Genomic DNA, 114,460 nt, shown 5'->3' on the forward strand with positions numbered 1-114,460 from the left:
CGGCTACGGCGGCGAGCTTTTGTTCCTCTACAACGCTGCACGTCCGAAGAACGCTATGCCGGTCCACGGCGAGTGGCGCCATTTGCGTGCGAACAAGGAACTGGCTGTCTCTACTGGCGTCGACCGCGACCGCGTGGTTCTCGCCCAAAACGGCGTCGTTGTAGACCTGCGCAAGGGTCGTGCCGAGGTCGTTGGCCAGATCACGGTGGGCAACCTCTACGTCGATGGTGTTTCCATGGGTGACGTCGATGCCGATACCTTGGCAGACCGCACCAACCTCGGTGCTGGCGGCGTTGTCTCCATCACTTGTGTCATCGACAACCGCACCTCGCGTCTGCTCGAAAAGCCAGCGGTTTCCACCACGGGCTTCTCCGACGACGACCGTGGAATCGTGCCAGAGGTTGCCGAGATCGTGGAAAACACCATGAACGATCTCGCTGCCGAAGGCGAGAACGACACCTACCGCATGGTCCAGAAGGTCCGCCGCAAGGTCACCAAGCTCATGGATTCCAAGTACAAGCGTGAGCCGGTCATCTTGCCGACCATCATTCCGACCAACTCTGGTCCGTTGCTTGCAGACGACGATGAGGTAGAGGCTTCCCGCGAGTCCCTTTAAAAACCTTTAGGCTTGGCAGCGCGTATCGAGCCGCCTTGTTCGTCTGACGGCGTGTGCCCCAGCAGTCTATGCTGGGGCACATGTCGTTTTCTTCTGCTGAGCGCGCCAAGCTGGTGACGCTATTTCATAAGCTCGGACCAGACGCTCCCACCCTCTGCCAGGGCTGGAGCACCCGCGATCTAGCTGCCCACCTGTGGGTGCGTGAGAACCGTCCCGACGCTGCGGCGGGCATGCTGGTCCCACAGCTTGCCGGCCGTCTCGACGCCGCGATGGAGCAGGCGGCTGCCCGCGACTTCACCGAGCTCGTCGATGACTGGGGGAGGGGAGCCGGACGCGCCAACCCAATGCGTCTTGTTGACTCCAAGGTCAATCTCACCGAGCACTTTGTCCACCACGAGGACGTGCGCCGCGCCAATGGCATGAATGAGCAACGCGAGTTCTCCGCGGTGGTTTTGGGCGAGCTGCATAAGGCTCTGAAAATGCTCGCGCCACGCATGCTGAAAAAGTCTTCCAAGCCGGTCGTGTTGTATCCGGAGAACTTTGGCCGGATCGTCGTCGCGGACGATAGGAAGGTTGCCGATCGCGGCGATGACGTCGTCCGCGTGATGGGGCCCGTTCCAGAGCTCGTGCTGTGGGTCTTTGGCCGCGATGCTTGCTCGCTGAAAATTGAGGGCGACGTAAGCGCCGTCGTTAGGTCAACCCTCTAGACTAGATATAGCCACGTACGTCTTGCGGGCAGCCCTGCAGGCCCGCAGACGCATCATTAACTAAGGAAAATACTTCCTCGAAACCCGTGTGGCGTATGTGATTAGTGGGGTGTGGGCTACTAGAGTGGCTGGCATGTCTGTCAAAAACGCACCGTCACGCGCCTCGCATCGCGGCCGCTCCGGCAAGGGGGCGGCCCGTCCTGCGAATCGATCGCGCCCCTCGGGGCGGTCTGGAGCGGCCAAGTCCACGTCGCGGAATGCAGCAGAGAATCTGACGCTTACTTCCGCCAACCGCGCTGCTGATCCCTCTTATGAGCGGACCGGCAGCGCATTTCGTGCTGTCGGGCGTGGCCTAAGTGCCGCATTCGGTGCCACCGCGCGTGGCATGGGCGATATGACGCGCGGCGTTAGCCGCGGTTTTGGCAATCTGCGTCCGAGTGACGGCGGAGCAGAAGGCTATGAAGAATTCGCATACGACGATGCAAGGGAGCCAGAGGAAATTTCTACTCGCGGCAAACAAAAGAAAAACAAGGTGACCCGCGCAAAGGCCACAGAAGATCGCGCAGCGCGCGAGCATGAGCTCGATGAGCATCTGGCAACTGCTCCTGATGCAATCTCGCGCGAAGAGCGCACCATCCAGATTTCCAACCCGGATGCCGTTGCCTTAACACTCATCGGCGTAGCCATCGTCTTGGCATGCGCGGTATGGTTCGACATCGTTGGCGTTATCGGCGCCTATCTCACCGACGCCGTGCGCTATGTCATCGGCGCGGGCGCTTACGTCTTGCCGGTCGCACTGATCGCGCTCGCCATGGCGCTGATGATGGGAGTTTCCGGCGTAGCTGGCCGTCTGCAGCCCCGCGTGATGGGCGGCATTGGCCTCATCATCGTCTCGATGCTGGGCCTAATTCATATCTTCGCCGGTCTGCCCAAGCTTTCCTGGCGCGATAACGCGGCTGGAGACGCCGGCGGTGCCATCGGCTTTGCCGTAGGTCAGCTTTTGGAGGCAGCATTTTCCGCCTACGTCGCCGTGCCGCTGCTAATCCTGCTCATCATCTACGGCGCTTTGAACGTCACGGGCATCACCTTGCGCCAGGCCTTCGACTACCTTTCTGCGCTCTTCAACGACCTGATGGCGGGCCTGCGCGAGAAGAAGGCCGAGCGTTATGGCGACTATGACGAGGACATCGACGACGATGCCTATGGCCACGTCGACGATGACATCGAAGACATTGCCGAAGGCCGCGAGCGCACCCCACGTGATAAGCGCCAGCAGTCGCAGCCACGTCGCGCGCGGCGCCAGGCCCCACGCCGCTTGGCGACGCCGTTGGATAATTACCCGGCAGATAACCAATCGGCCAACCCGCCCACCGTGTCCTTCGATTCCGCGAACACCAAGCCGGCTGCCCAAGAACAAGAGCAAGCATTGCTTGACGAGGCCGGCCAGCCCACCGAAGTCTTTTCTAACGCCGCGCCAGTCCAGCACGGTCGCCCAGACTTCGCTGGCTCCCGCAACATCGAGGACACCGACGAGTTCCCGGCCGTGCGTGATGAAGAGCAGACCACCGTTTTGCCTTCTGCACCGCAGCGTCAAGAATCTGCACAGCCGACTCAGCAGCCAGTCCAGCAGTCGGCCCAGCAGCCGGCCGCACAACCTGCGGCTCAGCCTGTAGCCAAGAAGGCGTCGCCAAGCGCTGCCGGTGCCGCCGCTGCCGGCGCTGCTGGTGCCGCCGTTGCCGGCGCTGCTGGTGCGGCCGCAATGGACGCTGCTTCCGACGTTGTTTCTTCCGCACACGCGGAGGCAGTGCGCCTGTTCCAGCAGCGCTCCGGCCGCGATGCGGCGACGGGTAAGTCCGTGGAGGAGCCTGCTGCGCAGCAACAGGCCGCCGCACAGGGCGGCGCGATGGGCAACGACTCCGACTACGACCTGCCTACCACCGCATTGTTGACCGCGGGTAAGCCCACCAAGGCGCGCACCGAGGCCAACGACCGCATCATCGAGGCGATTACCGATGTCTTCGAGGAGTTCAAGGTCAACGCGCAGGTCACCGGCTTTAGCCGTGGCCCGACAGTCACCCGCTACGAAATCGAGCTGGGACCAGGCGTGAAGGTCTCCAAGATTACGAACCTGCAGTCCAACCTGGCCTATGCCGTGGCGACGGACAACCTGCGCCTGCTGACCCCAATCCCGGGCAAGTCTGCGGTGGGTATCGAGGTTCCGAATGCGGACCGTGAGATGGTGCGCCTGCGTGACGTTCTGGATTCCCCGGCCATCGCAAGTGATGAGGACCCGATGCTCATCGGCCTGGGTAAAGACATCGAGGGCGAGTACTCGTCCTATTCCGTGCAGAAGATGCCGCACCTGCTCGTCGCCGGTGCCACCGGTTCCGGTAAGTCGGCCTTCGTGAACTCGATGCTGGTTTCCCTCCTGACGCGCGCGACCCCGGAGCAGGTCCGCCTCATCCTCGTTGACCCGAAGATGGTGGAGCTGACTCCTTACGAGGGCATCCCGCACCTTATTACGCCTATTATCACCCAGCCAAAGAAGGCGGCGGCGGCCCTGCAGTGGCTCGTCGAGGAGATGGAGCAGCGCTACATGGACATGAAGGCTGCCCGCGTGCGTAAGATCGAGGACTATAACCGCAAGGTCATCTCCGGCGCGCACCAGGCGCCGCTCGGCTCCGAGCGCGAGATGCGCCCGTACCCGTACATCGTCTGTGTCGTGGACGAGTTGGCCGACCTCATGATGACCGCGCCGAAGGAAATCGAGGAATCCATCGTGCGCATCACCCAGAAGGCGCGTGCGGCCGGCATCCACTTGGTGCTTGCAACCCAGCGACCTTCCGTGGACGTGGTCACCGGTCTTATCAAGACCAACGTTCCTTCCCGATTGGCATTTGCCACCTCGTCCCTTACGGACTCCCGCGTCATTTTGGACCAAGGCGGTGCAGAAAAGCTCATCGGCATGGGTGACGGCCTCTTCATTCCGCAGGGCGGCCGTCCGGTGCGTATGCAGGGTGCTTTCGTCTCCGACGAAGAGGTGCAAGCGGTTGTCGATGCCGCGAAGGCACAAGGTCAGCCGAACTACACTGAAGGCGTCACGGAAGAAAAGAAGTCCGAGGCGAAGAAGGAAATCGACGACGATATCGGCAAGGACATGGACGATCTGCTCGAGGCAGTCGAGCTGGTTGTCACCTCCCAGCTGGGTTCGACCTCGATGCTCCAGCGCAAGCTGCGCATCGGTTTCGCCAAGGCGGGCCGCCTCATGGATCTCATGGAATCCCGCGGTGTCGTGGGCCCATCCGAGGGCTCCAAGGCCCGTGAGGTGCTGGTCAAGCCGGAAGAACTCGACACCATCATCTGGATGATCAAGGGCGCCGACCCAGCAGAGGCACCGAAGGAAATCCAGGACGAGATGGCGCAGTCTGAATCGGCGGAAGATTCTTCCGCCGACGATGCCTCCGCCCCAAGTGGCGAGGACACGCGCACTGTCCAAGTGACGTATAACCCGTCCTCCGGCGCCTTCTAGGCAATAAGTTTCTCGCCCCACCGCAGCCATTGCGGTGGGGCATTAACTTTTGTGTAAGATAGTACAAGTCTTGGAGGGGAGTACCCCGTTCCACAGCGATGATCGTCAACACGGCAACTCCGCAGGGAAATGAGTTCCCGGTCTCGCTGGCTCGCAGTAGACGAGTTGGGGGAGACCTCCGGTCAAATCTTTTCTTACTCGACCGGAGGATATTTCTATATGCATGTCCCTTTGTGGATTTGGATACTAACCATCGCCGTCATCCTCGGCTTTTTCATCTTTGACTTCTTGAGCCACGTGCGTTCGCCGCACGAGCCCTCCATGAAGGAATCCGGCTTCTGGACCTTGTTCTACATGGGCATGGCCGTCATCTTTGGTGGTATCGTCTGGGTGCTGTGGGATCACGAGCACGCCATTCAGTTCTACACAGGCTGGGTGACTGAGCAAGCCTTGAGCGTGGACAACCTCTTCGTGTTCGCGCTGATTATGGGTTCGTTCAAGATTCCGCGCCGCTTCCAGCAGAAGGTGCTGCTCATCGGCATCGTGTTGGCGCTGCTATTCCGCCTCATCTTCATCATGCTCGGTGCTGCGATCATCCAGGCGTGGTCCGACGTGTTCTATCTGTTCGCAATCTTCCTCATCTACACCGCGGTCAAGCTCATCGTGGACGAGGTCACCGATGCCGAAGAGACTGACCCGAATGACATGCTGATCATCAAGTGGCTGCGCAAGGTCATCCACGTCACCCCGCGCTACCACGGTGACAAGCTCACTCACCGCGAGGAGTCCGGCCCGAAGAAGGGCAAGCTGGCTCTGACGCCTTTGTTCGTGGCACTGGTCGCCATCGGGCTTATCGACGTCATGTTCGCCTTCGACTCCATCCCAGCCATCTACGGCATTACTTCGGAGCCGTTCCTGGTCTTTAGTACCAACGCCTTCGCGCTAATGGGCCTGCGTCAGATGTTCTTCCTCATCGATGGCCTGCTCGAGCGCTTGGTTTACCTGCCTTATGGCTTGGGTATCATCCTGGGCTTCATCGGCGTGAAGCTGCTCTTCCACGCGCTGCACGAGAACAACCTGCCGTTCGTGAATGGCGGTGAAAACGTCGGCGGCATTCCAGAGATTCCGACCTTGGTCTCCCTGCTCGTCATCGTCGGCGTGCTGGGGCTTACCGTCGCGGCTTCTGTCCTTAAGAACAAGCGCGACGAAGCGCAGGGCGGCATCACCGTGTCCCACAACCACTATGACTGGGACGAAGAGGGCAACAAGATCGTCCGCACCAAGTCGGGCGAGTTCGTCGGTAAGGCAGCCGATCTGCCAGAGACCGAACTGCCCTAACCTTTAAGCAAAAGAGTTAATCACCGGGTTCCACTCCCGGAATGCGCGCGCGGTAACAGCGCCGCAGACAAAGAATGGATCTTGGTCCATAATTTTGATGGCTTCGGCAACCTCGGTGGCCTCATCGGCAAATTGTAAAACGATGAGCGCACCGCCCTTGGAATCAGTAAAGGGGCCGGAGCCTAAAATGATGCCTTTTTCATTTAGGCCACCGATGAATTCGCGGTGCGCTGGGCGGTTTTCCGCGATGGCTGGATTTTGCGGGTTGTATTCGTAGCTGACTGCGAAGTATTTCATGAACTTATCTTAAAGAGATGGGGGAGTTTGCCGCAGCGGCTTTAATAGGACAGGTAGGATAAAGTCCGTGAATCACTCTAGGGCTCGGCAGAAAACGGCGGCGGCGTCGGATGTAAATCCCCACGTTTCCAACTGGAATCTACCCAATATCCTGACGAGCTTGCGCATCTTATTCATCCCCGTATTCGTCTGGTTGGTGCTGGCCGGCCACGACTGGTGGGCGTTTGGTGTATTCGCCGCGTTGATGATTACGGACAAACTCGATGGCGACATCGCCCGTTCCCGTGGCCTCATCACCGACTTCGGCAAAATCGCCGACCCTATCGCAGACAAAGCCTTAATGACCGCGGCCTTCGTCTGCCTTAACATCATCGGCGTTTTGCCGGTATGGGTCACCGTGGTCATCCTTGTCCGCGAATTCGGCATCACCTTCTGGCGCATGGCCCTTCTGCGCCAGGGCAAGGTTGTCCCAGCGTCTAAAGGTGGCAAGCTCAAGACCGTCCTGCAGTCTCTTGCCGTGGCGATGTACCTGTGCCCGCTGCCGAGCTGGATGGACATTCCTTCCTTCGTGGTCATGCTTATCGCCGTCGTGGTCACCGTGGTAACGGGCGTGCAGTACCTCATCGACGGTAGGAAGCAGAACTCCTGATGTCTGCGCCCGCGCTTGTCGATGCCCTGCGCAACCGCCACCAGACCGTATCCTTCTGCGAGTCCTTGACTGCGGGCCTAGCGGCGGCCACGCTCGCTGCGGTGCCGGGGGCGTCGGCAGTCTTGCGCGGTGGATTAGTAACTTATGCCACTGAGGTGAAGTCTCACTTCTTGTCGGTTCCGGTCGAGGAGCTGGAAGCCCAGGGAGTGGTCTCTGCCAAAACTGCGCAGGCGATGGCCGAGGCTGCGGTGCGTGAGACCGGCGCGGACTGGGGGCTATCGCTGACAGGCGTGGCAGGACCTGACCCGCAAGAGGGCAAATCCGCGGGAACGGTCTTCGTGGGCATCGTTGGCCCCGGGGTTCCTGCCCGTGGCATACAACTGGAGCAGCTATCGGGCAGCCGTAACGCGATCCGTGAAGCCGCTGTGGAAGAGGTCTTGAGCCTGCTTCTATCAACTTTGAATGAAAATTAAGATTCTCGGGAACAAAGCCGGCCGCAGCGCCGTTGTACAGATTGATGAACACTACTACTGCACTTCTTGAAAAGCCTTTCAACGCCTCGGCAGGTGCTGTTGAGGCTCCCAAACGCGCGCCGGAGCCGCTGCTGCGTGAGGCTCTGGGGCTGACCCTTCGCGCATTCCGCGCCGACAAGGGCGTGACCCTGCGCGAACTTGCTAGCGTCGCGCGTGTTTCCCCAGGCTACCTTTCGGAGCTCGAGCGCGGCCGCAAGGAAGTTTCCTCCGAGCTTTTGGCCTCCGTCTGCCACGCTCTAGAGGTCAGCGTTTCTGACGTCTTGATTGAGGCTGCAGGTTTCATGGCGCTGCCGTCCATGGACGAGGAACTGGCAACCACCGCACCTGCTGCTTCGGAGCTTTAAAACTCTCCGCGTCTCACAGTGAACTTTATGCCTTCGGGCACCACAGTGGGGCGCGGATTTCGTTAGTATTGGTGGGGTAACGAAACACTTTTAGTCACGCGTTAAACGCAACTTAGGAAGGCTTAAACACACTAATGGCGAATCCATTTTCCAAGGCATGGAAGTACCTGATGGCACTCTTCGATTCCAAGATCGAAGAAAACGCTGATCCCAAGGTACAGATCGAGCAGGCCATCGAGGACGCACAGCGCCAGCACCAGGAGCTTTCGCAGCAGGCAGCTGCTGTCATCGGTAACCAGCGTCAGCTGGAGATGCAGCTCAACCGCCGCCTGAATGAGATTGAGAAGCTGCAGGGCAATACCCGCCAGGCGCTGGAGCTTGCTGATAAGGCTCGCGCTGCAGGCGATAACACCAAGGCCACCGAGTACGAGAACGCCGCAGAGGCCTTCGCCGCACAGCTGGTTACCGCAGAGCAGTCTGTGGAAGACACCAAGAAGCTCCACGATCAAGCCCTTCAGCAGGCAGAGCAGGCCAAGAAGGCCGTCGAGCGCAATGGCATGGCCCTGCGTGAAAAGGTCAACGAGCGTTCCAAGCTGCTTTCCCAGCTCGAGCAGGCGAAGATGCAGGAGAAGGTCTCCGAGTCTCTCAACTCCATGAACGAGATGACTGCTAACGGCAACACTCCGTCTTTGGATTCCGTCCGTGACAAGATTGAGCGCCGCTACACCAAGGCCCTGGGCCAGGCGGAGCTGGCGGAGAACTCCGTGGCTAACCGCATGCACGAGGTGGAGCAGGCAGGCGTGCAGCTGGCTGGCCACTCCCGTCTGGAGCAGATCCGTGCAGAGATGGGTTCCTCCAAGGCCGTTGAGGGCAACTCCCAGCAGGCAATCGAGGGCAACCGCACCGCTGGTTCTGCAGCGGACCAGGCGGCGCAGCCAAACGCCGCTGCTGATGACGCCGTCCAGGCCCGCCTGCGCGAACTGCGCGGCGAGCAGTAGCCTCTAGTTTTAAGAAGACCCTCGAGAACTTCTTTCGAGGGTCTTTGTGGATCTAGACGGTATCTAGTCTGTATCTAGTCGCCCACGCCGCGGGCTTGGAGTGCCTCGCCCATGGCTCGGGCGCGGCGTATCGAACGGATGACCACCGGAGTACCGAAAGCCAGCAGGGAAGTGCCCGCACCGCGGGCCTTGCGGGCGTCCATGACCTCTTGAACCGTGCCGAGCATCAGCGGCAGGAGGCGGATCGTAAGTGACATCGCCAGGCTGATGTTTTCCACCGGCAGCCCCAGCTTGCCAAGAGGCGCGAGCGCCTTCTCAAAAGACTCCATCATCTCCGAGACCTTAGTAGTCAGCGTGAGGAGCACTGCCGCGACGATGGCGGCATAAATGCTAAAGAAAGTAGTCACCGCCGTTTCAAGGTCTTGCTGCCACCATTGCAGCGCCGCCAGCGCTACGAGCAAATAGAGCGGGGGATAAAGCTGGTTCCAGGCCACGCGCGCAGGGATACGCGCGAGCGGGTAGACCGCAAGCGCGACTACCGCGCAACCCACGGCTACGGGAATGGTCTTTGCAAAAATCGTGGTGCTGATGATGAAAGCGATGAGCACCACAAATTTCACCCACGCCGGCAAGCGGTGGATGAAGGTATCGGCATCGACATAAAACCCAAGCGGAATATTCTGTGGCACGAATGTCTCCCTTTTCTACAGCGGGCGGGAGGCCATCAGGGAGCGATAGAACTCGATGACCTCAGCGGGCGCGCCGTCGGCAGCAATGCGGTGCTCATCGATGCAAATGACTCGGTCGAAATCGTGGATGAAATCCAAGTCGTGCGTGACCACGATAAGCTGCTGCTCCAGGCGCGCAAACTCGCGGCGGATGCGGTCGCGGTTGCGCAGGTCCAAAAGAGTGGTGGGTTCGTCGGCGATGATAAGCACCGGCTCCATCACGAGGACCGCGGCCAAAGCCAGCAGCTGCTTTTGCCCGCCAGAAAGCGTATGCGGCGACTGGTCTGCCAGCTCGCGTAGCCCAAAGCGCTCCAGCGCAGCATCCACGCGCGCGTTCCGCTCGGCCTTGCTGAGCTTTAGCCGACGCAGCGAAAAGGCGACGTCGTCACGCACGTTCGGCATCACAATTTGGTTCTCCGCATCGGAGAATACAAAACCGACCTTGCGGCGGATTTCTTTTCCGTGGCGGGCGACATCCGCGCCGTCGACAAGCACGGTGCCCGAGGTGGGCTCGCCTAGGCCATTGATGAGGCGGGTGAGCGTGGACTTACCTCCGCCGTTCGCGCCGATGATGGCAATGCGCTGCTCAGAAAGCGTGAGGTTTATATCGCTTAAAACCTCTTCCTCGTCGAAAGCGACGCTGACGTTCTGGAACTCGATGGTGGACATTTATGCCTTCTTGGGCTTGCGTCCCATCAGATCCGGAAACGCCGCGTGCACGCCAATCGCGATAACGACCATGACCGCTAGCTTTAGTGCGTCAGGGCCCAGGAATGGAATCTGTGCGAGTGCGGCCTCGCCCCAGCCCATGCCCGCGCGCAAGGCCATGCCGATGGTGCCGCAGGTGTATTGCACGAGCAGGCTGACGATGCCCGCGAGCGCAATGACGATGGACATGCCGGCCTTGTTGCGCGGGGCGCGGTAAGCAATCGCGCCGCCTACGGCAGGGGAGATGACATAGCCCGCGATGTAGCCCACAGTAGGCCCGGCCAGTGCGCTCAAAACGCTGCGGCCGCCTGCCAGGACCGGTAGGCCAACGAGGCCTAGAACGATGAAAAGTAGGCCTACGTAGAAGCCACGGCGCCCGCCCAAAATCAGGCCGGCAAGGGTGATGACGGCGTTCTGCAAAACGATCGGAACGCCGGAGACCGGGCTGGGGATCGAAACAAACGCGAAGACAATAATGAGAGCGGTAAAGACGGCAACGTAAGCGATGTCGCCCGCGACAGAGTTCTTCTTCATGTTGGGCAGATTACACGCCTGGCATTGCGGCTGGGAAACTCGCCTTTTGAACGGCGTTCAGGCGGGTGTGTTGAGCAGGGACTGGGGCTTGGAAGTTCGGCCTGTAGGATAGCGGGCATGCGATTGACGGAGTATCACCAACTGATAGTCGATGAATTCGGTGAATCCGAAGGCAAGTGGATAAGCCACTCCCACGTGCTGGCTAAATACGGTGAAACCGCCGACGAGCTCATCGAACGCGGGGTAGACCCAGGCGAGGTGTGGGAAGGCCTGTGCGATGATTTTGGTGTTCCGGAAAACCGCCGCCTGGGCGTGGACTATCCCACGCTCTAGTTGTTCGAACGCATTCGAAGACTTGTGAGTTAAAAACCGGGCGGACACGCAGGGTTTGTATTTTAGTTTCGAACACTTGTGTGTAAGGTGGTTTGGGGTGTCGGGCGTCGGCGCTAGCTTAGCTTTTGTTGCGGAACCGTAGGTGCGGTTTGGCAGTCTAAATCAATGAGCCTGTGGGATGCGCAGGTAAATCAACGTTAGGAATTAAAAATGGCAACGAAGAAGAAGTCCACCGCTGCGGCGGGCAAGGGAGATGACCGCCAGAAGGCGCTCGACGCCGCGATGGCGATGATTGAGAAGGATTTCGGTAAGGGTGCTGTTATGCGCCTTGGTGACGACGAGCGTCCCCCAATCCGCGCGATTTCCTCCGGTAACACCGCCATCGACATCGCACTGGGCATCGGCGGATTCCCGCGCGGGCGCATCGTGGAGATTTACGGCCCGGAGTCCTCGGGTAAGACCACCGTTGCGCTGCACGCGATTGCGTCTGCGCAGAAGGAAGGCGGCATCGCTGCGTTTATCGACGCCGAGCACGCCCTCGACCCTGAGTACGCTCGCCTTTTGGGCGTGGATACGGATAACCTGCTGGTTTCTCAGCCGGATACCGGTGAGCAGGCGCTGGAAATCGCCGACATGCTCGTGCGTTCCGGTGCTATCGACATCATCGTTATCGACTCCGTCGCGGCCCTTACCCCGAAGGCGGAAATCGAAGGTGAGATGGGTGACTCCCACGTCGGCCTGCAGGCCCGCCTGATGTCCCAGGCGCTGCGCAAGATGACCGGCGCGCTGTACAACTCCGGCACCACCGCCATCTTCATCAACCAGTTGCGCGAGAAGATCGGCGTCATGTTCGGCTCCCCGGAGACCACCACCGGTGGTAAGGCGCTGAAGTTCTACGCTTCCGTGCGCTGCGATATCCGCCGCATCCAGACGCTTAAGGATGGCCAGGATGCGATTGGTAACCGCACCAAGATCAAGATTGTGAAGAACAAAGTTTCCCCGCCTTTCAAGATCGCCGAGTTCGACATCATGTACGGCGAGGGTATTTCGCGTGAGTCCTCCATCATCGACCTTGGCGTGGAGCACGGCTTTATCAAGAAGTCCGGTTCCTGGTTTACCTACGAGGGTGACCAGCTGGGGCAGGGTAAGGAGAAGGCCCGTAACTTCCTGAAGGAAAACAAGGACCTGGCTGATGAGATCGAGAAGAAGATCTTCACCAAGCTGGGCATCGGCGCCGCGGCCGCGACGGGAGAGGAAGTCCACATGGACGTGCCCGGTGCGGACGATTCCTTGACGGATGACGCCGTCGATTTGGTTCCGAACGTCGACTTCGACGACGACTAAATGTCAAAGCCCGCCCCAGAAAAGCTCGAAAAGCTTCGCCAGGCGCTTGCCGAATATGAATCCGGCGCCGCTGGAGGCGGGCTTTTTGATGCCGAAGCAGAAGAAGCCAAAGCCAAGGTGCGCTCCCGCGCGCTGTTGCTGCTGGATCAGCGCGCGCGTTCGCGTAAGGAATTAAGTGATCGCCTCCTTGCCCTCGAATTCGACGCCGAGGTAGTGGAGATGGTCCTCGATGACCTAACGCACGTGGGCCTGCTTGACGACGCCACCTTTGCCAAAGAGTGGGTGCGCCAGCGCCATGCCCGCAGAGGTAAATCCGCGCGCGTGCTAGACCGCGAGCTGCAGGAAAAGGGTGTGTCCCAAGCCCTGCGGGGTGAGGCCTTGGAGCAGGTGACGGAGGAATCTGAGGAGTCCATTGCCCAGGCCTTGGCGGTAAAGAAGGCGCGCTCTGTGAAAACGGCGCCGACGGATCGGGCGGAGCGTGATAAATACTTGCGCCGCATCGTAGGCGTGCTGGCGCGGCGCGGTTTCAACCAAGGCATGTCCATGCGGATTGCCATTGCGGCGCTGGATGCGCGCATCGCGGAGCTGGAATCCTAGGGTTTATGAGTTGGCTGCTTTGGCCGATAGAATGACCCGACGTGAGTAATCCCCAGACTGAGGCGCCCCGCACCTACGAAGTGCGTACTTTTGGCTGCCAGATGAACGTGCACGATTCCGAGCGCATCTCCGGCTTGCTGGAGGAGGCAGGCTACTGCGCAGTCGACTCCGGCGACGAGCCCGACCTCATCGTCTTTAACACCTGCGCGGTGCGTGAGAACGCAGATAAGCGCCTATACGGCACCCTGGGCGCATTGAAGAAGACCAAGGAGAACCACCCCGGCATGCAGATTGCCGTGGGCGGCTGCTTGGCGCAAAAGGACAAAGACACCGTCCTCGATAACGCGCCATGGGTCGATGCGGTCTTTGGTACCCACAACATGGGTGCCCTTCCTACGCTGCTCGAACGCGCGCGCCACAATGACGAGGCCCAGGTGGAAATCGTTGATTCCCTCGAGGCTTTCCCTTCCGTGCTCCCTGCAAAGCGTGAGTCTGCCTACGCCGGCTGGGTCTCGGTCTCGGTGGGCTGTAACAACACCTGTACTTTCTGCATCGTTCCTTCCCTGCGTGGTAAGGAAGAGGACCGCCGCCCAGGCGACATCCTGGCCGAAGTCAAGGCGCTGGTAGACCAAGGCGTCTCCGAGGTCACGCTGCTGGGCCAAAACGTCAACGCTTATGGCGTGAATTTTGCAGACCCTGACCTGCCGCGCGATAAGTTCGCGTTCTCGAAGCTGCTGCGCGAGGTGGGAAAGATCGAGGGCTTGGAGCGTTTGCGCTTTACCTCGCCGCACCCGGCAGAATTTACTTCCGACGTCATCGACGCCATGGCCGAGACCCCAGCCGTGTGCCCGCAGCTGCACATGCCGCTGCAGTCTGGCTCCGACCGCATCTTGAAGGAGATGCGCCGGTCTTATCGTTCGAAGAAGTTCCTCGCCATCCTGGATGAAGTCCGCGAGAAGATGCCGCATGCGGCCATCACCACCGACATCATCGTCGGCTTCCCAGGCGAGACCGAAGAGGACTTCGAGGCCACCATGGAAGTGGTAAAACGCGCCCGTTTTGCCTCCGCTTTTACCTTCCAGTATTCGCCGCGCCCGGGTACCCCGGCGGCGGAGATGGAAAAGCAGGTCCCGAAGCACATCGTGCAGGAGCGCTTCGAGCGCCTCGTCGCGCTGCAAGACTCCATCCAGGCCGAGGAGAATGCGAAGCTGGTTGGCACCGACGTTGAGCTGCTGGTGCAGGCCGAGGGCGGCCGCAAGGCTGACAAAACTCACCGCCTGACCGGACGTTCCCGCGACGGCCGCCTCGTGCACTTTGCGCCTATCGACGCCGCCGGGACCGACATCAGCGCAGATATCCGCCCAGGCGACGTCGTGCATACCACCGTTACCGATTCCGGTTCCTTCTTCCTCGTGGCTGACTCCGGCGTTACCGAGCACCGCCGCACTAAGGCCGGCGACATGTCCGCAGCGGGGCAGACCCCAACCACCGCGCCTATCGGCGTAGGTTTGGGGCTACCGCAGGTTGGCGCCCCCGCCACCCAAGATTCCTGCGGCTGCTAAAGGAGTATTTCATGAGCAATCAGTACGACACCGCCCACGCCGCCGAGCGCGCTGCCGCCCAGAAGATGGAACTGGGAGGCTACAAAACCGCGCTCATCGTAGCGGTTGTCGCGTGGGTGGCGTACCTGGTTCTGCCTTATGCCGGCTCCGCTCAGGGCTGGGAGGTTCTTGGTCTGGGCAGCACGAGTGTGAAAATATCCATCATGGAGAACATCTCGGGGTGGTGTGCCCTGCTGGGCATCGGCGTGCTGACCAGCCTCACCGCCATCACCCGCCGCTTAAACTTCGGTCTTGCTGCATGGATGCTGGTGGCAATCTCGCTGTTTCTTAACCTCTGGGGCTTCTGGTACCGCGGCTCGACCGCGGACGGTGCCTCCATCGGCATGTGGGTCGGCGTGCTCGCTAGCCTGATTGCATTCTTGGCGTACTGCCGCGTGGCCTTTAGGCGCAGCCCCGAGCAAATTGCAGCGGCCGAAAAGGCCCGCGCCGCAGCCAGCTGCCTCGATCAAGTCGGCGTCCTGCAGACGGAGGCCGCGACCACACTTCCTCCGGAGGAGAATCCGCTGCTTATCGACGACCGGCGCCGCCGAGCGCACAAGCGTTAAGCCCCGAATTTAACTCCGGAGATGCAGCTCCCAGGCTGAGGACGTGGAAATAACCTTCGCACCTAGGTGCTTATAGATGCGGTTCATCGCCGGGTCCTCATCCGCTACCGAGCAATATGCCCGGCGCGCGTCCGGCCACCACCGCGCGACCTCGTGCAGTGCGTGCAGTTTCGCAGCCGTGGCCAGTCCGCGTCGACGCCTATCGCGGGCGGTGACCGTCAGCGTCCACTCACAGACCTCCGGGTCCGCATCCGCGTGCCGGGAAAGCTCCGTCAGCGCCACGATACGCCCGGCTTCCTCGACCGCAACCAGAAGAGTATGCGAGCGCCGTGCCCGCAGCCTGCGATGCGCCTCCTCCAAACGCTGCGCGGTCCAATAAATAGGCTCGGTGCTCAAATCGCCGTAGACCGCATCCGTGGAGGCCACGGTCAAAAGCTCCAGGATGTCATCCAGATACTCAGCGGGGATGTCATAGTCGGCAAAGACGTGAAATTTACGCGAGGCCACCGGGAAAGGCCGCGCCGGCGTATCCGGAAACTCCACGAACATCTGGTGCTCGGCGTGCTTTTGTGCAAAGCCCCGCGCGATATACGGGCCCGAGAACGGGTCATAAGAGTAGTCCGCATCGGCAGGGTAGAGCATGCCTACCTGTGCGACGCTGCGGCCGAGCCTATGGGCCAGGTCGAGGGCGGCGTCGACAAGCTGCTCGGCTACCCCGTACGCTTCCGCGGACAGCTCCTCGCCGGGCATGGGCAGCAGGCCCGCCGCGAGAACGCACTCGATTTCCGCATTCTGTGTTTCTTCAAGAAGAGGCAGCGAGATATGGATGAAGCCGTCGAAATCCAACTCCGGGCTGGGCTCCACCGCGGAAATAGTGGGCAAGCCCAGCGCGCCCACCTCCAGTGGGGTAGGAGAAGTTAGCCCAAAGAGATAGGTCTGCGACTCGTTCGAGCCCTGCAGGCGCTGGACCACCCGCGAAGGCGCAGAAGATGCGGCTGGGTCACCGCTGGCCTCCTGCGCATACAGGTTCGCGTCGAAGACGAAGCTACGGACGCAATCTGCTGGCTCTCCGCGGCCGGGGACAATCTGGACGAGCAAATTATTTGTCATTTACAGCAGCTGCCGCTGCGTCCGCGAACTCCTGCCACTGCGCGGCCTGGGCGCGCAGGTCCTGCTCCTTCTTGGCGTTGCCCTTGGCAGCGGCGGCGTCGGCTTGCGCGTTTAGATCGTCGACCTTGGACTGGAACTGCGCCACGCGTGCCTGAGCTTCGGGGTCGGTACGACGCCACTCGGAATCCTCCGCGGCGGAAACGCGCTTTTCCAGGGCCTCAATCTTGGCCTCGTATTCACGGACCTGGTTGCGTGGGACGAATCCAATTTCCTCCCACTTTTCTTGCAGCTCGCGCAGCTTCGCCTTAGCGGCCTCGATGGACTTGGAAGGATCGATCTGTGAGTCGTATTCCGCAATCAGGGCGTCCTTCGCCTGCGCGTTGGCGGCGAATTCCTTATCGCGCTCGTCGTTGACGGCGTTGCGAGCGGAGAAGAAGTGGTCCTGCGCAGCGCGGAACTGAGCCCACAGCTTGTCATCGGCCTCGCGCGGGGCGCGGCCGGCGGCCTTCCACTCGGTCATCAGGTCACGGTAGGCGCGCGCGGTGGCTGCCCAGTCGGTGGAATCCTGCAGCGCCACGGCGCGCTCGACGAGCTCTTCCTTGCGCTTGCGGGCCGCCGCGCGATTGCGGTCTAGCTCCGCGAAGTGCGCTCCACGACGCCTATTAAAGGAGTCGCGTGCTCGCGAGTAGCGCTTCCAGAGGGCGTCGTCAGTCTTGCGGTCGATTCCGCGAATCTGCTTCCACTCCTCGAGGATGGCGCGGATGCGATCTCCCGCGGCCTTCCACTCGGTGGAGTTCGCTGCGATGTCCTCGGCCTCTGCCGCGAGCTTCTCCTTGGCCGCGATGCCTTCCGTGCGGCGGCGCGCTTTATCGGCCTGCGCCTGCTCGCCGGCGCTTACGGAGTGCTCGATGACAGCGCCCAAACGCTTGTCCAAGGCCGCAATATCGCCGATAACGGCAGCGGTAGGCAAAGACTCCCGCAGCTCCGCGGCGGTGGCCTTGATGGTTTCCGCCTCGCCCGGGTGCGCCTTCAAACGTGTTTCCAGCAGCTCAATCTCGGTGGAAAGGTCATCGTAGCGGGCACCATAGTGCGCCAAGCCCTCAGCCGGGGTGCCGGCCTGCCACTCGCCAATCTTGCGCTCGCCTTCGGGAGCATTGACGAAGACGGAACCGTCTTCCTCCACGCGGCCCCATTTGGCCGGATCATTCTTTGCGACCTTAGCCGCCGGCTGTGCGCCCGGGCGAGGGCCTGGACGAGCACCCTTCTTGGGCATTGCACCTGGGGTTGGGATAGACATGGTTGAAACCGCCTTTATGAAAGTCGCGCCGCGCGTCACGGCTGCCTAGAGTGTTCTCCCTAACAGTACCTTCTCCTGCATTAGGATGAGTTGAGCAATGTTAAATCTTTTGATTATGCCTTCCTCGCCGGCCTTGGCGGAGGAATTATCTCCCGCAGATGCCCCTAGCCGCGCGCTATTAGGCGCAGCTCGGCAGCTGGTCCGCGAATACGCGTCGGCCAATGAGGAGCTGGTGTTAGACATCGTTGGCTCCAGGGATGCACGCTGGCATACGGCACATACAGGTTCCCTGCGCGCGTGGGGTGCCCCGAGCGTGCAGCTGGGCGAGGGCAATTACCTGCCGGAGCTTATGGCGCGCTACATGCTTGCAGGCGGTCCGGATTATCGCGTGGGCGAGGTCCGCGAGCACCTGGGCACCCCACGCGCGGGCGTTCTCACCATAGTGTGCGTAGACGGCAGTGCCGGGCTTACCCAACGCGCGCCGCTCGCGCTTATCGACGCCGCCCCTGCGGCCGCCCAGTGGTGCGAATCCCTGCTAGCGGGCGCGGACGAAAGCTGCGATGAAGAAAAGCTGCGGGCCGCCGGCGTCGAAGAGACTGCTCTGTGGGCAGAGCTCGCGGCGCTGCGGCCGGTAAAAGCGGAACTGCGCGCGGCGGATTCGACGCTGGGCGTTGGACGATACGTGGCGGGGTGGCAATGCTAAGACCAATCGCAGTCGTAGGGCCTACGGGTTCGGGTAAAAGTGACTTGGGCGTGCAGCTCGCGCATGAGCTAGACGGCGAGGTTGTCAACGTCGATTCCATGCAGCTCTACCGCGGCATGGACATCGGCACGGCGAAGCTCACGATGGAAGAACGCGAGGGCATCCCGCACCACCAGCTTGACGTCTGGGAGGTCACGGAGAAGGCCTCCGTCGCGCGCTATCAGGCAGACGCCATTGCCGACGTCGAGGCGATCATGGCCCGCGGCAAAACGCCCATCCTCGTGGGTGGCTCGATGCTCTATGTCCAGGCGCTCGTCGACGACTGGCAGTTTCCACCCACCGACCCTGCAGTTCGCGCGAAGTATGAGCAGCGGAGGGTGGAAATCGGCGTCGATAAGCTGCACGCGGAGCTTGCAGAAGTAGATCCGGCCGCGGCCGCCATCATCGAGGACAAAGACCCGCGGCGCACCGTCCGTGCGCTGGAGGTCATCGAGCTAACCGGCAAACCCTTCAAGGCCAGCCAGCCGCCGAAGGACGCGCCGCCGCGCTGGAACATGCTGCTGCTGGGCCTGCGCACGCAAGCAGATTGGCTCAACCCGCGCATCGAGCTGCGCAGCCGACGCATGTTCGAACGCGGGCTCGTAACGGAGGTCGAGCGCCTGCAAACACAAGGCCTCGTAGAAGATTCCACTGCCGGCCGCGCCATCGGCTATGCGCAGGTATTCCAAGCTCAGCGAGGAGAACTGACCTGGGACGAAGCCATAGAGCGCACGATTACCGGAACGCGGCGCTACGTGCGCCGCCAACGCTCTTGGTTTAACCGCGACAAGCGCATCAACTGGCTGAATGCGGCCGCCGATACTCGTGGGCAGGCGCTGCGTATTATTGAGGCATGAAATTTGCCAAGGGACACGGTACGGAAAACGATTTCGTCATTATCGAAGACCATGACGGCCAGCTAGAGCTTAGCCCCGAGCGCGTGCAGCGCCTGTGCGATCGCCGCGCCGGAATCGGCGGCGATGGCCTGCTGCGCGTGGTCCGCGCGGGAGCGCTGAGGGAGCCGCTCGCAGACGGCATCGCGGACGAGGATTGGTTCATGGACTACCGCAACGCCGATGGTTCCGTCGCCGAAATGTGTGGCAACGGCACTCGCGTCTTTGCCCACTGGGTGCGCTCCCGCGGCTTGGTGCAGGCCGATACCTTCACCGTCGGCACCCGTGCCGGTGCGAAAACGGTGACGGTGCATTCCTTCGATGAGTTCGAGGCGCAGGTTAGCGTGGAGATGGGTGCTGCGCGGGTAACCGGAGTTTCCACGGCGTCGATGGCAGGCGAGAGCTTTGCGGGCCTCGGTGTCGACGTGGGCAATCCGCACCTGGCAGCGGTCATCCCGGGGCTTTCGGCAGAAGGCCTGGCCGAGATGACCTTCGAGCAGCCGACTTTCGATGAGTCCTTCTTTCCCGAGGGAGTCAACGTTGAGGTGCTGACTCAGCTTGCTGAAGGCGCCGTTTCCATGCGTGTCTTCGAACGCGGCGTCGGAGAGACCCGCTCTTGCGGCACCGGCACCGTGGCGGCCGCATGCGCCGCGCTTGCCGACGCCGGCTACGGCACCGGCACCGTCAGCGTCCATGTTCCCGGCGGCACGGTGGAAGTGGAGATCTTTGACGAAGACTCGCGTCTTACCGGCCCTTCGCGCATCGTGGCAACTGGCGAGACCGCGCTTTAGTCTTTGTAGTGCGTGCCGAGGGAAAGGGCCGCGCGGCGGGCGGCGAGCCAGGTCTCGCGCAGCTCGGTGGCGCGGTCATCGGTAACCCTTAAGAGGGATTCCAGCTCGTCGGTTTCGATGTCTGTGCGGTATACGCGGATGTCCAAGCGGCTTAAAAATCGCTTGGCGCCGTTTAATTCGTAGCGGAAGGCCTCGATGGTGGGATCCGTGCAATCCAGATCCAGCAGCGCGGGGCGGTGCAAAGTGCGGTCTGCAATGGCATCGGTATTTTGCGAATTGCAGAAGGCGTCGAATTCAGCGATCACGTCGCGGATATCGTCCGCGGAAAGATCGATGGAGGTGCGCAGGGCGGCGTGCTCGGAGGCGTCGGGACGTGCAGAGGCGAAAAGCCATATGGCGCCTGCCACCAAGAGCGAAATGAAAAGGCCAGGCAGTTTCAGGGTCACGATGAGCGCAACGGCTGCCACCACCGCGAGGGTGACGGCGAGCATATGACGCCCTGTCGAGTCCATACCTGGCCCTTCTTCGTTTTATTTAGTGGCATCCGCCAGAACCGCAGGAGCAGCCGCCGTCGGAGCCGCAGCCGCCGGTGGGCATTTCGATTGAAGCCGTCAGCATACCAGTTCCAGCCAGAACTTCATCCTTGGCGGGAAGCTTACCGAAGCTGGCCGGTAAGCAGAGGTCGAACGGGAAGACGCCGTCCATGACCAGGTGCATGAACTTTTCGCCGGTAAGCTGGTTTTCGCGCCACTCGGATTCCATCACGCGGGCGGCGAATCGGCAGCCCGGGGTAGGCGCCGCTGCGCCGGAACCCTTCGCGACAATCTCTGCGCCTTCAGACTCGAAGGCCGCCGGGTAAGTATCAAACTCCGCCTCGTAGTCTGCGGCGGAGGCATAGCGTTTCACGCCGAAGCCCATGACGCTAAGGCCTACCTGCTGCCACGGCTGGGTTTCTTCGTCTGCCAGCAGCGGACCCTGCGCGAGGTTAGCGGTGGCCTGTGCGAGAACGGTGCCGAATGGGTCCAGGATTTCCATGAAAGCCAGCACGTCGTTGACCATGGACACATGCGCAAAGCCCTGCGTTACGGAATCGAAACCGATGTAGGTGGCAAAAGGCTCGACCGCGAGGATATTGATCTGCGCACCGGACGGGTCCGCGAATTGGATGAGCTGACCGTCGCGGATCTCGCCGGTGACGGTGAGCTGGTTGGTGGAAATGGCTGCCTCAACGGCGTCTTGCCAACGCACAAAGTTCAGGCCAATTGCCTGCATCTCAGTATTGGCAGTGGAGGCGGGGGAAGTTTCGGTCATAGTGGCTATTGTATCTCCGCAGACTTTAGCTACTAAAAATTGGGGTTTTAAGCCTGCGACGTGCAAGAATAAAAGCAACATGAACGAAAATCACGAAGAACTTCTCGCGCAGGCTTTTGGTGAGGAATTCCAGCCCACCACGGGCGACCTCGACCTAGCCGAGCGCAATGCCTTTCGCCGCGTTTCCACCACCATCCGCGCTGAGGACACCACCGACGGCTATGAGGTGGAGTACCGCAAGCTGCGCCTCGAGCAGGTCGTACTCGTGGGCGTATGGACCGAAGGCACCGTCGCCGAAGTAGAGGCCACCATGGCCGAGCTTGCCGCGCTGACCGAGACCGCCGGCGCCGAAGTCGTGGAAGCGATTTACCAAAAGCGCGAAAAGCCCGACCCTGGCACCTACATCGGCCGTGGCAAGGTCCAGGAACTCAAAGAAATCGTCGAAGCCACCGGCGCCGACACCGTCATCTGCGACGGCGAACTGCAGCCCGGCCAGCTTTCCGCCCTAGAGCGCGAGCTCAACACCAAGGTCATTGACCGCACCATGCTGATTCTGGATATCTTCGCCCAACACGCGAAGTCCAAAGAGGGTAAGGCGCAGGTCTCGCTTGCACAGCTGGAATACCTCTATACCCATACCCGCGGTTGGGGCGGCAACCTCTCGCGCCAGGCGGGTGGCCGCGCGGGCTCTAACGGCGGCGTCGGCTTGCGCGGCCCCGGCGAGACCAAGATTGAGTCCGACCGGCGCCGCATCCGCTCCGAGATGGCGCGCCTGCGTAAAGAGCTGCGCGGAATGAAAACCGCACGTGATATCAAACGCTCGAAGCGTCAGGCGTCGACAATCGCGCAAATTGCCATCGCCGGCTACACCAACGCGGGCAAGTCTTCCCTCATCAACGCGATGACCGGCGCAGGCGTGCTGGTGGAAAACGCGCTTTTCGCCACCCTTGACCCAACCACCCGCCGCGCAGAGCTTGCCGACGGCCGCCAAGTCGTCTTCACCGACACCGTCGGCTTCGTGCGCCACCTGCCCACGCAGCTGGTGGAGGCCTTCAAGTCCACCCTCGAGGAGGTCTTGGCTGCAGATATCATGCTGCACGTGGTCGATGGCTCCGACCCGTTCCCGCTGAAACAGATCGAGGCTGTCAACAAGGTCATCTACGACATCGTGCAGGAAACAGGCGAGCAGGCGCCGCCGGAGATTATCGTCATCAACAAGATCGATAAGGCCGATCCGCTGGTGCTTGCTGAGATTCGCCACGTGCTCGACCGCGAGAACGTGGTCTACGTATCCGCGCACACCGGCGAGGGCATTGATGAGCTGACCTCGCGTGTTGAGCTTTTTCTCAACTCCCGCGATGCGCACGTGCGTTTGCTGGTGCCTTTTACCCGCGGCGATGTTGTCTCCCGTGTGCATGCCGAAGGCACTGTTTTGGGCGAGGAGTACACAGGGGAGGGCACGCTTGTCGACGTCCGCCTGCCTGCCTCCATTGCCCACGAATTGGCGGAGTACGTTGCGGAAGAAGTTTCCTAAAACGCCGCTGGTGGGCCATAATGAAGGCTCGTGAGTACTTTTGGTTGGCGCCTGCACGGCGATGGTAAGAATATTGCACCTGGCGCGGTAGTAGCGCCTGAAGAACGCTTGAGCTGGGGCCGCACTATCGGCATCGGCATGCAGCACGTGGTGGCTATGTTTGGCGCCACGTTGCTGGTTCCCACCTTGACCGGTTTCCCGGTTAATACGACGCTGCTGTTCTCGGGCATCAGCACTATTTTGTTCCTGTTGGTTACCCGCAATCGCCTGCCTTCCTACCTGGGCTCTTCTTTTGCCTTCATCGCACCGCTGACGGCGTCGCAGCAGTATGGCATCAGCGCGCAGGCCGGTTCCATTTTGGTGACCGGTGCAGTGTTGATGGCCGTCGGTTTCGTGGTGAAAGCTGCGGGGCGCCGTGTGCTGGACGCGGTGATGCCGCCGGCCGTGACCGGTTCCATCGTGGCGCTCATCGGCCTGAACTTGGCGCCGGCGGCCACGACGAACTTCCAGACCCAGCCGCTCGTTGCAGCGATTACCCTGGCTGCTATCGTCCTGGCAACCGTGGGCGGGCGCGGCATGGTCTCCCGCTTGGGCATCCTCATCGGTGTCGTCGTGGGCTGGGTCTTTGCGGCGCTTACCGGAAACCTGGCGGAAGGAACCGCGCAGACCATCCGCGATGCTGCCTGGATTGGCTTCCCGCAGTTCCACTCGCCGGAGTTTAAGTTCTCCGCCATCGCCGTTGCGCTGCCAGTGCTGGTGGTGCTGATTGCAGAAAACATTGGCCACGTTAAGGCCGTGTCTGAGATGACGAAGCGCGACCTCGATGACCTAGCTGGCGACGCGCTTATCGCCGACGGCCTCGGCACCGCCATCGCCGGCGGCTTCGGCGGTTCCGGCACCACAACTTATGCCGAGAACATCGGCGTTATGGCCGCGACTCGCGTGTACTCCACGGCGGCCTACTGGGTGGCTGCGGTCTTCGCCATCTGCTTGGCCTTCATCCCGAAGTTCGGCGCGCTGATTTTCACCATCCCCACCGGTGTGCTGGGCGGGGCGACCCTCGTACTTTACGGCCTCATCGGCATGCTGGGCATCCGCATCTGGATGGATAACAAGGTCAACTTCAACAATCCGGTGAACCTGACCTGTGCTGCGGTGGCGTTGATTGCGGGTATCGGCAACCTGACGTTGAACGTGGGTTCCGTTTCCCTCGAGGGCATCGCTTGGGGCTCCATCGGCGTCATTGTGGTCTACCCTGCGGCGAAGTGGCTCTACGAAACCCTTGGTGAGGGCAAGGGCGCCAAGTACTAAAAGGGGATACGTCACCAATCTTGCCCCTTTTCGGGGTGAATTCGGCGAAGTTATCCACAGGCAAAAAAATTGCCTCTTGTGGGGTTTGGTGAGGGCTTTTTAGGCTCAAAAACCATGAACGCACTAGCAGACTTCCTCGCAGCCCAGGCGCCAGGCATGGCCATTCTTGCCGGCGCCCACGGGCGCAGCGAAGCACAGCTCGTGCAGCTCGGCGCGTCGAACTTACAGGCCCGCGAGCTTATCTATCTGGCGGGCATCTATTTTGGCCCCACCTCCTCTTCGCGCCGCCAGCGCAACGCGCAGCGCTCAGAGCATAGCCTGTCCACGCTGACGATGATCGAAGGCTACATTTCCCGCATCCCACGCCAACGCGATAAGTGGAAAGTACGGGAAGCACTCTGCGCCAGCACCCTTCCCGCGGACAAGCTGAAGGCAAAAGCCCGCGCGATGGCGAAAGAATACGCCAAGCAACCACAGGAAGGGGTGCGGATTACGCGGCGTCGCCAAGCGCTGTGGTCCCTGACCGTTACCGGCAAGCAGGACATGATTGCCGATATCTTCTCTGCCTTAAAACCGGAAGCGCCCGTCCAATCCTTTTATGAGGGATTCTTTTCCGGTGCGCACAAGCCGGTGGCGGGCTCCCACGTCGTCATCACTCTGGATGAGTTCGTGGAAATCGCGCAAGGCGGCGGAGAGGAAATCCTGCTTCGCATGACCAACGGCGCGAGCATTTCTGGCGCGGATTTCGTCTCCCGCGTGCTTTCCGCGCATGGATTGGTCAGCCTCGTGCATCCTTATGAAGGGCCGGTCAATCTTTATCGCACGCGGCGGTTTGCTAATGAAAAGCAGCGCCTGCTGGCCGCGGCCGAAAATCCCACGTGCGCGTGGCCGGGCTGTAATCACCCGGCGGATAGTGCGCAGGCCCATCACCTCACCGCTTGGGCTAGGGGAGGCGATACGAACATCGGAAACCTCGTAACCTGCTGTGCGTATCACAACGGAATAAATGACGACTCTCCGCCTGGAAGTTCGCCGAAAACTTCCCGTGGAAAGCTAGCTCGCATTCGCGGAAAAACCACCTGGTTGCCGCCGTGGGCTTCGCCGGTGAGCTAGAGCCCCCGCCACGCGCGGGCGCTTTGGCATGCCCAAAACTTAAAAAAGACTCCCAAGCTTTAAAGCTCGGGAGTCTTTTAAAGCTAACGCTAGGAAGCGTCGAGGTCCTGCTCGATGAGAGCGGCGATCTTCTCGACTGCTTCTGCATTCTCGGAGGTAACGGTAACTTCGTCACCCTGCTCAGCGCCCAAGGCCATGATCATCAGGGAGGAAGCTGCGTCGGTCTCTTCGTCGTCATCGCCCCCGACGAGGGTCAGCAGAATGTCTTCGTCATAAGCCTCTGCAGCGTCTGCGATGATGGACGCAGGACGTGCGTGCAGTCCGACGGAAGAGCCAACCTTTACGGTCTTAGATGCCATGATGATAAGTCCTTTCGACTATGTGAGATTTCGTGCCTACAAGTGTACGCGTTATGCCGCGGCCTTGGCAGCCTCCGCCTTGGCGGCTGCTTCCTCGACGGTCTTGTTCGGCCAGAATTGCTTCAGGGCGATGACCGCCAGCGCGGAAACCACGACGCCCGCCGCGATAGCCACGACATAAGCCCAGGCCGGGTCGATGGCAAAGAAGACAAAGATGCCGCCGTGTGGGGCACGCGAACCGACGCTCAGGGCCATCGACAGTGCACCGGTGGTGGCGCCACCGAGCATCATCGCTGGGATGACGCGCAATGGGTCAGCGGCAGCGAATGGGATGGCGCCCTCCGAGACGAAGGAGAGGCCGAGTAGCCACGCGGACTTGCCGTTTTCCTGCTCTGCCGGGGTAAACAGGTTCTTGCGCAGGAAGGTCGCAATCGATAGCGCAATCGGCGGAACCATGCCGGAGGCCATGACGGCAGCCATGATCTCCATGGAGGCCTGGTCGCCGGTGGAAAGGCCGGCGGTGGCAAACAGGTAGGCCGCCTTATTGACGGGGCCGCCCAGGTCGAAGCACATCATCAGCCCGAGGATGATGCCCAGCAGCACGGCAGACGAGCCGGACATGGAAGAAAGCCAGTTCTGCAGGCCTTCCATAATTGCGGCCAGCGGAGCTCCGAGCAGCAGGTACATCAGCAGACCGGTGATAAGGCTGGTCAGCAGCGGAATGATGACAACCGGCATCAGGGAACCGATCCAGCGGGGGACCTTCCAGTTGCCGATCCACATGGCGATAAGCCCCGCGATAAGACCGGTGACCAGGCCACCGATGAAGCCCGCGCCGAGGGTGACGGCGATGGCGCCGCCGGCGAAACCAGGAGCGATGCCCGGGCGGCCGGCAAAAGCGAAGGCGATATAGCCCGACAGTGCCGCAACGATAAAGCCCATGGCTGCTTGGCCGATGGCAAAGAGCACCGCACCGATATAGAGCAGGAAGCCGGAGCGGTCGAAGGTCATCATCGCGCCGTCGACCTCAACTTGGTGGCCGGGCAGGTTGGTCAACGAGTAGTTGGTGGAAATCGCCTGCCAACCGTTGGCCATGTCGTATCCGCCGAAGAGGAAGCCGAGGGCGAGCAAAAGGCCGCCCGCGGCCACGAAAGGCACCATGTAGGACACGCCGGTCATGATCGCCTGCTGGATGCGCTTGCCCCAGCCGAGTGCTTCGCCTTCTTCTCCGCTGCCTGATGCGCTTCCTGACGCGCTTTCCGATGTCGCCGTTCCCGCCACGCGCCGCGCATTCGGGTTCTTGGCAGCGGCGACCGCCGCATCGAGCATGACGCCAGGCTCGTTGATGGCGCGCTTGACGCCGGATTCGATGACGGGCTTGCCGACGAAGCGTTCGCGTTCACGGACTCCGACGTCGGTGGCGAAAATGACGGCGTCAGCGGCGTCGATCACCGATTGCGAGACGGAGGTGTTATTCGAGGAGCCTTGGGTCTCGACGGTGAGGTTTATGTCGGTGCGCTCTGCCGCGGTTTGGGTCAGGGCGTCGGCAGCCATGTAGGTATGCGCAATGCCGGTGGGGCAGGCGGTGACCGCGACGATGTTGGTGGCTGCGTTCTCGGTAGTTGGTGTTGCGGTAGCGGACGCCGCCGTAGCGGCGGAAGTTGACGCCGCGGAAGCAGAATTCGCGGGCTTCTTTGGCTTTTCCGCGTTGACCACATCCAGCACCAGCTTGACGATTTCATCCTTGGTCGCCGCAGTACGCAGCGCCTCTAGGAAGTCCTTCTTGACCAGTGCGCGGGCCAACTTGGAAAGGATCTTTAGGTGTGCCTTACCGCCACCGGCGGGGGCAGCGATGAGGAAGACCAACTTGGCGTCGCCGTCGGGACCGGAGAAATCGACACCGCGGGAAAGTCGCGCGAAGGCCAGCGTTGGCTCGGTTACGACCTCAGAGCGGCAGTGTGGAATAGCAACGCCTCCGGGCACGCCGGTGCCAGCCTTGGCCTCGCGGTCGATGGCCGGTTGGGCGAGACCCTCGGCGGAGGTCGCGCGCCCCGTCTCGTGCACCAGGGTGGCAAGGTTAGTGATGACAGATTCGACACTGTCGCCGAAATCGGCGTCCAACGCGACCAAGTCTGTCGTGATGAGATTGGATGCCATGAGGGCACTCCTTTAATGATCAAAGTTGTAGTTAAACGCGGTTAAAGGCTTAAAACTTTAGTTTCTGAGATATTGACTTGTGCAGGCTTTGGCAGCTGGGTGCCGGGCAGAGCCGCAGCCGCAGAACCGTAGGCCACGGATTGGCGCAAAGCTTCCGCAAAGTCCTTCCCTGCGCGGCGGGCCAAAATATAGCCGGCAAGTGCGGAATCACCCGCGCCGACGGTGGATGCGACAGCCGTAGGAGGTGGGGTAGCAGCCCAAGCGCCATCTGCAGTAACGAGAACTGCGCCAGCACCGCCCAAAGTGACGAGAACCTCATCGACGCCACGACCAACCACTACGCGCGCGGCTTCGACGACGCCTGAGTAGTCGCCCTGTTCCGCGGCGGCCTCGAGTGCATTTCCGTCAGTATCGGTGAGCTGGCCGAGTTCAAGCCCATTGGGCTTGAGTAGATTCGGTGCGGACTCGTTGAGGCGCTCTGCAAGGGCGACCATCGGGGCGTCGGAAGTGTCGACGGCGATGCGTGCTTGGGGCGCGGCGGAGCGGATGGCGTCGACAAGCGTGGCGTACCAATGCGTGGGAACGCCCTTGGGCAGGGAACCCGCAAGCACCACCCATTCCGCGCCGATGGAAAGCGCGGCCAGTGAGGAGGAAATGGCAGACTGGACTGTCTCGTCGAGCTCAGGGCCAGGGCCGTTGACCTTGGTGGTGCGGCCACCTGGCTCGGTGATGGTGGTGTTGGTTCGGACAGAACCAGGCATAGATACGGCATCGAAGGGAATGTTGCCGTCTTCCATCAAGGTAAGGAAGTGATCGCCCTTGCGTGCGGGCAGAAGAGCGACGGATTTCTCGCCGGCAAGGTGCACCGCGTGCGTGACGTTGACGCCTTTGCCGCCTGCGACCTGCGAAACCAGGCTGGCGCGGTGAACTGCGCCAGGATTGATGGCTTCTTGGAGGTTTAGGGTGGCGTCAATACTGGGGTTGGGGGTCAATGTGAGAATCATTGTGGAGACTCGTCCCTTTCGCAGTTTGCGTATATTGGGAGAAAGCTAGCTGGACGGTGGTCGAGCGCAGATTTCTGCTCCCTGTTGATTGTTGTCTGGTTATGTCCGAAAGTCAATCAAAAGAGTGTGGTATTCGTTGCTTTTTCGCCCGATCTGTGATGATCTAGGGGGAGAGCAAATCCCCTCCCAAAGGAATGTGTGATGGAAAACGAATCTCAATCAACCATCAAGGGCACTGGCGTCGTTGCCGGTGTCGCATACGCCGAGGCCGTGTGGGTGCGTCCTCGTCCAGAACTGCCAACTGCTGGGGAGCTAATCGATGAAGAAAAGCGCGACGGCGAGTATGACCGATTCCTAGAGGCTGTCGATATCGTGGCAAGCCGCCTCGAGCAGCGTGCGGCCGGCGCAGAAGGCCAGGCGGCTGAGGTGCTGGGCGCTACCGCCGGCATGGTCAAGGACCGCGGCTGGCACAAGGCGGTGCGCAAGTCCATCCGTGCAGGCCGGCCGGCGGAGTACGCAACCGCGAGCGCGACTGAGAAGTTTGTCACCATGTTTGAAGCAGCAGGCGGTGTGATGGCCGAGCGCACGACGGACCTAAAGGACGTGCGCGACCGCGTTATTGCGCAGCTGCGTGGCGAGCAGGAGCCAGGTCTGCCGATGGTCACCGGAGAAGCAGTGCTGCTTGCTGATGACCTCGCGCCCGCCGATACCGCAACCCTCGACACCGCACACATCAAGGCTTTGGTCACCGAGCTCGGTGGCCCGACGAGCCACACGGCGATTATCGCTCGCCAGCTGGACATTCCATGCATCGTGGCCGTGGGCGCGGAGCTGCGTGACATTGAGGCCGGCGCGCTCGTGTTCGTGGACGGCTCTATTGGCGCGGTGAACTTGGGTGCAGACCGCGAGGAGTCTTTGCGGGCGGTAGAGGAATACCGCGAGAAGGCTGTGCGAGTGGCGCAGTGGCGTGGCCCGGCGCAAACTAAGGATGGCCATCGCGTGCAGCTTTTGGCCAACGTCGCGGACGGCAACGCGGCGCGTATCGCGTCGGATTCCCAGGCGGAGGGCATTGGTCTTTACCGCACTGAGCTTTCCTTCCTCTCTGCGAGCGAGGAGCCGACGGTGGATGAGCAGGCGCGCATCTATGGGAAGGTCTTTAACGCCTTCTCGTCTTCCAAGGTGGTTGTTCGTACCTTGGATGCGGGTTCAGATAAGCCGATTTCTTATGCCACCATGTCTTCCGAGGAAAACCCTGCGCTTGGCGTGCGTGGTCTGCGTATCGCACGCGATAACGAGGCGCTGTTGACTCGCCAGCTGGATGCCATTGCGCAGGCTTCCGCAGACCGTGGCGACGATGCCCCGACGTGGGTTATGGCGCCGATGGTCGCTACCGCCGTTGAGGCGAAGTGGTTCGCGGGTCTTTGTCGCGAGCGTGGCCTTACTGCGGGCGCCATGATTGAGGTTCCAGCGGCGGCTTTGATGGCCGATACCATCATGCCGCATCTAGACTTCGTCTCCATTGGTACCAATGACTTGACGCAGTACACCATGGCGGCGGATCGTCTTTCCCCGCAGCTGGCATATCTTACTGATCCATGGCAGCCGGCAGTGCTGCGCCTTATCCAGCACACCTGCGTGGTGGGCCAGGATAACAATGTTCCGGTTGGCGTATGCGGCGAGGCGGCAGCGGATCCGCTGCTTGCCTGCGTGCTGACTGGCTTGGGCGTGAACTCCCTGTCGGCGGCTTCCACGGCTGTCGCCGGCGTGGGCGCACAGCTTGCGGAGCTGACGTTCGAGCAGTGCCAAAAGCTTGCCGACGCCGCCATCAACGCCGAGGGCCCATCCGAAGCCCGAGCGGCAGCGCTCGCTTTGTTGGACGAGTTCTAAAACATAAAGATAGCCCCGCTTTTGGCGGGGCTATCTTTGTATGTGCCGATGCTACTTATCGGCGGCGATGACTACTTCGATTTCGCGCTCGCGAAGCGCCTCGATGAAGCTTTCTGGTGCGGCGGCATCGGTGATGACGACGTCGATATCCGCGATGGAGGCGAAGCTGACCAAATAATCGTTACCGAGTTTCGAGGAATCGCAGAGGACCACGACCTTGTGGGCGTTGGTGACAAAAGCGGACTTGATGGCTGCCTCTTGGGAATCTGCGGTAGACAGGCCGTGGTCGAGGGTGAGCGCATTGGTGCCGATGAAGGCGACGTCGGCACGCATGAGCGCCATGGTGCGCAGTGCAGTATCGCCCACGACTGCCTGGGTTATGGCGCGGACGGTGCCGCCGAGCAGCTGAACGTCGGGAACGCCGTTGCTTGCCAAGGAAAGCGAGATGGGCAAGCTATTGGAAACTATCGAAAATTGCCCTGCGGCGAATTGTTGACCGATGAGGTCTGCCAGGGCATTGGTGGTAGTACCCGCGTCGAGGAAGACGCTGCCGCCGGCGTCTGGGAGGAACTGCATGGCGGCGCGTGCGATGGCAATCTTGGCGCCGGTAGCGGAACGTTGCCGAGTGTCGAGGGTCAGCTCTGCGGTTTGGAAGGACTGAGAGGCCACAGCGCCGCCATGCACGCGGTGCACAACGCCTTCGCGGTCTAGGACCGCGAGATCGCGACGAATGGTTTCAGCGGTGACGTCGAAGCGCTCGGAAAGCTCGGTGACGTTGACGCGTCCCTCAACTGCGGTGAGGGAGGCGATCTGACGGCGACGCTCCTCTGCGTACATAGGGTCCTCCAAAGATCTGCCCAGGAACGGGGTGGGGGCTAGACAGCCTCCGTCTATTGGGGGTAAAGCGGAAGCTGTTGCCGGAATAATACTGGCTTGCCTCTAGTTTTCCAGAAATCCCTACGAATCGGAACGAAACAAAGAGTTTCACATATCGCTAATCTTGCATGCGGACGCCGAAATTTTCTTTAGCTGCAGATTTGCAAAATGTGACTTTAAACGCCGGCCAATGGACAACCGGAAAATTACGCATAAAAGGGGGTATTTTCGGGCATCCGTTGGCCGGCGTTGAAGCAGCGGAAGTGGGTGGTTAGAGCTTGCGGAACACCGAAACTACCTTGCCCATGATTTCTGCATCGTCACCCTTGATTGGGGAGTAAGCATCGTTGTGGGGCAGGAGCCACACACCCGAGGAATCCCGGTGGAATTCCTTGACGGTGGCTTCCTCGCCGTCGAGAAGCGCGGCGACAAACTCGCCTTCCTCGGCCACCGACTGCGAACGAACGATGACCCAGTCACCGTTGAGGATGCCTGCGTCCTGCATGGAGTCTCCCACAACCTGGAGCATGTATAGTTCGCCGTTGCCAACTACGTCATCTGGCATGGGAAAGTAGGTGTCGATGTTTTCTTCGGCGGTAATCGGCGAACCTGCGGCAATGCGGCCGACCACCGGAATATAGGAAACTGCGGAAGCGTCCTCTGGGGTGGCGTCGACAGACTGCTGCGGTTCTTCCTTGGGTGAGGCCTTGCGCCCTGGCTTCTTGGGCTCTTCCTCATTGAGGTGGCGTACATCGACGGCGCGGGGCTTGTTTGGGTCGCGGCGCAGGAAGCCTTTTTCTTCTAGTTGCTTGAGCTGATAGGCCACAGAAGAGGTGGACTGGAGGCCGGCAGCGTCGCCGATTTCGCGGATGCTTGGCGGGTAGCCGCGGAGCATGACTGCGTCGTGAATGACGTCGAGGATGCGGCGTTGGCGCGGCGAAAGGGAGTTGATGTCGGGCTTAGCGGAATTTTTAGCTGGCTTGCGTGGCACAGTTTCTCCTCGGCGGGGGTGGAAGTTGCCGCGCGGCTTCCGTCGCGGCTTGGGTTGTTCGAACTTGGGTTGCTCGAATTTTCGAAAAGCTTCCCTTCTTTTCTACCACGTGGGGGACAAATGTTCGAGAAATTTGCCGGAGGTGTGGACAAACTTTCGAAAAGTTGTTATAAATCGAACATAGCAACTAATTCGAACGGATTATCGATGAAACTTTTCGAACATGTCGCAGCAGAAAAGTACTCTGCAACCATCAGTTAATCGCAACACACAAACACTGGAGAATCTCACAATGGCTATCGCACTCAACACCGCATCCACCTATGTTACTTCCACTAATGCTCGCCGCGCGTACCGCGCTCGCGTCGTGCCGGCAGCCTCTGTTTGGGATGCGGATGTCTACGATGCCCGTCGCGCTGGGGTAACCGCAACACCCCACGATGTTCGAACCCTTAGCGTGGATAATCGAACATACGGAGCCCCTATCCGCCGCTGCGCGAATTCTGAATCCGCTGGTCATGGCGAGCAAGAATATTCGCGTGCGCAATCGAATCGTGCGAATTATCTGTTGGGCGCTGTCTTTGGTGCAGCAGTGTTCATCGGAACTGTATTCGGAGGCTTGACTGCTGACACTGGTGCTGTCCACACCGAGAACGCCCAAGTGGTTCAGGCAGGCGTTACGCACTAGCCGCCGCTGCACGCTAACCCCGTCGCGCGTTAGCTGCCGTCGCGCGTTTGGCTAGGCAGCGCTTGTGGCGTGCGGTTCTGTGGGCGTGCGGCAGTGTTGGTGTGGGAAAGTAATCACTCGGCTTGGATGCCGGCCGGAAAATGGCATCCCCAGTTGTTTGGGCAGTACACTAAATGCGGTCTTAACGCCTGCCTTCCACGTGTGGGAGGTGGATGACGTGAAAGTGAAAGGAACCGTGCGGTGTACTGCCCGTTTTGTCATTATGAACAGTCGCGAGTCATCGACTCTCGTGTAGTCGACGCCGGCACCGCCATCCGCCGTCGGCGCGAGTGCGCCTCCTGCAAAGGCCGTTTCACCACGATGGAAAAGGCGGTTCTTTTGGTGGTTAAGCGCAACGGTCTGGCGGAGCCGTTCAGCCGCGACAAGCTAATCCGCGGCGTCCGTCGCGCTTGCCAGGGACGCGACGTCAGCGACGACGCTTTGAAAAAGCTAGCCCAAGAAGTAGAGGAGACCGTGCGCAGCCACGGTTCCTCCCAGGTCAATGCCAACGACATTGGCCTTGCAATCCTCGAGCCGCTGCGTGACCTTGATGAGGTGGCCTACCTGCGCTTCGCGTCCGTTTACAAGTCCTTCGAAAGCGCCGACGATTTCGAATCCGAAATTCGCCTGATGCGCCGCCGCGACCGCGATAACTTTTAAGAGCCGCAGTGCCAGCCTAGGGCTGGTGCTCGTTTGCGGATGCTGGCAAACGGCGTATGGCCGCGTCTGGAGCTAGACGGCGTGGTGATTAGCGGAGCTTGTCCACCGCCTTTTGGATGCGGCGCAAGGATACCGGGTGCGCGGTGCCGAGGCGCTGAGCAAAAAGTGAGACGCGTAGTTCCTCGACCATCCAGTAGATGTCCTTGACCTCGCGGGTTTTGGCGCGTCCGGCGGGCAGGTTGCGCAGGCGATTGTTGAGGTAGGCTTTGGCCTCATCGACTTCGGCCTGCCGGTCCGCGTCTTTGTCTGGGTCTATTGCCATCTCATCTAGACGAATCCGCATAGCCTGTACGTAGCGCGGGAGATGGCGCAGGTGCGCCATGCCATGCACGGTGATGGCGTTTTCGGGAAGCAGGAACTTCAGCTGCTCGCGCATATCGTCAATTGCAGGTCCTTCCCATTGTTTGAGCTCGGCACGCAGGTTCGCATACTCGGCAAGCCCTGGCGCGATTGCCACCACGGATTGCCGGACGCGGCCAGGCACCTGGGGCTTGACGACGTCGCGAAGCTTGGCGAAGCCCTCCGGCGACCGAGGCGCACCGCCGGCTTCGACCATGAGATCGCGAATGGCAGCCACCCGCGCATCGCCAACGAGGCCTTCGGCGCCGCCGTGAGGGTAGGCGTCGACAGCCACGCGCTGCTGCAAGGGCAGACCCTTGACCATCTGTTGGTGATTGACGTTAATCTCCCGCAGGAGCAGCGTCAGAGTGGTGGTCAACATGGCGGCGTCGGCAGCGGCCTTGGTGGGGTGAACCTTCAGGGAAACGCCGTCCGTGGTTGCCACGAGCGCGGGGTACGCGGTGACCTCATGGCCGTCAACCACCGTTTGGACTTCCTCGTCAATAGTGCCGAGCGTCTCCGGCGTCCACTCTTTGACGGCCTTCGACTCAGACTTGCGTCCGACCCGCGAGACTGAGGACTTGATGTGCCCCGCCTGGCGCTGCACGAGCGCTGCGAGGTCCCGGTCAGAATCGATAATCTTCCCGCGCTTATCCACCGCAGCGTAGTTCATCTGCAGGTGCGGCGGCAGGCTGGATGGCCGGAAGTCGGAAGCGTTGATCCCTTGGCCGCCGAGCTCGCGGAGGACGTCGGCAAGCTGCTGCGTCAGGGGGCCTTCATAAGGGAGCAGACGCGGCAGGGCACGCTCTGCGAACTCCGGCGCGGGAACCACGGTGCGACGCAACGCCTTCGGCAGGGAACGGATTAGCTCCGTGGCCAACTCCAGGCGTAGGCCCGGCACCAGCCAATCGAAGCCCTCCGTATCCAGCCCTGCAAGCAACGGTACGGGCACCATCAAGGTGACGCCATCGAGGGGATCCCCGGGCTCGAACTTATAGCTCAAGTCATAGTCAATCGAACCCTTCAGCCACCTATCCGGAAACGCCTCCTCCGTGACGTCGTGGTCTTCCTCGATAAGCTTTTCCGGGTCGAAGTCCAGCAGGTCTGGGGTCTTGTGACGCTGTTTCTTCCACCACGAGTCGAAGTGCCGGCCCGTGGTGACCTTGGCGGGGATACGTGTGTCGTAGAAATCGAAGAGCGTGTCCTCCGAAACCACCAGACCCCGGCGTCGTGCCTTGTCCTCAAATTCGGCGGCCTCTTCCAGCTTTTTCACGTTGTCGTGGAAGAAGTGGTGGTGGGTATTCCACTCGCCTTCAATTAGCGCAGAGCGGATGAACATATCGCGTGCGGCCGTCGGGTCGACGCGGTGATAGGGCACCGTGCGGTCTACCACGATGGGGACGCCGTAGAGAGTCGAGCGCTGCGTGGCCACGGCGGCGGCGCGCTTGCGCGACCACACGGGATCGGAATAGTTGTGCCGTAGCAGGTCCGCGCCTAGCTTTTCCACCCACGCGGGGTCGATGGCGGCTACGTCGCGTGCCCACAGGCGCGAGGTTTCGACGAGTTCGGCGGCCATTAGAAATTCCGGCGGCTTCTTCGCCAGCGCGGAACCGGGGAAGACTAGGAAGCGAGTATTGCGGGCACCGTGGAATTCCTTGGAGTTGCCATCGCGCGCGCCGATGTTGGACAAAAGGCCCGCTAAAAGCGACATATGGATGTCATCGGGGCGGCGTTCGGTGGCTTCTTGCTGGTTCCATCCGAGCTGCTTGGCGACGTCCCTAAGCTGGCGCACCAAGTCAAACCACTCGCGGATGCGCATGTAGTGCAGGAATTCCTTCTTCATGCGCTTGCGGAAGGCATTGCCGCTCATCTCGGTGCGGGCGTCCTTGAGGAAATCCCACAGGTTGAGCATGGCGAGGAAGTCGGAGGAGGCGTCCTTAAAGCGCGCGTGGGCTTGGTCGGCTTGCGCTTGGTATTCGAGGGGGCGCTCGCGAACGTCTTGGATGGTCATGGCCGCGACGATGACCATGACGTCTTCCAAGCAGCCGGAGCGGTGGGCCTCGACGAGCATGCGCGCCATGCGGGGGTCGACGGGGATGCGGGAAAGGTCGCGGCCGATGTCGGTGAGAACCGGAAGACCGTCTTTTTCCTCTTGCGAGTGCAGGGCGCCGAGCTCGCGGAGGAGCAGCAGGCCATCGCGAATGGCCTTGTTCTCCGGCGGCTGCACGAAGGGGAACTCCGAGATATCGCCTAGGCGCAGCGAAATCATCTGCAGGATGACGCTGGCCAAGTTGGTACGCAGGATTTCGGGGTCGGTAAATTCTGGGCGGGAGGCGAAGTCCTGCTCGGAGTACAGGCGGATGGCAATGCCGTCGGCAACACGGCCGCAGCGGCCGGAACGCTGGTTGGCGCTGGCCTGCGAAATTGGCTCGATGGGCAGGCGCTGGACCTTGGTGCGGGTGGAATAGCGCGAGATACGCGCGGTGCCGGTGTCTACCACGTATCGAATACCCGGGACCGTCAGCGAGGTCTCTGCGATGTTAGTGGACAGCACGATGCGGCGGCCGCGGTGCTCGGAAAAGACGCGGTGCTGCTCGTCGTTGGACAGGCGGCCAAACAGTGGGGTGACCTCAACGCCGCGCCACTTGCGCGCCTCGATGGCCTCTTGCGCGTCGCGGATATCGCGCTCGCCGGGGAAGAAGCAGAGGATGTCGCCTTCTCCTTCTGCCATGAGCTCCTCGATGGCCTCGCACAGGCCGTCTAGCGGATCTTGATCGACGACCTTGCCCCCAGCTTCGAACTCGAGCGGCCGGTAGCGAATTTCCACCGGGTAGGTGCGCCCGGAGACCTCGATGATGGGCGCGGGCTTTCCCTCACCGTCTGCGAAGTGCTGGGCAAAGCGCTCTGGGTCGATGGTCGCGGAGGTGATAATCACCTTGAGATCCGGGCGCTTAGGCAGCAGGCGCTTTAAGTAGCCCAGCAGGAAATCAATGTTGAGGGAACGCTCGTGAGCCTCATCGATGATGATGGTGTCATAAGCATTCAGGAAGCGGTCGCGCTGCATCTCCGCGAGCAGGATGCCGTCTGTCATTAGTTTCACGGCAGTGGTAGCAGACACGCGATCATCGAAACGGATGGCGTAGCCCACGGACTCGCCGATCTTCTGATCCATCTCCTGCGCGATACGCTCGGCGACGGTGCGCGCGGCTAGACGACGCGGCTGGGTATGGCCGATCAGCCCCTTGCGGCCACGGCCTAGCTCGAGGCAGATCTTAGGGATCTGCGTGGTCTTACCGGAGCCGGTCTCGCCGGCGATGATGACCACCTGGTTATCGCGGATGGCTTCTGCGATGTCGTCCTTGCGGCCGGAAACCGGAAGGGTCTCGGGGTAGGAAATAGGGGGAACGGCGGCGTCGATTAGCGCGACGCGCTCGCGGGCTTGTTGGATATCGCCCCCGATTGCGGTGAGGGCTTGGGGCGAGCGGGCCTTGCGAAGGCGGCGTCGGAAAGCGCGGGCATCTTTGGTAGAAACCTCGTCGAGAGCGGCGTAAAGCTCGTCGCGGGTGGGCGTTGAAGAAGTCGTCATAGCTGGTTGTGAATTCTACTAGTCGTCGTAAGCGGCGGGAAATGTTGATAGGGTGGGTGCGATCAAGGCAAAAGAAAATGAATTTGAATAGAGGGGATTGAAGATGTCTTCACCTTTTGGATCTGCAGGCGACGGCAAGGATTTCCCGCGTTATGAGCCAACCAACCACCCGGAGGACCGTCCTGACTACGGCTTGCCTTCCTACGGTAGCTACAACGCGGGCGGGAACGCTGGCTACGACGAGCAGCCACAGGGCGGCGTGGGCTACAACGGCCCGGTTTCTGCGACGAAGGCTATCGGCTGGGCATTCCGCACGGCCTTTGGTAACTGGCAGCTGTGGATTTTGGGTTCGCTTTTGATGTTGGCTGTATTCGGCATCCTCGGTGCCGTTGTGGGATTCATCTTGGCCTCCAACGGCGACGGCAACGCCGCGTTCACGGGCAATATCTTCTCCAACGTGATCACGCAGGTGATTTCCTTGCTGGTCTCCTTGTTCGTCATGCGTCTGGCGCTGTTCCAGATTGATGACCCGAAGACTGGCTGGTCCTACATCGGTAAGGACGTGCGATGGGGCAATACCTTCCTGATGCTGCTGATCATCGCCCTCGTGTCCTTCGTGGTCATGATTTTGGCCGTCATGGTCTTTGGTGGCACCGCCTTTGCCACGCTCACCAGCGCGGACATTCAGGACGAGGATGCAGCTCTGGCGGCTGCTGGCACCGTCTTCGGCATCCTGGCAGTGATGGTCATCATCGGCTGGCTGGTCACTCCGCTGTACAAGCTGATGCCATGGTTCGCAGCTGACGGTGACTCCATTGGCGATTCCATCAAGAAGGGCTTCATGGCGGGCAAGGCCAACTACGCGCAGCTGCTGCTCTACGCGTTGATGATGTTCGGCCTGGGTATCGCTTGTATCTTCACGCTTGGTCTGGGCCTTTTCATCTTCGCTCCAGTTTCCTTGCTGGCTGAGGCGCACTTGTTCCGCCAGTGCGCTGGCCGCTACGTACAGGCCTAAAGATAAAAGAAAAATCCTCGGTTCCAATCAAGGAGCCGAGGAATTTTTTATACGTTGCGCGAGCGCTGCAGTGCTTCTTCGAAGGCTGCGGTAACCAGCGCGCCGAACTTGCGGAACTCTTCGGCGCGAGCGGCGGAGCTGCGGAAGACCAAGCCCACCTCGCGCTCAGCGGTAACGCTTGGGTCGAAGCGCGAGACCTGTAAGTGCGGGTTGGTGCACTCGGTGGCAATGGCCGATTCCGGAACCAAAGTAGCGCCCAGCCCGCCCATAACTAGCTGCAAGATGGTGGTCAAAGAGGATGCACGAGTAACTGAGTTAGTGGCCTCAGACGCGTTGATATGCGCGCGGCGGCACAGATCGAGGATTTGATCGCGGAGGCAATGGCCGTCGTCGAGAAGCAAAAGCTTCAGGCTATCTAACTCTGCAGGGGTGAGGTCCTCGCGGCCTGCCAGGGCATCATTGTTGTCGGTGACCACGACGAAGTCCTCCGTGTACAGCGGCACGTCCACCATGCCGGCGGCCTCGGAGGGCAGGGCGATGATGGCAAGATCTAACTGGCCGTCGCGCAGCTTGCCCAAAAGGTGCTCCGTCTGCTCCTCCACGAAGCGCGGCTCGAGTTCTGGGTAGGTCTCGGTGATAGACCGCAGCAGGGTAGGCAGGATATATGGCGCGATGGTGGGGATAACGCCGATGGTCAGCGGCCCAGTGAGGGTACCGTGGGCACCGCGGGCATGGGCATGGAACGCATCGGCGGCCTCGAGCGTTGCTTTAGCGTAGGGCAGGAGCTCTTCGCCGTTGGCGGTGACTATTACCTTGCGCGTGGAGCGCTCGATGAGTTGAATTCCAAGGCCCTGTTCGAGGGCCACGAGGGCTTGGGAGAGGGAAGGCTGGGAGATTTCCAGCTTTGCGGCGGCGGTGCCGAAGTGTTTGTTCTCCGCGATGGTGACGAATGTTCGCAGCTGAGCGAGTGTGGGACGGTACTCTTTATTGTGCATGCCTATAACTGTAACATCCATCGATAGGATTTCCTATTGACATGCGCAACGGATGTTGGCATACTTGGCTGCGCAGGGGCTTTAGGCCCTACAAGCGCTGGAAGATGCGCAGCCCAGAATTTTGATTCAACATCTAATAAGGAGATGTCTTTCATATGCCTATCTTGACCGTTGGCGAGAAGTTCCCAGAGTTCGAGCTCACCGCACTGAAGGGCGGCGACCTGCACGACGTTAACGCTAACCAGCCTGAGGATTACTTCGAGCAGGTTTCCCTGGACAAGTACGAGGGCAAGTGGAAGGTCGTCTTCTTCTACCCGAAGGACTTCACCTTCGTTTGCCCGACCGAGATCGCTGCTTTCGGCAAGCTGGATGAGGAGTTTCAGGACCGCGACACCCAGATCCTCGGCGGCTCCACCGATAACGAGTTCGCTCACTTTAACTGGCGCGCAACCCACCCAGAGCTGAAGGAAGTTCCTTTCCCGATGTTCTCTGACATCCGCCACGACCTCATCCGCGCCCTCGGCGTTGAGAACGCTGACGGTGTTGCTGACCGCGCAACCTTCATTATCGACCCAGACGGCGTTATCCAGTTCGTTTCCGTTACCCCGGACGCTGTCGGTCGTAACGTCGACGAGGTTCTGCGCGTTCTGGACGCACTGCAGTCCGAAGAGGTCTGCGCTTGCAACTGGGAAGCTAATGACCCAACCAAGAACATCAACAAGATGGACGTTGTTCAGTCTGCTCTCTAAGGGTGACTAAACCGCGCGTGCTAGGCCGCGCGTGGTAGTCACGCGTGACAACGTAGTCACGCGTGATAATAAAGCCCCTCGGGCAACCGAAGGGGCTTTCCTTTGAACTTCTTCTGAAAAACACTTATCAAAAACGCTAAGGAGCAAAAGATATGTCTATCGATAACCTGAAGTCTTCCCTTCCGGAGTACGCAAAGGACCAGAAGCTGAACCTGGGCACCCTCACTCGTTCCACCGAGCTGAACGAGGAGCAGCTGTGGGGCTCCATGCTGGCTGCTGCTGCCGCAACCCGCAACGACACCGTTCTTTCTGAGATCATGGAAGAGGCAAAGGAGCACCTTTCCGCTGAGGCTATCGAGGCCGCGCTGGGCGCTGCCACCGTCATGGCAATGAACAACGTTGCATACCGCGCTAAGGGCTGGATGGGCGAGGACTACGCTCAGGTTAAGTTCGGCCTGCGCATGAACATCATTGCTAAGCCGGGTGTGGAGAAGGCTAACTTCGAGCTGTGGAACACCGTTGTTTCCGCAATCAACGGCTGCGAGCACTGCCTGGTTGCTCACTCCAAGACCCTGCAGGAAGAGGGCATGACCAAGGAGCAGATCTGGGAGGGCGTCAAGATCGCTGGCGTTATCCAGGCTATCGCTCAGACCATTCAGGTTGAGGCTGCTCGCTAAAAGCACTTTTAAAGGCTCGCACGGTGAAATATCGTGCGAGCCTTTTTGGCGTTTTAACGCCGCGCTAGCCGACGGCCACCCCAAACAAGGTACCGATTCCATAAGTTACGGCCAGACCCGCGGCGCCGCCGATGAGCAGGCGGATGACTGCGCGGGCGGAGTTGGTGCGGGCAAGGCGGGCGGAAATATAGCCGGTAAGCGCAAGCGCTAGGAGCGTAACCAGGGCGACGGCCCAGCCGGCTGCGGCGGAAGGCGCGATGAGGATGGCAAGCATCGGAAGCAAGGCGCCGGCGAGGAAGGAGACCGCCGACCAAAAGGCGGCATGCCAGGGGTTGGTGAGGTCATCGCCGTCGATGCCGAGTTCCAGCCGCAGGTGGGCATCGAGCGGGTCATTATCGGCGATTTCGTAAGCCGTGCGGCTCGCGGTTTCCACACTCATGCCGTAGCTCGCGAGCATCTCCGTGAGCTCGGCGTGCTCCTGCTCAGGAAACTCGGCGAGCTCCCAGCGTTCTTTGGCAATGAGTGCGCGCTCGGAGTCGCGCTGCGCAGACACCGAGACGTATTCGCCCAAGGCCATGGAAGCTGCGCCGGAGACCGTGGCCGCAAGACCGGCGGTCAAGATTGTTTGATCGCTGGCACCAGAACCAACGACGCCGAGCAAGAGCGCAGCGACCGATACGATGCCGTCGTTTGCGCCCAGCACGGCTGCGCGTAGCGAATTGAGCCGCGAGTTATGGCTTGCCGCGTGTGGCTCGGTGGGGTGGAGCATATCAACCATGGTCTTCACCTTTTGTCCTTTCGACTCTTATTGTCGTCGCAGGTCAAAGGGCTTGTCTAGCATGGTTAGGCTGCGCTGGCGGCGCGCAGCAGACCCTTTCCTAAGTTAGTGCTCGATACGCAGCTCCGCTAGGCGCACCTCGCCGGCTGCATCGGAGGCGTCGAGATCCACGCGTCCAACGAACTGATAGCCGTGATCGCCCTCAGGATCCTTGATTACCTGGCGTACCTCCCACAAGCGGGTGTCCTGGCCGGAAACGCGGAAGAACTCCGGGCCACGGGCGGCGGGGCCGGAATCGATGTCGTCGTATTCGTCGAAGTAGTCGTCGAGGACAGCGCCGAAGTCGGGGACCTCGTCCAGGTAGTCCAAAAGCTCGGCCAGCCGATCCTCTTTTTCGAGCGCGAAAAGCTGCACCAAGCGGAAGAAATAATTGCGCACCATGATGCTAAACGCGCGGCGGTTGGACGTTAGGGCAGAAGGGTCCTCAACGCCGAAGGCCAGCTCGCGCTCCAGGTCCTCCTGGGAAATCGGCGAATCCTCGCCGGCCATCTGCGCCCACTCGTCCACGAGGGAGGAATCCACCTGGCGGATGAGCTCGCCGAGCCAAACGACGACGTCGGCAAGCTCCTCGCTCATGTATTCCTCCGGGATGGACTGCTTGAGCGTGCGCCAGGCGTCCGTGAGGTAGCGCAGGATAACGCCTTCGGAGCGAGCCAAGCCGTAGGTGGCCACCAGGTCCGAGAAGGTCATGGCGTTTTCCAACATGTCGCGGACCACGGACTTCGGGCGCAGCTCAAACTCCTTGACCCACGCGTTGGTCTCCGCGAAGGTGTCATAGGCCTGCTCGAGCAGCTCCTCCAGTGGCTTTGGCCAGGTGATGTCCTCAACGATGGCCATGCGCTCGGTGTAATCGACGCCGTCGGCCTTCAACGCGGCAATCTCCTCGCCGCGGCGCTGATTCTGCTGGGCCACGAGCACCTGGCGCGGGTCATCGAGGATCGCCTCAAAAACGGAAATGACGTCTAAGGTGTAAGTCTCAGACTCTGGGTCCAGCAGCGTGAGTGCGGCGAGAGCAAAAGGCCCAAGCGGCTGGTTCAGCGCGAAGTCTCGAGGCAGTTCGCGGACCAAGTGATAGGGCCGGCCGTAAATGTCCAGGCCCTTGGTGGACTTTTGCACCACGCCGGAGTTCAGCAGGCCGCGGAAGAGCTCGATAGCGGTCAGGATGTCCTGGTTCTGCTTGCTACGGGTGTCATGGTTGGTACGCAGCAGGTGCTTCATATGCTCGTACCCGTTGCCGTGGCGGGCAAGCACGTTCAGCAGCATCGAGTTCGAGACCCGGAACTGCGAAGTCAGCTGCTCCGGCTCGGCCTCGGTCAGGCGGGCGAAGGTCTTCTCGGACCACGAGACCTCGCCATCGCGCGGGGACTTCTTCTTAAGCTTCTTCAGCCGCGCCGGGTCGTTGCTGAGGCGACGCCGCGCCTTGGCGTTTTCGATCTCATGCTCCGGGGCCTCAACGATGACGGTGCCCTCGGTGTCATAGCCCGCGCGGCCCGCGCGGCCGGCAATCTGGTGGAACTCGCGGGACTTCAAAATGCGTTTGCGTTGACCATCGAACTTGGCCAGGCCGGTCATCAGCACCGTGCGAATCGGCACGTTGATGCCCACGCCCAGGGTGTCGGTTCCGCAGATGACCTTAAGCAGCCCCTGCTGCGCAAGCTTCTCGACGAGGCGGCGGTACTTCGGCAACATACCCGCGTGGTGGACGCCGATGCCGCGACGCAAAAGCTTGGACAAGTCGCGGCCGAAGGCGGTGGAAAAACGGAAGTGCGCCAGCTCCTTGGCAATAGCTTCCTTTTCCTCCGGCGTGATGATGCCAGATAGGGAAGTCAGCGCTTGGGCGCGCTCGGCGGCCTCACGTTGGGAGAAGTGCACCACATAGACCGGCGCCTTACCGGAGGAGAGGATTTCCTCGATGGTCTCGTGGACCGGGGTAAACACGTAGGAGAAATCCAGCGGCACCGGGCGGGTGGTGCCGGCCACCAGCGTGGTCTCGCGGCCGGTGCGCTCGGTTAAGTCCTTTTCCAACCAGCCGGTATCGCCCAGGGTGGCAGACATCAGCAAGAATTGCGTCTTCGGCAGCTCCAGCAGCGGCACCTGCCAGGCCCAGCCGCGGTCCGGCTCGGAGTAGTAGTGGAACTCGTCCATGACTACCTGATCGATGGCAGCATCAGCGCCGTCGCGAAGCGCAATGTTCGCCACAATTTCTGCCGTGGCAGCGATGATGGGAGCATTGCCGTTGACCGTAGCGTCTCCCGTCATCATGCCTACGTTCTCGGCGCCGAAGATCTCGCACAGGGCGAAGAACTTCTCGGAGACCAAAGCCTTAATCGGCGCGGTATAAAAACTGCGCTGGCCACGCGCCAAGGCGATGAAGTGCGCGGCATTTGCCACCATGGACTTGCCAGAGCCCGTGGGCGTGGCAAGGATGACGTTATCGCCAGCGAGGATGCCCAGCGAGGCCTCCTCTTGGGTTGGGTACAGCGAAATGCCGCGCTGCGTGGTCCAGCTAGTAAAGGTATCCCAAATCGCCTCGTCAACGAGGGAATCAGGAACTTCGGCGAGATCGGGCAGCAGCTGAGAAAGATTCACCTTCCCCACCTTAGGGGATGAAGGCGCCGCCGTGTGGAAAGAGGCTAGTTCTCGCCTTCCTGATTATCTTCATCATCTTCTGCAGCGCGATCGGCGGCATCTTCGCGGTCATCGATCTCGCTGTCCAGAACCTCGTGGCGCTGCTCGGAATCACCGTCCAGGTTCGCTAGGAAAGCCTGGAACTCCGCACTGATTTCCTCGCCGGAGGGCACGGATTCCTCACCCGGCAGCAAAGCATTCGGGTGCTCCTTGCGGTAGCGCTCGTGGTAGTGGTCATACTGCTGCTCGAGCTGCTGGACCACGGAGGAAACCTCCTCGGAATCCATGACCTGTTCCTCGAGCTGCTGGTTCACGCGCGTGATGTCTTCTTCTAAGCTGCGCAGAGGCAGGTTGAGGCCTGCGGCATTCGACACCGAGTTCAGCAGGGAGAAAGTACCCTGCGGATACGGTGAGGAAGCCAGGTAATGCGGGACCGAAACGGTAAAACCAGCGACGTTGCGGCCCTTTTTATCCAGTGCTTTTTCCAGGAAGAGGGCAGCCGAGCCTGGAACCATCATGGTCTGCTCAATCTTCATCATGCGGCCTACCAACTCAGGGGAGTTGCCGTGCGCGGTAATCACCGTGGGGCGCGTATGCGGAACCGGCATCGGGGCGGCGTAGAGAAGGATCGTGTCGTGTACATCGAACTTCTCTGCAATGCCCACGACGGCTTCGGTGAAAGCCTCCCAGCGCAGGTCCGGCTCAGGGCCGGAAAGCAGCAGGAAAGACTTGCCGGAGTTATCGCGCAGCACCTTGATTCCGAGCTCAATGTTTTCGATTTCTACGGTGCGGTCATGGTCAATGGTGACCATGGGGCGGCGCGAGCGGTAGTCCATGAGCTCGTCGCTATTGAAGGAGGCGAGCTGGCGGCTTTCCAGCGCGGCCTTCAAGTGATCGGCAGAGGCCTCCACCGCCTGGCCGGCATCGGCATAGCCGTGCATAGCCACGATCATCGTGGGGCCTTTATCCTCACTGGAAGAATCCTTCACCACTGGGGCTGGGTATTCCAATTCGTAGATGCGCCTTTGATCATCATGCATGCGTGCGATACCTCCTTAACCTGTGCTCCGACAATACAGCTTCGGAAGACACTTACCGCTTTCAACACCGAGCCTTAAACAAGTATTCCTGAATTTCGCCCTTTAGGATCCTAAAAGCCCCGGATGGCAGGTGGCGTCGCGATGAGTTATCCACAGATTCGGCCGTTTTGGAAAACTGACCCTAGTGTGTGGCCCGCGCGCTCGCGCATAGTGAGTGCTATGAGCAAGCAAGACACACATCAGCACAGCTATCCACCGATCAACACCCCGGGACACCTTTTGGCCAACCTGCCAGGAGTGCTCGGGTTCTATCCCACCGATTCCGTAGTCTTTCTAACCTTCGAGCCTTCACCACACGGCATAGCGTTGGGCCCCGTCGCACGCGTGGACTTCGCAGACGCCAAGGCGGCGACGGAGGAAGTCTGGCAGACAATTACCACCGACCGCACCGAGGGCGTCTTCGCCTTCTTTATCACCCAGCGCCCACCCAGCGAAGTCGACACATTGGCCGAGTGGATGTACGGCTTGCACAAGCACAACGACGGCATGGACATCGACGCCGCCTGGCATACCCCGGAGATCATCACCGGCGGCAGCTATGAAATTCTCTTCGGCGCCGTCAACCACGAGGGCAAGGGGCCGATGAAGAATTGGCAGGAAGGAAAGATTCCACCGCTGACTTCTGCGCCCACCATGCACCACTGCGTGGATAAGGACTTTATCCCGGAGCTAACGCGTGAGGAGCTCTATGCCAAGCTCGCGCCGGGCAATAACCAGGTAGGAACGGTGTTGGGCCGCGAGATTGCAGAGCGCGCACGGGCTGCGGCACAGCAATTCCGTGAAGAGATCGAGCTCTACGAGGATGACCCAGAGTTAGCGCTTGAGGAGTTCCTGGATGATGCGTGGTGGCAGCTGCGCGCGGTGCAGGATTTACACGCCACGCTTGGCGACGTCGAGGCTCTCGAGACCGCCGCCACCTGGCTGGCCACCACGTGGTCGCGCGACCTGGTCATCGAGAAGCTCTGCGAGCGGCCAGACAAAGCGGCCATCCTGATGCTAGCCACGGCGAAGACCTTCGAGGGAGTCATCCGCTATAACGCGCTGGTGCTTTATGCCATCGCGCAGCTGCAGATGGAGCGCTACCAGCTGGCAGGGCCAGCGCTGAATATCCTGCTGGAGGAAGCCCCAGAGCATACCTTCGGCAATCTGGTCCACCAGCTCTACCGCAAGGGACTAGCAAGCCAGCTGACCGAAGCCCTGCGCCATTCCTCTGGGGTTGCGCGTTCCATGGCGCTGCAAGCCCGGGACGGCAAAGTGGCTTAGCGCTTGGCGGAATGAGCCTTATCGCCGAGCTGCTTGGTGAAGTTCCAAGCATCGGTGACGATGGTGCGCAGATCCGTGCGGGTGGGGTTCCATCCCAGTTCGGCCTTGATCTTCTCGGAGGAAGCAACCAGGGTGGCTGGGTCGCCGGCGCGCCGGGGAGCAATCTCTGCCGGGATTTCGTGGCCGGTGACCTCGCGGCACATCTCGATGACCTGCTTGACGGAGTAGCCATCGCCGGAGCCCAAGTTGTAGATGCGGTGGGTGCCCGGCTCGTTGCTCTGAAGCGCGAGCAGGTGTGCCTCGGCGAGGTCGCGGATGTGGATGTAATCGCGCACGGCGGTGCCATCGGTGGTGGGGTAATCATCACCGAACATGAAGATCTTGTCGCGGTGGCCTAAAGCTACTTGTAGCACCAGCGGAATCAGGTGGGTCTCCACCTCGCGGTTTTCGCCGATGAGGCCGTAAGCGCCCGCGACGTTGAAGTAGCGCAACGAAGTGGCGCCTAGGCCATAAGCCTTGGCAAAGGAGGTGATGATGTAGTCGATGGACAGCTTGGACGCGCCATAAGGGTTGGTGGGTTGGGTCGGCATGTCCTCGGTGATAGGCACCTGCTGCGGCTCGCCGTAGGTGGCGGCGGTAGAGGAGAAGACCAGGTTGTTGACACCGTGAGCGCGCATGGCGTTGAGCAGCTTCAGGGAGGTGACAACGTTGTGCTCCCAGTAGTCGGCAGGGATTTCCACCGACTCGCCAACTAGCGAGCGGGCAGCGAAGTGGACAACTCCGTCGAAGCCGCCCTCGGAGAGCACCTCATCGGCAACGTCGGCGACATCGCCTTCTACCAGGCGCGCGTTTGCCGGAACTGCCGCGCGGTTGCCGGTTGTGAAGTTATCGATGATGGTGACTTCGTGGCCTGCTTCCAGCAGTACCGCCGCGCAGACGGAACCGACGTAGCCTGCGCCGCCAGTGACTAGGAGTTTCATCTACTTCACCTCAATGCGGATAGCGTGTGCCAGATCGTCGAGCAGCTCAATCTTGGCGCCTGATTCGGTGGTAAGGGTCACCGCACCGTTGGCGTTGACCACGGTGACGGGCGCGCCCACGACGACACCGGCTGCGTTGATATCGCGGAACGTGGCGGAATCTACCTGCAGGATCTCGTTAATCTGCGTGATCGTAGCTTTGGTCTCTACACCGTTGGGAAGGTCGATGGCGCGGGTGCCGCTCGGTGTCTCGCCAACCTCGATGCCTAATTGATCCAACGCCGGGATGGGGTTGCCGAAGGGGGAGCGGGTGGCGTCGGAAAGCACGGCGACAACGCGCTTTTCTACTTCCTCGCTCATGACGTGCTCCCAGCGGCAGGCTTCGTCGTGGACCTTGTGGATGTCGAGCCCCAGGACGTCGGTAAGCAAAAGCTCCGCGAGGCGGTGCTTGCGCATCACGGCCGTGGCGAGCTCGCGGCCCTGGGCGGTGAGGTCGAGGCTGCGGTCGGTGCGCACGTGCAGCAGGCCATCGCGTTCCATGCGTGCAACGGTCTGAGATACCGTGGGCCCTGACTGCTCAAGGCGCTCGGCGATACGCGCGCGCAGGGGCGTGATGCCTTCTTCCTCAAGCTCGTAGATGGTACGCAGGTACATTTCAGTGGTATCAACTAGGTCCCTCACGTGGGCATACCTTTCTGCACGATGGTGAAAGGCGCCGTGAGCAAAAAGGCCGGAACGCACCTTTCGGTGCGGGCGACATGGCTCGCAGCGTCTTCGAACAATAACTAAACAATACCGCACTTTGCCGAGCCTGCTTCCGAAAGGGATAAACGCATCTCTTGCTTTCGGCGCGGTGTAACTTCACATATTCTACCTATAAAAGGTTGAAACCCTGTCAGCTACTTCCTATTAAAGGGGAAGAGGCTGACAGGGTGAAGAGAATTTCTCAGGAGAGGGCTAAAGATTAGAGCGCGTACTCACGCAGGCGGTCTGCACGGTTGCCGTCACGCAGCTTGGCCATGACCTCGCGCTCAATCTGGCGCACACGTTCACGGGAAAGGCCAAACCTGCGGCCAATCTGATCCAGGGTGCGCGGGACACCGTCGTCCAAGCCGTAGCGCAGGCGGATGACGTCCTGCTCGCGCTCCTCAAGGGTGTCGATGACGCCACGGATATCGGAGTGACGCATGGCCGCCACAACGGCGGATTCGGCGTCGGTAGCTTCGGCGTCCTCGATGAAGTCACCCAGTGGTGCTTCCTCATCGGTGCCCACGGGCATGTCGAGGGAGACAGGATCGCGCGACTGACGCAGCAGCATCTCGATCTTGGATTCCTCGATGCCGGACTCTTCAGCCAGCTCCTCATTGGTGGCCTCGCGGCCCAGGGACTGGTACATCTCACGCTTGATGCGGGAGAGTTTGTTGACCTGCTCTACCAGGTGGACTGGCAGACGGATGGTGCGGGACTGGTCAGCCATGCCGCGGGTAATGGCCTGACGGATCCACCAGGTGGCGTAGGTGGAGAACTTAAAGCCCTTTGCGTAATCAAACTTCTCCATGGCGCGGATAAGGCCCAGGTTGCCTTCCTGGATGAGATCCAGAAGTGGCATGCCGCGGCCGGTGTAGCGTTTCGCAAGCGAAACGACGAGTCGGAGGTTTGCCTCCAGCAGGTGGGAGCGTGCCTTCTTGCCTTCCCGGACCAGAATTTTGAGATCACGCTTTTCGGCGCGGGTGACCTTTTCTGCATTCGCCAGCTTGTACTCGGCGTAGAGACCAACCTCGATGCGCTGGGCGAGTTCTACCTCATCTTCAGCGCTAAGCAGTGCGGTTTTGCCGATGCCGTTGAGATAAACACGGACCAAGTCGGCGGAAGGGTTGTCATTGGTCTGGTTGCGGCGTGAGCCGCGGTCTACCTCCTGCTCCTCTTCATTTGAATTGTTTCCAAGGTCAGCGGCCTTGGTGTGGGACTTTTCAGCCATCTCTAGCCTCCTGAGGTTGCGGCTTTGTACATGAGGTACAACGAAGCGCTTGTGCGTTTAGTTCCCCGGGATAGAAAATTACTCAAAAGTAGTGCACACATTAAGGAGGCCCTCCCCGCATACGGGGGAGGGCTCACTCATGGCATGGGCAGTTTGGCCTTGTAGTTGGCCATTGGGGCCGGCTAGCTACGCACTTTGACCAAGTATCGGTAGATGGTCGGCTCGGAGACTCGAAGGCGCTCTGCCGCGGCGGCGATTCCGCCCTTCAAGAGGAAGAAGCCGCTATCTTCGAGGGCGCGAACGACCTCGATGCGCTCGTCGCGCTGCATGCGTCGGACAGGCACGGACTGGGTAGAAATCGCGGAATCCAGCATGGAGTCCAACAGGTTCTCTACGTTGTCACGCAGCGATTCGCTGACCGCCTCCTCTGGCTCTGGTTGCGGGGCCAGAGCAGTCACAGCAGCCTGGGCTGCGCTTGCTCCCGGGTAGCCGCCGAAGGCTTGGGCCTTATCCGGTGCTTCCTCGGTGTTGCCGATGAGGAAGCTGGCGGCGTTGCGGATTGCTACGAGATCCGAGATGTCGACGTTGATGCACAGCATGCCGCGCATATGGCCGGTCTCGTCACGCAGGAAGTAGCTAGAGGAGTGGCAAATCTTGCCCTCCGTGTTGACGGCCCGGTAGCCGGTCATCATGGGGACGGCGGAGGCGTCGCCTTGTTTCATAAACCACAGGGCGAAATCAGTTACAGGCCCGCCAATCTGGCGGCCGGAGATGTGGCCGTTCGCAATGGCGATGATTGACTGATCTGGGACATCGAGATCGTGCAGAACGATCTCAGTGTTTGGGCCCAAGGCCTGGCCTAGAAATTCGACGAGTGGTACGTACTGCCCGAGGAAATCTTGGTCTATGCCATGACTGTTGAGTTCATTCATCAGCTGAAGCATGTCCTTTAAGTTCCTGACACTTTAAGAAAGTTGGATAGATATTAACACGACAAAAAGCGGGTAAACACGAGCGGCCAAGCGCTGTGTTCACCCGCTCAAGGTGTGCCTTACGGCAGTATTAGCCGCAGACTGGGATAGGTGGGTGGATAGCCAGTGCAAGGCCACCCTGGGAGGTCTCGCGGTACTTGGCGTTCATATCCTTACCCGTCTTGTACATCGTCCAGATGACGTCATCGAGGCTGACGCATGGCTTGGACTCGCGCTCAAGGGCCATGCGGGCGCTGGTGATGGAGTCAACTGCAGCGACTGCGTTGCGCTCGATGCACGGAATCTGTACCTGGCCCAGGACCGGGTCACAGGTCAAGCCGAGCTTGTGCTCCATAGCGATTTCGGCTGCGATGCAGACCTGCTCTGGGGTAGCGCCCATGAGCTGAGCCAGACCGCCGGCGGCCATGGAACAGGCGACGCCGACCTCGCCCTGGCAACCAACCTCTGCACCCGAGATGGATGCATTCATCTTGTACAGCGAAGCAATCTGGTTGCAGGCGAAGATGTAGTCGGAGAACATCTCCTCGGTGACTGGCTCAACGAACTTGTCGTAGTAGGCGATGACTGCTGGGACGATGCCGCAAGCGCCGTTGGTAGGAGCGGTGACCACGCGGCCACACGAAGCGTTTTCCTCGGAGATGGAAAGCGCGAACATGTTGACCCAGTCGAGGATGTTGAGGCCATCGTGCGGCTCATCCGTTTCCAGCAGGCGCTTGAGCGCAGCAGCACGGCGTGGGACGAGGAGCTGGCCCGGCAGAGGGCCGTCAGTTGATGAGCCACGCTCGATGCCGGTGTACATGACATCGCGGACCTTGCGCATGTGCTCCTTGACCTCTTCTTCGGTGGCGTGTGCCAGCTCGTTGGCCATGCCCAGCTCTGGAAGAGTCAAGTTGTGCTGCTCGCAGAGGGCGAGCATTTCCTGTGCGCTTGCGTAGGCGTAAGGAACCTTGACGTTGTCCTCGCCGCGCTTTGCAAAATCTTCCTGGGAGACAATGAAACCGCCGCCGATGGAGTAGTAGGTCTTGTGGAGCAACTCTTCATCACCGTTGAAGGCGATGAGGCACATGCCGTTCTCGTGCATCGGCAGGTACTCGTTGTGGAAGTAGAAGCCGCCTTCCTTCGGGAAATCGACCTCGCGGGTACCACCGAGCATGAGCTTTTCGGAGGTGCGAACGTTCTTCACGAATTCGTTGATGCCGTCGATGTCTACGGTCTCTGGCACCTCGCCGGCCAGGCCCAGGAGGATGGCCTTATCGGTGGAGTGACCGATGCCGGTAAGCGAGAGGGAACCGTACACGTTGGCTTGAATGCGGGTGACGTGGTCGAAGATGTCCTTTTCTTTCAGCTCATCTACGAACGCCTTACCAGCCTTCATTGGGCCAAGCGTGTGTGAGCTTGAGGGGCCGATACCGATCTTGAACATATCGAAAATGCTGATGAACATTGCTTTTCCTTGAATCTTCCGAGGGGGAGAGGGGGTCCGGGGGTTTCTAGTGTTTAGAAAGCCTGGACGATGGTGTAGAGGATGGTGGCGACAGCTACCAGGCCCATAAAGAAGACGAAGTAGTTGGAAGCCTGGCCCTTGAAGCGCTGCAGTGCAGGAACCTTGTGGATTGCCCACATCGGGATGAGGAAGAGGATGAGTGCAATCGTCGGGCCACACAGGGTCTCAATCATGCCCAGGATGGATGGGTCTGCCCAAGCGGTCAGCCATGCGGTAACCAGCATGAAGATGAGGGTGATGGTGCCGAGCTTGCGAGCGGTTGCAGCGTCGTCCTTGTCGAGGTTCTTGTTGCCTTTGAGGATGAGGCCTTCGAAGCCCTCAGCAGCGCCGAGGTAGTGGCCGAGGAAGGACTTTGCAACAGCGATCATTGCGATAATCGGTGCAATCCACTGGATGATCGGGGTATCGAAGTGGTTAGCCAGGTAGGACAGGATGGTGATGTTCTGGGCTTTTGCTTCTGCCATGTCAGCTGGCGACAGTGACAGTGCGCAGGAGAAGACGAAGAACATAACGACGACGACCATGAGGATTTCTGCGCGCAGCAGGATGGTGCGTGCCTTGACCTCGCCGAACTTGCCGTAGGTCTCGCGGCGGTCAACTGCGAAGGAGGAAATCATCGGGGAGTGGTTGAAGGAGAAGACCATAACCGGAACCAGGAGCATCAGGGTGACGCCCAAGCTGTGGCCGGAAGCTTCACGGGCAACGTTCAGGTCGAAGGAATCGAACAGTGCGGTGTTCCACTTCGGGATGAGGTAGATGGACAGGAGGACCAGGACGGCGATGAATGGGTAGACCAGCCAGGACATGACGTGGACGATGACATCCTTGCCCATGCGGACGATGAGGATGAGGCCGCCGACGAGCAGCAGGGAGGTCAGCCAGCGGTCCGGCGGGGTGACGCCGAGCTGGTTCTCCAGGAAGGAGTTAACCGTGTTGGTGATGGTCACGGAGTAGACCAAGAGGATGGGGTAGACGGACAGGAAGTACAGGATGTTCATGAACACGCCTGCCTTGATGCCGAAGTGCTCCTCGACGACGTCGGTCAGGTCACCGGATGGCTTGGAGCTGGAGAGAACCAGGCGAGCCAGGCCGCGGTGTGCCCAGTAGGTCATCGGCAGGGCAACAACCGTCATGATGATGAGCGGGATGATGCCGCCGATGCCGGCGTTGATTGGGAGGAACAGAACGCCTGCACCGATTGCGGTGCCGAAGAGGGAGAGCATCCAGGTTAGGTCGGAGTTGTTCCACTTCGGTGCGCCGGTGGTGCCGGCGAATGGGGATTCTGCAGGATCGAATCCTGCGGCTTGTTCAGCTTTGACTGCTTTTGAGGTCTTCATGTTCTCAGGCATGTTTGGCTCATTCTCCGGATGGTTAGCGGTGTCTTTCCGCAAGACTGAGTGAGACATTTTTTGGTCTCCTTGATGTCTCTAGTTGGTTGACCGAAGCCTTAGAGCTTGGCGCAACTTTGCAAGTCTTGAGAATTTTCTCGCGGCTACAATTTTGCAACTGCAGTTGGACTTTTCAACTCTGTGTCCTGCAGCTTCAGCCCTTGTTGCTTCGCTGTGTCTTTATCATAAGCCTGTTTGGAGAAGATTTGATAATAAATTATCGCATTGCAAGTACGTTTTTTATCACTCCCTTAAAATTTGAGTTTTGCGCCAGATTGTGCTTTGTTCAACACTCTAAATTAAACAATGAACTACGTCACAGACAAAAAGAAAAAGCGCAGGTAAAAGTACCTGCGCTCGGATGTATTAATCGCCCCTTGGGGTTAATTGATCCCCTTTAAGTTTCCACCAGAACGGTGAAAGGGCCTTGATTGACGGATGCAACTTCCATCATCGCGCCGAACTTTCCGGTCTCAACGTGGACGCCGCGTGCAAGAAGTCTTGCAATGATTTTCTCAATCACAGGCTCTGCTGCATCCCCGGGCGCGGCATCAGACCAAGAGGGGCGGCGTCCCTTAGCAGTCTTGCCATAGAGCGTAAATTGGCTAACTACCAGCACGGGAGCGCCTGCTTCCTCGACGGATTTCTCGCCTTCGAGGATGCGTAGCTCGGCAATCTTGCGCGCCATCTTCTCTATCTTGGCTTCTAGCTCTGCAGTATTTACTGCAGTGTCTTCGCGTGATACTCCCACAAGTGCGAGGAGCCCGCCGGTTTCTGGGCAGTCGATAGCCCCTACGACCTCGCCATCTACGATCACTGAAGCGCTGGATACTCGGGTTAAAACTGCGCGCATTAGTCTTCCTCCTCAGCAGTAGCAGTTTGGCCGGCAGCGACTGCGCCATTTACAAGGTTGCAGAACGGGGCCAGCTCGGTGGGGATGATGAGGCCGTGGCGGATGAGGTCAACCATGGCCGGCAGCGCGGAGGCCACCAGCTCCTCCTCATCGAAGCCCTGGGCTGCGGCGTAGAGCTCGATGGTCTCGCCAAGGGAGAGCCCCGCTGGGTTTAAGCCGGCGACGATGGCCGCGATGTGCTTGTCGACGTCGTGGGACCAGCGTGGGCCCTCCGTGCGGGTAAGGCGCAGCGCGGCGGGGGCAAAGCCCATGCCCAACTCGGCGTCGGGAAGCTGCACGTCCTCGCGGGCCACGCCGGGGCGGACCTGGAAGTGCTTGGTCTCTAGCTCGCCCGGGACAAGACCTCGGAGCCAGGCCACGCGCGCGAAGTATTCCTCTACTTCTGGGCCCAGGGGATCGGTGAAAGGCTGCGGCATGTACTCGGCGAGGACGTCGGAAGGCTCGTCATCGTCGATGCGCTGGATGGCCACAAAACCAAAGCCGATGCCGGTGACGTCGTGCTCGTTAAAGTGCTCAAGCCAAAGCCGGGCGCGCTCGCGGCCGAGGTCGCTGCGAACGTCCACTGACTCGTCCTTGAGCCAGGTGGAGACGTAGAGGGCAGGGTCGGCGACGTCGCGCTGGATTATCCAGGCGGCCACGCCCTTTTCCGGCAGCCAGGAGGCCACGCGCTGCTGCCAGGACTGCTCGCCTTGGTGGACCCATGCTCCCAAGATGTGTGCGCTGCCGCCCGGCGCGAGGTGCTCGACCGCCTGGGAGACCACGAGCTCGCTGGCGCCGTCCAGGTTAAGCCCGGAGTCGCGGTAGATGTGGCCGACTTCCGGCAGGCCCACCACGAAAGGCGGGTTGGCCACGATGCGATCGAAGCGGCGGCCGGCTACAGGTTCAAACCAGGAGCCCTGGAGCAGCTCGACCTTTTCTTCTGCCGCGGGGCCCGCTGCGGCCAGCGTGGCGCGCGCGAGGTCCAGAGCGCGGGAGTGGAGGTCGGTGGCCGTCACGTGGGCGGCGGTGGAAAGCTGGCCGAGCAGCTGCACGCCGGAGCCGGTGCCTAGGTCTAATGCGGTCTCCACCGGGGTAAGCGGCGTCGATTGCAAAAGCGAGAGGCTGGCCGCTCCCACGCCGAGCACGTGCTCGGAGCCCGGGACGTGGTCCACCAGGGAAGCATCCACGTCGGAGAAGACCAGGCGGTTGGTGCCGACGATGATGTGTGGGCGGATGTCATAGGCAATGTAGGCATTGCCGGACTCGTCCAGCTGCGCCACGCCTGCATCCATGAGCTTGGTAGCAAGGCGGGCGCCGAGGACGTCGGAAAGCTGCGTCGGCGCAACAGCATCGTGCAGGATAAACAGGCGGATGAGTGCGTCCAAGGTGGTATCACCCGCAGCGCCCAGGGCCACGGCGGCCGGCTCGCCGCGGTGAAGCGCCTCGGTGTATTCGGGGCCCAAGTGCCCAGCGATGCCGTCGGCGGTGAAACCGTGGGAGCTTAAGAACTCGCTAAGCTCCGCGGCGACAGCGGCGACGGGGAGCTCGGGATTGAAGTCAGGTCCAAATTTAGTCATCATCTTTTCTCCGTCTTTTCTCCAGCCTTATTTCTTAATCTGTTTATCTATGCCGATTATTGCGAGTCGTCGTCATGATCGATGGTCTCGGCAGACCGCTGCTCGATGCCCTCGCGCTTGGGCTGGGCTAGTTGCTCTGCCTGCATTTGCGCCATCTGGCGGGCAAGCGCCGGCTTATAGATGTTCTTTTCGCGCTTGTCCTTGCGCTGGCCCTGCGCATTACCAATCACCACGGCGATCCACGGCAGCGGGAAGGTCACGGCGATGATTAAGGTGCCGGCGAGCCAGGCGTCGAAGAAGTACATGAGCGCGCCGCCTATGAGGAGGGAGGGCACACGCAGAAGCTGCAGGATGGAATAGATGACTTCGCGCCGATGCAACTGTTGGCCCGGGGAGAGCTGGGCGGTGGTGATGAGGTGGGCTTCGCGGCGTCGGAAAGGGCGCGCCCATCCGCGCCGCCCCGTTTGTGGGGTGCCGGAGGAATTTCGGCTTAACCTATCGCGCGAGTTCTTGGGGGACATGCGTACAAGGGTAGACGGGCGAGGTGCGAACTTCGACACCGATGCGGCATGATTGGTGGAGTGAGTACGACGACTAAGACGATTGAACGCCCCGACGTCCGCGAGGACACGTCCACTTCTGATGACACCCCGAAGTTCTTTCATTACGTAAAGAAAGACCAGATTTTGGACTCCGCAGTCAACGGTAAGTACGTCGTTGCGCTGTGCGGCGAGACCTTCCCCGTAACCAAGCAGGCAAAGCCCGGCTCCCCGGTATGCCCGGATTGTGAGCGCGTGTACAAGGGCCTGCGCCGCAAGTGAGCCGCCCGGTGAGTAATTCTGTGTCCCGCAACCCCAGAAGATTCGCCAACAACGGAAAGCTACGCGCCTGGCAGCAGGCGGCCCTCGATAAGTTCCTGTCTAAAAAGCCGCAGGACTTCATGGCCGTGGCAACGCCTGGTGCAGGTAAGACCACCTTCGCGCTGCGCATTGCCACAGAGCTGATGGAAGACCGCACGGTCGAGCGAGTCATCGTCGTGGTGCCTACTGAACACCTCAAGATTCAGTGGTCCCAGTCGGCCGCGCGCGTGGGCTTGGCGCTGGATCCGAACTTCTCGAATTCTTCTGCCGTGAACCCGGCGATGGACGGCATCGTGGTGACCTATGCTCAGGTGGGCATGCACCCGTTCAAGCACCGCGCGGTGGCTTCGGCGCGCCGTACGTTGGTGATCCTGGATGAGATTCACCACGCAGGTGACGCCAAGAGCTGGGGCGACGGCGTGCGCGAGGCTTACGACGACGTCGAGCACCGCTTGGCGCTTACCGGTACGCCTTTCCGCTCGGATGACTCGCAGATTCCTTTCGTGCGCTACGAGGAGGACGGTGAGGGCCACCTGGTCTCTCGCTCGGATCACGCCTATAACTATGGCGATGCGCTTCGCGACGGCGTCGTGCGCCCCGTTGTGTTCTTGTCTTACTCGGGCGAGGCGCGCTGGCGTGACTCCGCGGGTGAGGAATACGCCGCGCGTCTGGGCGATATCTTGAACCCTGAGCAGACAGCCCGTGCATGGAAGACGGCGCTGGACCCGAAGGGCGAGTGGATCCCGGCGGTGCTGCAGGCCGCACACACGCGCCTTATGCAGATGCGCCGCAACATGCCGGACGCCGGCGGCCTGGTGTTGGCTACCGATACGCAAACTGCGCGCGCCTACGCGAAGATTTTGAAGCAGCTTTCCTCGACCCCGGTCTCCGTGATTTTGTCCGATGACCCGGGCTCTTCGGACCGCATTGAGGAGTTTTCCAAGTCCACCGACGAGTGGATGGTGGCAGTGCGCATGGTGTCTGAGGGCGTCGACGTCCCGCGCCTAGCGGTGGGCGTTTACGCCACCTCGGCCTCGACTCCGCTGTTCTTCGCGCAGGCAATCGGCCGCTTCGTGCGATCGCGTATGCCCGGTGAGACCGCCTCGGTGTTCCTGCCTTCCGTGCCGGTGCTGCTGGGCCTGGCTGAGAACATGGAAAAGGAACGCAACCATGTCCTGGGTGAGGAAAAGAGCCCCGATAAAGAGGGCTGGGATGACGAGCTATTGGCGGAGGCCAATACTAAGAAGTCTGAGCCCGACATGCTCGAGCCCTCCTACGAGGCCCTTGGCGCGGAGGCGGAGTTTTCCGGCCTGCTCTTTAACGGCTCGCAGTTCAACACCGGCGACATCACCGAAGACGTCGACGCGGACTTCCTGGGCATCCCCGGGCTTCTCGACGCCGACCAGGTCAAGGACCTGCTGCGCAAGAAGCAGTCGGAGGAACTCGATCGCCGCGAAGCAGAGGAGAAGGCGCGCCGGGCTGCTGAGGCCGCTGAGGAACAGCGCCGCAAGCTCTACGGCATGCAGTACGCTCCGAAGCGCCGTGAGGAACCAACTAACAACCAAGAATCCACCGGCGTAGTAGATGAGATTGGCAACCTGCGCAAGGAACTCAACACCGTTGTCTCCATTACCGCGCAGCGCACCGGCCGCCCTCACGGCGCCATTCACACTGAGGTCCGCAAGGCCTGCGGCGGCCCACCCACCGCGCTTTGCGACGCCGAGCAATTGCGCCAGCGCATCGAGTACCTGCGCAAGTGGTAGGTGACGCGACGCGGTGCACTCCTAGCGTGGAGCGCACCCAGCGTGGGTAACGTAGTCAAAAGCAGTAGTCAAAAGCAATAGAACGATGAGCAATAACACGATTAAGGCTTTTGCGCTGCATTCAAGGAGGCCAAGCGTATGACCACCCCGAACGACCCTCACACCCCGGGCAACGGGAAGAATTCCGACAGTACCGAAGGCGCGGCATACCCGGCTTTTGCCGGTGGTGGTGTCGGTGAACCTCAAGCCGAAAAGAAAAGCGTGATCGCTGTTTGGGCTCTCGTAATCGGCATCATTGCGCTGGTGTCTTTGTTCCTAGTTGTTCCACCGCTGCTGCTGGGGCCGATTGGCATCATCGTCTCCATCGTCGCATTGCTAAAAGGCAAGAAGCGACCAAAAGAGCTACGCCGCGCCTGGATGTCCATCGCCGGCTTGATTACCTCAATTATCGCATTAATCTTGTCCGTTGCTTTCTCGGTTTACTTGTATACGCACATTGGTTGGACGATGACGCCTGACCCTGAAATGTGCATGACCATCGATGACCCAGTGCAAAAGCAAGCCTGCATGGAAGATTCTTTGAATGGCGCTACTTAAAACTAGGTTGCCAGTGATTTCACAGGTTCCGTCAGTAACGTGGCCGGAAGCGATTACAAACGCATAAGCTATTTAACGCACATATTCGATAAAGAGCACGCTATTAGGGCTGCCCCAAGGAGGCCAACCACATGACCACCCCGAACAACCCAGAGAATCCGAACAACCTGAACAACCCAGAGAACCCGGACAACGTAAAGAACCCATTTAGCAGCGACAGCACCAGCAAGCTGCCGTCCTACGGTGAGGCAACCTCCAAGGCCAACGAGGAGCGCGCTCACGACGCATACGCCACGGACGCTAACGCAACCGCCGCTGGCACCGGCTACCCGGCCTACGCTGGTGCTGACAGCCAGCCGGCAAAGAAGAACGCCGTTGCTATCTGGGCGATGGTCATCGGCATCATCGCGCTGCTGTCCCTGCTGCTGATTGTTCCGCCGCTCCTGCTTGGCCCAATCGGCATCATCGTCTCCATCATCGCGCTGGTCGTTGGCGGCAAGCGCCCGAAGGAGCTGCGCCGCACCTGGATGTCCATCGTCGGCCTGGTTACTTCCATCCTGGCCCTCGCTGGCTCCATCGCCGTCATGGCCCTCGGCGTCGCGTTCCTCGGTGAGACCGGCGCCGACAAGTGCTTGGAGATGCAGGACCCTGCTCAGCAGCAGGCCTGCATGGAGGATAGCCTAGGCACCGCAGCACAGCAGTAGGGGAAATACCCACACATCGCACTAAGCAACCCCCACGAGCCCCGACCACATATGTGGTTGGAAGGCACGTGGGGGTTCTTAATGTCTCGTGGAAGTCGCTCTGTCACTTGGCGTCGGTAAGTGCGTTTCCGAGCGGAACTAGGAGAGGGGATTAACCCTGTTTGATAATTATTGAACGGTGTTCAAGATGCTGGGCTACGATACCTGCATGGCAAAAACCTCGACTGTGCTGATGAGTATCAAGATGCGTGCAAGCCTTGAAGGTAGGCATATCTCGGGTGCAGAACGCATCGTAGAACCGCACCTTGTTCCTCGTGTGAGCTCAGAGCTTGCTACTCGTGCGTTGCGGCACGAAAAGGGCGTGCCGGATTCCATCAATATCGCTACGAGGGTGGTTGCAGCAAGCGACATTGCTCATGTCAGTGCCTTGAAGGTGAGTACACGGGACTGCGAGAACCCGGAGTCTGCACAAACAGCGATGATAGCCGTGCTCGCTAAGGGCAACCGAGTTTCCGAGAGCGCAGCCCGCCGAGGTATCGAGCTTCTGTACCGCACCCGCGATATGCGCGGTGCGAGCATCGTCTGTGCTGAAACCGGCGAGCGTCTAGACACTCATGGGCAACGTGGCGTTCGGGTGGGAACATTTGATTGGGCTGATTCCTTTTGCGCCGAGTCGAAGAACCATCGGGCTGATGCCGTTGCTTTAGCATCCAAGGCTCTTGCTGCGCCGGGCATTGTCGCGGAAGTCTGTATTTCCGATGACCCGAGCTACACCACGGGTTATGTTGCGGTCGAAGGTTCCTATACGGCTTTGCACAACGTCAAGGCTGAAGGCGGGAAACAAGGCGGACGTGTCTTGTTCTATTCAGGCGCACTTAGTGCACTTCCGGCGACAGAGCAGTGGCTGCGTGAAAAGCCTGTCCTCGTGGAAGGTTCTTGGCAATGAGCCTGGAAGACTGGGCATGCAGTTCTAATGCTTCGTGGCGTGAGCGTGGTCTGGAAAGAGTCGAAAGGGTCATTAGCGGTAGTCAAAGTCCGCGCACCGTGGTCGATGGGCGTGAAACGCTGCTTGCGGGATCGTCTGATTACCTGGGGCTCGGGGCGAATCGCGCGCTTGCCGACGCAGCCCACGAAGCAACGCTGCGCGCCGGGGTGGGGTCGGGAGGATCGCGACTGACTACGGGTACGAGTGATTATCATGTCGCGCTCGAGCGTGATCTGGCTGGTTTTGTCGGTGCGCCGGCAGCGCTCGTGTTCGGTTCGGGTTACCACGCCAACATGGGAGTAATCCCTGCGCTTGCTGCAGCTGCGCGAGATTGTGGCGAGAGACTTTCTATTTTCTCTGACGCTGATAATCATGCGAGCATCATCGACGGCATCCGGCTGGCCAAGTCGAGCTACCAAGGGATCCGGTCATCTGTTTATCCGCACCTCGACGTGAAAACCTTAGAAGAGCAGCTTGCTGCCGATGCATCAGAGCGCCGATTGATTGTCAGTGACGGCGTATTTTCCATGTCCGGCGAGCTTGCGAATCTCCATGCGCTTCAGGAACTTGCTCAGGATTACAACGCCTGGTTGATGATCGATGACGCGCACGGGATCGGCACACTTGGCAGAAATGGACGCGGCGTTTGTGAGCATTTCGATTTACCTTTGCCGGATATCTATATCGGTACCGCTAGCAAAGCCCTAGGTGTGGCGGGCGCTTTCGTCGTGGGCAGTGAGCCACTTATCGAGCTATGCCGCCAACGCTGCCGCAGCTATATCTTCTCAACGTCCATGCCACCATCGCAGGCGGCTGCTATTAGTGCGGCGTTAGCTCTTGTTCCTTCGCATGTGCCACGGCTTGCCCGCGTCGTGCACAACCTTCGGCAGCGTCTGCGGGCGAACGGATGGAAAGTGGCGGACTCGCCCGCACCTATTATCGTCTTGCCAGTAGGCGCTGAGTGTCGATTTGGGGTAGTTGGTACCGCGAGTCCGCGTAGTTGGTACCGGTGTTCCACGTATCCGGTACTGCAAGGGGGTTTTCTTTCATAGTTGATGTTGGCGACACCACAATCCGCTGGTGTTGCGTCAACTTCTACTTGGAAGGAGCTGGTCCTTGTGTGTTGCGACCGGCTATTTGGTAGCAGTGTCGTGACTATCTGGTAGCGCTTCAGTGAGTATCTGGTAGCAGCTCAGGGCGCTCGGGATGATACTTCCGGTAGCCGCACCACTCGGGTGCGGCGCGTACTGGAAGGAGTCCGCTGATGACGGATTACCGTGCGGTGATGACGCTGCTGATTAGGAAGCGTTCTTACCGCCAGATTGAAGACCAACTCGGGTGCTCGCACCGCGCGATTTCCCGAGCGAACCAAGCGCTGCGAAGCCTTGGCTTGACCACTGCCCAGCAGGTCGCGGCGTTGACGAATGACGAGCTGGACGAGATATTCGTTGACAAGCGCAGTAGCGGGCAAGGCGAGTTCGTCCCGATTGACTTTGACGCGGTCGTCAAAGCACGCACAGGGCGTGTGAAGCAAACACTGCAAGTATTGTGGGCTCGGTACACCACGATCCCCGCCCAGCCGGGTCAGCGTCACTACAGCTACGACCGGTTCCGCCAGTTGGTTGCTTCCCATGTCGATGCGGCCGGGCTTACCGCCCGGATCACCCATGCACCAGGGCATACGATGCAGGTGGATTGGGCGGGGACCAAGATGTGCCTGTACGACCCTGCGGGCACACCGGGTGCGAAAGTCAGCATTTTCGTTGCCGCGCTGCCGTATTCAGGGATGCTGTTTGCCTGTGCGTGTATTGACCAGCGGCAACAGTCCTGGCTTGATGCCCACCGTCAAGCGTTTGACTACTTTGGTGGGGTCTGCCAGGTTGTTGTCCCCGATAACGCGTCGACGGCATCAAACGCGATCAGCACTGCCGATAGGAATCGGAAGGTCAACGACACTTACCAGCAGTTCTTGGAGCACTACAACACAGCAGCACTTCCTACGCGCGCGCGTCGGCCGAAGGATAAAGCGAATGTGGAAGCTGCGGTAAAGATCGTCACACACAAAGTCATCCACGCCCTTGAAGGCCACCAGTGTGTTGACTTGGACGAGCTCAACGGAAAGATTGTGGACTTAGTCGATGCAATCAACAGGTCCGTGCCGTTTCGCAGTCAGCACATCAGCCGCAGGGATCTCTTCGAAGAACACGAGCAGCATCTCCTTGCTGACCTGCCGACAACCCCATGGCAGCACACCGAGTGGAAGCGCGCGAAAGTAGCCCCTGATTTCCATATCACGGTTGCAACGGTGCGCTACTCCGTTCCGCACCAGCTTGTTGGCCGCACTGTCGATGTGCGCATCACAGGCCAGGTCTTGACCGTCTTTGATCAGGGGACGACCGTGGCAACCCACCAGGTTTCGCATAAGCGTGGGGCCTATGTCACTGACTATGAGCACATTCCATCTGGAATGGACTCCACCCGTGGACTGTGGACCAGTGACTACTTTTATCGCGAAGCCAGCAAAACCGGCCCGGCAACACGCAAGGTCATCGAAGAACTCATCGCGGCGAAAGCCATCCCGGCCCAGGCGTACCAGTCTTGCCGAAATGTGCTTTCGATGGGCAAACACGGCAACAAACCAATCCTGGAAGAGGCATGCCAGCGCCTGACCGCCAACGACGGCAGCCGACGGGCGGTGTCATATACCGCAGTCAAAAACATGATGGCCGCCATACGCAAAGAACACGCCACTCGGCCCCGCGGATTAGACCAGGCCCCGCGTAGCACCACAACCGCCCAGCCTGTAGCCGCTGACCGGGATACCACCGGCGCGTTTCTCGGCGGTGCAGACCAGTTCAGCATGGACAACCTCGCAAAGAAAGGAAACTAAACCCCTTGTCATCACCAACCCCGCCAACAGATCGCTTCCTTGACGAATCCGTCCTGCCCGACTTCACCGCGCTGCGGATGACAGCCTTTGGCAGAAGCGTCATCGACATCGCCAACGATCCCGCATTCGACACATGGACGTTTTCCCAAAAGGTGCTCTACGCACTTGATAAAGAAGTCGCGGCCAGGCGCGAGCGACGCATCAACAAACTGCTGAAAGCATCCCGATCTCCAAACCTTGATGCTTGCCTTGAAAACGTGGTCTGCACGCCTGACCGCAACATCAACCCCGAGCAAGTCAGCAGACTCGCTCACGGACAATGGTGCCACCTGGGCCAAAACATTGTCATCCTGGGCAAATCCTCAGTCGGCAAAACCTACCTCGCCCAAGCCCTGATCACAGCAGCATGCCGCAAAGACTACTCCGCACGGTTCTACCACACCGACATGCTCGCCGCCGAACTGGCAGTCCTCCAACCCGATGACCCTAAACGGCTGAAATTCATCCAGCACCTCCACGACGTCGATGTCCTAGTCCTCGATGACTTCCTGACCACACCTGTTGATGCCGCGACTGCGCACCAACTTCTCAACATCCTCGCCGGCCGTGAAGGCAAAGTCTCAACGATAGTGACCTCACAATTCACCCCACTGGAGTGGTACAAGTCCATCCCCGACGCCGTGATCTCCGAGTCAATCCTCAACCGACTCGTCTCCGGCGCCGAGATCGGACCTGACCCCCATGTGGTGGACACCTGATATCCAGCCCAGTCGAGCTGGGAAGAAAGGTAATCTACCACCATGTCCAGGTACTCCGAACAGTTCAAACGCGATGCCGTAGCCCTCTATGAGAACAACGAGGATCTCTCGCTGAACTCAGCATCAGCTGAGCTCGGTATCAACCGTGCCTCGCTACATTCTTGGGTCAAAAAGTACGGCACTGGCAAACGTGCCCGCACGAAGGCCGTGCACGATCAAGCCCAAGCGGCGAATGATTCTGCGCGAATCCGTCAGCTGGAAAAAGAAGTCTCTAAGCTGCGCGAAGAACGCGACATCCTGCGTAAGGCCGCGAAATATTTTGCCGAAGAGACTCACTGGTGATCCGCTTCCAGTTTGTCGATGACCACCGAACCGAGTACTCGGTTAAGCGGATGTGCGATGTGTTAAAGCTGAATCGTTCCTCGTTTTACAAGTGGGTGAGCACCCGTAAAAAACGCAGGTTAAAGATGTATTCTGATGCCGTTATTGGTGCAAGAATCAAGACCATCTTCGATGATGAGCACGGGCTTTATGGTGCTAAACGCATCGCCGCAAGCCTCAAGGAGGACACGACGTATACCCCGATCAATCACAAGAAAGTTGCACGCATCATGAAATCCATGGGGTTAAAAGGCTTTAGCAAACGGCGTCGATGCATTACTACCAGGCGTAAGCCTGGTCACCGTGTCATGCCAGATCTAGTAGGCCGCAAGTTCACAGCTGGCGAGCCAAATCGTGTGTATGTCGGTGACATTACTTACCTGCCGTGTAGGGGAGGCAAAAACATGTACCTTGCCACAGTCATTGACACGTATTCACGTAAACTTGCAGGTTATGCACTCGCAGACCACATGCGGGTCTCACTAGTTATCGATGCTCTAGCCCACGCACACGGCGTGCGCGGCAGTCTTGATGGGACTATTTTCCATTCCGATCACGGCAGCGTGTACACCTCACAAGCCTTTAGGAACTACTGCTCGTCGTTAGGTGTGCGCCAGTCCATGGGCGCGGTTGGAACGAGTGCCGATAATGCCCTGGCAGAATCCTTTAACGCCACCTTAAAGCGGGAAGTACTGCGTGATCGGAAAGTCTTTAACAACCCAATTAGCTGTCGTCAAGAGGTCTTCCGGTGGTGCATGCGCTACAACACGCGCCGGCGGCACTCCTGGTGCAATCTCGTAGCTCCTGATGTCTTTGAAGCCGAGACTTCGGCTATACTGACCACAGCAGCATAGCCAGCCCCCGATGTGTCCACTTTCCGGGGGTCGGGCCCATCATCACACTCGAAGGACCAAACATGCGCCTGAACACCAACGCATAACCACCAACAACGCCTGAGTGAGACACCGCTACCGGATACTCACTCAGGCGCTACCAGATACTCACCACACCGCTACCATTTCAGTCTTCTGAACACTTGTGGCCAACTTCAAACAGATCATCGCGATGTGCCTTGATGGTGCTAGCTACGCGCAGATCACACACGCATTGGGATGTTCACGACGAGAAGTATCCCGAGCGAAGAAAGTCATCAACGATGAGGAACTAACTCCAGAGCGTTTCCATCAACTTCCACCGGGATGGTTCGATGAGCGATTCAGCGACGGCCGGAGTAAACGGACGATGACCTACGACCAACCTGATTTTCATGCTCTTGCCCGCAAACTGAAAAGTACAAAGCATGTGACCAGGCACAAGCTGTGGATGGACTACTTGTCGCAGCCGTGTCCGACGGACAAGACAAAGTACCAGTACTCCCAGTTTTGTAGTGGGCTCAATGAATTTCTGCGTGCCAACGATCTCGTCGAAGTTATCACCCATGAGCCAGGGCAAGAGCTTTATGTCGACTGGGCCGGTGACAAAGTGCCTGTAGTAGATCAGGCCAGTGGTGACACCGCGTTCAAGGCGTCATTGTTTGTCGCGGTCAGCCCGTACTCAGGGCTGATGTATGTCACGGCCGCTGCGAACGAGAAGATGCCGGCGTGGATTGAGTGCCATGTCAAAGCGTTGAACTATCTTGGCAAAGTACCAGCAGTCATCGTGCCGGATAATGCTTCTACGGCGACTTATCGGCCGAAGAAGCATTCAAGGTACCGCATGGTCACTGACCGCTACGCAGCGTTTGCAGACTATTACGGGATCACGATCGTGCCGACCAGGCCCGGCAGGCCTCGTGACAAGGCAGCGGTAGAGCGTGCCGTGAAAATCGCTTACACCAAAATCCTGGGCTACTTCAGCAACGAGGTCTTCTACGACCTCGATGAACTCAATGAGGCGATCGCTTGCCGTCTTGCCGATATCAACAGCGCAATGACGCGGCCTGATGGCTCAACACGGCGCATGCGCTTTGATCGAGAAGAGGCACCAATGATGCGGGATCTTCCGCCGACGCCGTTTACGGAAGTGTCTTATAAGCGGCTCAAAGTCGATCGCAACTGGCACATCACCTGTGACTACCAGTACTACTCAGTGCCATTTCAGCTGGTAGGAGAATCGGTAACAGTCAGGCTCACCCCGCAACTAGTAAGCATCTTCAGCGGGGAGCAGCTTGTTGCTGAACACACGCGCCTTCACGGATTCAAATACCGGTATTCCACCAACCCTCAGCATGGGCCATGTGGCGATGATGAAGGCCACAAGGCGCTTACCCGTGACGAGCTTTTGGCTTGGGCCTCGTCGTTCGGGGCAGCAACGCACGCAGTCATAGCGATGATCCTCGACCGCAATAGTGCCGCCATCCCCCGCGGACTCATCCAGGCACGCAACGTACTGGCCAACCTGGGCAAAAAGCACAACAAAGCCACCCTAGAGCCTGCATGCCAACAGGTCGTGGACAAAAAGCTGGCCCCAACGATGGCTGTGATCAAACGCCTCCAGACTGACATTGCCCACGCCCAACAACATCCCGGGCAACCAGGGCCAAAAACACAGCCTGTAGCCAAGCGCCAACCACGCCCAAGTACCCCGCTTACCGGTGAGGTGGCCGATGCCGTCTTTATCCGGCCTGCTGACCACTACGAAAACTAGAAGGAGTGTGAAAAATCATGAGCAGCATCGACGACGAGATTGTGCGGGCAAAAATGCGCAAGCTTCGCGTATCGACCTTCGCTGACATCTTCTACGAGGTTGTCAACGACGAGGCCTATGCGGATGCGCTACCAGAAGACATTTTCCTCGCTGCAGTCGAAGAAGCCTATACACAACGCCAACAGCGCAACATTGCCAAGGCCATCACCCAGGCTAAATTCCGATACCCGGATGCAAGCCTGGCTGAAATCACCCGGGCAGAACAACGCGGTATCAACATGCGCCAGTTGAAACGAATCGCAGCCACTAACTGGCGGGAAAACCCGACCAACATTCACATCCTCGCCCCGACGGGAACAGGCAAGACCTACATTGCCTGCGCCATCGGCATCGCCGCATGCAAGGCTGGATACTCGGTGGCGTACTACCGGCTGGATCAACTTGTAGACATGCTGGCGGTCTTCTCACCGACTGACCAAAACTACCTCGATAAGATGCGCAAACTGATCAACGTCGATGTCCTTATCATCGACGACTTTATGACCATCAGCATCAACCAGCGCGGGCAAGAAGACCTAACCAAGATCATATTCGACCGCGACGGAAGGCTGCCTACACTTATCTCCTCCCAATCAGCTGCCGCCTATTGGGTTGAAACACTGCCAGACAGAGTCGGAGCCGATTCACTCGTAAGCCGCCTCAACAACGGCCACCGAATCCATATCGGAGACTTCGACATGCGCAAAGCCACCGCCCCCACCACCCCAGACGACTAATACAGACGGGCCGGGCCGACGCACCCCTCGGCCCGGTACCAACTACCCGGAACACGACAGTACCGAGTCACCAGAACACCGGTACCAAAAACTCGCATCTGACACTGAGGACGCAGCTATGGAGTGTGCGGCACAGGCGGCTGAAAGGGGAGTAATTGTTTCTCCGATCCGCTATCCGTCGGTACCGCTCGGACAGGCATTGCTAAGACTTACAGCTCATGCCGACTACTCCGAGGATGATATTGCGCTCATTGTCGATGCAGTAGGCCCCGCGCCTCAATAGTGTGACCGCGGCGCTCACCACAAAGTAACCATCACAATGAGAGTTAGTTCCATTAGTGCTGCCTGCCAGATTATGTGATGGCCGAAGGCACTAAACCCTGTAGCGGTAAAGATGTTGAGAAACTCTTTGGTTAGCAGCGCTACGACTATTGCGGCAAAAGCGATGGCGCAGGCGGCGTGGAAGAGGATGGAGAACTGCGTGAAACCTGGCGTCTTGCGCTCACGCACCATGGATTTCACGAGCGGGACGGTGCCCGAAAAGTACAACGCTAGGAACGCAAAGCTGAGCCAGGCCCTGTTATCGATGCTGCTGAAGCTGGTTGCATAAGTCGCCATCGCGATTACGGGAACGAGGAGCGCTGAGGCGACCGTCATGCGCCGCATTAGTGACGCGTGCCCGCACACCGGCGTGGGCCATCTCGTCTTCCTGTCCATCACTAACCTCGACAAGCCCGAGAATACGAAGTTCCCGTACTACGCGGCGAAGGCGGCGCAGGATAAGCTCGTGCGTGAGACCGCTCTTCCCACCTCGGTCGTCAACTCCGCGCAGCGGATGGAGTTCGTCCTCAACCCCGCCTCCCCGAGCGAGGAAGACGACACCGTCAAGGTCGAAGATTGGCTTATCAAACTCATCGCGCTTGCCGATGCCGCCCGCACTGTCGCCCACTCCGCCGTCGGCGCCCGAGGTGAAGGGCGCCGTGATTAATCGGAAGATTCGATGTTCCCAACGAACGTGGTGTCTTATGCTTTAGTGGTTCTCGTCCACGGCAGCATCAATGTCTTCAAGTCGCGCAAGCCACATTGACATGTGTCCGTTTGCAATGGCGTGGAACATTGCGTTGGGGAAATACACCGGCGGCTTGTCGTAGGTTAGACAGATAGCCGCAATAATCTCCGCGGCGCTGGCAGCTGCAATTCCCTCAGCTGTCTCAAGCTCTGAAAGCGGTTTCGTTCCCAGTACAGTGGCAGGTTCATCTGGACGGAACTTCTCCAACGCTTCAGCAAATTGATTCTCGAATTGCTGCGTGTCTTCTGGAGTGATGTTCTGGGAACCAAAATCGTCCGCCATGCTCTTGAACACGGTGAGTGCAGAGTATTTCGATTCGGCTTCTTCCTCGTTGCGTTGTGATTCGCCTGCTGTCTTCCTCAGCGTGAGGATGACCTCGTTGGTATCTAGTTGAAGATGATCGAAGAGTCTACGGAGGAAGGAAATTTTCTGATCGGTCGATGTAGACAGGACGACGCCCAGACCTGCATCAACTTCACGCACTCGGCTCGAGTACGCGTAGCCGGACTTAGTAAGCACGAGAGTTCCTGATGCTTGTTCGACGAAGTTTATCAGTTCCGTGCGGTAGCGTTCGGCCATCAACTTAAGCAGCATGTGGACGAACTCGGCCCAGGTTTTGACAGGGATCTTGATGCCTTCCCATTCGAAGGCGCTGATCGAGCGCCCAGTGAAGTTCGCATCGTCGCCCATCGGCTCAGTAGGGAGCACTTCGCGCTTGGGGATAAAGTCGGAATTGGGGAGGTACCAGTAGTTGAGAGCGCGGCGCAAAAGTGCGTCGGTACGCTGCTCCATAGCTGCCCGGTCCCATTTGTCCTTCGTCTTTACATCGTCATTGAGGCGATAACCGGTTTCTCGGAAGCCTTTCTCACGGTCACGCTTGGTAATGAAATTGGAGTTGGAGTACGCGGAGTTGTAACCAGTGACAGTGAGGTTTCCAATGCGGTTTACCCACGTTTGATGGATCTCCTGAAAGTCCTCTCCGAGTTCTTCTTTCCACTGCGCATTGAGCGTCTGCGGCATAATGTGCTCGACACTGATATTGCCGTTCTCGAGCGCGGTTGCGATGTCCTTCGTATCGTTGGAATCCCCGTTTTCGAGAACATCGAAAAGATAAGCGCGCACATTTTTGTGAATGTTGTACATATTGCGGGTGCGGAACTCAGCGCTAAATTCTTCGTCGCTGGGAATGCGTCCGGACGATCCGTCGCGGCGTCGGAGCAGATAGGTGAGCACGTCGTACGCCGTATCTTTCTCTCCACGAATCTTCCGCATGTCGTTGTACATGGTCTCGTAGACCTTGTTGAGCGAGTTCGTCGGAACAGAAGCGACCGTACGGCGGAAGATATGGATCTCCAGTAGTCGAATGATGCGCGAAAATTCGTTTCTTGAAAGCTTGCCAAGCTTGACGTCGCGATACAACGGCAAGAGAAGCGGAAGCAGAACATCGCCGCGGATGAAATTAAATCGTTCGAGCTGTGCGTCCAGCGCGGCATTCTTCGTGTCGGATCCACAGATCTCGCGCATGAACTGGGAATACTCGTACATGTCGGCGAGTACCGTCTGGACATCGGAACTTTGCTTTTTGAAGTATGCCTTGAACTCGTCATAGACCTCGTTGCGCTTGGGAGTCCGCGACAATTTGATTGTTAGGTACCAGCGGATGAACCAGTCCGTGAGGTACCAAATATTCTTCTCCATCGGATTCCAGTAGTTCTCGTACAGCGTCGTCTGTAACTGGTGCTCGCAGCCCATGAGTATGAGATTGCGAATCTTGTCGCCTTCGCTCAACGCAAGGCCTGTCGAGTTGAGAGATTCGAAGATGCGTTGTGGATCATCGTGCGACTCTAGATCGAGAATCATGAGGTCAAGTCGCTCGATGGCGTTCCACAGTTGATCGCCGGTGAGCTTGGTCTTGTTCATTCGCTCGAGGAAGTACCGGTAATTTGCCGTGAGGTTGCTGTCCTCGATGAACATCGACTCATCGCCGAACAAACGCTTGTAAGCGGTCGCGTCGTTCTTTACAGGTTTGAGCTTGAATTTTGGTTCGTTGGTCGAGCTGTTTTTCATGAGATAGCTAGTACGCAACCGCCGTGCGAGTTCGGGGTCTTTGGAGGTTACGACACCGGTATCCAACAGGTGAGTGAGCGCGAGGATATAGAGACTCAGCGTGGTGAGGCGCTGTTGGCCATCAATAACGACCCACTTGAACGATGTCTCGGGGTTGCCAACGATCGAGCCGAAGAAGTGACGTTCTCTGTTCTCCGTAATCAGAGTTTCCAGGTCGTCGAATAGTCGCTCACATTGCTTCTTTGACCAGTCGTAATTGCGTTGATAAACAGGGATAATGAGTTCTTTCTCGACGCTGTCGAAAATGGTATATGCCTGTTTGACTTCGCCCTTCATGCGGCTGCGGCTCCCCTCGCTAATGGTGCACGTGAATCAATCCTTTCAACGATATAGGGCGCAACGCCTGCCTGCAGCCGAAAGGCTGATTAGGAACTGAAGAGAGAACTCTGCATAAAAACTAACGAAAGGTGTGCGCGTGAAAGACTCCAAAGGGGTCGAAAATTATGGTGATCTGTTTTCTGGGGCTTGCTTAGTTTCGCGAACCGCGTAGCGACTGAACTGCCTTCTTGCGTACTGCATCCGTTGGAGGCCGGACTTCATTGGGCTGTAAGAATCGTGGCCCTATGCTGTGTGCTCTCCAACCATCAAGGCCGAGAGCGTCGTTCCCTTTGTTATCGAGAAGGTCTGGGCAACGCTCAAGTGTGAGGAAAACGGCGTTTTCGATCGGTGCAGTCGGCCGCAGCGCGACGTAGGAATCTCCAAGATCAGGCACCAGTTTGATGGCAACAATCTCGGGCGAGATGATAATCGGGTGAGTACCGAATGCGCGGTTCGTTAACAATGACTGAGCTGATTCGAAGTCATCAAGCCACGCAGTTGCGGTGCCGGGGACAACGGCTTGGGCGAGTAGTTCACGGTCAAATTTTTTGGACTTAATGCCCTCTATTACCTCGAATAGGAAATTAACGGCGTTGAAAATAGCCCGATTTCCCGCTGCTTCGATAGCCTCCCATCCGCTCTCACTATCACCTCTGAGAAGTTCGGATCCCCAAGCCTTCCTATTCTCTAGGAGAGTGGCTGCCATTTTGCCATCGGCGCTGGTAACCCAAAGTGCGCTGACTGCGGCTTTGCGGACATCTTTGTCGCCGCTAACAAGGAGGTCTCCGTTACCGTCTTCGTAGAGAGCGAAAAGGAAGTTGTCATCGGGGTCATCGCAGATTCGCGGTAGTTTTTGCTCCTCGCGGTCCGGAACCTCTGTCCCGACAAGGACGATGGCATCGATAAGGGATAGGCCTTCTTCTACAGTGAAGTGCTTCCGAAATTTTGCTCTAGAAATAACGTCTTCAATCTCCTGGAGAAGGCGTTCGCAGTAGAGCAGCTCAAATTTTCCTGCAAAACATGCTTCAATCAGCGCGCGCACGGAGCCGCGAGGTGACAGCAAAGACGATATAAAGAGGTTAGTATCAACAACCAGACGCAACTTTCTGTGTGCTGCTATCTGTTGAAGCTCTTCGGTCACTTACCTGCTCCCAAGGCGGTACGGGTCCTCTTTTCCATTCGCATAGTGGCGATTTCTTCATGAGCAAACGCTTCCGCAGCACCGGGATCAAGGGGCTCAGATTGAGCATCGATTGTGCGGAGAAGCTGACGGTAGGCTGCTGTAGCAAGTTCGTTGTCGCTAAGTACTTCGACAGAGGCGGCAGACTCTTGAGCGCTTTCAAGAAGACGCTTACGTGCTGCGTCTTTGCGATTCATGGCTCTGTCCACCTTTCCTTATCGGCGAAAGTCTGAGGCAAAAGTTGGAACTTATATTACCTGACATTACGACATACAGCTAGCCTCGGCCTGTCACCTGCATGTGCGAGACATACTCTGTCTCGCCGAGCAGAATTGGTGGCCTTGAAATGATTCTTTCAGAGACTAAAAAGAGGAAGCGCCCGCGCTGTACTGAGGCGCAGGCTCGACCCCGGTTTAATCGATGGCATGTCCCCCAGAGCTACTTATTTTCGCCAACCTCTCTGATTCCTTCGACGATTCGTACAGTCTTCACCGCCACGCGCGTAACCTTCGCGATGAGGTCCACGATGTACCGCGGATTTCCCACCTCGTCAGCCCAGTCGTTGGGGTCGTTGACGATTCCCGATGCCTTGTCCTTCTTCACTTGGTACCGGTCAATAATCCACGCCAGCGCAGACCGCGAGCCGAGCATGTACTCGTCCGCTTCGGCCGGGATGTCGCGCACGGTCACGGACTTGTTGTAGACCAACGTCGTTACATCGTTGACGTTCTTACCCGTCTCCGAGTCCTTCCTCTTCGCCCACTTCATCTTCTGCACGCGCCACGTCTCGCGGTCGGACTCGTCTGCCGATGCCTTCACCTCCACCGTGACCGGCCACGGCTCCACGTCCTCGTAGTTCACATGCAGATCCATGAGCTCCCGGCCGGCGTCAGCCAGCTGGTCGAACCGCGCCCGCGACGTCGGCGTTTCGATATGTGGCAGCATCTTCTTCAGATCCGCGGCGTACTTCTCTCGGTACTCGGGGTCATGCAGCTGCCCGTACACGAAGTAGAAGATGTCGTCTTTCGTCACATCCGAGCCCAGCGCCTGGCGGTAAATCCTAAGAATCTCGTCCGTGATGTTGTCCACGCGCTGGTACCCGTCGAGGATTTCTCCTTCCGTACCAGGCTCCGAGCCTTCCGATGCCCCCATCCCAAAGTCCAGCTCACCTTCCGGCGCCTTGATGTGCTCCCAGGTCCAGCGGGGGAAGAATTGGCCGCCTGAGCCAGCTCCAGTCACGTGAAGATTGGGCAGCAAATTTGTGGCGATTACTCCAAACGGTACTGCTGATCCTGCCCCTACTTGGTAGAAACCCAAATTGTCATGGGCTGGCGTGGGGAACAGCTGCGGCAGCTGGTAGGTGCAGTTGTTCAATTGCTGAGTTGGATCAAAATATGAATGCTGCTTGAAAAAGGGGCGATAGAGGCTTGTCCGGAAGCCTGCTTGGTCGATTGTAATGTTCTTGCCGCGGACTACGTTTCGAATGTTTACTCGGTCCCACGAAAATTTCTCCGAGTTAAAACAGATCTCTTTACGGGCCTCATCTTCGGACTGCCCTTTAGCGACTAGTTTTCCGAGTCGTTCAGCTTCAGAATTATAAAAAGCTGCTGAACTCGTGACCTGAGACCTCAGTTTTGCTTGTTGGCTGGAGTAACACCATGGATCTCGACTTGTTTTCAAGCCTGCGGAAAACAGTCTGAAAATCTTTAGCCCGGTTTTGTTTTTCTTGTCGCCCAGAACAGGCCAAGTTTCAAATTCGTCATTTCTCTGATCGAGCCAGTCGCCGTAAATATTGGGCTCAATAATTTGCCAATCGACATTATCGAGCGTGGAGTGATCAACAATCGCAAGTTTTTCGTCTGCACTGAGGTAGTCGCCAATATCGCGGTAGTGGATACAGACATCGTCGGGGATTTCGCGCTTGACGGCGATGATGATCGCAATAGTTGTGCGTCCGCCGTCACGGAAGACATTGCCTGCTTCTTGTCGTCGAACGTCGCCTGCAGTACGCGCATTACCGCGAAGGTTATACACGTAAATGTCGCTGAGTTCATCGTCAAGAGACAACCGAACTCCGTCAGCGGTGTTGCCGTCTATCCAGCCGCCGTTTGAAACAAATGCCATCACACCGTGTGTACCGAGTCGGTCAATCGACCAGCGGAATGCGCGGAGGTATGAATCATAGAGGGAGTTCTTTAGCTGAGCGCTGGAATTTGCAGCAAAGGTTTCCTCGATACGTTTGTCGAGCGTCGGGTACTTGAGGTTTTGGTTGTTATCGTTCGCACTCGTCTGGCCCACGGAGTAGGGCGGGTTACCGACGATGATATTGATAGGAGCATCGATTTGCCGTTGGATGGCGGCGTTGTTTTCCTTGAAGACCTTGAGGTCGAGGATGTCGCCTTCCTCATGGATTTGGAAGGTATCGGCAAGAGCGATGCCGTCGAAGGGGACGTACTCGGGCTCGGGTTCGCCATTGCGTTGGGCGCGTTCGGCCTGGAGTGCGTTGTAGGTGGTCTCGATGTTGACCGCGGCGACGTAGTAGGCGAGCAACATAATCTCAGTGGCGTGGAGCTCGGTCGCGTACTTGCGGGCGAGGTCGTCGGGTTCGATGAGACCAGACTGGAGGAGGCGAACCATGAACGTGCCGGTGCCGGTGAAGGGGTCGAGAATGTGGACGCCTTCGTCGGTAAGGCCCTTGCCGAAGTGCCAGCGGGAGATTTGATCGGCGGAGCGAAGGATGAAGTCGACGATCTCAACTGGGGTGTAAACGATGCCGAGGGCCTCGGACTGTTTCTTGAAGGCTTTGCGGAAGAATCGTTCGTATAGGTCCTTGATCACTTGCTGCTTGCCGGAAGCGGAGGAGACCTCGGAGGCGCGGATGCGGACCGACTCGTAGAACTTCGTCAGAGACTCGGTCTCCGACTCGAGCTTGGCGTCCGAGAGCGCGTCGACCATGCGCTGCATGACGCGGGCGACCGGGTTGTGCGCGGCAAAGTCGTGCTCGGTGAACAGTGCATTGAACACCGGGGCGGTGATCAGGTGCTGCGAGAGCATGCTGATCGCTTCGTCCTCGGTAATCGAGTCGTTGAGGTTCCCGCGCAGGCCCTCGATGAAGACCTCGAATTCCTTGCGGATCGTGTCATCCGCGGCATTGATGAGTGCCTTGATGCGAGCGATTTGTGCTTCGGCGATCGTGGCGACATCGTCAGCCCAGTCTTCCCAATAAGTACGTGTGCCGACCTTGTCGACCAGCTTGACGTACATGGCTTCCTGCCAGGCCTCGAGGGAGAACAGAGTCATCTGCTCCGCGGTGAGTTCCTGCTCGCTGGAAGCTTCGGACTGGCCGGTTGGGGAGGTATCGGAAGCATTGAGCCTATTCTTGGCCGTGGCCGGATCGTCGTCGGCAGGCTTGTCGTTTGGCTTCGAGTTTGGTACGGGCTGAACATCGATGGGCAGCTTAACTTTCTCGTTGAGCGCAATCGAGTTGACCTTCGCGTTGAAGCGGTCATCGTGGGCGCGCAAAGCGTTGAGAATCTGCCAGACGACGCGGAAGCGCGTGTTGTCGTTGAGCGCCTGGGACGGGGAGACTCCCGGCGGGATGGCGACGGGCAGGATGATATAGCCGTAGTCCTTGCCCTCGGCTTTGCGCATGACGCGGCCGACGGACTGGACGACGTCGACCATGGAATTGCGCGGGTGGAAAAAGATGACGCTATCGAGGGCGGGGACGTCCACGCCTTCGGAGAGACAGCGGGCGTTGGTAAGGATGCGGGTTTCGTCTTCGGGGATGGAGGACTCAAGCCACGAGATCTTATTGCCGCGCTCGAGGGCGTTCATGGTGCCATCGACGTGCTCGACGGCGACCTGAAGATCGATGTTGAGCAGGCTGACGTCGTTGGTGGCGGCGTGGTCCTTGAGCTGCTCCTGGTACTGGCGGATGAGCGTGGGGAAGGTCTCTTGGATGGTCTTCGAGGCCTTGATGTCCTTGGCGAAGGCAACGGTGCGGCGCATGGGTTGGGCGTTCGCTTCAAAGCCGGACTTGGTGTCTTGCTCGGCACCCGAACGCTTCGCGAGTCCGTTCCACGCGCCGATCATGGCAGAGGCAGTGGTGAGATTGATTTCGTTGGTGGGGTTGGTAGCGAGGACGTCGGCGGCGATGTCTTCCTCGACGGTCATGACGAGAACCTTGTAGTCGGTGAGTAGACCCTTGTCCACGGCCTCGCCGAAGCCGAGGCGGTAGAACTCGGGGCCGTAGATGGCCTCGTCATCCATGGAGGCAAGCTCCGCGGAATGCTCAGCGGCCTTGCCCTTTATGTTGTCATCGAACAGGCGGGGAGTCGCGGTCATGTAGAGACGCTTGCTAGCCTTGATGTATTTTTCGTCGTGAATCTTCACGAAGTTGGAGGCATCCTCCCCGGCGAGGGTGACGCCGGTGGTGCGGTGAGCTTCATCGCAGATGACGAGATCGAAGGCGTCCATGCCGAGTTCCTGGGCCTCGTGAATGGCCTCAATGGACTGGTACGTGGAGAAGATGACGTTGATACCGGCACGACGCTTGCCCTGCGCGGTGCGCTCGGCAATGTTCTTGCCGTTGGTAGAGACCGGAACCTCCAAGTCATAGGAGGCAATGTCTTCAGCCTTCTTGGAGACCTTCGTATCCGAACAGACTGCGTAGGACTTCAGCGGCAGGTGCTCCTGGTTCTGTGCGGTCCATTCTTTTAACGTCTGCGAGAGCAAGGAGATGGAGGGAACGAGGAAGAGGACGCGGGCCTTGTTGCCGTTGAGCTCCGCGAAGCGCTCCGCCAGCCGCAGGGCGGTAAACGTCTTTCCCGTACCGCATGCCATGATGAGCTTTCCACGGTCGTGTGTTTCAAAGCCTGCGATAGCCTTCGAGATCGCTTCTTGCTGGTGTGGACGCGGGGAGAAAACCTCGCGCCGGGTGAGGTTAATTTCGATCTCAGAACCCGGGAAGGTCACATCCCAGTCGATAGGGGATTCTGCAATCGCTGCCGTGCCGATACGGTTGGTTGGGATGAGCTGGTGCTCCAGCATCTCCTCAGCATTCTTTGACCATCGCTCCGACGTGGAGATGATGATCCGCTGTGCGAAGGATTCTGTGCCCTTGTCTGTAGTAAACGAGTGTCCGGATGCCTCAAAGAAGGAATCAAGGTGACGCTTCTGGATATAGGTATCCGGCTTGTAGAACTTGCACTGGATGGCAACCCACGCGTCGTCATCGGCGCGCCGGGCAACGAGGTCGATGCCGGTGTCTTGCTTACCGCCGTTGAACTCCCAATCGCTCCAACGGCTGACTTCCGAGAACTGCTCCTGGAGGACGGGATCGGTTCGGAAGTAGTTGACCATTAACTTTTCGAACTTAATGCCGTACGAGCCTTGAGGCTGATTTTCACGGAGCTGGGCTAGGACTTCACCGAAAGCAGACATGGTGTCCATTATGGACTACACATGAGTTCTCCACTTCCAAATGGTGGCGATGTTGTGCAGCCGGGGTGGATGACTTGAGCCATTAGTAGAGCCCTGCATTTCTCATCATGCTCTGTCGTGTTTGAGAGATGAGGTAGCCGCTCAAGGGGCGGCCGGAGTGGATGGCGGCATCGTAAAGATAGTTGTGGAGGGTATCGGCACGCGAGCGGGGGCTGGTGCGTAAATCGAAGTCACGTTGGATCTGGGCGACTACGAATGGCACGGCGTTGATCTCGGAGACCGCGATTAGAAGTGCGGCGACGCTGCGCTCCACTGTGGCGTTGGTCGAGCTAAATTGCTTCGGCTTGTCGTGGGCTAGGGCGCTCAGGAGCCGGCGAGTGGATGTTAGCAGTTCCGGATCGATCTCTGGGTGATCGTTAAACCACTCGGTGATAAGTGCGTCCCATTGCTTTACACCAGCGATAACGTCTGGGGCTAGGGCGCTGAGTTTGGTGTCCTCGGAGGGGAGAGGGGAATCGTCGAGCTGTGCGTCGAAGCGGGAGGTCTCGGGGTCGGGCATGCCAGGGCCGAGGCCGATGGCATCTGGGCCGTAGCCATAGGAACCGAAGTCGGATTGTGCTTGGAGTTCCCTGCGGAAGCGCTTTCCTTCTTCCTTTAGTGCTGAGTCGAGCTGCCTTTGGATGTGGGCGGGGCGTCCTGCGACTTCGCCGGTCCAGGTGACGAACTTGGTGAGGACGCGTGGGAAGCACCGGAGGAACGAGTCACGGGCTATGACTTTGCGGGCTACGAGGGTCAGAGCTATTTCCACACGTAGTGGGGACCAGTGGTAGAGGTCGGCCATGGTGTAATTGGCTGTGATGCTGAGTAGCGTCTCGGTAGCATCGGCCTCCTCCTTCTTAAGCGGAACGGCATCCAGGAAGGCGGCCAATGTTTCTTCAGTTTCGGAATTATCGCCTTCTTCAAGACGAATACGGCGGCCGATGATACCGGGACTGGAGACAGTAGCAGGGACATTATCTAGTAGCGAAAGCACCCAGCGCAGCAGCGGACGGGTGGTAGGCCAGCTTTCACCAGGGCCGTCGTCGACTGTGATCTCATCTAGCCAGATGGCGTTGCTGAGGAAATCGGCCAGGCCCTCCTGGCTCGTAGGGCCGAAGCTCTCCATGGACTCATCCTTGGACATGATCTCCATAACCTGCTGTGCATTGGCCTCGGTGAGGAAACAGTCATAAATCGAGCCATTGCCGCCTGCTAGGTCAATGGAGACATTCACCGTCAGGGGCGCAGAGTGCGGGACGGATAGCTCGAGAGTGTAGTAATGGACATCCCCGTAGTACTGCGTAGCCTCGATGACGTTGACTACGCTGGCTTGCTCAAGGTGAGCAAGCCAGGTCGGTTCCTGCGGTAAGTCATCGCGCCGGGCGAGCTCAGCGCGATGGAGCTTTACGCGCTCTTTATCTTCATCCAGCAGGGCGGCGGCCCAGAGTACCGCGGTCGTCTCTGGGGCGGGGTTATCCCACATGGCTTCAAAGAACTCGGCAGGCTTTTGCGAGAAATCGTCATCCAGGGACAGGATCGCAGAGACCCACTGAAGCAGATCGATGGGGCTTGAACTGTCCAGGAAGGCCGCAAGGGCGGGCGTGAAGGCATTCATGACACCAGAGTCTATCCATGCATCCGCGGCAGCGGGGCTGTGTACTCTCGAGTGTTATGTCGAAATTCGACGTAGTGAGCTGGGAATATTTTTTGATTTGTAGACGGGTATTTTCGGCGTCTCCATTTTCTTAAGTTTGCGTTCATCTATGCGGATCCGCGTGTAGGCTCGGCACTGTTATAACCAGTGAAATTGGGTTAATTCGACATCCCAAGGAGATACGTGATGAAAAAGCTCATCAACTCACCGGAGAACGTAGTGGCGGAGTCTGTGGAGGGCTTCGCGCTGGCACACGGCGACATCGTCAAGCGCTTTACTGAGCCGCTGTTTGTGGCGCGTGCGCAGAAGAAGGAACAGGGCAAGGTTGCGATTGTCTCTGGTGGTGGCTCGGGACATGAGCCGCTCCACGCAGGCTTCGTGGGCCACGGCATGTTGGATGCCGCGGTGCCAGGCGCGATGTTTACGTCGCCGACGCCGGATGCGATCCAGGCGGCGACCGACGAGGTCCATGCGGGTGCGGGTGTGCTTTACATCGTGAAGAACTACACCGGCGATGTCCTCAATTTCGATACCGCGGCTGAGTTGGCGGAGTTCGATGACATTGAGGTCAGCCAGGTAATCGTGGATGATGACGTGGCGGTGGAGGATTCCACCTACACTGCAGGCCGTCGCGGTGTGGCGGGCACGCTGCTCGTGGAGAAGCTGGCAGGTGCAGCCGCTGAGCGCGGTGATGATCTAGCTGCTGTCACGGCAGTGGCGAAGAAGGTCGTGGAGAACACCGCGACCATGGGCGCAGCACTGAGCGCTTGCACCGTGCCGCACGTGGGCAAGCCTTCCTTTGACCTCGCAGATGATGAGGTGGAGCTCGGCGTCGGTATCCACGGCGAGCCGGGCCGCAAGGAGATCCCGTTGGTCTCCGCGGACGATGTCACTGATCATCTCATGGAGCCGATTCTTGCCGACCTGAAGTTGGCAGAAGGCGAGCGAACCATCGTCGTCGTCAATGGCATGGGTGCCACCCCGGCATCGGAGCTCTACGTGGTCTACCGCCGAGTAGCTCAGCGCCTAGAAGAAGCGGGCGTGACCATTGAACGCTCCCTCGTAGGTAACTTCGTCACCAGCCTCGACATGGCGGGCTGCTCTGTCACGGTCATGCGCGCCGACGATGAAGACATCGAGCTGTTCGACGCACCATGCCATACCGCCGCACTACGCCAAGGAGAATAAAGTGACTTCTGTTGAAACTTTGAACACCGAATGGGCCCTGGCTTGGATGAAAGGTTGTGCCGAACAAGCCCACGAGCACCGGGAGGAGCTTATTGAGCTCGACCGCGTCATCGGCGATAGTGACCATGGTGAAAACGTGGACCGTGGTTTCCGTGCGGTCGTGGAAAAGCTCGAAGCAGATGCCTCGGAAAGCATCGTGGATGTGCTGAAGCTGACGGCCAAGACCTTGATGTCCACCGTCGGCGGCGCATCTGGTCCGCTTTTGGGAACTGCATTCCTGCGCGCTGCTAAGTCAGTCGGCGGTGAAGCGCTTGATGGCGCTGGCGCGGCCGCGCTCATTGAGGCGGCACTCGAGGGCATCACCACCCGTGGTAAGGCCGCCGAAGGGGAGAAGACCATGGTTGATGCGTGGGCGCCGGCGGCGCGTGCTGCCCGCGAGCAGGCTGATGCCGGGGCGGGAGTTGCCGACGTTCTGCGCGCGGCAGCCGATGCCGCAGCCGAAGGCGCCGAGGCAACCATTCCACTCGTTGCTACCAAGGGCCGTGCTTCCTACTTGGGTGAGCGCTCTGTTGGCCATAAGGATCCAGGTGCTGCTTCGACCGCGCTGTTTATTGCTGCAGCTGCTGACGCTGCTTCTGCTGTAAAGGAGGGTTAGGGCATGGCAGAACCGAAAGTGGGCTTGGTCCTAGTTTCGCACTCAGCCAAGCTGGCCGAAGGCCTTGCTGAGCTGGCTGGGCAGATGGCCGCTGACGTGCGTATCGCAGCCGCGGGTGGTCTGGAGTCCGGTGAAATCGGAACCTCGTATGACCTCATCGAGTCGGCTATTAATGACCTGCTCGGGGAAGGCCTCGCAGTTGTTGTTCTCACCGACTTGGGCTCGGCAACAATGACCGTTGAGTCGGTGCTGGAGTTCCTTGACGATGAGCCGGTGAAGTTCGTGGACGCACCGCTCGTGGAGGCTGCTATCGCTGCGGCTACTGCGGCGCAGCAAGGTGATGACCTTGACGAAGTTGCTGTTGCTGCCGAGCGCGCCATCGAGGTGTTCGTGCCAAAGAAAGTGGCGGAACGCAAGGCAGACGTCGCAGACGGCGATGCATACTCACGGTCGGCAACCGTGGCTGATGCTGCTGGTCTCCATGCACGCCCTGCAGCGAAGGTGGCTGAGATGGCCGCGGAGGCAAGTGGCGACATTGTCATTGCATTCGATGACGACCGAGCTGATGCCGATTCCGCCATGATGCTGATGTCCTTGGGCGCCGCGCAGGGCGACACCGTGACGATCATCGGTGATTCAGCGGATAAGCCGATTGTCGACAAAATCGCTGATGCTATTGCGGATGGTCTCGATAACTAGGTTGACAGCACCTGGTAGATGACCTTGGCTACGCGGTCGGGCACCATGTTGCGGGCTACGCGGGCTGCTTTGTCTTGGGCGCCGACGCCCCAGTGGAGGCGGCCTTTGTCCCAGCGGTTCTTGGGGTTGGCGGCGCGCCAGATGGCTTGCGCGACGTCGTCTGGCGTGAGGTTTACGCCGAGGCGTGTGACCGTCTTGGACTTGACGTCGGAGATGGGCGTCTTTGCCCATAGGGGGTTGATGTCGAGCACGCGGATTTTGTCGCGCCGCCACTCGAGGTCGAGGGTTTCAGTCATGGACTGGACATAGGCCTTGGTGGCGGCGTAGACGCCGACGTCGGGGATGCCGTAGCAACCGGCGATGGAGGCGATGTTGATCAGCTGTGAGCCGGGGGTCTTCTTCAGATAGGGGTAAGCAGCGCGTGCGCCGAGGGTGACGCCTAGTGCGTTGACGTCGATGACGGCGCGGATGCGCGCGGGTTCGCTTTCCGCGATGGTGGCGGAGTCGATGATGCCGGCGTTGTTGTCGAGGATGTCGAGCCTGCCGCCGGTGAGTTTGGTGAACTCGGATAGGGCAGCGTCCCAGGACTCTGGTTTGGTGACATCGAGCTCGTAGAAGGTGATGCCCTCACCGAGGATGGATTCGTCGGCTGGTGGGCGAAGATCGCCCAATCCAACGATGTAGCCTTCATTGCGGAAAATATGGGCTACGGCGAGACCGAAGCCGCCGCAGCCGCCGGAGATAAAAATCGACTTCATTCCGCAATGCTAACTGTTTCCTAGGTCACAGGGAAGAGTTTTATAGGCTTTTGTCTCTTGTTTTCTTTTGTAACTTTGGCTCGCTAGAAGGCGAATACTCGCATCATGATTGTGATGGACACCAGCATGATGATGGCGGTGGGGTTTCCGTTGAAGTTCTCAACGAGGACTGGCCAGCCGATTGCAGCGGTCATGATGGGGAACGCGGCGAAGGCGTTGCCCATGACCACGGTGAACAGCGCGTTGCTCGAGCAGTACGCGATGACGCTCCAGAGCAGGGCTTCCTGCACAATCGGCTTCGGGGCTTGTAGGGGCTAGGCCGCTGCGGCCTCCCGGGCTGTGGGGATGTCTCTGTAGAGCTCTCCGCTGCGCATCATTGCGAACAGGACGTTGAGGCGTCGGCGTCGCTGGCCAGGAATTCGCTGACGTCCATGCCAATGACGAAGTCATAGGCCATGAGTCTGTGCTTCCTAGCGATGAGTAGGGAGTTGAATAGATGAGCTTCATCGCTGGGGTGGTCGGACATACTTGCGCTGGCATCCACATTACTGTGAAACCTCATGCCACCCGGGCCGGGCCAGGTTCCTATTGAGCTGTTTGAGTATGTCATTGTCTTCGGCGGCATCACCCCCGGATCATTTTCAGAGACAGGGACAGGAATAAGCCATACCGAAGCCAGCGACTAGTTCCACTTTCCTTTCAGACGGCGGGAACGGACATAAACATAGCCCGCCCATTCGGATGGACGGGCTTTGAATCTTCGGTGCCCTGGGGTGGAACTGCTAACAACGTAATGGGACATTCACGTCCCCCTAGTGCGTTGAGTTCCTAACCGATGCGCTTCACCGCATCGACGACCATGGTCCAGAACTTATCGAAGTCCAGTTCCACCGCCACCTGGGTGGTGCAGTCCTCCGGGGCGGGGGCGCGGAAATCGGCGACGGTCATGCCGGTGGTCAGCGCGCCGGACAGTTCCACATCCAGTGGTGCCTTGCGGGTGGTGAACACGGTGGGGTCGATGAGGTAGGCCACGGCGCAGGGGTCGTGGACGGGTGGGTTGTCGAATCCCTGGGCGTCCTGGTAGTTCTTGCGGAAGGCGTCGAAAAGTGCGACGACGAAGTCGCCCGTCGCGGTGCCCAGTGCGGCGAGATTTTCCTCCACCTCCGGGGTGGCCAGCGCCTGGTGGGTGAGATCCAGACCGACCATGGTCAGGGGCCAGGACTCGTTGAAGACGATGTGGGCGGCCTCCGGGTCGATCTTGATGTTGAATTCCGCGACGGCGGTCCAGTTGCCGACGTGGTAGCCGCCACCCATGAGGACGACCTCCTTGACGCGTTCGGCGATGCGGGGTTCCTTGCGCACCGCCAGCGCGATGTTGGTCAGCGGGCCGGTGGGAACCAGGGCGACGGTGCCCGGTTCGTTGTTCATCACCGTGTCGATGATGAAGTCCACCGCGTGGGTGTCCTCAACGCCCACGGTCGGCTCGGGGAGGTCATAGTTGTTGATCTCCATGCCGGTGTCGCCGTGGATGTCCTCGGCGACCTCGATGGGGCGGACCAGCGGGCGGGTCACGCCCGGGTAGATCGGGGTGTCCATGCCGGCGATGGTGGCCACGACACGGGCGTTGTGGGTGACCTTGGCCAGGGTCTGGTTGCCGCCGACGGTGGTGATGCCGAGCAGCTCGATGTCCGGGTTGCCGTGGGCGAGCAGCATGGCGACGGCGTCATCGTGTCCGGGATCGCAGTCGAGGATGATCTTGGTGGTCATAGTGAAACTCCTAATTCTCAAAGTGCGGGGTTAGTTGCCCACGGGGGGCGGTATCGGTGGTGTCGGTGGCATTGGCAGCCAGGTTTCTGGCCGCCACGGTATCGGTGATGGATTCCGGGCGTGGGATGAGCAGGGAGCACAGGAACGCCAGCGCCAGGATGATCACACCGGCCCACATACCGGCGGCGTACCCACCGTTGCTGTCCCCGAAGCTGGTGGCCACCGCGAAGAGGATGGCAAAGGAGATACCCGCACCGAGGTTGAAGGCGCCGGCGTTCATCCCCGGCAGGTACCCCTGGTTGTCGGCGGGGGAGAGCACCACACCGAGTCCGTTGAGCATGATGTTGGCGATACCGGCGTAGGTGATACCCACGAAGATGGAGATCCCCAGGTACGCCAGGTTGGAGGTGCTGCCCACGAGAAAGGTGGCACCGGCGACACCGATGATGGTGGCGGCGATACCGATCTGCAGGACGATCTTGTAGCCGAATTTGCCGGCGAGAATACCGGCGACGGGCCCGAAGACCAGGCCGGCCAGGGCATACGGGGTCAGGGTCCACCAGGAGACCACACCGGCGGACATGCCCGCACCATGGGTGGCGTTCTGCGCGAGGTTGGGCAGCAGACCGTTCATGATGGCGAACACGCCGGTCATGGTCAACAGGGTGGTCAGCAGCAGCGCCCAGGTGCGGCGCTGGCCGAGGTACTCGATGCTGACCAGGGGGTTCTTCACACGCTTTTCAATGTTGTAGAAGGCGACGGTGCCGATGATGCCGATGGCGAACAGGGCGATGACGAGGAACCAGTTGGCGTCGGCAAGCTTGCCGGCCTCGTTGAAGGCGGTCAGCAGGGCACCGATGGACACGGCGAGCGGCAGCACACCGAGCCAGTCCATCTTCGGGGTGGTCTCGGCGGTGGATTCCTTCACACTGAAGGACAGGGCCAGGGCGGCCGCCACGCAGAACACGGCCATGACCCAGAAGATGGACCGGAAGCCGAAGTGTTCCGCCAGCCAGCCACCGGCGATTGCGTCGACGCCACCGATACCACCGTTGATGGAGGTGATTACACCCAGCAGTAGTGCGTACTGCTTCTCATTGGGCACATGCTGGCGCAGGATGATCAGACACAGCGGCACGGTGGGGCCGGCCACACCCTGGATCAGACGTCCCAGGAACAACACGGTGACATTGGGGGCGAGTGCCGCGACGAGACAGCCGATGCCGGTGACGATCATCATGCCGATCAGCACCTTGCGGCGGCCGATGAGGTCACCCCAGCGCGGCAGGAAGAGGGAGAACAGGGCGGCCGCGGTGAAGAACGCGGTCTGGGTCATACCGATCTGGGCGGGGGTCGCATTCAGTTCGACCTCCATGGTGGCCAGGGCCGGAGCGAGCATGGAGGCATTGAGCTGGAAGGCGAACACCGCCACCAGCAGGGCGATCATCAGCGGGATGATCGCAGCGGCCGGGGCTTTCTTCGGTTCGATGGTGGTTGACATGGTTACTCTCGTTTCGGTGGGGGAGTTAAGCGGTGACTGTGGGTAGGTCGTCGACAAGCGTGGGGTAGGAGGCCTGCGCGCCGCGGCGGGTGGCGGCGAACGCACCGACGCGGGCGGCGAAGCGTGCGGCCTCCACCAGGGAGTGGCCGTCGGCGAGCTTTGCGACGAGCGCACCCGCGAACGCATCGCCACTGCCGGTGGTGTCCACCGCCTCAACGGTGGGGGTCGGGATCGCGGTGAGGCCCTCGGCGTCACCGACCAGGGCGCCATCGGCACCGAGGGTCATGACCACGGTGGGGAAACCCTGACCCAGCAGGGCTGCCACCAGGGTGGACGGATCGGTTTCGGGGGTGGGTGCACCGAGCATCTCCAACACGAGGGCACCCTCGTGCTCATTGACCAGGAGGGGATCCGCCTGACGCAGCTGCTCATGACCGACCGGGACCACAGGCGCGAGGTTGATCACCACCCGACCCTGCGCCAGGTCCACCGCGCGGTTGAAACCATCGGCGGGGATCTCACCCTGCAGCAGGACGATGCCGGCCTGTTCAATGAGCCGGGCATGCCGGTCCACATAGTCGGCGTCCATGCTGGCATTCGCGCCGGGCACGACGATGATGGTGTTCTCACCGTCATCGGCCACCGTGATCACGGCCAGACCGGTGGGGCCGTCGACGGTGTGGACTGCGGACATGTCAGCGCCGGAGGCACGCATGTGCACCAGGGCGGAGTCGGCCATGGTATCGGAACCCACCGCACCGACCATGTGGACCTCCGCACCGAGCTGGGCGGCGGCCACGGCCTGATTGGCGCCCTTGCCGCCGGCACTGATCTCACCACCGCCGCCGAGGAGGGTCTCACCGGGGTGGGGGTGGCGGTGGACCGTGGTGGTCAGATCCGCGTTGATGGATCCGACAACAACAATGGAACCGGGTGAACCGGGTATGTCAGTCATGGTTGTGGGCCTTTCATGAGGGAATCACCCTGGATCAGGATAGTGGGTGTGACAAGGTGCGTCTGGGTGGATTCGGTAGTTTTGGAGCCTGTCAGCAGCCCGTGCAGGACGGTGAAGGCCTGCCGGGCCATGACGTCCACCTGCTGGTCGATGACCGTCAGGGGCCGTGGTTGCAGGGCGAAGATGGGTTGGTTGTCGAAACCGATCACGCTGATGCCCTCGCCGATACTCAGGCCCGCCCGGTGGCAGGCCTGGAGCACCCCGATGGTCATCATGGTGTCCCCGGCGACCAGTGCACGGGCCCCGTGGTTGAGTAGGTGGGTGGCACCCTGATAGCCCTGCTCCTGTTCGAACCCACCACGGAAGACCAGCTGCGGTTCCCGTTCGTTGTTCCGGCAGGCCTGCTGGAAGGCTTCCAGGCGGGCACGTCCCGAGGAGGTGCTCAGCGGCCCGGAGAGGTAACCGATCGGCAGGGCATGGTGCTCCACCAGCAGCGATACCGCGGCGTCCATGCCGGGTTGCGGATCGGAGATGACGGTGGGGATGGGGGATCCGGTGAGTTCTCGGTCGATGAGGACCAAGGGCATGCCCTGGGCGTGCAGGTTGTTCAGTTGGTCCGCGCAGGCTTCATCGGGCACGCAGATGATGCCGTCCACCCCGTGGCTGGCAAGGAAGGCCAGGGAGGCGGCCATGGTCTCCGGGCGCTCATCGGTGTTGGTGATGATGGTGGCCAGACCGGCACCCTCGGCTGCGTTCTGCACGGCGGAGACCATGGTGGCGAAATAGGGGTTGATCAGGCTGGGCACCACTATCCCGATGGTGTTGCTGCGTGAGCTCTGCAGGGCCCGGGCCTGGGCGTTGGGGAGATATCCCATCTCCGCGGCTAGGGCCTGGATGCGCGTGCGGGTGGTGGTGGCCACCGCGGGGTTGTCCGCCATGGCGCGGGAGGCGGTGGCGATGGAGACACCGGCGCGCTGGGCCACGTCCTTGAGGGTGGGACGGCTGTGTTCTGCTGCCATGATGGTCACCCCGCTTCGCCCTGTGGTGTGCAAACGATTGATGTAAACGTTTGCAATTTGTTAAATCCACCCTATTTCCTCACCACCGGTTCCAGCAAGGGGGCACTCTGGCGGGGGTGGAAACAGCTCCGACCCCGCCGCGGGGAGCGACGGGGTCGCAGGCATTGAGGGATAGGAACGCGGAAGCCGCGCAAGCGAATGTGCGCGGCTAGGAGGATGGTGGTCGCGCCGGGGTCGCGCAGGTCCTGCGGCACGAGGGAGAGGCCTGCGCAGGAGGCCATCTCGATGACGGCGAGGCGTCGCGCGGGGAACTCGACCCACTGGGCGGTGACCTGTTGTCCGACGGGTCCGGTGACTTCTATGGTGTGTGTCACCGCGGCGGGGCGGGCGGCGAGGATTTCGAATCAGGCTGTTCTGCAATGTTGCTCTCGTCACGGTATCCCAAGACATTAGTTTGGGGCGCAGATTTCCAATCTTCGGCTGCCTGAAATTGTGGGGAAGGAGGTCTATTTAGACCCGGCCTAGGAAAGAAATGACCGACGGAATCGTACTCAGGCATGACTACTTAACTCGTCGAACCGGATAGCGTAGAGGCGTGGAAGTCTTTTCTGATAGGCGAATGATTCGTGACCTTGCGGTGTCGCTTTTGTGCGGAGCGGCGTCTCTCATCGGTAGGGACCTGATGTCCCGGCCGCTCTTTGACTACCTGATTATCGCCTTGGTCGTGCTAGTGCCAATTATTAGCAGGCGGTGGCCGCGCCTGGTGGTCTTCGTTGCATCAGTGGTGCTCTTCGCCAGCCTGTTCCAGGTGGAACTCACCGTAGGCATCATAATCCTTGCGGGGCAGGTCGCCTGCATTATTCGCCGCAGGCTGGAAGAGCCCCTACGTCGAATAATGACTATAGGGATGCTTGCTGCGGACTTTATCGGCGTATTTTGGGTGAGCCAAACGGTACAGGAAGCAGCACAGGATATTGCGCGGCGCCTTTTCGTCGTGGGCTGGAGCCTACTGGTCCTTGCGGTGTGCATGCTTGTGGGTGAACTGCGTAGGAGAGCAGAGGAAGAACGCACACGGGAGATTTCGCGTGCTTTAGAGAAACAACGCCTGGAATTCGAGAAAAGCTCGACGGAACAACGGGCGTTCATCGCACGTGAGATCCATGACGTCGTCACGCACTCGCTATCGGTTATAGTTGCCCAAGCCGATGGGGCGCTCTACGCCAAAGACACGGAAGCGCAAGAAGAAGCTTTGAAGTCTATTTCCCGCGTGGGAAGGACCTCTTTGCGGGAGATGCGGGGAGTCGTGGGCTTGCTGCGCACAGGCGAAAAGCGCGGCACTCAGCCGATGGCGGGATTTGGTGATCTTTCAGAACTCATTAATAGCGTTAGAAGCGCCGGCATTGCTGTGGGATATCGCTGCACAGGAACGCCACCTGAAGAGCTTTCCGCCGCGACGTCACTAAGTCTGTACCGAATTGTCCAAGAGGCTTTGACCAATGCGAACAAACATGGTGGCGGGCAAGCAGACGTACTAGTCGAATGGCTTGAAGGTATCGTCCGCCTTGAGGTGCGCAATGGATACATGGGTGATGCCCGAGGCGAGGGACATGGCATTGTGGGAATGAAGGAACGAGCGGAATTGGTTGGAGGAACCTTCCAACAGCGCAGTGATGCTGGCACATGGATAGTAGAAGCAGAGTTACCCACAGGAGGAGGAAGTAAGCAATGAAAGTCGGATTGGTAGATGACCAGGTTCTCTTCCTACACGGGATTGCCCAGATCATTAGTTCGCAGCCAGACATGGATGTTATCTGGCAAGCAAACGATGGCGAAGATGCGCTGACCCAATGCGCGGCCACGCCTGCTGATGTGGTGCTCATGGATGTACAGATGCCTGTCCGCGATGGAATTAGCGCCACTGCTGAAATCGCATCCACTCTTCCGGAGACGAAGGTCATCATTCTGACAACCTTCGATGACGAAGACTACGTAGTAGCTGGGCTGCGAGCAGGAGCGAGTGGCTTCGTGCTCAAGGACGCAGAGCCAGAGGAGCTACTAAGCGCGTTGCGCACTGTCTATCGCGGAGACGCGGTAATCTCACCCCGCGCCACTAAGCGCCTTGTCCACAGTATGAGGGATGATTCCACGGACACGCTGAGTATTAGCGGCGTAGACCGTCGGGTACTTGAGTCGCTGACTGCCCGTGAACAAGAAATCCTTGAAGCAATCGGGATGGGATGGTCCAACACAGAGATATGTGAGCGGATGTTCATCTCTATGCCGACCGTCAAGACGCACGTTGGACGAGTACTCGCCAAGACGAGTTCTAGGGACCGTGTACACGCAGCCCTTTTCGCCTATCGCACAGGAGTTGTCTCCCGTGCTGACCTGCTTAGCTCCTAATACCCCGGTATGACTCGCAAAATCGTGCCTCGCGGCGATGTGCGGCGTAGGCGCGCCGGGCAACGATTGAGTTATGAGCACAGAATATGTTGTCGAAACTCATGGTTTGACCAAGGAATATAAGGGATTCAAGGCCGTCGACGGCCTTGATATGGCAATCGGCCACGGTGTCGTTCACGGATTGTTGGGGCCAAATGGTTCGGGCAAGTCCACGACCATGAAAATGCTTTTGGGTCTGGCAAAGCCGACCGAGGGAAGCATCAGCTTGTTCGGTGAGCCTTTCGGGCCTAAGACGCGCAGCCGGGCCTTGGCCCGCACCGGCTCGCTCATCGAGCAGCCTTCGGCCTATTTGCACCTCACCGGGCGAGAGAACCTGCGCATCGCTGCGCGGCTTCTACGCGCTGAAGCAGAAGACGTGGATCGCGCAGTGCACCTCGTGCGGCTGGAAAAGCAGCTGGACAAGCAAGTAGCGAACTATTCCTTGGGCATGAAGCAGCGCCTCGGCATCGCAATGGCTATGATTCGTAACCCGCAGCTTCTGATCCTTGATGAACCAACGAACGGTCTTGACCCTGCCGGTATCGAAGAGATTCGCAATCTCATCGTCAGCCTCGCTGCCGATGAGGGGCGAACGGTATTGGTTTCGAGCCACCTTCTCTCGGAAATCGAAAAGATGGCTAGTGAGCTGACCATTATTAATCGCGGGCAGTTGCTCTTCCAAGGTACAAAGCAGGAGCTTTTCCATTCCCAGCCGCCTGAAGTCTTTATTGAAACTCCGAACCCCAAGGAAGCGGCGCAAGCACTCGCGGGTATCTCAGTGCGCTTTGTAGAAGGTGGCATTCGGGTTCCGAACTTAAGCGAGCGCGACGTCGCGGGGGCTTGCGCGCAGCTCGTCAACCATGGCGTGCCCATCTACCAGGTGCTAAGAACGCACCGCAGTCTCGAAGAGATCTTCATTTCGATTACGGGACGAGGTGGCTTGCAATGATGCTGCAGAATGAATATGCCAAGATGCGGCATACCCGGATGCTGCCGCTTGCCCTTGCTGTCACGCTCGCCATCGTTGCTTTTTCCAGTATGAATCTGGTGGGTGAGCACACCGCCGAACAATTTCAGCAAGATCCGCATAGTCAATGGGGCGGGCATCTCCTTGGCTACATCATGGCGACGGCCTTCCTCACTCCGGTGCAGGTGGCATTGTTAGCCAGCCGCGCAGCCGATGTAGAGCATCTCCACGGCGGCTGGCGGCTCAATTCCATCGCCGGGTACCGCCGCGGTGGTCTGCTCCGCGCGAAGTTCGCAGCTTTAGCCCTTGTCCTAGCCGCAGTAAAGGTAGTTGAATTGCTCGCGGTCTTGACCACTCCATTCCTCTTTGGCGCACAGTCGATTGATTCACTCGGCACATGGGTTCTCACAGCAGCTGGTCTATATGGAACCTCGTGCGCACTGATGGCGATTTTCTTGTGGCAGGCAGCACGCGTGGAATCCCAGCTCGTGGTGCTCAGCACTGGGGTAGTAGGCGGCTTCCTCGGTGTGGCAGGAATGCTTTCCCCAACCGCGGTCACGCTCATTAATCCCTTCGGCTACTACGCAGTCTTATCCCCATTTACCTTCCGCCCCGAAGGCCTAGCGAGCATCGAACCACTGTGGATTCCATGGGCACTTTTCATCGCCGTTGTAACCGTCATCTTCACCGTGCTTTGTCGCACGCTTGATTCCCAGGAGGAATAAGTTCATGTTTGCTATCGACCTGCTGAAATTTCGACGCTCTTACGTATGGGCTGTCACCTTCCTCGTGCCGTGTATAGCAGTCGGCATTGGTGCCGCGAATTATCACGCCAACTTGGCGCTACTTAATGCCGGATGGGCAAGCTATCTTTCCCAAGCAACGCTGTTCTACGGCCTAATCTTTATGACTGTGGGAGTGGCCATCATCGCTGCAGCTGCCTGGCGCCTGGAACACCGCAATCACAATTGGAACACTATTTTGACCTCACCGCGCTCGGCGGGAGAAGTAGTCGCGTCCAAGTTTTTCTCCATCATGGTCCTCATCGCGCTAATGCAGGCGGTGTTCATTGCGCTGGCATTAGGCATTGGACGCGGCTTAGGAATACAGGGAGAGATTTCGCCGCTCAACGTGAGCGCGCTGTTCTTAGCAATCATCCCGGCGTTCGCAGTCGGGGCCTGGCAATCCTTCTTCTCGATGATCTTTCGCAGCTTTGCCACGCCCGTGGCGATTTCACTTGTGGGCGCGATTGCCTCAGTTGGAATTCTCTACAGCGGTATTCGGCTCATCCCGATGCTGCTGCCACCGGCTATGGTTACGTCGACGATTTCGCTCGGCAGTACTGCCTTCAGCGCAGATGACACTCCTGATGTGTACGGTATCGCGTTCAGGATGGCTGTTTCTATCTGTTTCGTCATCGGAGCTTGGATTGCATCTGTTGTCTGGCTGCGAACCCATGATGTTGAGGCTTAGAACTCATCCCTAGGACTCATCCTTGGGACTCTTGCTTGTGCCACAGATGCAAAATGCCCTCGCGTCCCTCCGCAGCTTAGTGCTAACGGGGGGAGGAGAGGGCGGCGTCGGCAAGCGTGTGCGTCTTGTTGCTTGCCTTGGCTAGCTTGGTCTCTTAGTCGAGGTAATCGCGCAGCACCTGAGAGCGCGATGGGTGGCGCAGCTTGGACATGGTCTTGGACTCGATCTGGCGGATGCGCTCGCGGGTGACGCCGTAGACTTGGCCGATTTCGTCTAAAGTGCGCGGCATGCCGTCGGTCAGGCCGAAGCGCAGGCGGACAACGCCGGCCTCACGCTCAGACAGGGTGGTGAGCACGTCCTGGAGCTGGTCCTGCAGCAAGGTGAAGGATACGGCGTCGACAGCGATGACTGCCTCGGAATCCTCGATGAAGTCACCCAGCTGGGAATCGCCCTCATCACCAATGGTCTGGTCCAGGGAAATAGGCTCACGAGCATACTGCTGGATCTCCAGCACCTTTTCCTCGGTGATATCCATTTCCTTCGCCAGTTCCTGCGGGGTGGGCTCGCGGCCCAGATCCTGCAGCAGCTCACGCTGGATGCGGCCCAGCTTGTTGATGACCTCAACCATGTGGACCGGGATACGAATGGTGCGGGCCTGGTCCGCCATAGCGCGGGTAATGGCCTGGCGGATCCACCACGTGGCGTAGGTGGAGAACTTGTAGCCCTTGGTGTAGTCGAACTTCTCAACCGCACGGATAAGGCCCAGGTTGCCTTCCTGGATGAGGTCCAAGAAAGCCATGCCGCGGCCGGTGTAGCGTTTCGCAAGCGAAACGACGAGTCGGAGGTTCGCCTCCAGCAGATGGTTCTTTGCTTTGCGGCCATCACGGGCGATGGAACGCAGGTCGCGCTTTTCCATAGGGGAGAGCTTGGCGGCCTTATCGCCCTCAGCGCGTGCCTTTTCCATCTCATCCATGCGGTACTGCGCGTAGAGGCCAGCCTCAATGCGCTTTGCCAGGGAGACCTCCTGCTCAGCGTTAAGGAGGGCGACCTTACCGATCTGCTTGAGGTAAGCGCGGACGGAGTCAGCAGAAGCGGTCAGCTGTGCATCCTTGCGCGCCTGGCGCAGGGTAGCGGACTCTTCCTCGTCCCAGACAGAGGAAGAATCCTCTTCGTCGTCTTCATCGTCCTCATCCGCATCGAGTTCGTCATCAGAATCGCCGAACTCGTCATCGTCCATGTCCGCGTTATCTGGATCGAAGTCAGCGTCATCCTGGTCCGCGTCATCTACCAGCTCGTCCTCGAGCTCGTCAGAAGCGGTCTCGAGCTGTTCCTGCTTCTCCTCAGGAGCGGCCGCGGCCTTCTGCGCAGACTTGCGGACGGTCTTTTTAGCAGATTTCTTCGCAGTCTTGCGAGTAGTCTTCTTGGCCGTCTTCTTAGCAGTCTTTTTGGCCGTTTTCTTCGCGGTCTTTTTGGCGGTCTTCTTCGCGGCCTTCTTTGCGGTTTTCTTGGCCGTCTTTTTGGCGGTCTTCTTGACAGGGGCAGATGCCTCGGCGGCATCAGTGCCCTCGCCGAGAACCTGGTCTGAAGAATCAGTGGCTGCCACGTACGCCCTTTCGACTTGCTTGTGATTGAAAACAGCAAGGTTAGACAAGGTCCAACCTTTGGGGCCATGCTACGAGCTCGCCACATCAGGGCGGGTTAGGCACGCCGCGTGCTGTTTAGATTAAGGATCGACGGCCCAGTATAGATGATCTTGCCTTTAAGGCGGTTAACTGGGGCCGATTAGCTATGTGATTGCTGTTACGGCTTAAGGCCCTGCTGGGCTGCCATAGCCGCACCCACGATGCCCGCACGATTGCGTAACTGCGCTGGGGCAACGGGAGTAGAAGTGGTGAGTTTATCGCCCCACTTTTCCCACTTGCGGGAAATGCCGCCGCCAATGATGAAAGCGTGGGGATTGAAAAGCTTTTTGTATTCTTCCAATACTCGGTCAAGGCGCTTGACCCATTCCTTGTACTTCAGTCCCTCGCGCTCCTTTACAGCAGAGGACGCCTGGTGCTCAGCCTCGGCATCGCCGACCATCATGTGGCCCAACTCCGTATTAGGGAAGAGCTTGCCGTCCAGCAGGAACGCGGAGCCGATACCAGTGCCGAGGGTCAGGAAGATGACCGAGCCCGTGCGCGCCACCGCGTCGCCGTAGGCAACCTCGGCGAGGCCGGCAGCGTCGGCGTCGTTAAGCACCACGAAAGGCTGATCCAGGTACTGGGCGAAAAGCTCCTGCGCATCCACGCCAATCCAGGACTTGTCGATGTTGGCGGCACTGAGCACCTTCTGATCTTTCACCACGGAAGGCAGAGTGATACCCACCGGGCCCTCCCAGTTCTTTTCCGCCACAATCTGCGCGACGATCGTCGCCACGGCCTCCGGGGTGGACTTTTCCGGGGTAGCAATCTTTAGACGCTCGCCCACGAACTCGCCGTTTGCTAGGTCTACTTCCGCGCCCTTGATGCCGGAACCTCCGATGTCGATGCCAAAAGAGTGCTCCGCCTGGGCTGGGGCGGCGTGGTTTGCGGTGCTGGTTTCAGCTGTAGTGCCAGTCATAGGCATCAAGTCTAGGCAAATGCATAATTGTTGGCATGGCTAGCTTTGATAGGGATGTAATTAACGTCGAAGAGCTGCGCGATTTCGCCGCGGCTACTGCCCGTGCCGCCGCAGCACGTATTCGCACGCAAAGAGCGGCGCTTATCGACGCCGACGGTCTCGCCGCGCACACGCAGACGAAGTCGAGTGCGGTGGACCCCGTCACCGAGGTGGATCAAGCAACTGAGCGTTTTATCACCGAGCAGATCGTCTTCGCGCGTCCTGGCGACGGCATCTTGGGCGAGGAAGGCGCAGACGTTTTAAGTAGCACCGGCATTACCTGGATTGTCGATCCCATCGATGGCACCGTGAACTTCCTCTATGGCATCAATGAGTATGCGGTGTCCATCGGCGCCGCCGTGGATGGCGAGATCGTCGCCGGCGCCGTCATCAACGTAGTGCGCGGCGACCTCTACTCGGCGGCCCTGGATTACGGCGCCACGCTAGAAACGTCCGATGGCACTCTACGAAAGCTTCACTGCCGCACCGAAACTGATCCTGCGCTAGCCCTGGTGGCAACGGGCTTTGGGTATGCAGCGGGGCGCCGCCAAGCGCAGGCGGAGTTGCTTTGCCGACTGCTTCCGCAGGTACGTGATATTCGTCGCATGGGCGCGGCCGCGCTCGACTTGTGCCGCGTGGCGGAGGGAAGCGTCGACGCCTACTACGAGCACGGAATTAACGCCTGGGACTGCGCCGCCGGTGCCATCATCGCAGCTGAAGCCGGAGCTGTAGTTAATCGCCCAGGATTGAATAAAGGCGCAAAAGACGGCGAATTAACCTGGGCCTGCGGGGGTAGCCTGGCCTCGGCATTTTCCCAGCTTCTCGAAGAAAATGGTGCCCTAGAGCCACTGCGGGGGTAGGAATCTGACGCGCCTGCGGCGGGGCGAGTATGACATCGCAGCAAATGTGTTTTAGGATGCGCACGATAAATACCTATCCCAACCACATGACTAATAGGGGCGTACACTATGGCCACCGATTATGACGCACCGCGTCGCCGTGTAGAAGACGAGCTGGAAGCCGACTCTCTCGAAGGTCTGAAGGCTGCCGAAACCGACAACAACGGCATGGACGACGATGGAGAAATCGTCGAGGCTTTCCAGCCACCGACAGTGGATCTCACCGGTGAGGAACTCAACGTCACCGTCATCCCGCGTCAGGAAGACGAGTTCACCTGCTCTTCCTGCTTCCTGGTGCAATCCAACAAGCGCTTGTCCCACGAGGAAGATGGTCAGCCGATCTGCCTCGACTGCGCATAGGCGAGAAATCAAATTCCCCTCTGCGGGCGACTTACCCTTTGGAGCAATAGTTCCTTTCGGAGCAATAACTTGGGTAAGCGGCGCAGAAGGGAATTTTTATGTCTTGCTGCCTTTAGGGAGCTTGCGGCTCTTAAGTGTTAGGGCGATCTGCCGGATCTAAGAAGGCATTTAGCACCTGCTGTGGGTTCTTGGTGGCAACGAGCCAGTACGGAGTTGGATCCTCTGGATCATCCAGAACCAGCATCACGTGCTCATCGATCCAGCCATGCGTGACCAGGAAGGCGGCTGGGTCGAACTGCGGTCCAAGGGCGCTGCGGCGCGCCGACTTTGGCACCACCATGGAGCGCTGCACGACATCGTGGGGAAGCTGCGCGTCTTTGACCACGAGCCAGCGGGTGCCATCAGCATCCTTTTCCACGCGCAGGACGGTGCCGGACCAAGAAACCATGACCCAAATTGCGATGGCGCTTAAGACCACGGCCGGGATGATGATCCACCAAATATTGCGGTTCAGGCTGACCGTCGCGGTGGTAATCGCCACGACGAAGGCTGCCATGAACCAGAAATACCACGGCACCCATTGGCGCTCGCTGTAGAGGACCTCCGGCGCGGGGCTGCCTGCTACGTCGGCTGCGGTTTGGGAAGCGGAAGCAGAATTCTTAGACACGGGAAGTAAGTGTAGTCACTTAGGCCCTGCTTTAGCGAAGCCGTTGTGGCGCCACGGTAGGCTAGTGCGGGTGAATGAGACGAACCCATTAATCGATCCTGCAAGCCCATTTGGCCCTGTCAAGGTACGCCGTCTGGATAAGGAGCTGCCGCTGCCGCAACGCGCACACCGTGGCGACGCCGGCGCTGACCTCTGCGCGGCAGAATCGGTCGACATCGCCCCGGGCGAGCGCGTCCTCGTGGGAACCGGCATCGCGGTCGCACTTCCGCTGGGCACCGTTGGCCTTGTCCACCCGCGCTCCGGCCTGGGCGCCAAGCACGGTGTTTCGGTGATCAACACGCCGGGCACCATCGACGCCGACTACCGCGGCGAAATTAAGGTCTGCTTGATTAACCACGACCTGCACGAGACTTTCCACGTGGAGCGCGGCATGCGCATCGCGCAGCTGCTCATCCAGCGCGTGGAGCTGGTCGATTTCGAGGAAGTCGAAGAACTCGACGAGACCGTGCGCGGCACCGGCGGCTATGGCTCCACTGGTGTTTAGGTAGCGCGCGAGAAAAGTTTGGAGAACAATTATGCCTATGTGGCCTTTTTCTAAGAAGAAATCTGACTCCCAAAGCGATGAAGCCCAGGACCTTGAAACCCGTAATAAGGCCGAGGATCTCAGCGCGGCCGATGGAACTTCGGCGGCAGATGATGCTGCGCAAAGTGACGCTTCAGCTGCGCTTAGCGACGCCCCGTCCGGCCCAGAGGGCTTCAAAGCCTACAGCGTCGAGCACGACGCCGTGGGCGGCGAGATGGGTCCTTTTGACGGCGACCAAGTAAATATCCAGGACTTCGACTTCGAGGACTTCTCGGTAGGCCTTTTGGATTTGGGCTCCATGCGCATCCCGCTGCCAAAGGGCACCCAGGTCCAGGTGGAGATGGGCGAGCAGGGCCCGAAGATGCTCCACATCGTTAGCCAACATGGCCGCATGACGCCGGTTGCTTTTGCGGCGCCGCGAAAGCCGGGTCAGTGGGCTGAATCCGCGACGGACATTATTAATGGTCTCACCCGCGATGGCTTTGAGGCCCACGGCGAGGATGGCCCATGGGGCACCGAGATCGTCGGCACCAACCCGAATGGTGAAATCCGCATCATCGGCGTCGACGGCCCGCGCTGGATGTACCGCCTGACGCTTGCCGCACCGGCGGGCAAGCAGGAACAACTCGCAGAGCTTGGCCGTGAGGTTTTCGCCCGTACCTTTATCTATCGCGGCGAGGATCCGATCCTGGCTGGCAACTCGCTGCCGGTGACCCTGCCGCAGCAGCTGGCCGAGCAGGTGCAGCAGGCAATGAAGCAGCGTGCCGAGGGAACCAGCGCCGAGGGCGCAGACGCCCAGCGCACTGATTCTGCAGCAGCTGAAGCGGAGGCTGAAGCCAAGGCACAGCTGGATGAATTGAACAAAGAAGAAAGCTAACGTGACGAAACCCGATAGTTCTAACGGCGCATCCGCGTCCAACGCGTCCAACGACGGAACCGCAACTACTGAGCAAGAGCCCACCCTTCTGGAGCAGATGGGCGGGCTTTCCGGCCTGGTATCTGCGACTCTGCCCGTGGTGGTTCTCATTCCGGTCAACAACGTGTGGGGCTTGGGCCCTGCCTTGTTGGCCGCGCTTGGTGTTGCCCTCCTTATCGCCGTCTGGCGCATTGCCCGCAAGGAAACCCTGCAGCCTGCTATCTCCGGCCTGGTGGGCGTGGGTATTTGCGCCGCCATCGCGTGGTTCACGGGCGATGCAAAGGGCTATTTCCTCTACGGCATCTGGATGTCGCTGCTGTTTTTCATCGTGGCTGCCATCTCAATCGTGGTGCGCTGGCCGCTGGTCGGCGTCATCTGGAAAGGCATTAACGGCGAGGACATGCGCTGGCGCACCGTGGCGCCAGCCCGCCGCGCCTACGCCATCGCAACTGCCGGCTGGGCAGTGATCTTCCTGGCGCGTTTCATCGTGCAAAACGCCATTTACAACGCCGACAACACCACCGCGCTCGGCGTCGTGCGCATCCTGATGGGCTGGCCTCTTACGGGCCTGGTTACCTTGTTGACCATCTGGATGGTCCGCCGTGCCAACGCCGCTGTCGAGGAAGCCATGCCAGCAGAGGAAGCAGAAGCACCCGCTACGTCCTCTCCGGCCGCGTCCGCTGAGGAGGCTATTCGTGACTAGCCCGGAGGTAACGATTACTAAGGGCGAGACTTTCGACGTCACCGTTGAGCGCATGGCACACGGCGGCGTGGGCATCGCGCATGCTGCCGACGGCCGCATCGTCTTCGTCCACGGCGCATTCCCCGGCGACGCCGTGAGCGTTATCGCCCGTAAGGTCAAGAAGTCCTTCATTGAGGCTGACCTCGTGGCCGTGAATACCGCTGGCTCCCTGCGTGTGGAGTCCGCCTGCCCGGCGGCTGCACAGGGCGCTGGCTGCTGTGACTTCCACGAGCTGGATCCGGATAAGGAATCCGAGATCAAGACCGAAGTCTTGACTGAGCAGCTGCGCCGCGTGGCCAAGCTGGAAAAAGAAGAGCTCGAGGCCCTCAACGTAGAGACCCGCGAGCTTGCCCCACAGCGTGGCTGGCGCACGCGCGTGCGCCTCGGCGTGGACCAGGAGGGCCGTGCCGGCTTGCGCAAGCGTGGCTCCACTGAGCTTGTCACCGATGTTGCCTGCACCCAGCTGGTTCCTGGCCTCGTGGAGGGAATCGTAGGGGAGAACGCCCGTCGTTTCACCCCGGGTGCTGAAGTCATCGCCGTGATGGACAGCGAGGGAAACCGCCACGTCGTGGAATCCCGCCGTGCCCCGCGCGGGCGCCGCGTCGAAACCGTCCGCGAAGTCATTGAAGGCACCGGCACCGTGGTCGAAAAGGTAGGCAAGCACGCCTTTACCTTCCCGGCCACCGCCTTCTGGCAGGCTCACCGCGCCGCCCCGGAGGCCTATACCTCGCTCGTGCGCGAGTGGCTCTCTGCTTCGTCAGCACCGGCGGATTCTTCTGGAGAATCTGCTGTGGCCTGGGACCTCTATGGAGGCGTTGGGCTCTTTGTGCCCGCGCTGCACGACGCCCTGGTAAGCAGCGGAGCGGCCGAGAAACCTGCAGGCTTTGCCTCCCCGCAAATTTACTCCGTGGACTACTCGCCGGCAGCAGCTGCCACTAAGCAGGATTGCCTGGCGCCGTACTCCGTGGAGTTCCGCAGCGCCAAGGTGGAATCATCTGCGGCGCAGCTGCCCGCACCGCGCTTCGTGGTCCTTGACCCACCGCGCACCGGTGCTGGAGACGACGTCGTAAGTTCCGTCGCTAGCGCCGCACCGCGCAGCGTCGTCCACGTCGGCTGCGACCCAGCAACCTTCGCTCGCGACATCAAGGCGTGGAAGCAGGCCGGCTATGAACTCAAACGCTTGACCATGCTCAACGCCTTCCCCGGAACGCATCACTTAGAGACGATGGCGCTGCTGCAGCCGCATAAATAGCCCTGTCCCCGCCGCCGCGGCTAACACCCAAGCTAATTCGAGGATTGCCGCCCTTAGCGCAGGAACGGGTACGGTAGAAAAGAAAAAGAACTGACAAGAAGGAGAAGAAGGCCGCTCCATGACCATTCTGGATACCATTGCGTCGCCTCGCGATTTGAAGGCTCTCTCCCCAGCACAACTGCGCCAGTTGGCTGATGAAATTCGTCAACGTCTGATTGAGAAGGTCTCCGTCACCGGCGGCCACCTAGGGCCTAACCTGGGCGTCGTGGAGCTGACCGTGGCCATCCACCGCGTGTTTGACTCCCCGCGGGATGCCATCGTTTTCGATACCTCCCACCAGTCCTACGTGCACAAGATGTTAACGGGGCGCACCGATCAGTTCGATACCCTGCGCCAGAAGGACGGCCTTTCCGGTTACACCGACCGCAGCGAGTCTGAGCATGACTGGACCGAGTCCTCCCACGCTTCTGCCGCGCTTTCTACCGTCGATGGTTTGTCCAAGGCCTTCAAGATCAAGGGTGAGAACCACCGCAACGCCGTGGCCGTCGTGGGCGATGGCGCGTTGACCGGTGGCATGTGCTGGGAAGCGCTCAACAACATCTCGGCCGATAAAGAACGCAACGCCGTCATCATCGTCAACGACAACGGCCGTTCCTATTCGCCGACCATCGGCGGTCTATCCGAGAACCTGGGTCGTATCCGTGCCCAGCATGGCTACGATGAGATCATGGAACAGGGCAAGAAGCGCCTGAAGTCCATGGGCTGGGTAGGCGAGCGCACCTTCGATGCGCTGCATGCCATCAAGGACGGCGTGAAGTCCACCGTCATGCCTACCGAGATGTTCCCAGAGCTTGGCATTAAGTATGTTGGCCCCATTAACGGCCACGACATCGACGCCGTGGTGCGCGCGCTTTCCTACGCCCGCGACTACGACGGCCCAATCATCGTCCACACCGTAACGGAAAAGGGCCACGGCTTTGCCCCAGCCGTCAACGAGCCGAAGGATCAGATGCACTCCACCGGTGCCATCGACCCAGTCACCGGCGTGCCAAAGGGCCAGAAGCAGCCGGGTTGGACCGCAGCTTTTTCCGAGGAGCTCATTAAGGCGGCAGAGAACCGCAAGGACATCGTGGCGATTACCGCTGCCATGGCAGGTCCTACCGGCCTCGCGCCTTTTGAGGAGCGCTTCCCAGAGCGCTTCTTCGACGTCGGCATCGCAGAGCAGCACGCCATGGCTTCGGCCTCTGGCTTGGCGCTAGCCGGCATGCACCCGGTGGTTGCTATCTACTCGACCTTCCTGAACCGTGCCGTGGACCAGGTCATCATGGACATCGCGTTGCTGAAGCTGCCGGTGACCATCGTCCTGGACCGCGCTGGTGTCACCGGCTCCGACGGCCCTTCCCACAACGGTGTGTGGGATATGGCCCTGATGAGCATCGTCCCAGGCATGCGCATTGCCGCTCCTCGCGACGGCGCCCGCCTGCGCGAGCTGTTCAACGAGGCCCTCGAGGTCAACGACGGGCCAACCGTCGTGCGTTTCCCCAAGGGCAACCTGCTTGATGACATCGAAGCAGTGGACCAGCTTTCCGACGGCGTGGACATCATCTACTACAACGATGCTGAGGAAGCTGCTTCCGATGTCCCAGACATCCTGCTCGTTGCCATCGGCGCGATGAGCACCCGTTCCCGCAACGCCGCGAAGCTGCTCGAAGAGCGCGGCTACAACGTCACCGTCGCCGACCCGCGCTGGGCGGTTCCGGTACCGCAGTCCCTGGTTGGCCTCGCGGCAGACCACGACCTCGTGGTCACTGTCGAGGACGGCATCATCCGTGGCGGCATTGGCTCCATGATCGCAGAGGCGCTGAATGCCGCTGAGGTGGATACGCCGCTGCGCCGCATGGGCGTTGCCAACTACTTCCCACGCCACGCAAGCCGCGGCGAGGTGCTGGAGGAAAACAGCCTCACCCCGGAGGAAATCGCCGCAGCCGTCGAGGATTGGCTGGGTACCATCACCGAAGGCTAGGACCTAGCTGCTGGAATAATCGAGCCCTTCTTCCAGAATCGGTTGAAGGAGCTCGATTTGCCATTCTCTGGCGCCTTCATCCCGTAGGAACGGCGCGATATCGCTTTCGTCCGTGACGAGTCCGCCTACGGAACCCTCGCGTCGTGCCTGCGGCGGGCAGCCAGCGGCCCACACCACCGCACGCAACGTGGCGGGCTTGATGATGATTTCCCACGGCATGCCCAATTCCTCACCGAGCTCTTCGCAATCGGTGCGCAGGTCCTGGAACACTTTCCACAGATGCGGGTGGTCCTTGTTCCACACCGTCTTGGAAGGAACGCGGGAAGGCTCCCGCTTCTTGCTCGGCCACTCGCGTCGATCTATCTCGCGCGCCTGTTGGACTACCGCCAGCCACTGCAGGCCCGCCCCGTGGCGCTTGCGCGGCACGCCCTTGATGCGGGCAAAATCGCGGGGAGAATCGGGCAGCTGGCGTGCGATCTCCACGAGCACGCGGTGCGGCAAGACGCGGTTTGGTGCGGTGTCAGTCTCGCGGGCAATCTTCTCCCGCTTGGTCCACAGCAGCTTCGCCACGACGAGTTGTTCCGACTTATGAAGGGCGTTGAGCCCCTTGAGCCCGCGCCAGGTACGCGGCGCCGACTCCTTGATGCCGGCATGCTCAGCCACGATTGCCGCGAATTCTTCGTAGGCCCAGTCGAGCTTGTCTTGCTCAGCCAAGATATCGCGCAAGGCCTCCGCGAGCTCTAAGAGCAACTCGACGTCGAGGGCCGCATAGGCGCGCAAATCCAAGCTCAAGTTCGGTTCAGACCAGTCAGCATCGCCGTAGCCTTTTTCTAGCTCGACGTCGAAAAGCTCTGCAACCATGGAGCCTAAATTCGCATGCTCGAACCCCGCCATGCGGGCGGCGAGTTCAGTATCAAAAAGGGTGCCTGGGTATAGCCCCAACCAGGCCAGGCACGGCAAATCCGAGGGCGCGGCGTGGACTACCCACGCGGAATCATTAAGCACCGGCGCAAGCGCTGCCGTGAGCTGTTCGCGTTTACCCTCCGGTGCAAAGAGGAAGGTTCCGGCGCCTTTGCGGCGCACCTGAACCAAAAATGCGCGGTCATCATATCGATACGAGGACGCACGCTCAGTATCGATAGCGAAAGGGCCCACGCCAGCTGCCAGCGCACTAGCCGCGGCTTTGAACTCCGCCGCGGTGCGCAAAACCTCTGGAGTGCCTTCCGCTGGTCTGGTCCGCAATTCAGTCATAGTAGCCAGCCTACAAGTCTGGTGTGACACGGAGCGGTGGTTAACGTCCGAGTTCTGTAACGCCCTCCGGAGGCAGGCCGGCGACGTTCGCGAGAACCTGGGCAAAGGCCTCAACGTGCGGGGTTAGGTTCAGATCCGCAGCAGTCCAGGAGGCGCGCATCTCCAGCTGGTAGGCGCGCGGTGGGCCGCCGATCTCGCCGTAACGGACAGAGGCGGTCGAGGTAACCGTGCCGCCCAAGTTGGTGTGCGTTGCGCCGTTGGCCTCCATGGCCTCGTTGAGCCACTGCCAAGCGACGTCGGGAAGCAGCGGGTCACCCGCGACCGCATCGTCCATATCTGCCTGGATGTAGGCCACCAAACGCATGGCGCCTTCCCATGCCTCTTCGGCGCCGGGATCGTGCAGGAGGATAAGGCGGCCGAAGGCATCGCCCTCGGCGTCCGTTGGAACCACGTCGGTGCCTTCCGCGGCGTCGCCAATTTCCAGGCCAACAGCGTGGCTATACGGCGCTAGGCGCTGCGGCGGGCGAATGGTGCCCAAAGTGATTTCGGGGCGCAGCTGTGCCGCGTGCATGGAATCTACAGCGGCATTGAAGACGGTGGGCGTCGTTGCCTCTTCCTGTGCGGAAGTGGCCTTGGCTGCGGCGTGCTCGTGCAGGCTCATTGGGGCGCCTGCCGGGGTGCTCGAAGTTGCGTCGGAATTGCTCACGAGGTTCAAGCTATAGTTTTCGGCTCGGAATAGGGCGAAGGCGCGCCGGAACTCGGTGAGCTGCCCGACAAATGAGGCAGGGCGGTGGCAGGGGAAATGGAAATGGCCGCCTATCCAACTTATGATGGATAGGTATTTCAAAATGAATCCGCTTTTCAAGGAGACGGTCCATTATGGCGAAGGTTAACTTCCAAGAGCTCAACGCAGTACAGCAGTATTCCCAACACGCGGTGTTCAAGGTCATCCCGGGTGCCCTGGGAACCGAGCGCGCGGACATCGTGACCCAGGCGCAGGAGTTCTTCAAGGCTCTCGAAGCTGCAGGGAAGGTAACCGTCCGCGGAATCTATGATCTTTCGGGCATGCGCGATTCTGCCGATTTCATGATCTGGTGGCACGCCGAGCAGTTCGAGGACATCCAGAAGGCATTTGCGGACTTCCGCCGCGAGACCGTTCTCGGCCAGGTCTCTGAGGTGACCTGGGTGGGCAACGCCCTGCACCGTCCGGCAGAGTTCAACAAATCCCACCTGCCTTCCTTCATCATGGGTGAGGAACCAGGGGATTGGATTGCGGTCTACCCGTTCGTGCGTTCCTACGACTGGTACACCATGGATGAGGAAAAGCGCCGCCGCATCCTGATGGAGCACGGCATGCAGGCCCGCGACTACCCAGACGTGCGTGCGAACACCGTGCCATCCTTCGCGCTCGGCGACTACGAGTGGATCCTCGCCTTCGAGGCTCCAGAGCTACACCGCATCGTCGACCTGATGTACCTGATGCGCTACACCGAGGCTCGCCACTACGTGCGCGAGGAGATTCCTTTCCACACCGGTCGTCGTGTCAAGGACGTCGCCGAGCTCATCGCGGTGCTGCCTTAAGAAGGCTGCCTCAGGCTGCTGCCTAAAGCAGCCTTCTTAGGTATTTGACAAACGCGGCCTAATCCTCGACGGGCTTTTCCTTGAGGTTGAGGCAGATCGAGTTGATGCAGTAGCGCTGATCCGTCGGGGTGTTATAACCCTCGCCAGTAAATACGTGGCCCAAGTGGGACTCACAGTTGGCGCACAACACCTCGGTGCGGGTCATGCCGTGTGAGGTATCAACTCTTTCGATGACGGCCTCCCCAGCCAAAGGGGAGAAGAAGGAAGGCCAGCCACAGTGGGACTCGAACTTTTCTGTAGAGCGGAAAAGCTCGGCTCCGCAGGCCTTGCAGGAGTACACGCCCTCGGTGGTGGTGTTGGTGTACTCACCAACGTGAGGCGCCTCAGTGCCAGCTTGACGCAGCACACGGTATTCCTCGGCGCTTAGCCGGTTGCGCCATTCAGTATCGGCAATGAGCTTGAAATCAGTCATGCCGGGAAGTCTAGACCTTGGTCTCATCCTGCCGCCACCATCCGGCAACCGATGCGGCGATCAAGACAATCAGCAGGCCCCAGCCAATTGTTGCGCTGAACACGGCCATCCAGTATCCCGCGGTGGGCCAGGGCACCGAAGTCCACTTGACTGGCGCGAGGAATAAAAATGCCACGCACCACGCCGGGACGGTATGAAATACCGAACGCGGCAGAAAAACGGTAAAGACCAGCGGGATAAGCCACATGGAGTAGTACTGCTGGCCCAACGAGGACAGGAAGAAGATTCCCGCCATAATTGCGCCTGAGGTGGTCAAAGCCCAGAACACCGGTTCCGTATCGCGCCATTTGAGTAGGCCCAGGATGCTAAACGCGCACGCCGCGGCGGCGGCGAGCCAAACGGCGTAGAACGGGGCGTCGCCAAGCCCAAAGTAAGCCTGCACGCCCGGCCACGAGCTGTTAGCGAAGTCGCGCGTTTGCCCGAGATAAGGCACAAGCTTGTCTAGGTAGCCGCTGGCGCCCGGGGTAAGCGGCCAAGCGATGGCGTTGAAGATGACCGGCACCGCGACGCTTAAGGCGGCACTTAGCCACCGCTTCTTTACCAGCGTTAGGAAGAGTAGCGGCCCAAACTGGGGTTTGATGAGGATGGCCAAGCCCAACACCAGCCCCGCGATGATGTGGCTGCGGCGGTACGAATCCAAAATGCCCCAGAGGAATATCGCCATGGCCAAGAAGAGAATGCCGTTGATGTTGGTGAAGGCAAGGGTATTGGTCACTGACTCAGTGGCAAAAGCCAAGATGATGGAGGCCGGAAATTCCGGGCTGCGCAGGTTGCGTCCGACGAGTTTGATGAGGACGGCCAAGGCGCCGATGATGGCCAATGCATTGATCACAATGAAGCCGCAGCGCGCCACCGTGAGATCCATCCACCCTAAGGGCGAAAGTAGAAGCGTGGCGCCTGGATTGTAGAGATAGAGCGGATCGACATGCGTGTAGTCCTGCTCGTAGACGGGAATGCCTTGCAGGAAGCGGCGCATGGCTGAATGCACGGTAGTAAAGTCGTCGGTGGTGGTGCCGTTTAACGCGACTATGACAACGCGATGGAACACCAACAACAGTGCAATCGGCCAAGCCGCGGTTTTAAAAACCTTGATGCTTCGCGAGCCATACGAAGATTTTGTGTCCAATGGCAACGCGTCAGCAGCTGGAGAGAGACTCGGGGATTTCACGATGTGCAGTTTACGGGGCACCTACTACGGCGTAGCGCAGAAACACGGTGCCGTCAGCGTCCGGGATTACGCTTTCAAGCGACAGGCTCAACGGCTGTGCATTAGCCGTTTCCTCATCCGGCGCGTGGACCAGCGGCTGGGAAACCGTGGACGAAAGATGCGGGTCCAGGGTCAAATAAAGCTTGTCCACCATGCCTGCGGCAATGAAAAGAGAATAGATGCCTGGGCCTCCCTCGCAGCTAATGCGGAACCAGCCCTTCGCACGAAGTGCCTCCACGACGGAAGGGATCGTGCCGTCACCAGTGCCTAGCAACGTGGCGCCGGCTTCCTCCAACCGCTTCGCCGCGGTGGTGCCCAGGTTCTCGTCTGGGGTCAAAATGATGGGCGGAGTGCCAACATTAAAAAGCTTCGACTCCACGTCCAAGTCAAGCGAGTTACTCGTCACCGCAATGCGTGCCTTGCCAGGGGAGGAGCCCTCATAATCCTCGGCCTTGACCGTGCCTGAACCCACTACTGCGACGTCGGCCCATTCGCGCAGTGCTGCAAACAACGCGGCGTCGTTATCGTTGCCCATGGCATCCGAGGTGCCATCTATAGTGGCCGAACCAGATAGGGTAGAGACCTCAATCAGACGGATGCCCGGCTCGTCAGGGCCGACCAGCGTGGATACATCAATGCTTTCGCTCATGCCGGCCAGCCTAGTGGAGAAACAGCGGAGGAGATACAACGAGGAGATGCAACAAAGCCGGCATCCTTCAATAAAAGATGCCGGCTTTAAGAAAGCGGTGGTCCTAGCTGGGATTGAACCAGCGACCTTTCCGGTGTGAACGGAACGCTCTCCCACTGAGCTATAGGACCGCGGTGCGGTGTTGAATTTACACCTAGGGCGGCGGCAACTCCTAATCGGTCTATTGAAGAGAAATCTAAAATGACATCGGCGTAATTCGCTCGGTGAAAATCTCTATCAAACAGCGCTGTAAAAACAGCTAATTATCCTGCGGATTTGGAAACTTCGAAAGTGCGCGATAATGTTTCTACTCGCACCACGGCAGACGGTTGTTACACACAACAGTTTGTACGATGCAATGCGGATGTAGCGCAGTTGGTAGCGCATCACCTTGCCAAGGTGAGGGTCGCGAGTTCGAGTCTCGTCATCCGCTCCAAGACGTTGATCAGTAGCTATTCTGGTTAGCGTGTTGATAATAAAATATCTGCGCGATTAGCTCAGTGGGAGAGCGCTTCCCTGACACGGAAGAGGTCACTGGTTCAATCCCAGTATCGCGCACAAGGCCCAGAAACGGGCCTAGAAAACCGGGCCTGGTTTTCGAATGCGGATGTAGCGCAGTTGGTAGCGCATCACCTTGCCAAGGTGAGGGTCGCGAGTTCGAGTCTCGTCATCCGCTCCAGCACACTTGTGTGTGAGGCGGTATCGCCACGGTGGAATGGCCGAGTGGTGAGGCAACGGTCTGCAAAACCGTGCACACGGGTTCGATTCCCGTTTCCACCTCAATTTCTTGACGCGTTTACGCGCGTTAAGCGCGATTAGCTCAGTGGGAGAGCGCTTCCCTGACACGGAAGAGGTCACTGGTTCAATCCCAGTATCGCGCACTAGGTGCTTAAAGCACCTAGTGGGCTTCGATCAGAATCCCGAATGCGGATGTAGCGCAGTTGGTAGCGCATCACCTTGCCAAGGTGAGGGTCGCGAGTTCGAGTCTCGTCATCCGCTCAAATAAGAACGCTTCTGTTCGGGATTCCGGACAGGAGCGTTTTTGTCGTGCACTTTGAAAGTTTCAAGAGCACTTATGGCTCTTTAGCCCTTTTGGCATTACCTTGATGCGGATGAGCTGTATTCCAGTGGCGAAGAATACTGCTCCTGCAGAGCCTATTGCTGCGTTGCTTGGAGCGCTCATGCATACTGGCACCATGAAACTGTTTCTTGCGTCCTACCTTCATCCGCAGCTGCGGGAATTCTTACACGGCAAAATCTTGTACATCGATGACGCTGCAGTGGGGATGGAAGAAGTGCCGTTTGCACAGAAGGAGCGGGAAGAAGTGGCTTCTATTGCATCCGACTTTGTTTCACTGACCGTTGCGAATACCACGCTTGAAGAGTTTGAGACTCAAGTAAAGAAGGCGGATTGTGTCTACGTCGCAAGCGGTAATGCTTACCGCGTACTGTATGAGTTAAAGAAGTCTGGTGCCTTCGAACTGCTTTCTGAAGCGGTTCGCGGCGGTTTGCCATATGCTGGCAGCTCGGCGGGTGCGGTCCTTGCCGGGCCATCGGTCGAACCGATTTCCGTTATGGATGATCCAGGTGCTGTTCCCGAATTGCATGATCGTACGGCTCTATCACTTACTCCCTATGTTGTAGTTCCTCACGCACAGGGAACTACTGGCCCATACGCAATTTCGGTTATTAGTGAAACGGTTCAAAAGTACGGAAAAGACTGGAACCTGGTGCTTTTGCGTGATGGGCAGGCGCTGCTGATTAATGATGATTGCGTTGAATTGATCTAGAAGGTCCTATCTCGTACAGGCAGCCATACCCACCGGGCGTGGCGTCGATTGGCGGGTGCGTCAATTTCCGCCTGGAGGCGTTAACCATTTACCGAAAATAGTGTGCATTAACACATTTCCTATGACACTGGGAACTAAGCCGAATGGGGCAGCGACTAATAAGGCAACCGCTGCTCGTTCAGTTGGTTGGTATCCTGATTTGCTTTAAGCAAGGCTTAGGTTATTGGCCATTGTTTCGGGTGCGGTTATAGCATGTATTTACCCATTCGCAAGCCATGCAATTCGAGGAGAAAACTATGCACTTTCGTCGCTCCACCAGTCTGTTTGCGCTCTGTGCTGCCGCGTCCATGCTCGCCATGTCCGCGCCTGCAGCCTTGGCACACGACTCCGTGATCGGCGGCAATGTGGTCAGTGATTCTCCGCTGCAGGAGTTTCCGGAGGAGATCACTCTGGAGTTTTCCGCAGTACCCAGGGACGACTTCAACACCTTCGCTGTCACCGACACCAAGACGGGCGAGGTGCTTTTCGACGCCGAGCCCGAAATCAAACAGCGTGAGCTCACCATCGAGGTTCCGGACGATGTAAAGCCGGGACCTGGCGAGTACCAGGTGGGCTTCCAGATCACCTCCTCGGACGGGCATGCCACCCGTGGTTCCGTTCCGTTTAGCGTTGCCGGCTCTGCCGATGGCGCAGCTGACGATGCCGCCGAGAGCCATGACGCGAATGACGATGCTGCTAAACAAGATGAAACCAACTCCGAGGGCCTGCCGCCCGCCGCACTGTGGGCGCTGGGCATCATCGGTGTTCTGGCTATCGTCGCCGTGGTCATCATGGCCGGTGCAAAGATGCGCCGCGCAAATGACCTGGACTCTTAAAACCCACCCCTTTTTAAGGCGCAGGTAAGACACAAATAAAACGAGTGCCTTCGCGCCTTAAAGCTTGGACAAGAAAGACATCTAATGATGAAGATGCGTAATATCGTTGTTTCTGCCGTTGCCGTCAGCGCACTCTGGCTGGCTGGCTGCTCCAACAGCGAGCAGGATTCCGGTGCCGAAAAGGAAGCTGCAACCAGCGCGGCTCCGGCAAGCGCAAGCGCCTCCGATATGCAGGCAGGCGATGTCACCATCGAGGACGGCGTGGTTCGCGCCATGGCTGAGGATGCGGAGATGACTGCTATCTTCGGCACCATCCATAACGATTCCGACAAGGACATCACCGTCACTGGCTTTAGCTCCTCCATCGACGCCGAGATGAACCAGGTGCACGAGGTTGTTGACGGTGTAATGCAGGAAAAGAAGGGCGGCCTGAAGATTCCGGCTGGTGGCACCGCAGAACTCAAGCCAGGCGGCGAGCACTTCATGCTGATGGGCGTGAAGGAACCAGTCATGGCGGGCGAGACGGTCAAGGTCACCCTCTTGCTTGAGGACGGTTCCAAGGTCGAGGCCGGTGAGGTGCCGGTGCGCGAAATCGGCGCCGGCGATGAGAACTACGGCGACATGTCTGGCATGGATCACGGTTCGATGGAGCACGGCGACATGTCGGGCATGGATCACGGTTCGATGGAGCACGGCGACATGTCGGGCATGGATCACGGTTCGATGGATCATGGCTCTATGGACCATGGCTCTATGGATCACGGTTCGATGGAGCACGGCGAGCACTCGCACCACTAAAGGCTAAAGCCGACGCGCGGGTGGATTACTCACGCGCCAGCATTGGAATGAGTAGTAGGGAAAAGAACATGGATGAGTCCTTAAAATCTGCATCTTCCTCCGCGCGTGAGACCACGGAGTTTTTGAGCCGACGCGGCCTGCTGGTTGGCGGCGCCGTCGCGGCCAGCGCGGTGGCGGTGGCCAGCTGCGCTTCACCTTCTCGCGACGATTCTGACTCTGGGTCTGGTGCGGCAGCTGCTGCTGGGCAGCCAGCGCAGGATGAAGCAGCCGAGATCATGGGCGATAATATCGTCGCATTCGATGGCGAGCACCAGGCCGGAATCGAGACCCCGCCGCAGGCACACGTGGCGCTCGTGGGCTTTGACTTAAAAGATTCCACCACCAAGCGCGGCGCCAAGGCGCTGATGCGGTTGTGGACTGAGGACGCACGCCGGCTGTGCACCGCAGAAAACCCCTTGGGCAGCCTGGAGCCGGAGCTGGCGCAAACCCCGGCTAGCCTTACCGTGACTTGCGGTTGGGGAGAAGGCTTCTTTGCCCGGACGGGCGTCGCCAAGCCGGAGTGGCTCCGGGATGTGCGCGCGTACAAGCGCGATAAGTTGCGCCCGGAATGGGGCCAAAGCGATGTGGTGCTGCAGATTTGTAGCGATGATCCGCTAACGGCGGCGCACGTGATGCGGCACATGACCCGTGCGGGTGCGAGCTACGTGGACACCAAGTGGGTACAGCAGGGCTTTGGTCATGCCAACGGCGCCGCCAAGAAGGGGGAGACCGCGCGCAATCTCTTCGGGCAAAAGGATGGCACTGTCAATCCGCACACTCCAGAGGAATTCCGGGAGCAGGTCTGGATCGATAAAGGAAAATTCGCCGGCGGTAGCGCCATGGTGGTGCGCCGAATCCACATGAATCTGGACACGTGGGAAGAGCTTGACCGCGCTTCCAGGGAAAACTCCACTGGCCGCAAGCTGGACTCCGGTGCACCGATGCACGGCACCGAGGAATTCGATGCCGTGGACCTCAACGCGCGCGATAAGTTCGGATTGAAGGCAATTGACCCGGCATCCCACGTGGCGCGCGCCCATCCGCCGAAGGACCATCCGGAGCAGAAGATTCTGCGCCGACCGTTCAATTACAACCTCCCGCCGAGTGCAGAAAACCCAGGTGAGCTGTCTAATGCAGGGCAGATTTTCATCTGTTATCAAAAGGATCCGAGTAAGCAATTTGAGCCCATTCAAGCCCGCCTTGATGAGCAAGATTTGCTCAATACGTGGATTACCCACATCGGCTCAGCCATGTA

Annotated in this window: 107 protein-coding genes and 7 tRNA genes (2 of these 114 only partly in view); 64 read left to right on the plus strand and 50 right to left on the minus strand. The window is 59.6% G+C overall.

The annotated features are described in order from the left end of the window. From WM42_RS11835 to WM42_RS11850, 4 genes are all read left to right on the plus strand, one after another. A protein-coding gene (locus WM42_RS11835; protein WP_082787699.1) for a ribonuclease J crosses the window boundary here: on the plus strand, positions 1-616 show its end. It extends 1,490 nt beyond the left edge of the window; the window shows 616 of its 2,106 coding nt (coding positions 1,491-2,106); its start codon lies beyond the left edge, outside the window; it ends in the stop codon at positions 614-616. A gap of 68 nt (positions 617-684) precedes the next feature. Next, positions 685-1,323 carry a TIGR03085 family metal-binding protein gene (locus tag WM42_RS11840; RefSeq protein ID WP_062038586.1) on the plus strand — a complete coding sequence of 213 codons (639 nt, stop codon included), beginning with the start codon at positions 685-687 and terminating at the stop codon, positions 1,321-1,323. Between the two features lie 133 nt (positions 1,324-1,456). Beyond that, the gene (locus WM42_RS11845; protein WP_062038589.1) at positions 1,457-4,852 is read left to right on the plus strand and encodes an FtsK/SpoIIIE family DNA translocase; all 3,396 of its coding nucleotides are present in this window, start codon (positions 1,457-1,459) and stop codon (positions 4,850-4,852) included. 219 nt (positions 4,853-5,071) lie between these two features. Next, positions 5,072-6,190 carry a TerC family protein gene (locus WM42_RS11850; protein WP_062038592.1) on the plus strand — a complete coding sequence of 373 codons (1,119 nt, stop codon included), beginning with the start codon at positions 5,072-5,074 and terminating at the stop codon, positions 6,188-6,190. Between the two features lie 3 nt (positions 6,191-6,193). On the opposite strand, the gene WM42_RS11855 is transcribed toward WM42_RS11850, so the two are convergent. Then, complete coding sequence (locus WM42_RS11855) at positions 6,194-6,487, minus strand: YciI family protein (RefSeq protein ID WP_062038595.1); 294 nt, start codon at positions 6,485-6,487, stop codon at positions 6,194-6,196. Between the two features lie 67 nt (positions 6,488-6,554). Here WM42_RS11855 and pgsA point away from each other — a divergent pair, with 67 nt between their 5' ends. From pgsA to WM42_RS11875, 4 genes are all read left to right on the plus strand, one after another. Further along, positions 6,555-7,136 carry a CDP-diacylglycerol--glycerol-3-phosphate 3-phosphatidyltransferase gene (pgsA, locus tag WM42_RS11860; RefSeq protein WP_062038598.1) on the plus strand — a complete coding sequence of 194 codons (582 nt, stop codon included), beginning with the start codon at positions 6,555-6,557 and terminating at the stop codon, positions 7,134-7,136. Further along, positions 7,136-7,609: a CinA family protein gene (locus WM42_RS11865; RefSeq protein ID WP_062038601.1), complete on the plus strand. Its 474-nt coding sequence runs from the start codon at positions 7,136-7,138 to the stop codon at positions 7,607-7,609. The genes pgsA and WM42_RS11865 overlap by 1 nt, the downstream gene beginning before the upstream one ends. A 44-nt stretch (positions 7,610-7,653) precedes the next feature. Next, on the plus strand, positions 7,654-8,013 hold the full coding sequence (locus WM42_RS11870) for a helix-turn-helix domain-containing protein (RefSeq protein WP_061923073.1): 360 nt from the start codon (positions 7,654-7,656) through the stop codon (positions 8,011-8,013). Between the two features lie 134 nt (positions 8,014-8,147). Then, a complete protein-coding gene (locus WM42_RS11875) occupies positions 8,148-9,011 on the plus strand; it encodes a PspA/IM30 family protein (protein WP_061923070.1) in 864 nt (287 codons plus the stop codon). Positions 9,012-9,085: 74 nt separating this feature from the next. Here WM42_RS11875 and WM42_RS11880 read toward each other — a convergent pair whose 3' ends face one another. From WM42_RS11880 to WM42_RS11890, 3 genes are read right to left on the minus strand one after another with little or no spacing between them, the layout of a single operon-like run. Then, positions 9,086-9,700 carry an energy-coupling factor transporter transmembrane component T family protein gene (locus tag WM42_RS11880; RefSeq protein WP_061923066.1) on the minus strand — a complete coding sequence of 205 codons (615 nt, stop codon included), beginning with the start codon at positions 9,698-9,700 and terminating at the stop codon, positions 9,086-9,088. Between the two features lie 15 nt (positions 9,701-9,715). After that, a complete protein-coding gene (locus WM42_RS11885; RefSeq protein WP_062038604.1) occupies positions 9,716-10,408 on the minus strand; it encodes an energy-coupling factor ABC transporter ATP-binding protein in 693 nt (230 codons plus the stop codon). After that, the gene (locus WM42_RS11890) at positions 10,409-10,981 is read right to left on the minus strand and encodes a biotin transporter BioY (protein WP_062038607.1); all 573 of its coding nucleotides are present in this window, start codon (positions 10,979-10,981) and stop codon (positions 10,409-10,411) included. It lies immediately after the preceding gene. 117 nt (positions 10,982-11,098) lie between these two features. On the opposite strand from WM42_RS11890, the gene WM42_RS11895 reads away from it, so the two are divergent. The 5 genes from WM42_RS11895 to WM42_RS11915 all read left to right on the plus strand — a co-directional run bounded on the left by WM42_RS11895 (position 11,099) and on the right by WM42_RS11915 (position 15,422). Further along, positions 11,099-11,314: a DUF3046 domain-containing protein gene (locus WM42_RS11895; RefSeq protein WP_062038610.1), complete on the plus strand. Its 216-nt coding sequence runs from the start codon at positions 11,099-11,101 to the stop codon at positions 11,312-11,314. A 210-nt stretch (positions 11,315-11,524) separates the two neighbouring features. Beyond that, positions 11,525-12,658, plus strand: coding sequence for a recombinase RecA (gene recA / locus WM42_RS11900; RefSeq protein ID WP_061923051.1), 1,134 nt, complete (start codon positions 11,525-11,527; stop codon positions 12,656-12,658). Continuing rightward, complete coding sequence (recX, locus tag WM42_RS11905; protein ID WP_062038613.1) at positions 12,659-13,255, plus strand: recombination regulator RecX; 597 nt, start codon at positions 12,659-12,661, stop codon at positions 13,253-13,255. 101 nt (positions 13,256-13,356) lie between these two features. Beyond that, positions 13,357-14,817 (plus strand): tRNA (N6-isopentenyl adenosine(37)-C2)-methylthiotransferase MiaB, encoded by a 1,461-nt coding sequence (miaB, locus tag WM42_RS11910; RefSeq protein ID WP_062039475.1) that lies wholly within the window; start codon positions 13,357-13,359, stop codon positions 14,815-14,817. A gap of 11 nt (positions 14,818-14,828) precedes the next feature. After that, positions 14,829-15,422: an Rv2732c family membrane protein gene (locus WM42_RS11915; RefSeq protein WP_062038617.1), complete on the plus strand. Its 594-nt coding sequence runs from the start codon at positions 14,829-14,831 to the stop codon at positions 15,420-15,422. Positions 15,423-15,431: 9 nt separating this feature from the next. Here WM42_RS11915 and WM42_RS11920 read toward each other — a convergent pair whose 3' ends face one another. Continuing rightward, the gene (locus WM42_RS11920) at positions 15,432-16,532 is read right to left on the minus strand and encodes a GNAT family N-acetyltransferase (protein WP_235591266.1); all 1,101 of its coding nucleotides are present in this window, start codon (positions 16,530-16,532) and stop codon (positions 15,432-15,434) included. Continuing rightward, a complete protein-coding gene (locus tag WM42_RS11925; RefSeq protein ID WP_062038620.1) occupies positions 16,522-17,829 on the minus strand; it encodes a DUF349 domain-containing protein in 1,308 nt (435 codons plus the stop codon). The genes WM42_RS11920 and WM42_RS11925 overlap by 11 nt, the downstream gene beginning before the upstream one ends. A gap of 97 nt (positions 17,830-17,926) precedes the next feature. Here WM42_RS11925 and WM42_RS11930 point away from each other — a divergent pair, with 97 nt between their 5' ends. The 3 genes from WM42_RS11930 to dapF are packed head-to-tail and all read left to right on the plus strand — an operon-like array spanning position 17,927 to position 20,255. Further along, positions 17,927-18,532 (plus strand): hypothetical protein, encoded by a 606-nt coding sequence (locus WM42_RS11930; RefSeq protein WP_062038622.1) that lies wholly within the window; start codon positions 17,927-17,929, stop codon positions 18,530-18,532. Beyond that, positions 18,526-19,428 (plus strand): tRNA (adenosine(37)-N6)-dimethylallyltransferase MiaA, encoded by a 903-nt coding sequence (gene miaA / locus WM42_RS11935; protein WP_062038625.1) that lies wholly within the window; start codon positions 18,526-18,528, stop codon positions 19,426-19,428. Before WM42_RS11930 ends, miaA begins: the two co-directional genes overlap by 7 nt. After that, complete coding sequence (gene dapF / locus WM42_RS11940) at positions 19,425-20,255, plus strand: diaminopimelate epimerase (protein WP_061923034.1); 831 nt, start codon at positions 19,425-19,427, stop codon at positions 20,253-20,255. The genes miaA and dapF overlap by 4 nt, the downstream gene beginning before the upstream one ends. On the opposite strand, the gene WM42_RS11945 is transcribed toward dapF, so the two are convergent. After that, entirely contained in the window at positions 20,252-20,767 is a 516-nt protein-coding gene (locus tag WM42_RS11945) for a hypothetical protein (RefSeq protein ID WP_062038628.1), read from the minus strand. The two genes, dapF and WM42_RS11945, sit on opposite strands and share 4 nt — an antisense overlap. Before the next feature lie 22 nt (positions 20,768-20,789). Beyond that, entirely contained in the window at positions 20,790-21,566 is a 777-nt protein-coding gene (locus WM42_RS11950) for a hypothetical protein (RefSeq protein WP_062038631.1), read from the minus strand. A gap of 79 nt (positions 21,567-21,645) precedes the next feature. Here WM42_RS11950 and hflX point away from each other — a divergent pair, with 79 nt between their 5' ends. The 3 genes from hflX (at position 21,646) to WM42_RS11965 (ending at position 25,524) form a co-directional block, all read left to right on the plus strand. Beyond that, a complete protein-coding gene (gene hflX / locus WM42_RS11955; RefSeq protein WP_062038634.1) occupies positions 21,646-23,100 on the plus strand; it encodes a GTPase HflX in 1,455 nt (484 codons plus the stop codon). Between the two features lie 30 nt (positions 23,101-23,130). Then, positions 23,131-24,411: a uracil-xanthine permease family protein gene (locus tag WM42_RS11960; RefSeq protein WP_062038637.1), complete on the plus strand. Its 1,281-nt coding sequence runs from the start codon at positions 23,131-23,133 to the stop codon at positions 24,409-24,411. A 114-nt stretch (positions 24,412-24,525) separates the two neighbouring features. Continuing rightward, positions 24,526-25,524, plus strand: a complete 999-nt coding sequence (locus WM42_RS11965) for an HNH endonuclease signature motif containing protein (RefSeq protein ID WP_062038640.1) — start codon at positions 24,526-24,528, stop codon at positions 25,522-25,524. A gap of 89 nt (positions 25,525-25,613) precedes the next feature. Here the strand turns inward: WM42_RS11965 and WM42_RS11970 are convergent, their stop codons facing one another. The 3 genes from WM42_RS11970 to WM42_RS11980 are packed head-to-tail and all read right to left on the minus strand — an operon-like array spanning position 25,614 to position 29,044. Then, the gene (locus WM42_RS11970) at positions 25,614-25,883 is read right to left on the minus strand and encodes an HPr family phosphocarrier protein (protein WP_062038643.1); all 270 of its coding nucleotides are present in this window, start codon (positions 25,881-25,883) and stop codon (positions 25,614-25,616) included. A gap of 51 nt (positions 25,884-25,934) precedes the next feature. After that, a complete protein-coding gene (locus WM42_RS11975; protein ID WP_062038646.1) occupies positions 25,935-28,040 on the minus strand; it encodes a PTS fructose transporter subunit IIABC in 2,106 nt (701 codons plus the stop codon). Between the two features lie 41 nt (positions 28,041-28,081). After that, the gene (locus WM42_RS11980; protein WP_062038649.1) at positions 28,082-29,044 is read right to left on the minus strand and encodes a 1-phosphofructokinase family hexose kinase; all 963 of its coding nucleotides are present in this window, start codon (positions 29,042-29,044) and stop codon (positions 28,082-28,084) included. Between the two features lie 201 nt (positions 29,045-29,245). On the opposite strand from WM42_RS11980, the gene ptsP reads away from it, so the two are divergent. Beyond that, a complete protein-coding gene (gene ptsP, locus WM42_RS11985) occupies positions 29,246-30,931 on the plus strand; it encodes a phosphoenolpyruvate--protein phosphotransferase (protein ID WP_062038652.1) in 1,686 nt (561 codons plus the stop codon). A gap of 51 nt (positions 30,932-30,982) precedes the next feature. On the opposite strand, the gene WM42_RS11990 is transcribed toward ptsP, so the two are convergent. Next, a complete protein-coding gene (locus WM42_RS11990) occupies positions 30,983-31,768 on the minus strand; it encodes a DeoR/GlpR family DNA-binding transcription regulator (protein WP_062038655.1) in 786 nt (261 codons plus the stop codon). A 310-nt stretch (positions 31,769-32,078) separates the two neighbouring features. Further along, positions 32,079-32,798: a transcriptional repressor LexA gene (gene lexA, locus WM42_RS11995; RefSeq protein WP_062038658.1), complete on the minus strand. Its 720-nt coding sequence runs from the start codon at positions 32,796-32,798 to the stop codon at positions 32,079-32,081. Positions 32,799-33,090: 292 nt separating this feature from the next. Between lexA and WM42_RS12000 the strand changes: the two genes are divergently transcribed. Next, positions 33,091-33,486 carry a hypothetical protein gene (locus tag WM42_RS12000; RefSeq protein WP_062038661.1) on the plus strand — a complete coding sequence of 132 codons (396 nt, stop codon included), beginning with the start codon at positions 33,091-33,093 and terminating at the stop codon, positions 33,484-33,486. A 240-nt stretch (positions 33,487-33,726) separates the two neighbouring features. Next, positions 33,727-34,185, plus strand: coding sequence for a transcriptional regulator NrdR (gene nrdR, locus WM42_RS12005; RefSeq protein ID WP_062038664.1), 459 nt, complete (start codon positions 33,727-33,729; stop codon positions 34,183-34,185). Between the two features lie 88 nt (positions 34,186-34,273). Here nrdR and hrpA read toward each other — a convergent pair whose 3' ends face one another. Next, positions 34,274-38,170 (minus strand): ATP-dependent RNA helicase HrpA, encoded by a 3,897-nt coding sequence (gene hrpA, locus WM42_RS12010; RefSeq protein ID WP_062038667.1) that lies wholly within the window; start codon positions 38,168-38,170, stop codon positions 34,274-34,276. Between the two features lie 103 nt (positions 38,171-38,273). Here hrpA and WM42_RS12015 point away from each other — a divergent pair, with 103 nt between their 5' ends. After that, positions 38,274-39,185: a DUF2189 domain-containing protein gene (locus WM42_RS12015; RefSeq protein WP_062038670.1), complete on the plus strand. Its 912-nt coding sequence runs from the start codon at positions 38,274-38,276 to the stop codon at positions 39,183-39,185. 47 nt (positions 39,186-39,232) lie between these two features. Here WM42_RS12015 and WM42_RS12020 read toward each other — a convergent pair whose 3' ends face one another. Continuing rightward, on the minus strand, positions 39,233-40,180 hold the full coding sequence (locus tag WM42_RS12020; RefSeq protein WP_062039480.1) for a hydrogen peroxide-inducible genes activator: 948 nt from the start codon (positions 40,178-40,180) through the stop codon (positions 39,233-39,235). Between the two features lie 155 nt (positions 40,181-40,335). Here WM42_RS12020 and WM42_RS12025 point away from each other — a divergent pair, with 155 nt between their 5' ends. Together WM42_RS12025 and ahpD are read left to right on the plus strand one after the other, a co-directional pair. Beyond that, the gene (locus WM42_RS12025; protein WP_061922987.1) at positions 40,336-40,929 is read left to right on the plus strand and encodes a peroxiredoxin; all 594 of its coding nucleotides are present in this window, start codon (positions 40,336-40,338) and stop codon (positions 40,927-40,929) included. Positions 40,930-41,081: 152 nt separating this feature from the next. Then, positions 41,082-41,606, plus strand: a complete 525-nt coding sequence (gene ahpD, locus WM42_RS12030; RefSeq protein WP_061922980.1) for an alkylhydroperoxidase, AhpD family — start codon at positions 41,082-41,084, stop codon at positions 41,604-41,606. A 64-nt stretch (positions 41,607-41,670) separates the two neighbouring features. On the opposite strand, the gene WM42_RS12035 is transcribed toward ahpD, so the two are convergent. From WM42_RS12035 to WM42_RS12045, 3 genes are all read right to left on the minus strand, one after another. Next, a complete protein-coding gene (locus WM42_RS12035) occupies positions 41,671-42,384 on the minus strand; it encodes a VIT1/CCC1 transporter family protein (RefSeq protein WP_082787726.1) in 714 nt (237 codons plus the stop codon). Positions 42,385-42,489: 105 nt separating this feature from the next. Further along, positions 42,490-45,033, minus strand: coding sequence for a DEAD/DEAH box helicase (locus tag WM42_RS12040; RefSeq protein WP_062038674.1), 2,544 nt, complete (start codon positions 45,031-45,033; stop codon positions 42,490-42,492). 44 nt (positions 45,034-45,077) lie between these two features. After that, on the minus strand, positions 45,078-46,112 hold the full coding sequence (locus tag WM42_RS12045) for a PAC2 family protein (protein WP_061922971.1): 1,035 nt from the start codon (positions 46,110-46,112) through the stop codon (positions 45,078-45,080). Positions 46,113-46,331: 219 nt separating this feature from the next. Here WM42_RS12045 and WM42_RS12050 point away from each other — a divergent pair, with 219 nt between their 5' ends. Further along, entirely contained in the window at positions 46,332-47,435 is a 1,104-nt protein-coding gene (locus WM42_RS12050) for a DUF4192 domain-containing protein (RefSeq protein WP_061922968.1), read from the plus strand. Here the strand turns inward: WM42_RS12050 and galE are convergent. The 9 genes from galE to WM42_RS12095 form a co-directional block, all read right to left on the minus strand. Next, positions 47,432-48,415 carry a UDP-glucose 4-epimerase GalE gene (gene galE, locus WM42_RS12055; RefSeq protein WP_062038677.1) on the minus strand — a complete coding sequence of 328 codons (984 nt, stop codon included), beginning with the start codon at positions 48,413-48,415 and terminating at the stop codon, positions 47,432-47,434. The two genes, WM42_RS12050 and galE, sit on opposite strands and share 4 nt — an antisense overlap. After that, positions 48,416-49,096 (minus strand): metal-dependent transcriptional regulator, encoded by a 681-nt coding sequence (locus WM42_RS12060; protein WP_062038678.1) that lies wholly within the window; start codon positions 49,094-49,096, stop codon positions 48,416-48,418. A gap of 283 nt (positions 49,097-49,379) precedes the next feature. Then, positions 49,380-50,393, minus strand: coding sequence for a sigma-70 family RNA polymerase sigma factor (locus WM42_RS12065; protein ID WP_062038681.1), 1,014 nt, complete (start codon positions 50,391-50,393; stop codon positions 49,380-49,382). Between the two features lie 182 nt (positions 50,394-50,575). Further along, positions 50,576-51,325: a helix-turn-helix transcriptional regulator gene (locus WM42_RS12070; RefSeq protein WP_235591267.1), complete on the minus strand. Its 750-nt coding sequence runs from the start codon at positions 51,323-51,325 to the stop codon at positions 50,576-50,578. Between the two features lie 130 nt (positions 51,326-51,455). After that, positions 51,456-52,829, minus strand: coding sequence for an L-serine ammonia-lyase (locus tag WM42_RS12075; protein ID WP_061922955.1), 1,374 nt, complete (start codon positions 52,827-52,829; stop codon positions 51,456-51,458). Between the two features lie 53 nt (positions 52,830-52,882). Beyond that, entirely contained in the window at positions 52,883-54,238 is a 1,356-nt protein-coding gene (locus WM42_RS12080) for an SLC5/6 family protein (protein ID WP_061923643.1), read from the minus strand. Positions 54,239-54,674: 436 nt separating this feature from the next. Next, on the minus strand, positions 54,675-55,130 hold the full coding sequence (gene dtd, locus WM42_RS12085; protein WP_061922952.1) for a D-aminoacyl-tRNA deacylase: 456 nt from the start codon (positions 55,128-55,130) through the stop codon (positions 54,675-54,677). Continuing rightward, positions 55,130-56,746 carry a DUF7782 domain-containing protein gene (locus tag WM42_RS12090; protein WP_201057471.1) on the minus strand — a complete coding sequence of 539 codons (1,617 nt, stop codon included), beginning with the start codon at positions 56,744-56,746 and terminating at the stop codon, positions 55,130-55,132. Before WM42_RS12090 ends, dtd begins: the two co-directional genes overlap by 1 nt. 56 nt (positions 56,747-56,802) lie before the next feature. Then, a complete protein-coding gene (locus tag WM42_RS12095; RefSeq protein WP_082787703.1) occupies positions 56,803-57,267 on the minus strand; it encodes a DUF3099 domain-containing protein in 465 nt (154 codons plus the stop codon). A 48-nt stretch (positions 57,268-57,315) separates the two neighbouring features. Between WM42_RS12095 and WM42_RS12100 the strand changes: the two genes are divergently transcribed. The 11 genes from WM42_RS12100 to WM42_RS12155 all read left to right on the plus strand — a co-directional run bounded on the left by WM42_RS12100 (position 57,316) and on the right by WM42_RS12155 (position 69,106). After that, positions 57,316-57,567: a DUF3039 domain-containing protein gene (locus tag WM42_RS12100; RefSeq protein WP_049192065.1), complete on the plus strand. Its 252-nt coding sequence runs from the start codon at positions 57,316-57,318 to the stop codon at positions 57,565-57,567. Positions 57,568-57,575: 8 nt separating this feature from the next. Continuing rightward, positions 57,576-59,369 (plus strand): DEAD/DEAH box helicase, encoded by a 1,794-nt coding sequence (locus tag WM42_RS12105; protein ID WP_235591268.1) that lies wholly within the window; start codon positions 57,576-57,578, stop codon positions 59,367-59,369. Between the two features lie 138 nt (positions 59,370-59,507). After that, on the plus strand, positions 59,508-59,966 hold the full coding sequence (locus WM42_RS12110; RefSeq protein ID WP_062038693.1) for a DUF4190 domain-containing protein: 459 nt from the start codon (positions 59,508-59,510) through the stop codon (positions 59,964-59,966). Between the two features lie 131 nt (positions 59,967-60,097). Then, positions 60,098-60,670, plus strand: a complete 573-nt coding sequence (locus WM42_RS12115; RefSeq protein WP_062038696.1) for a hypothetical protein — start codon at positions 60,098-60,100, stop codon at positions 60,668-60,670. A 208-nt stretch (positions 60,671-60,878) separates the two neighbouring features. Further along, positions 60,879-61,616 (plus strand): 6-carboxyhexanoate--CoA ligase, encoded by a 738-nt coding sequence (locus WM42_RS12120; RefSeq protein WP_235591269.1) that lies wholly within the window; start codon positions 60,879-60,881, stop codon positions 61,614-61,616. Further along, entirely contained in the window at positions 61,613-62,707 is a 1,095-nt protein-coding gene (locus WM42_RS12125) for an aminotransferase class I/II-fold pyridoxal phosphate-dependent enzyme (protein ID WP_062038699.1), read from the plus strand. Before WM42_RS12120 ends, WM42_RS12125 begins: the two co-directional genes overlap by 4 nt. Positions 62,708-62,919: 212 nt before the next feature. Then, on the plus strand, positions 62,920-64,545 hold the full coding sequence (gene istA / locus WM42_RS12130) for an IS21 family transposase (protein WP_062038702.1): 1,626 nt from the start codon (positions 62,920-62,922) through the stop codon (positions 64,543-64,545). 5 nt (positions 64,546-64,550) lie between these two features. Then, positions 64,551-65,303 (plus strand): ATP-binding protein, encoded by a 753-nt coding sequence (locus WM42_RS12135; protein WP_201057390.1) that lies wholly within the window; start codon positions 64,551-64,553, stop codon positions 65,301-65,303. A 42-nt stretch (positions 65,304-65,345) separates the two neighbouring features. Beyond that, positions 65,346-66,538, plus strand: a protein-coding gene (locus tag WM42_RS12145; protein ID WP_145915032.1) for an IS3 family transposase whose coding sequence is annotated in 2 segments (ribosomal slippage) — positions 65,346-65,625 and positions 65,625-66,538 — 1,194 coding nt in all. Because the reading frame shifts where the segments join, the coding sequence is not laid out codon by codon here. A 184-nt stretch (positions 66,539-66,722) separates the two neighbouring features. Then, positions 66,723-68,330, plus strand: a complete 1,608-nt coding sequence (gene istA / locus WM42_RS12150; RefSeq protein ID WP_062038705.1) for an IS21 family transposase — start codon at positions 66,723-66,725, stop codon at positions 68,328-68,330. A gap of 17 nt (positions 68,331-68,347) precedes the next feature. Continuing rightward, positions 68,348-69,106, plus strand: coding sequence for an ATP-binding protein (locus WM42_RS12155; RefSeq protein ID WP_062038708.1), 759 nt, complete (start codon positions 68,348-68,350; stop codon positions 69,104-69,106). 297 nt (positions 69,107-69,403) lie between these two features. Here WM42_RS12155 and WM42_RS12160 read toward each other — a convergent pair whose 3' ends face one another. Further along, the gene (locus WM42_RS12160) at positions 69,404-69,763 is read right to left on the minus strand and encodes a hypothetical protein (RefSeq protein ID WP_070588434.1); all 360 of its coding nucleotides are present in this window, start codon (positions 69,761-69,763) and stop codon (positions 69,404-69,406) included. Here WM42_RS12160 and WM42_RS12165 point away from each other — a divergent pair. Then, entirely contained in the window at positions 69,762-70,094 is a 333-nt protein-coding gene (locus WM42_RS12165; protein ID WP_062038714.1) for an SDR family oxidoreductase, read from the plus strand. The two genes, WM42_RS12160 and WM42_RS12165, sit on opposite strands and share 2 nt — an antisense overlap. Before the next feature lie 42 nt (positions 70,095-70,136). Here WM42_RS12165 and WM42_RS12170 read toward each other — a convergent pair whose 3' ends face one another. From WM42_RS12170 to WM42_RS12190, 5 genes are all read right to left on the minus strand, one after another. Beyond that, a complete protein-coding gene (locus WM42_RS12170) occupies positions 70,137-72,578 on the minus strand; it encodes a DUF262 domain-containing protein (protein WP_062038717.1) in 2,442 nt (813 codons plus the stop codon). Between the two features lie 193 nt (positions 72,579-72,771). Next, positions 72,772-73,761 (minus strand): putative toxin-antitoxin system toxin component, PIN family, encoded by a 990-nt coding sequence (locus tag WM42_RS12175; RefSeq protein WP_062038721.1) that lies wholly within the window; start codon positions 73,759-73,761, stop codon positions 72,772-72,774. Next, complete coding sequence (locus WM42_RS12180; RefSeq protein WP_062038724.1) at positions 73,758-73,997, minus strand: hypothetical protein; 240 nt, start codon at positions 73,995-73,997, stop codon at positions 73,758-73,760. The genes WM42_RS12175 and WM42_RS12180 overlap by 4 nt, the downstream gene beginning before the upstream one ends. 241 nt (positions 73,998-74,238) lie before the next feature. Continuing rightward, positions 74,239-79,245 carry a DEAD/DEAH box helicase gene (locus tag WM42_RS12185; RefSeq protein WP_062039492.1) on the minus strand — a complete coding sequence of 1,669 codons (5,007 nt, stop codon included), beginning with the start codon at positions 79,243-79,245 and terminating at the stop codon, positions 74,239-74,241. Positions 79,246-79,327: 82 nt separating this feature from the next. Beyond that, the gene (locus WM42_RS12190) at positions 79,328-80,899 is read right to left on the minus strand and encodes a hypothetical protein (RefSeq protein ID WP_062038726.1); all 1,572 of its coding nucleotides are present in this window, start codon (positions 80,897-80,899) and stop codon (positions 79,328-79,330) included. A 225-nt stretch (positions 80,900-81,124) separates the two neighbouring features. Between WM42_RS12190 and dhaK the strand changes: the two genes are divergently transcribed. The 3 genes from dhaK to dhaM are packed head-to-tail and all read left to right on the plus strand — an operon-like array spanning position 81,125 to position 83,480. Then, the gene (dhaK, locus tag WM42_RS12195) at positions 81,125-82,126 is read left to right on the plus strand and encodes a dihydroxyacetone kinase subunit DhaK (RefSeq protein WP_061922926.1); all 1,002 of its coding nucleotides are present in this window, start codon (positions 81,125-81,127) and stop codon (positions 82,124-82,126) included. 46 nt (positions 82,127-82,172) lie between these two features. Further along, positions 82,173-82,781: a dihydroxyacetone kinase subunit DhaL gene (dhaL, locus tag WM42_RS12200; protein WP_061923631.1), complete on the plus strand. Its 609-nt coding sequence runs from the start codon at positions 82,173-82,175 to the stop codon at positions 82,779-82,781. 3 nt (positions 82,782-82,784) lie between these two features. Continuing rightward, entirely contained in the window at positions 82,785-83,480 is a 696-nt protein-coding gene (gene dhaM, locus WM42_RS12205; RefSeq protein ID WP_061922923.1) for a dihydroxyacetone kinase phosphoryl donor subunit DhaM, read from the plus strand. Here dhaM and WM42_RS12210 read toward each other — a convergent pair. From WM42_RS12210 to WM42_RS13120, 8 genes are all read right to left on the minus strand, one after another. Beyond that, the gene (locus WM42_RS12210; RefSeq protein ID WP_062038728.1) at positions 83,477-84,238 is read right to left on the minus strand and encodes an SDR family oxidoreductase; all 762 of its coding nucleotides are present in this window, start codon (positions 84,236-84,238) and stop codon (positions 83,477-83,479) included. The genes dhaM and WM42_RS12210 overlap by 4 nt on opposite strands. Positions 84,239-84,321: 83 nt before the next feature. Beyond that, entirely contained in the window at positions 84,322-84,528 is a 207-nt protein-coding gene (locus WM42_RS12215; protein ID WP_061922916.1) for a 5-oxoproline transporter, DUF979 family subunit, read from the minus strand. A gap of 83 nt (positions 84,529-84,611) precedes the next feature. Continuing rightward, on the minus strand, positions 84,612-84,782 hold the full coding sequence (locus tag WM42_RS13390) for a hypothetical protein (RefSeq protein WP_158510278.1): 171 nt from the start codon (positions 84,780-84,782) through the stop codon (positions 84,612-84,614). 284 nt (positions 84,783-85,066) lie between these two features. Beyond that, the gene (gene uriH / locus WM42_RS12225) at positions 85,067-86,005 is read right to left on the minus strand and encodes a uridine-preferring nucleoside hydrolase UriH (protein ID WP_062038731.1); all 939 of its coding nucleotides are present in this window, start codon (positions 86,003-86,005) and stop codon (positions 85,067-85,069) included. A gap of 10 nt (positions 86,006-86,015) precedes the next feature. Next, complete coding sequence (uriT, locus tag WM42_RS12230; protein ID WP_061922907.1) at positions 86,016-87,506, minus strand: uridine transporter UriT; 1,491 nt, start codon at positions 87,504-87,506, stop codon at positions 86,016-86,018. 25 nt (positions 87,507-87,531) lie between these two features. Continuing rightward, positions 87,532-88,461: a ribokinase RbsK1 gene (gene rbsK1 / locus WM42_RS12235; protein ID WP_061922904.1), complete on the minus strand. Its 930-nt coding sequence runs from the start codon at positions 88,459-88,461 to the stop codon at positions 87,532-87,534. Continuing rightward, entirely contained in the window at positions 88,458-89,480 is a 1,023-nt protein-coding gene (gene uriR, locus WM42_RS12240; RefSeq protein WP_061923628.1) for a transcriptional regulator UriR, read from the minus strand. Before uriR ends, rbsK1 begins: the two co-directional genes overlap by 4 nt. Positions 89,481-89,551: 71 nt before the next feature. Continuing rightward, on the minus strand, positions 89,552-89,854 hold the full coding sequence (locus WM42_RS13120; protein ID WP_235591050.1) for a glycerate kinase: 303 nt from the start codon (positions 89,852-89,854) through the stop codon (positions 89,552-89,554). Positions 89,855-90,075: 221 nt separating this feature from the next. Here WM42_RS13120 and WM42_RS12245 point away from each other — a divergent pair, with 221 nt between their 5' ends. From WM42_RS12245 to WM42_RS12265, 5 genes are all read left to right on the plus strand, one after another. Next, positions 90,076-91,209 carry a sensor histidine kinase gene (locus tag WM42_RS12245; RefSeq protein ID WP_235591270.1) on the plus strand — a complete coding sequence of 378 codons (1,134 nt, stop codon included), beginning with the start codon at positions 90,076-90,078 and terminating at the stop codon, positions 91,207-91,209. Further along, on the plus strand, positions 91,206-91,883 hold the full coding sequence (locus WM42_RS12250) for a response regulator (RefSeq protein ID WP_062038737.1): 678 nt from the start codon (positions 91,206-91,208) through the stop codon (positions 91,881-91,883). The genes WM42_RS12245 and WM42_RS12250 overlap by 4 nt, the downstream gene beginning before the upstream one ends. A 73-nt stretch (positions 91,884-91,956) precedes the next feature. Further along, entirely contained in the window at positions 91,957-92,871 is a 915-nt protein-coding gene (locus WM42_RS12255) for an ABC transporter ATP-binding protein (protein WP_062038740.1), read from the plus strand. Beyond that, positions 92,868-93,614, plus strand: coding sequence for an ABC transporter permease (locus tag WM42_RS12260; RefSeq protein WP_061922892.1), 747 nt, complete (start codon positions 92,868-92,870; stop codon positions 93,612-93,614). The genes WM42_RS12255 and WM42_RS12260 overlap by 4 nt, the downstream gene beginning before the upstream one ends. 4 nt (positions 93,615-93,618) lie before the next feature. Further along, the gene (locus tag WM42_RS12265; protein WP_061922889.1) at positions 93,619-94,362 is read left to right on the plus strand and encodes an ABC transporter permease; all 744 of its coding nucleotides are present in this window, start codon (positions 93,619-93,621) and stop codon (positions 94,360-94,362) included. A gap of 154 nt (positions 94,363-94,516) precedes the next feature. Here WM42_RS12265 and WM42_RS12270 read toward each other — a convergent pair whose 3' ends face one another. Both WM42_RS12270 and ppgK read right to left on the minus strand, forming a co-directional pair. Next, a complete protein-coding gene (locus tag WM42_RS12270) occupies positions 94,517-95,965 on the minus strand; it encodes an RNA polymerase sigma factor (protein WP_062039495.1) in 1,449 nt (482 codons plus the stop codon). 197 nt (positions 95,966-96,162) lie between these two features. Then, positions 96,163-96,963 carry a polyphosphate--glucose phosphotransferase gene (gene ppgK, locus WM42_RS12275; protein WP_062038743.1) on the minus strand — a complete coding sequence of 267 codons (801 nt, stop codon included), beginning with the start codon at positions 96,961-96,963 and terminating at the stop codon, positions 96,163-96,165. 35 nt (positions 96,964-96,998) lie between these two features. On the opposite strand from ppgK, the gene WM42_RS12280 reads away from it, so the two are divergent. Beyond that, complete coding sequence (locus tag WM42_RS12280) at positions 96,999-97,862, plus strand: inositol monophosphatase family protein (RefSeq protein ID WP_062038746.1); 864 nt, start codon at positions 96,999-97,001, stop codon at positions 97,860-97,862. 108 nt (positions 97,863-97,970) lie between these two features. Next, complete coding sequence (locus tag WM42_RS12285) at positions 97,971-98,261, plus strand: DUF4193 domain-containing protein (protein WP_061922875.1); 291 nt, start codon at positions 97,971-97,973, stop codon at positions 98,259-98,261. A gap of 130 nt (positions 98,262-98,391) precedes the next feature. On the opposite strand, the gene WM42_RS12290 is transcribed toward WM42_RS12285, so the two are convergent. Continuing rightward, the gene (locus WM42_RS12290; RefSeq protein WP_062039498.1) at positions 98,392-98,817 is read right to left on the minus strand and encodes a DUF3093 domain-containing protein; all 426 of its coding nucleotides are present in this window, start codon (positions 98,815-98,817) and stop codon (positions 98,392-98,394) included. A 181-nt stretch (positions 98,818-98,998) separates the two neighbouring features. Between WM42_RS12290 and dut the strand changes: the two genes are divergently transcribed. From dut to dxs, 5 genes are all read left to right on the plus strand, one after another. After that, positions 98,999-99,472 (plus strand): dUTP diphosphatase, encoded by a 474-nt coding sequence (gene dut / locus WM42_RS12295; protein WP_062038749.1) that lies wholly within the window; start codon positions 98,999-99,001, stop codon positions 99,470-99,472. A gap of 37 nt (positions 99,473-99,509) precedes the next feature. Then, a complete protein-coding gene (locus WM42_RS12300; RefSeq protein ID WP_425248777.1) occupies positions 99,510-100,388 on the plus strand; it encodes a DUF3710 domain-containing protein in 879 nt (292 codons plus the stop codon). Between the two features lie 97 nt (positions 100,389-100,485). After that, positions 100,486-101,130 (plus strand): DUF3159 domain-containing protein, encoded by a 645-nt coding sequence (locus WM42_RS12305; protein ID WP_082787727.1) that lies wholly within the window; start codon positions 100,486-100,488, stop codon positions 101,128-101,130. Beyond that, a complete protein-coding gene (locus tag WM42_RS12310; RefSeq protein ID WP_256366450.1) occupies positions 101,123-102,421 on the plus strand; it encodes a class I SAM-dependent RNA methyltransferase in 1,299 nt (432 codons plus the stop codon). The genes WM42_RS12305 and WM42_RS12310 overlap by 8 nt, the downstream gene beginning before the upstream one ends. A gap of 118 nt (positions 102,422-102,539) precedes the next feature. Beyond that, positions 102,540-104,444: a 1-deoxy-D-xylulose-5-phosphate synthase gene (gene dxs, locus WM42_RS12315; protein ID WP_062038758.1), complete on the plus strand. Its 1,905-nt coding sequence runs from the start codon at positions 102,540-102,542 to the stop codon at positions 104,442-104,444. A 3-nt stretch (positions 104,445-104,447) separates the two neighbouring features. Here the strand turns inward: dxs and WM42_RS12320 are convergent, their stop codons facing one another. Next, entirely contained in the window at positions 104,448-105,695 is a 1,248-nt protein-coding gene (locus WM42_RS12320; protein WP_062038762.1) for an HRDC domain-containing protein, read from the minus strand. 40 nt (positions 105,696-105,735) lie between these two features. Beyond that, on the minus strand, positions 105,736-106,356 hold the full coding sequence (locus tag WM42_RS12325; RefSeq protein ID WP_062038765.1) for a DUF3000 domain-containing protein: 621 nt from the start codon (positions 106,354-106,356) through the stop codon (positions 105,736-105,738). 218 nt (positions 106,357-106,574) lie between these two features. Between WM42_RS12325 and hemQ the strand changes: the two genes are divergently transcribed. Further along, positions 106,575-107,276 (plus strand): hydrogen peroxide-dependent heme synthase, encoded by a 702-nt coding sequence (hemQ, locus tag WM42_RS12330; protein ID WP_061922855.1) that lies wholly within the window; start codon positions 106,575-106,577, stop codon positions 107,274-107,276. A 58-nt stretch (positions 107,277-107,334) separates the two neighbouring features. Here the strand turns inward: hemQ and msrB are convergent, their stop codons facing one another. From msrB to WM42_RS12350, 4 genes are all read right to left on the minus strand, one after another. Continuing rightward, entirely contained in the window at positions 107,335-107,748 is a 414-nt protein-coding gene (gene msrB, locus WM42_RS12335; RefSeq protein ID WP_062038768.1) for a peptide-methionine (R)-S-oxide reductase MsrB, read from the minus strand. A 10-nt stretch (positions 107,749-107,758) separates the two neighbouring features. Continuing rightward, complete coding sequence (locus WM42_RS12340; protein WP_235591271.1) at positions 107,759-108,976, minus strand: glycosyltransferase family 87 protein; 1,218 nt, start codon at positions 108,974-108,976, stop codon at positions 107,759-107,761. A gap of 10 nt (positions 108,977-108,986) precedes the next feature. Beyond that, a complete protein-coding gene (locus WM42_RS12345) occupies positions 108,987-109,664 on the minus strand; it encodes a dihydrofolate reductase family protein (RefSeq protein WP_062038771.1) in 678 nt (225 codons plus the stop codon). Positions 109,665-109,762: 98 nt separating this feature from the next. Continuing rightward, positions 109,763-109,834 (minus strand) — tRNA-Val (locus WM42_RS12350). A 229-nt stretch (positions 109,835-110,063) separates the two neighbouring features. Between WM42_RS12350 and WM42_RS12355 the strand changes: the two genes are divergently transcribed. The 10 genes from WM42_RS12355 to WM42_RS12400 all read left to right on the plus strand — a co-directional run. Next, positions 110,064-110,139: transfer RNA gene (locus tag WM42_RS12355), tRNA-Gly, on the plus strand. A 50-nt stretch (positions 110,140-110,189) separates the two neighbouring features. After that, positions 110,190-110,261 (plus strand) — tRNA-Val (locus tag WM42_RS12360). Positions 110,262-110,306: 45 nt separating this feature from the next. Then, a tRNA-Gly gene (locus tag WM42_RS12365) sits at positions 110,307-110,382 on the plus strand. Between the two features lie 30 nt (positions 110,383-110,412). Further along, positions 110,413-110,483 (plus strand) — tRNA-Cys (locus WM42_RS12370). Between the two features lie 29 nt (positions 110,484-110,512). Next, positions 110,513-110,584 (plus strand) — tRNA-Val (locus WM42_RS12375). A gap of 45 nt (positions 110,585-110,629) precedes the next feature. Continuing rightward, a tRNA-Gly gene (locus WM42_RS12380) sits at positions 110,630-110,702 on the plus strand. Positions 110,703-110,899: 197 nt separating this feature from the next. Continuing rightward, a complete protein-coding gene (locus tag WM42_RS12385) occupies positions 110,900-111,493 on the plus strand; it encodes a Type 1 glutamine amidotransferase-like domain-containing protein (RefSeq protein ID WP_062039505.1) in 594 nt (197 codons plus the stop codon). 296 nt (positions 111,494-111,789) lie between these two features. Further along, on the plus strand, positions 111,790-112,368 hold the full coding sequence (locus WM42_RS12390; RefSeq protein ID WP_062038774.1) for a copper resistance CopC family protein: 579 nt from the start codon (positions 111,790-111,792) through the stop codon (positions 112,366-112,368). 87 nt (positions 112,369-112,455) lie between these two features. Beyond that, entirely contained in the window at positions 112,456-113,166 is a 711-nt protein-coding gene (locus WM42_RS13780) for a copper chaperone PCu(A)C domain-containing protein (protein ID WP_145915090.1), read from the plus strand. A gap of 68 nt (positions 113,167-113,234) precedes the next feature. Then, positions 113,235-114,460 carry the 5' portion of a Dyp-type peroxidase gene (locus WM42_RS12400; RefSeq protein ID WP_062038777.1) on the plus strand. The gene runs 61 nt beyond the window's last position, so the window shows 1,226 of its 1,287 coding nt (coding positions 1-1,226); the start codon lies at positions 113,235-113,237; its stop codon lies beyond the right edge, outside the window.

It is taken from the genome of Corynebacterium simulans (assembly GCF_001586215.1).
In the GTDB taxonomy this organism is placed as follows: Bacteria; Actinomycetota; Actinomycetes; order Mycobacteriales; family Mycobacteriaceae; genus Corynebacterium; species Corynebacterium simulans.

Coding starts and splice junctions, on each gene's coding strand:
- WM42_RS11840 (WP_062038586.1), top strand. CDS start 685: ATGCTGGGGCACATGTCGTTTTCTTCTGCTGAGCGCGCCAAGCTGGTG.
- WM42_RS11845 (WP_062038589.1), top strand. CDS start 1,457: ATGTCTGTCAAAAACGCACCGTCACGCGCCTCGCATCGCGGCCGCTCC.
- WM42_RS11850 (WP_062038592.1), top strand. CDS start 5,072: ATGCATGTCCCTTTGTGGATTTGGATACTAACCATCGCCGTCATCCTC.
- WM42_RS11855 (WP_062038595.1), bottom strand. CDS start 6,487: ATGAAATACTTCGCAGTCAGCTACGAATACAACCCGCAAAATCCAGCC.
- WM42_RS11865 (WP_062038601.1), top strand. CDS start 7,136: ATGTCTGCGCCCGCGCTTGTCGATGCCCTGCGCAACCGCCACCAGACC.
- WM42_RS11870 (WP_061923073.1), top strand. CDS start 7,654: ATGAACACTACTACTGCACTTCTTGAAAAGCCTTTCAACGCCTCGGCA.
- WM42_RS11875 (WP_061923070.1), top strand. CDS start 8,148: ATGGCGAATCCATTTTCCAAGGCATGGAAGTACCTGATGGCACTCTTC.
- WM42_RS11885 (WP_062038604.1), bottom strand. CDS start 10,408: ATGTCCACCATCGAGTTCCAGAACGTCAGCGTCGCTTTCGACGAGGAA.
- WM42_RS11890 (WP_062038607.1), bottom strand. CDS start 10,981: ATGAAGAAGAACTCTGTCGCGGGCGACATCGCTTACGTTGCCGTCTTT.
- WM42_RS11895 (WP_062038610.1), top strand. CDS start 11,099: ATGCGATTGACGGAGTATCACCAACTGATAGTCGATGAATTCGGTGAA.
- recA (WP_061923051.1), top strand. CDS start 11,525: ATGGCAACGAAGAAGAAGTCCACCGCTGCGGCGGGCAAGGGAGATGAC.
- recX (WP_062038613.1), top strand. CDS start 12,659: ATGTCAAAGCCCGCCCCAGAAAAGCTCGAAAAGCTTCGCCAGGCGCTT.
- miaB (WP_062039475.1), top strand. CDS start 13,357: ATGAACGTGCACGATTCCGAGCGCATCTCCGGCTTGCTGGAGGAGGCA.
- WM42_RS11915 (WP_062038617.1), top strand. CDS start 14,829: ATGAGCAATCAGTACGACACCGCCCACGCCGCCGAGCGCGCTGCCGCC.
- WM42_RS11920 (WP_235591266.1), bottom strand. CDS start 16,532: ATGACAAATAATTTGCTCGTCCAGATTGTCCCCGGCCGCGGAGAGCCA.
- WM42_RS11925 (WP_062038620.1), bottom strand. CDS start 17,829: ATGTCTATCCCAACCCCAGGTGCAATGCCCAAGAAGGGTGCTCGTCCA.
- WM42_RS11930 (WP_062038622.1), top strand. CDS start 17,927: ATGTTAAATCTTTTGATTATGCCTTCCTCGCCGGCCTTGGCGGAGGAA.
- miaA (WP_062038625.1), top strand. CDS start 18,526: ATGCTAAGACCAATCGCAGTCGTAGGGCCTACGGGTTCGGGTAAAAGT.
- dapF (WP_061923034.1), top strand. CDS start 19,425: ATGAAATTTGCCAAGGGACACGGTACGGAAAACGATTTCGTCATTATC.
- WM42_RS11945 (WP_062038628.1), bottom strand. CDS start 20,767: ATGGACTCGACAGGGCGTCATATGCTCGCCGTCACCCTCGCGGTGGTG.
- WM42_RS11950 (WP_062038631.1), bottom strand. CDS start 21,566: ATGACCGAAACTTCCCCCGCCTCCACTGCCAATACTGAGATGCAGGCA.
- hflX (WP_062038634.1), top strand. CDS start 21,646: ATGAACGAAAATCACGAAGAACTTCTCGCGCAGGCTTTTGGTGAGGAA.
- WM42_RS11965 (WP_062038640.1), top strand. CDS start 24,526: ATGAACGCACTAGCAGACTTCCTCGCAGCCCAGGCGCCAGGCATGGCC.
- WM42_RS11970 (WP_062038643.1), bottom strand. CDS start 25,883: ATGGCATCTAAGACCGTAAAGGTTGGCTCTTCCGTCGGACTGCACGCA.
- WM42_RS11975 (WP_062038646.1), bottom strand. CDS start 28,040: ATGGCATCCAATCTCATCACGACAGACTTGGTCGCGTTGGACGCCGAT.
- WM42_RS11980 (WP_062038649.1), bottom strand. CDS start 29,044: ATGATTCTCACATTGACCCCCAACCCCAGTATTGACGCCACCCTAAAC.
- ptsP (WP_062038652.1), top strand. CDS start 29,246: ATGGAAAACGAATCTCAATCAACCATCAAGGGCACTGGCGTCGTTGCC.
- WM42_RS11990 (WP_062038655.1), bottom strand. CDS start 31,768: ATGTACGCAGAGGAGCGTCGCCGTCAGATCGCCTCCCTCACCGCAGTT.
- WM42_RS12000 (WP_062038661.1), top strand. CDS start 33,091: ATGGCTATCGCACTCAACACCGCATCCACCTATGTTACTTCCACTAAT.
- hrpA (WP_062038667.1), bottom strand. CDS start 38,170: ATGACGACTTCTTCAACGCCCACCCGCGACGAGCTTTACGCCGCTCTC.
- WM42_RS12015 (WP_062038670.1), top strand. CDS start 38,274: ATGTCTTCACCTTTTGGATCTGCAGGCGACGGCAAGGATTTCCCGCGT.
- WM42_RS12020 (WP_062039480.1), bottom strand. CDS start 40,180: ATGCACAATAAAGAGTACCGTCCCACACTCGCTCAGCTGCGAACATTC.
- WM42_RS12025 (WP_061922987.1), top strand. CDS start 40,336: ATGCCTATCTTGACCGTTGGCGAGAAGTTCCCAGAGTTCGAGCTCACC.
- ahpD (WP_061922980.1), top strand. CDS start 41,082: ATGTCTATCGATAACCTGAAGTCTTCCCTTCCGGAGTACGCAAAGGAC.
- WM42_RS12035 (WP_082787726.1), bottom strand. CDS start 42,384: ATGGTTGATATGCTCCACCCCACCGAGCCACACGCGGCAAGCCATAAC.
- WM42_RS12045 (WP_061922971.1), bottom strand. CDS start 46,112: ATGCATGATGATCAAAGGCGCATCTACGAATTGGAATACCCAGCCCCA.
- WM42_RS12050 (WP_061922968.1), top strand. CDS start 46,332: ATGAGCAAGCAAGACACACATCAGCACAGCTATCCACCGATCAACACC.
- galE (WP_062038677.1), bottom strand. CDS start 48,415: ATGAAACTCCTAGTCACTGGCGGCGCAGGCTACGTCGGTTCCGTCTGC.
- WM42_RS12065 (WP_062038681.1), bottom strand. CDS start 50,393: ATGGCTGAAAAGTCCCACACCAAGGCCGCTGACCTTGGAAACAATTCA.
- WM42_RS12070 (WP_235591267.1), bottom strand. CDS start 51,325: ATGAATGAACTCAACAGTCATGGCATAGACCAAGATTTCCTCGGGCAG.
- WM42_RS12075 (WP_061922955.1), bottom strand. CDS start 52,829: ATGTTCATCAGCATTTTCGATATGTTCAAGATCGGTATCGGCCCCTCA.
- WM42_RS12080 (WP_061923643.1), bottom strand. CDS start 54,238: ATGCCTGAGAACATGAAGACCTCAAAAGCAGTCAAAGCTGAACAAGCC.
- dtd (WP_061922952.1), bottom strand. CDS start 55,130: ATGCGCGCAGTTTTAACCCGAGTATCCAGCGCTTCAGTGATCGTAGAT.
- WM42_RS12090 (WP_201057471.1), bottom strand. CDS start 56,746: ATGACTAAATTTGGACCTGACTTCAATCCCGAGCTCCCCGTCGCCGCT.
- WM42_RS12095 (WP_082787703.1), bottom strand. CDS start 57,267: ATGTCCCCCAAGAACTCGCGCGATAGGTTAAGCCGAAATTCCTCCGGC.
- WM42_RS12100 (WP_049192065.1), top strand. CDS start 57,316: ATGATTGGTGGAGTGAGTACGACGACTAAGACGATTGAACGCCCCGAC.
- WM42_RS12110 (WP_062038693.1), top strand. CDS start 59,508: ATGACCACCCCGAACGACCCTCACACCCCGGGCAACGGGAAGAATTCC.
- WM42_RS12115 (WP_062038696.1), top strand. CDS start 60,098: ATGACCACCCCGAACAACCCAGAGAATCCGAACAACCTGAACAACCCA.
- WM42_RS12120 (WP_235591269.1), top strand. CDS start 60,879: ATGGCAAAAACCTCGACTGTGCTGATGAGTATCAAGATGCGTGCAAGC.
- WM42_RS12125 (WP_062038699.1), top strand. CDS start 61,613: ATGAGCCTGGAAGACTGGGCATGCAGTTCTAATGCTTCGTGGCGTGAG.
- istA (WP_062038702.1), top strand. CDS start 62,920: ATGACGGATTACCGTGCGGTGATGACGCTGCTGATTAGGAAGCGTTCT.
- WM42_RS12155 (WP_062038708.1), top strand. CDS start 68,348: ATGAGCAGCATCGACGACGAGATTGTGCGGGCAAAAATGCGCAAGCTT.
- WM42_RS12165 (WP_062038714.1), top strand. CDS start 69,762: ATGCGCCGCATTAGTGACGCGTGCCCGCACACCGGCGTGGGCCATCTC.
- WM42_RS12160 (WP_070588434.1), bottom strand. CDS start 69,763: ATGACGGTCGCCTCAGCGCTCCTCGTTCCCGTAATCGCGATGGCGACT.
- WM42_RS12170 (WP_062038717.1), bottom strand. CDS start 72,578: ATGAAGGGCGAAGTCAAACAGGCATATACCATTTTCGACAGCGTCGAG.
- WM42_RS12180 (WP_062038724.1), bottom strand. CDS start 73,997: ATGAATCGCAAAGACGCAGCACGTAAGCGTCTTCTTGAAAGCGCTCAA.
- WM42_RS12185 (WP_062039492.1), bottom strand. CDS start 79,245: ATGTCTGCTTTCGGTGAAGTCCTAGCCCAGCTCCGTGAAAATCAGCCT.
- WM42_RS12190 (WP_062038726.1), bottom strand. CDS start 80,899: ATGAATGCCTTCACGCCCGCCCTTGCGGCCTTCCTGGACAGTTCAAGC.
- dhaK (WP_061922926.1), top strand. CDS start 81,125: ATGAAAAAGCTCATCAACTCACCGGAGAACGTAGTGGCGGAGTCTGTG.
- dhaL (WP_061923631.1), top strand. CDS start 82,173: ATGAAAGGTTGTGCCGAACAAGCCCACGAGCACCGGGAGGAGCTTATT.
- dhaM (WP_061922923.1), top strand. CDS start 82,785: ATGGCAGAACCGAAAGTGGGCTTGGTCCTAGTTTCGCACTCAGCCAAG.
- WM42_RS12210 (WP_062038728.1), bottom strand. CDS start 84,238: ATGAAGTCGATTTTTATCTCCGGCGGCTGCGGCGGCTTCGGTCTCGCC.
- uriH (WP_062038731.1), bottom strand. CDS start 86,005: ATGACCACCAAGATCATCCTCGACTGCGATCCCGGACACGATGACGCC.
- uriT (WP_061922907.1), bottom strand. CDS start 87,506: ATGTCAACCACCATCGAACCGAAGAAAGCCCCGGCCGCTGCGATCATC.
- rbsK1 (WP_061922904.1), bottom strand. CDS start 88,461: ATGACTGACATACCCGGTTCACCCGGTTCCATTGTTGTTGTCGGATCC.
- uriR (WP_061923628.1), bottom strand. CDS start 89,480: ATGGCAGCAGAACACAGCCGTCCCACCCTCAAGGACGTGGCCCAGCGC.
- WM42_RS12250 (WP_062038737.1), top strand. CDS start 91,206: ATGAAAGTCGGATTGGTAGATGACCAGGTTCTCTTCCTACACGGGATT.
- WM42_RS12255 (WP_062038740.1), top strand. CDS start 91,957: ATGAGCACAGAATATGTTGTCGAAACTCATGGTTTGACCAAGGAATAT.
- WM42_RS12260 (WP_061922892.1), top strand. CDS start 92,868: ATGATGCTGCAGAATGAATATGCCAAGATGCGGCATACCCGGATGCTG.
- WM42_RS12265 (WP_061922889.1), top strand. CDS start 93,619: ATGTTTGCTATCGACCTGCTGAAATTTCGACGCTCTTACGTATGGGCT.
- ppgK (WP_062038743.1), bottom strand. CDS start 96,963: ATGACTGGCACTACAGCTGAAACCAGCACCGCAAACCACGCCGCCCCA.
- WM42_RS12280 (WP_062038746.1), top strand. CDS start 96,999: ATGGCTAGCTTTGATAGGGATGTAATTAACGTCGAAGAGCTGCGCGAT.
- WM42_RS12285 (WP_061922875.1), top strand. CDS start 97,971: ATGGCCACCGATTATGACGCACCGCGTCGCCGTGTAGAAGACGAGCTG.
- WM42_RS12290 (WP_062039498.1), bottom strand. CDS start 98,817: ATGGCAGCCTTCGTCGTGGCGATTACCACCGCGACGGTCAGCCTGAAC.
- WM42_RS12300 (WP_425248777.1), top strand. CDS start 99,510: ATGTGGCCTTTTTCTAAGAAGAAATCTGACTCCCAAAGCGATGAAGCC.
- WM42_RS12305 (WP_082787727.1), top strand. CDS start 100,486: ATGGGCGGGCTTTCCGGCCTGGTATCTGCGACTCTGCCCGTGGTGGTT.
- dxs (WP_062038758.1), top strand. CDS start 102,540: ATGACCATTCTGGATACCATTGCGTCGCCTCGCGATTTGAAGGCTCTC.
- WM42_RS12320 (WP_062038762.1), bottom strand. CDS start 105,695: ATGACTGAATTGCGGACCAGACCAGCGGAAGGCACTCCAGAGGTTTTG.
- WM42_RS12325 (WP_062038765.1), bottom strand. CDS start 106,356: ATGAGCCTGCACGAGCACGCCGCAGCCAAGGCCACTTCCGCACAGGAA.
- hemQ (WP_061922855.1), top strand. CDS start 106,575: ATGGCGAAGGTTAACTTCCAAGAGCTCAACGCAGTACAGCAGTATTCC.
- msrB (WP_062038768.1), bottom strand. CDS start 107,748: ATGACTGATTTCAAGCTCATTGCCGATACTGAATGGCGCAACCGGCTA.
- WM42_RS12345 (WP_062038771.1), bottom strand. CDS start 109,664: ATGAGCGAAAGCATTGATGTATCCACGCTGGTCGGCCCTGACGAGCCG.
- WM42_RS12385 (WP_062039505.1), top strand. CDS start 110,900: ATGAAACTGTTTCTTGCGTCCTACCTTCATCCGCAGCTGCGGGAATTC.
- WM42_RS12390 (WP_062038774.1), top strand. CDS start 111,790: ATGCACTTTCGTCGCTCCACCAGTCTGTTTGCGCTCTGTGCTGCCGCG.
- WM42_RS13780 (WP_145915090.1), top strand. CDS start 112,456: ATGAAGATGCGTAATATCGTTGTTTCTGCCGTTGCCGTCAGCGCACTC.